Origin of the sequence: Scytonema hankhaensis NUACC26 (genome assembly GCF_045865695.1) — a bacterium.
GTDB lineage: Bacteria > Cyanobacteriota > Cyanobacteriia > Cyanobacteriales > Nostocaceae > Scytonema.
Genome location: NZ_BAACAP010000245.1, coordinates 1 through 115,343, shown reverse-complemented (window position 1 = coordinate 115,343; position 115,343 = coordinate 1). Strand labels below are relative to the sequence as shown.

Annotated in this window: 109 protein-coding genes and 2 pseudogenes (1 of these 111 running past the window's edge); 56 read left to right on the top strand and 55 right to left on the bottom strand. The window is 41.3% G+C overall.

Going from position 1 to position 115,343, the window contains the following annotated elements:
• The 3 genes from ACKTT2_RS43395 to ACKTT2_RS43385 all read right to left on the bottom strand — a co-directional run.
• A protein-coding gene (locus tag ACKTT2_RS43395; protein ID WP_407898298.1) for a bifunctional aminoglycoside phosphotransferase/ATP-binding protein crosses the window boundary here: on the bottom strand, nucleotides 1-587 show its start. It extends 961 nt beyond the left edge of the window; 587 of the gene's 1,548 nt are visible here — the first part of the coding sequence; it begins with the start codon at nucleotides 585-587; the stop codon falls past the left edge of the window.
• A 113-nt stretch (nucleotides 588-700) separates the two neighbouring features.
• Complete coding sequence (locus ACKTT2_RS43390) at nucleotides 701-1,291, bottom strand: 50S ribosomal protein L25/general stress protein Ctc (RefSeq protein ID WP_407898296.1); 591 nt, start codon at nucleotides 1,289-1,291, stop codon at nucleotides 701-703.
• 74 nt (nucleotides 1,292-1,365) lie between these two features.
• Nucleotides 1,366-2,709 carry an adenylosuccinate synthase gene (locus tag ACKTT2_RS43385; RefSeq protein ID WP_407898294.1) on the bottom strand — a complete coding sequence of 448 codons (1,344 nt, stop codon included), beginning with the start codon at nucleotides 2,707-2,709 and terminating at the stop codon, nucleotides 1,366-1,368.
• Nucleotides 2,710-3,058: 349 nt separating this feature from the next.
• Between ACKTT2_RS43385 and ACKTT2_RS43380 the strand changes: the two genes are divergently transcribed.
• Together ACKTT2_RS43380 and mutL are read left to right on the top strand one after the other, a co-directional pair.
• A complete protein-coding gene (locus tag ACKTT2_RS43380; protein WP_407898292.1) occupies nucleotides 3,059-4,093 on the top strand; it encodes an adenosine deaminase in 1,035 nt (344 codons plus the stop codon).
• 393 nt (nucleotides 4,094-4,486) lie between these two features.
• A complete protein-coding gene (gene mutL, locus ACKTT2_RS43375) occupies nucleotides 4,487-6,169 on the top strand; it encodes a DNA mismatch repair endonuclease MutL (RefSeq protein WP_407898358.1) in 1,683 nt (560 codons plus the stop codon).
• A gap of 45 nt (nucleotides 6,170-6,214) precedes the next feature.
• Here the strand turns inward: mutL and ACKTT2_RS43370 are convergent, their stop codons facing one another.
• Both ACKTT2_RS43370 and ACKTT2_RS43365 read right to left on the bottom strand, forming a co-directional pair.
• On the bottom strand, nucleotides 6,215-6,655 hold the full coding sequence (locus ACKTT2_RS43370) for a YidH family protein (protein ID WP_407898290.1): 441 nt from the start codon (nucleotides 6,653-6,655) through the stop codon (nucleotides 6,215-6,217).
• A gap of 138 nt (nucleotides 6,656-6,793) precedes the next feature.
• A complete protein-coding gene (locus ACKTT2_RS43365; protein WP_407898288.1) occupies nucleotides 6,794-7,009 on the bottom strand; it encodes a CAB/ELIP/HLIP family chlorophyll-binding protein in 216 nt (71 codons plus the stop codon).
• Between the two features lie 296 nt (nucleotides 7,010-7,305).
• Between ACKTT2_RS43365 and ACKTT2_RS43360 the strand changes: the two genes are divergently transcribed.
• From ACKTT2_RS43360 to ACKTT2_RS43340, 5 genes are all read left to right on the top strand, one after another.
• The gene (locus ACKTT2_RS43360; RefSeq protein ID WP_407898286.1) at nucleotides 7,306-8,793 is read left to right on the top strand and encodes a thymidylate synthase; all 1,488 of its coding nucleotides are present in this window, start codon (nucleotides 7,306-7,308) and stop codon (nucleotides 8,791-8,793) included.
• Between the two features lie 206 nt (nucleotides 8,794-8,999).
• Nucleotides 9,000-9,185: a hypothetical protein gene (locus ACKTT2_RS43355; protein ID WP_407898284.1), complete on the top strand. Its 186-nt coding sequence runs from the start codon at nucleotides 9,000-9,002 to the stop codon at nucleotides 9,183-9,185.
• A 42-nt stretch (nucleotides 9,186-9,227) separates the two neighbouring features.
• On the top strand, nucleotides 9,228-9,806 hold the full coding sequence (locus tag ACKTT2_RS43350; protein WP_407898282.1) for a hypothetical protein: 579 nt from the start codon (nucleotides 9,228-9,230) through the stop codon (nucleotides 9,804-9,806).
• Nucleotides 9,807-9,886: 80 nt separating this feature from the next.
• The gene (locus ACKTT2_RS43345) at nucleotides 9,887-10,345 is read left to right on the top strand and encodes an XRE family transcriptional regulator (RefSeq protein WP_407898280.1); all 459 of its coding nucleotides are present in this window, start codon (nucleotides 9,887-9,889) and stop codon (nucleotides 10,343-10,345) included.
• 93 nt (nucleotides 10,346-10,438) lie between these two features.
• On the top strand, nucleotides 10,439-11,041 hold the full coding sequence (locus tag ACKTT2_RS43340) for a deoxycytidylate deaminase (RefSeq protein WP_407898278.1): 603 nt from the start codon (nucleotides 10,439-10,441) through the stop codon (nucleotides 11,039-11,041).
• Between the two features lie 584 nt (nucleotides 11,042-11,625).
• On the opposite strand, the gene ACKTT2_RS43335 is transcribed toward ACKTT2_RS43340, so the two are convergent.
• Nucleotides 11,626-12,156, bottom strand: coding sequence for a P-loop NTPase family protein (locus ACKTT2_RS43335; RefSeq protein ID WP_407898276.1), 531 nt, complete (start codon nucleotides 12,154-12,156; stop codon nucleotides 11,626-11,628).
• A 358-nt stretch (nucleotides 12,157-12,514) separates the two neighbouring features.
• Between ACKTT2_RS43335 and ACKTT2_RS43330 the strand changes: the two genes are divergently transcribed.
• The 6 genes from ACKTT2_RS43330 to ACKTT2_RS43305 all read left to right on the top strand — a co-directional run bounded on the left by ACKTT2_RS43330 (nucleotide 12,515) and on the right by ACKTT2_RS43305 (nucleotide 17,253).
• Nucleotides 12,515-13,069: an adenylate kinase family protein gene (locus ACKTT2_RS43330; RefSeq protein WP_407898274.1), complete on the top strand. Its 555-nt coding sequence runs from the start codon at nucleotides 12,515-12,517 to the stop codon at nucleotides 13,067-13,069.
• 183 nt (nucleotides 13,070-13,252) lie between these two features.
• Nucleotides 13,253-14,008 carry a ribonuclease PH gene (gene rph / locus ACKTT2_RS43325; protein WP_407898272.1) on the top strand — a complete coding sequence of 252 codons (756 nt, stop codon included), beginning with the start codon at nucleotides 13,253-13,255 and terminating at the stop codon, nucleotides 14,006-14,008.
• A gap of 171 nt (nucleotides 14,009-14,179) precedes the next feature.
• On the top strand, nucleotides 14,180-14,905 hold the full coding sequence (gene pgl / locus ACKTT2_RS43320) for a 6-phosphogluconolactonase (RefSeq protein WP_407898270.1): 726 nt from the start codon (nucleotides 14,180-14,182) through the stop codon (nucleotides 14,903-14,905).
• Nucleotides 14,906-15,080: 175 nt separating this feature from the next.
• On the top strand, nucleotides 15,081-16,028 hold the full coding sequence (locus ACKTT2_RS43315; protein ID WP_407898267.1) for a double zinc ribbon and FHA domain-containing protein: 948 nt from the start codon (nucleotides 15,081-15,083) through the stop codon (nucleotides 16,026-16,028).
• Nucleotides 16,029-16,062: 34 nt separating this feature from the next.
• Nucleotides 16,063-16,368: an FHA domain-containing protein gene (locus ACKTT2_RS43310; protein ID WP_407898265.1), complete on the top strand. Its 306-nt coding sequence runs from the start codon at nucleotides 16,063-16,065 to the stop codon at nucleotides 16,366-16,368.
• Nucleotides 16,369-16,509: 141 nt separating this feature from the next.
• Nucleotides 16,510-17,253, top strand: coding sequence for a M50 family metallopeptidase (locus ACKTT2_RS43305; protein ID WP_407898263.1), 744 nt, complete (start codon nucleotides 16,510-16,512; stop codon nucleotides 17,251-17,253).
• Between the two features lie 242 nt (nucleotides 17,254-17,495).
• Here the strand turns inward: ACKTT2_RS43305 and ACKTT2_RS43300 are convergent, their stop codons facing one another.
• A complete protein-coding gene (locus ACKTT2_RS43300; RefSeq protein WP_407898261.1) occupies nucleotides 17,496-17,831 on the bottom strand; it encodes a hypothetical protein in 336 nt (111 codons plus the stop codon).
• Nucleotides 17,819-17,962 carry a hypothetical protein gene (locus tag ACKTT2_RS43295; RefSeq protein ID WP_407898259.1) on the bottom strand — a complete coding sequence of 48 codons (144 nt, stop codon included), beginning with the start codon at nucleotides 17,960-17,962 and terminating at the stop codon, nucleotides 17,819-17,821. Before ACKTT2_RS43295 ends, ACKTT2_RS43300 begins: the two co-directional genes overlap by 13 nt.
• 344 nt (nucleotides 17,963-18,306) lie before the next feature.
• On the opposite strand from ACKTT2_RS43295, the gene ACKTT2_RS43290 reads away from it, so the two are divergent.
• Both ACKTT2_RS43290 and ACKTT2_RS43285 read left to right on the top strand, forming a co-directional pair.
• A complete protein-coding gene (locus tag ACKTT2_RS43290) occupies nucleotides 18,307-18,600 on the top strand; it encodes a hypothetical protein (RefSeq protein ID WP_407898257.1) in 294 nt (97 codons plus the stop codon).
• A complete protein-coding gene (locus tag ACKTT2_RS43285; protein ID WP_407898255.1) occupies nucleotides 18,597-18,971 on the top strand; it encodes a type II toxin-antitoxin system PemK/MazF family toxin in 375 nt (124 codons plus the stop codon). Before ACKTT2_RS43290 ends, ACKTT2_RS43285 begins: the two co-directional genes overlap by 4 nt.
• A gap of 302 nt (nucleotides 18,972-19,273) precedes the next feature.
• On the opposite strand, the gene ACKTT2_RS43280 is transcribed toward ACKTT2_RS43285, so the two are convergent.
• Nucleotides 19,274-22,408, bottom strand: a complete 3,135-nt coding sequence (locus ACKTT2_RS43280; protein WP_407898253.1) for a plasmid replication protein, CyRepA1 family — start codon at nucleotides 22,406-22,408, stop codon at nucleotides 19,274-19,276.
• Nucleotides 22,409-23,265: 857 nt separating this feature from the next.
• Nucleotides 23,266-24,792 (bottom strand): ferredoxin:protochlorophyllide reductase (ATP-dependent) subunit B, encoded by a 1,527-nt coding sequence (gene bchB, locus ACKTT2_RS43275; protein ID WP_407898251.1) that lies wholly within the window; start codon nucleotides 24,790-24,792, stop codon nucleotides 23,266-23,268.
• A 59-nt stretch (nucleotides 24,793-24,851) separates the two neighbouring features.
• Here bchB and ACKTT2_RS43270 point away from each other — a divergent pair, with 59 nt between their 5' ends.
• Nucleotides 24,852-25,031, top strand: coding sequence for a hypothetical protein (locus ACKTT2_RS43270; RefSeq protein ID WP_407898249.1), 180 nt, complete (start codon nucleotides 24,852-24,854; stop codon nucleotides 25,029-25,031).
• Nucleotides 25,032-25,281: 250 nt separating this feature from the next.
• Here the strand turns inward: ACKTT2_RS43270 and ACKTT2_RS43265 are convergent, their stop codons facing one another.
• The 5 genes from ACKTT2_RS43265 to ACKTT2_RS43245 all read right to left on the bottom strand — a co-directional run bounded on the left by ACKTT2_RS43265 (nucleotide 25,282) and on the right by ACKTT2_RS43245 (nucleotide 27,769).
• Nucleotides 25,282-25,806 (bottom strand): tetratricopeptide repeat protein, encoded by a 525-nt coding sequence (locus tag ACKTT2_RS43265; RefSeq protein ID WP_407898247.1) that lies wholly within the window; start codon nucleotides 25,804-25,806, stop codon nucleotides 25,282-25,284.
• 93 nt (nucleotides 25,807-25,899) lie between these two features.
• Nucleotides 25,900-26,757, bottom strand: coding sequence for a transporter substrate-binding domain-containing protein (locus ACKTT2_RS43260; protein ID WP_407898245.1), 858 nt, complete (start codon nucleotides 26,755-26,757; stop codon nucleotides 25,900-25,902).
• 12 nt (nucleotides 26,758-26,769) lie between these two features.
• Complete coding sequence (gene rplT / locus ACKTT2_RS43255; protein WP_407898243.1) at nucleotides 26,770-27,129, bottom strand: 50S ribosomal protein L20; 360 nt, start codon at nucleotides 27,127-27,129, stop codon at nucleotides 26,770-26,772.
• Nucleotides 27,130-27,151: 22 nt separating this feature from the next.
• Nucleotides 27,152-27,349 carry a 50S ribosomal protein L35 gene (gene rpmI, locus ACKTT2_RS43250; RefSeq protein WP_407898241.1) on the bottom strand — a complete coding sequence of 66 codons (198 nt, stop codon included), beginning with the start codon at nucleotides 27,347-27,349 and terminating at the stop codon, nucleotides 27,152-27,154.
• A 138-nt stretch (nucleotides 27,350-27,487) separates the two neighbouring features.
• Nucleotides 27,488-27,769 carry a helix-turn-helix domain-containing protein gene (locus ACKTT2_RS43245; RefSeq protein ID WP_407898239.1) on the bottom strand — a complete coding sequence of 94 codons (282 nt, stop codon included), beginning with the start codon at nucleotides 27,767-27,769 and terminating at the stop codon, nucleotides 27,488-27,490.
• Nucleotides 27,770-28,011: 242 nt separating this feature from the next.
• Here ACKTT2_RS43245 and ACKTT2_RS43240 point away from each other — a divergent pair, with 242 nt between their 5' ends.
• Complete coding sequence (locus tag ACKTT2_RS43240; protein WP_407898237.1) at nucleotides 28,012-29,187, top strand: Alr2735 family protein; 1,176 nt, start codon at nucleotides 28,012-28,014, stop codon at nucleotides 29,185-29,187.
• Nucleotides 29,188-29,351: 164 nt separating this feature from the next.
• Here the strand turns inward: ACKTT2_RS43240 and ACKTT2_RS43235 are convergent, their stop codons facing one another.
• Nucleotides 29,352-30,089: a DUF8738 domain-containing protein gene (locus ACKTT2_RS43235; RefSeq protein WP_407898235.1), complete on the bottom strand. Its 738-nt coding sequence runs from the start codon at nucleotides 30,087-30,089 to the stop codon at nucleotides 29,352-29,354.
• Nucleotides 30,090-30,389: 300 nt separating this feature from the next.
• Nucleotides 30,390-32,732, bottom strand: a complete 2,343-nt coding sequence (locus tag ACKTT2_RS43230; RefSeq protein ID WP_407898356.1) for an ATP-dependent helicase — start codon at nucleotides 32,730-32,732, stop codon at nucleotides 30,390-30,392.
• A gap of 168 nt (nucleotides 32,733-32,900) precedes the next feature.
• Here ACKTT2_RS43230 and ACKTT2_RS43225 point away from each other — a divergent pair, with 168 nt between their 5' ends.
• The 5 genes from ACKTT2_RS43225 to ACKTT2_RS43205 all read left to right on the top strand — a co-directional run bounded on the left by ACKTT2_RS43225 (nucleotide 32,901) and on the right by ACKTT2_RS43205 (nucleotide 41,709).
• Nucleotides 32,901-34,631, top strand: coding sequence for a glycosyltransferase family 39 protein (locus ACKTT2_RS43225; RefSeq protein ID WP_407898233.1), 1,731 nt, complete (start codon nucleotides 32,901-32,903; stop codon nucleotides 34,629-34,631).
• 419 nt (nucleotides 34,632-35,050) lie between these two features.
• A complete protein-coding gene (locus tag ACKTT2_RS43220; RefSeq protein WP_407898231.1) occupies nucleotides 35,051-37,375 on the top strand; it encodes an ATP-binding protein in 2,325 nt (774 codons plus the stop codon).
• Entirely contained in the window at nucleotides 37,372-37,869 is a 498-nt protein-coding gene (locus ACKTT2_RS43215; RefSeq protein WP_407898229.1) for a response regulator, read from the top strand. The genes ACKTT2_RS43220 and ACKTT2_RS43215 overlap by 4 nt, the downstream gene beginning before the upstream one ends.
• 9 nt (nucleotides 37,870-37,878) lie before the next feature.
• Nucleotides 37,879-40,392, top strand: a complete 2,514-nt coding sequence (locus tag ACKTT2_RS43210; RefSeq protein WP_407898226.1) for a histidine kinase dimerization/phosphoacceptor domain -containing protein — start codon at nucleotides 37,879-37,881, stop codon at nucleotides 40,390-40,392.
• Between the two features lie 198 nt (nucleotides 40,393-40,590).
• A complete protein-coding gene (locus ACKTT2_RS43205) occupies nucleotides 40,591-41,709 on the top strand; it encodes a hybrid sensor histidine kinase/response regulator (protein ID WP_407898224.1) in 1,119 nt (372 codons plus the stop codon).
• 58 nt (nucleotides 41,710-41,767) lie between these two features.
• Here ACKTT2_RS43205 and ACKTT2_RS43200 read toward each other — a convergent pair whose 3' ends face one another.
• On the bottom strand, nucleotides 41,768-42,517 hold the full coding sequence (locus ACKTT2_RS43200) for a DUF4058 family protein (protein WP_407898222.1): 750 nt from the start codon (nucleotides 42,515-42,517) through the stop codon (nucleotides 41,768-41,770).
• A gap of 295 nt (nucleotides 42,518-42,812) precedes the next feature.
• Between ACKTT2_RS43200 and ACKTT2_RS43195 the strand changes: the two genes are divergently transcribed.
• Entirely contained in the window at nucleotides 42,813-43,253 is a 441-nt protein-coding gene (locus tag ACKTT2_RS43195) for a type II toxin-antitoxin system HigB family toxin (RefSeq protein ID WP_407898220.1), read from the top strand.
• Nucleotides 43,253-43,486: a hypothetical protein gene (locus ACKTT2_RS43190; RefSeq protein ID WP_407898218.1), complete on the top strand. Its 234-nt coding sequence runs from the start codon at nucleotides 43,253-43,255 to the stop codon at nucleotides 43,484-43,486. Before ACKTT2_RS43195 ends, ACKTT2_RS43190 begins: the two co-directional genes overlap by 1 nt.
• Before the next feature lie 417 nt (nucleotides 43,487-43,903).
• On the opposite strand, the gene ACKTT2_RS43185 is transcribed toward ACKTT2_RS43190, so the two are convergent.
• On the bottom strand, nucleotides 43,904-44,362 hold the full coding sequence (locus tag ACKTT2_RS43185; RefSeq protein WP_407898216.1) for a type II toxin-antitoxin system VapC family toxin: 459 nt from the start codon (nucleotides 44,360-44,362) through the stop codon (nucleotides 43,904-43,906).
• Complete coding sequence (locus ACKTT2_RS43180; RefSeq protein WP_407898214.1) at nucleotides 44,343-44,579, bottom strand: hypothetical protein; 237 nt, start codon at nucleotides 44,577-44,579, stop codon at nucleotides 44,343-44,345. The genes ACKTT2_RS43185 and ACKTT2_RS43180 overlap by 20 nt, the downstream gene beginning before the upstream one ends.
• A gap of 423 nt (nucleotides 44,580-45,002) precedes the next feature.
• Between ACKTT2_RS43180 and ACKTT2_RS43175 the strand changes: the two genes are divergently transcribed.
• Together ACKTT2_RS43175 and ACKTT2_RS43170 are read left to right on the top strand one after the other, a co-directional pair.
• Nucleotides 45,003-45,218: a hypothetical protein gene (locus ACKTT2_RS43175; RefSeq protein ID WP_407898212.1), complete on the top strand. Its 216-nt coding sequence runs from the start codon at nucleotides 45,003-45,005 to the stop codon at nucleotides 45,216-45,218.
• Between the two features lie 95 nt (nucleotides 45,219-45,313).
• The gene (locus tag ACKTT2_RS43170; RefSeq protein WP_407898354.1) at nucleotides 45,314-45,622 is read left to right on the top strand and encodes a PIN domain-containing protein; all 309 of its coding nucleotides are present in this window, start codon (nucleotides 45,314-45,316) and stop codon (nucleotides 45,620-45,622) included.
• A gap of 198 nt (nucleotides 45,623-45,820) precedes the next feature.
• Here ACKTT2_RS43170 and glmS read toward each other — a convergent pair whose 3' ends face one another.
• Both glmS and psaC read right to left on the bottom strand, forming a co-directional pair.
• On the bottom strand, nucleotides 45,821-47,719 hold the full coding sequence (gene glmS / locus ACKTT2_RS43165; protein ID WP_407898210.1) for a glutamine--fructose-6-phosphate transaminase (isomerizing): 1,899 nt from the start codon (nucleotides 47,717-47,719) through the stop codon (nucleotides 45,821-45,823).
• A 213-nt stretch (nucleotides 47,720-47,932) separates the two neighbouring features.
• On the bottom strand, nucleotides 47,933-48,178 hold the full coding sequence (gene psaC, locus ACKTT2_RS43160; RefSeq protein WP_012411495.1) for a photosystem I iron-sulfur center protein PsaC: 246 nt from the start codon (nucleotides 48,176-48,178) through the stop codon (nucleotides 47,933-47,935).
• 795 nt (nucleotides 48,179-48,973) lie between these two features.
• Here psaC and ACKTT2_RS43155 point away from each other — a divergent pair.
• Nucleotides 48,974-49,342: a DUF6464 family protein gene (locus tag ACKTT2_RS43155; RefSeq protein WP_407898207.1), complete on the top strand. Its 369-nt coding sequence runs from the start codon at nucleotides 48,974-48,976 to the stop codon at nucleotides 49,340-49,342.
• Nucleotides 49,343-49,408: 66 nt separating this feature from the next.
• Here ACKTT2_RS43155 and fmt read toward each other — a convergent pair whose 3' ends face one another.
• Genes fmt through ACKTT2_RS43140 form a run of 3 tightly spaced genes read right to left on the bottom strand, consistent with a single transcriptional unit; the run spans nucleotide 49,409 to nucleotide 50,896 of the window.
• Nucleotides 49,409-50,404 carry a methionyl-tRNA formyltransferase gene (fmt, locus tag ACKTT2_RS43150; protein ID WP_407898205.1) on the bottom strand — a complete coding sequence of 332 codons (996 nt, stop codon included), beginning with the start codon at nucleotides 50,402-50,404 and terminating at the stop codon, nucleotides 49,409-49,411.
• Entirely contained in the window at nucleotides 50,376-50,528 is a 153-nt protein-coding gene (locus tag ACKTT2_RS43145) for a hypothetical protein (protein ID WP_407898202.1), read from the bottom strand. The genes fmt and ACKTT2_RS43145 overlap by 29 nt, the downstream gene beginning before the upstream one ends.
• A 38-nt stretch (nucleotides 50,529-50,566) precedes the next feature.
• Nucleotides 50,567-50,896, bottom strand: coding sequence for a hypothetical protein (locus tag ACKTT2_RS43140; protein WP_407898200.1), 330 nt, complete (start codon nucleotides 50,894-50,896; stop codon nucleotides 50,567-50,569).
• Nucleotides 50,897-51,500: 604 nt separating this feature from the next.
• On the opposite strand from ACKTT2_RS43140, the gene ACKTT2_RS43135 reads away from it, so the two are divergent.
• Entirely contained in the window at nucleotides 51,501-52,841 is a 1,341-nt protein-coding gene (locus tag ACKTT2_RS43135) for a hypothetical protein (protein ID WP_407898198.1), read from the top strand.
• Between the two features lie 325 nt (nucleotides 52,842-53,166).
• Nucleotides 53,167-54,588, top strand: a complete 1,422-nt coding sequence (locus ACKTT2_RS43130) for a hypothetical protein (RefSeq protein WP_407898196.1) — start codon at nucleotides 53,167-53,169, stop codon at nucleotides 54,586-54,588.
• Nucleotides 54,589-54,984: 396 nt separating this feature from the next.
• Here ACKTT2_RS43130 and ACKTT2_RS43125 read toward each other — a convergent pair whose 3' ends face one another.
• Nucleotides 54,985-57,138 carry an NAD(P)/FAD-dependent oxidoreductase gene (locus ACKTT2_RS43125; protein ID WP_407898194.1) on the bottom strand — a complete coding sequence of 718 codons (2,154 nt, stop codon included), beginning with the start codon at nucleotides 57,136-57,138 and terminating at the stop codon, nucleotides 54,985-54,987.
• A 159-nt stretch (nucleotides 57,139-57,297) separates the two neighbouring features.
• Here ACKTT2_RS43125 and ACKTT2_RS43120 point away from each other — a divergent pair, with 159 nt between their 5' ends.
• On the top strand, nucleotides 57,298-57,549 hold the full coding sequence (locus ACKTT2_RS43120; protein WP_407898192.1) for a hypothetical protein: 252 nt from the start codon (nucleotides 57,298-57,300) through the stop codon (nucleotides 57,547-57,549).
• A 39-nt stretch (nucleotides 57,550-57,588) separates the two neighbouring features.
• Here the strand turns inward: ACKTT2_RS43120 and cimA are convergent, their stop codons facing one another.
• Entirely contained in the window at nucleotides 57,589-59,244 is a 1,656-nt protein-coding gene (gene cimA, locus ACKTT2_RS43115; protein ID WP_407898190.1) for a citramalate synthase, read from the bottom strand.
• Between the two features lie 21 nt (nucleotides 59,245-59,265).
• Nucleotides 59,266-59,397, bottom strand: coding sequence for a hypothetical protein (locus tag ACKTT2_RS43110; RefSeq protein ID WP_407898188.1), 132 nt, complete (start codon nucleotides 59,395-59,397; stop codon nucleotides 59,266-59,268).
• A gap of 210 nt (nucleotides 59,398-59,607) precedes the next feature.
• On the opposite strand from ACKTT2_RS43110, the gene ACKTT2_RS43105 reads away from it, so the two are divergent.
• From ACKTT2_RS43105 to ACKTT2_RS43085, 5 genes are all read left to right on the top strand, one after another.
• A complete protein-coding gene (locus tag ACKTT2_RS43105; RefSeq protein WP_407898187.1) occupies nucleotides 59,608-59,946 on the top strand; it encodes a 2Fe-2S iron-sulfur cluster-binding protein in 339 nt (112 codons plus the stop codon).
• A 16-nt stretch (nucleotides 59,947-59,962) separates the two neighbouring features.
• Complete coding sequence (locus ACKTT2_RS43100; protein WP_407898185.1) at nucleotides 59,963-60,385, top strand: hypothetical protein; 423 nt, start codon at nucleotides 59,963-59,965, stop codon at nucleotides 60,383-60,385.
• A 183-nt stretch (nucleotides 60,386-60,568) separates the two neighbouring features.
• A complete protein-coding gene (thiO, locus tag ACKTT2_RS43095) occupies nucleotides 60,569-62,545 on the top strand; it encodes a glycine oxidase ThiO (RefSeq protein ID WP_407898183.1) in 1,977 nt (658 codons plus the stop codon).
• A 191-nt stretch (nucleotides 62,546-62,736) separates the two neighbouring features.
• Nucleotides 62,737-62,916 carry a photosystem II assembly protein Psb34 gene (gene psb34 / locus ACKTT2_RS43090; protein ID WP_407898181.1) on the top strand — a complete coding sequence of 60 codons (180 nt, stop codon included), beginning with the start codon at nucleotides 62,737-62,739 and terminating at the stop codon, nucleotides 62,914-62,916.
• Between the two features lie 258 nt (nucleotides 62,917-63,174).
• A complete protein-coding gene (locus ACKTT2_RS43085; RefSeq protein WP_407898179.1) occupies nucleotides 63,175-65,328 on the top strand; it encodes a tetratricopeptide repeat protein in 2,154 nt (717 codons plus the stop codon).
• A 242-nt stretch (nucleotides 65,329-65,570) separates the two neighbouring features.
• On the opposite strand, the gene ACKTT2_RS43080 is transcribed toward ACKTT2_RS43085, so the two are convergent.
• Together ACKTT2_RS43080 and ACKTT2_RS43075 are read right to left on the bottom strand one after the other, a co-directional pair.
• Entirely contained in the window at nucleotides 65,571-66,434 is an 864-nt protein-coding gene (locus ACKTT2_RS43080) for an NAD(P)-dependent oxidoreductase (protein WP_407898176.1), read from the bottom strand.
• Nucleotides 66,435-66,852: 418 nt separating this feature from the next.
• Nucleotides 66,853-68,028: a class I SAM-dependent methyltransferase gene (locus ACKTT2_RS43075; RefSeq protein WP_407898174.1), complete on the bottom strand. Its 1,176-nt coding sequence runs from the start codon at nucleotides 68,026-68,028 to the stop codon at nucleotides 66,853-66,855.
• Nucleotides 68,029-68,102: 74 nt separating this feature from the next.
• Here ACKTT2_RS43075 and ACKTT2_RS43070 point away from each other — a divergent pair, with 74 nt between their 5' ends.
• Nucleotides 68,103-68,528 (top strand): EamA family transporter, encoded by a 426-nt coding sequence (locus ACKTT2_RS43070; RefSeq protein ID WP_407898172.1) that lies wholly within the window; start codon nucleotides 68,103-68,105, stop codon nucleotides 68,526-68,528.
• 128 nt (nucleotides 68,529-68,656) lie between these two features.
• On the top strand, nucleotides 68,657-68,809 hold the full coding sequence (locus ACKTT2_RS43065; protein WP_407898170.1) for a hypothetical protein: 153 nt from the start codon (nucleotides 68,657-68,659) through the stop codon (nucleotides 68,807-68,809).
• A 228-nt stretch (nucleotides 68,810-69,037) separates the two neighbouring features.
• Here ACKTT2_RS43065 and ACKTT2_RS43060 read toward each other — a convergent pair whose 3' ends face one another.
• On the bottom strand, nucleotides 69,038-70,222 hold the full coding sequence (locus ACKTT2_RS43060; protein WP_407898168.1) for an NAD(P)H-quinone oxidoreductase subunit H: 1,185 nt from the start codon (nucleotides 70,220-70,222) through the stop codon (nucleotides 69,038-69,040).
• A 426-nt stretch (nucleotides 70,223-70,648) separates the two neighbouring features.
• Between ACKTT2_RS43060 and rsmH the strand changes: the two genes are divergently transcribed.
• From rsmH to ACKTT2_RS43045, 3 genes are all read left to right on the top strand, one after another.
• Nucleotides 70,649-71,542 (top strand): 16S rRNA (cytosine(1402)-N(4))-methyltransferase RsmH, encoded by an 894-nt coding sequence (rsmH, locus tag ACKTT2_RS43055; RefSeq protein ID WP_407898166.1) that lies wholly within the window; start codon nucleotides 70,649-70,651, stop codon nucleotides 71,540-71,542.
• A 206-nt stretch (nucleotides 71,543-71,748) separates the two neighbouring features.
• On the top strand, nucleotides 71,749-72,303 hold the full coding sequence (locus tag ACKTT2_RS43050; protein ID WP_407898164.1) for a GNAT family N-acetyltransferase: 555 nt from the start codon (nucleotides 71,749-71,751) through the stop codon (nucleotides 72,301-72,303).
• An 82-nt stretch (nucleotides 72,304-72,385) separates the two neighbouring features.
• The gene (locus tag ACKTT2_RS43045; RefSeq protein ID WP_407898162.1) at nucleotides 72,386-72,922 is read left to right on the top strand and encodes a hypothetical protein; all 537 of its coding nucleotides are present in this window, start codon (nucleotides 72,386-72,388) and stop codon (nucleotides 72,920-72,922) included.
• 164 nt (nucleotides 72,923-73,086) lie between these two features.
• On the opposite strand, the gene ACKTT2_RS43040 is transcribed toward ACKTT2_RS43045, so the two are convergent.
• The 3 genes from ACKTT2_RS43040 to ACKTT2_RS43030 all read right to left on the bottom strand — a co-directional run bounded on the left by ACKTT2_RS43040 (nucleotide 73,087) and on the right by ACKTT2_RS43030 (nucleotide 79,468).
• On the bottom strand, nucleotides 73,087-75,309 hold the full coding sequence (locus tag ACKTT2_RS43040) for a beta strand repeat-containing protein (protein WP_407898160.1): 2,223 nt from the start codon (nucleotides 75,307-75,309) through the stop codon (nucleotides 73,087-73,089).
• A complete protein-coding gene (locus ACKTT2_RS43035; protein ID WP_407898158.1) occupies nucleotides 75,279-77,294 on the bottom strand; it encodes a two-partner secretion domain-containing protein in 2,016 nt (671 codons plus the stop codon). Before ACKTT2_RS43035 ends, ACKTT2_RS43040 begins: the two co-directional genes overlap by 31 nt.
• A 338-nt stretch (nucleotides 77,295-77,632) precedes the next feature.
• The gene (locus tag ACKTT2_RS43030) at nucleotides 77,633-79,468 is read right to left on the bottom strand and encodes an ABC transporter ATP-binding protein (RefSeq protein ID WP_407898156.1); all 1,836 of its coding nucleotides are present in this window, start codon (nucleotides 79,466-79,468) and stop codon (nucleotides 77,633-77,635) included.
• Nucleotides 79,469-79,621: 153 nt separating this feature from the next.
• Here ACKTT2_RS43030 and ACKTT2_RS43025 point away from each other — a divergent pair, with 153 nt between their 5' ends.
• A complete protein-coding gene (locus tag ACKTT2_RS43025; protein ID WP_407898154.1) occupies nucleotides 79,622-80,065 on the top strand; it encodes a retroviral-like aspartic protease family protein in 444 nt (147 codons plus the stop codon).
• A gap of 335 nt (nucleotides 80,066-80,400) precedes the next feature.
• On the opposite strand, the gene ACKTT2_RS43020 is transcribed toward ACKTT2_RS43025, so the two are convergent.
• Nucleotides 80,401-81,180, bottom strand: a complete 780-nt coding sequence (locus ACKTT2_RS43020) for an IMCp domain-containing protein (protein WP_407898152.1) — start codon at nucleotides 81,178-81,180, stop codon at nucleotides 80,401-80,403.
• 267 nt (nucleotides 81,181-81,447) lie between these two features.
• On the opposite strand from ACKTT2_RS43020, the gene ACKTT2_RS43015 reads away from it, so the two are divergent.
• On the top strand, nucleotides 81,448-82,284 hold the full coding sequence (locus ACKTT2_RS43015) for an alpha/beta fold hydrolase (protein ID WP_407898149.1): 837 nt from the start codon (nucleotides 81,448-81,450) through the stop codon (nucleotides 82,282-82,284).
• Between the two features lie 403 nt (nucleotides 82,285-82,687).
• Here the strand turns inward: ACKTT2_RS43015 and ACKTT2_RS43010 are convergent, their stop codons facing one another.
• From ACKTT2_RS43010 to acsF, 4 genes are all read right to left on the bottom strand, one after another.
• On the bottom strand, nucleotides 82,688-83,197 hold the full coding sequence (locus tag ACKTT2_RS43010; RefSeq protein ID WP_407898147.1) for a DUF411 domain-containing protein: 510 nt from the start codon (nucleotides 83,195-83,197) through the stop codon (nucleotides 82,688-82,690).
• 9 nt (nucleotides 83,198-83,206) lie between these two features.
• Nucleotides 83,207-83,761, bottom strand: coding sequence for a methylmalonic aciduria and homocystinuria type D protein (locus tag ACKTT2_RS43005; RefSeq protein WP_407898144.1), 555 nt, complete (start codon nucleotides 83,759-83,761; stop codon nucleotides 83,207-83,209).
• Nucleotides 83,762-83,983: 222 nt separating this feature from the next.
• A complete protein-coding gene (locus ACKTT2_RS43000; protein ID WP_155746610.1) occupies nucleotides 83,984-84,190 on the bottom strand; it encodes a glycogen debranching protein in 207 nt (68 codons plus the stop codon).
• A 75-nt stretch (nucleotides 84,191-84,265) separates the two neighbouring features.
• Nucleotides 84,266-85,342, bottom strand: a complete 1,077-nt coding sequence (gene acsF / locus ACKTT2_RS42995) for a magnesium-protoporphyrin IX monomethyl ester (oxidative) cyclase (RefSeq protein WP_407898141.1) — start codon at nucleotides 85,340-85,342, stop codon at nucleotides 84,266-84,268.
• A 558-nt stretch (nucleotides 85,343-85,900) separates the two neighbouring features.
• Between acsF and ACKTT2_RS42990 the strand changes: the two genes are divergently transcribed.
• The 4 genes from ACKTT2_RS42990 to ACKTT2_RS42975 all read left to right on the top strand — a co-directional run bounded on the left by ACKTT2_RS42990 (nucleotide 85,901) and on the right by ACKTT2_RS42975 (nucleotide 90,649).
• Nucleotides 85,901-86,611, top strand: a complete 711-nt coding sequence (locus ACKTT2_RS42990; protein WP_407898138.1) for a biliverdin-producing heme oxygenase — start codon at nucleotides 85,901-85,903, stop codon at nucleotides 86,609-86,611.
• 213 nt (nucleotides 86,612-86,824) lie between these two features.
• On the top strand, nucleotides 86,825-88,207 hold the full coding sequence (gene hemN, locus ACKTT2_RS42985; protein ID WP_407898136.1) for an oxygen-independent coproporphyrinogen III oxidase: 1,383 nt from the start codon (nucleotides 86,825-86,827) through the stop codon (nucleotides 88,205-88,207).
• A gap of 216 nt (nucleotides 88,208-88,423) precedes the next feature.
• The gene (locus ACKTT2_RS42980) at nucleotides 88,424-89,710 is read left to right on the top strand and encodes a serine hydrolase (RefSeq protein WP_407898133.1); all 1,287 of its coding nucleotides are present in this window, start codon (nucleotides 88,424-88,426) and stop codon (nucleotides 89,708-89,710) included.
• 153 nt (nucleotides 89,711-89,863) lie between these two features.
• Nucleotides 89,864-90,649 (top strand): DUF4058 family protein, encoded by a 786-nt coding sequence (locus ACKTT2_RS42975; RefSeq protein ID WP_407898131.1) that lies wholly within the window; start codon nucleotides 89,864-89,866, stop codon nucleotides 90,647-90,649.
• A 14-nt stretch (nucleotides 90,650-90,663) separates the two neighbouring features.
• On the opposite strand, the gene ACKTT2_RS42970 is transcribed toward ACKTT2_RS42975, so the two are convergent.
• A complete protein-coding gene (locus tag ACKTT2_RS42970; protein ID WP_407898129.1) occupies nucleotides 90,664-91,266 on the bottom strand; it encodes a neutral zinc metallopeptidase in 603 nt (200 codons plus the stop codon).
• A 242-nt stretch (nucleotides 91,267-91,508) separates the two neighbouring features.
• Here ACKTT2_RS42970 and ACKTT2_RS42965 point away from each other — a divergent pair, with 242 nt between their 5' ends.
• The 3 genes from ACKTT2_RS42965 (at nucleotide 91,509) to ACKTT2_RS42955 (ending at nucleotide 93,111) form a co-directional block, all read left to right on the top strand.
• Entirely contained in the window at nucleotides 91,509-92,381 is an 873-nt protein-coding gene (locus tag ACKTT2_RS42965) for a formylglycine-generating enzyme family protein (protein ID WP_407898127.1), read from the top strand.
• A gap of 97 nt (nucleotides 92,382-92,478) precedes the next feature.
• Nucleotides 92,479-92,904 (top strand): hypothetical protein, encoded by a 426-nt coding sequence (locus tag ACKTT2_RS42960; RefSeq protein WP_407898125.1) that lies wholly within the window; start codon nucleotides 92,479-92,481, stop codon nucleotides 92,902-92,904.
• A 15-nt stretch (nucleotides 92,905-92,919) separates the two neighbouring features.
• On the top strand, nucleotides 92,920-93,111 hold the full coding sequence (locus ACKTT2_RS42955; RefSeq protein WP_407898123.1) for a hypothetical protein: 192 nt from the start codon (nucleotides 92,920-92,922) through the stop codon (nucleotides 93,109-93,111).
• A gap of 175 nt (nucleotides 93,112-93,286) precedes the next feature.
• Here the strand turns inward: ACKTT2_RS42955 and ACKTT2_RS42950 are convergent, their stop codons facing one another.
• The 5 genes and pseudogenes from ACKTT2_RS42950 to ACKTT2_RS42930 all read right to left on the bottom strand — a co-directional run bounded on the left by ACKTT2_RS42950 (nucleotide 93,287) and on the right by ACKTT2_RS42930 (nucleotide 98,127).
• Complete coding sequence (locus ACKTT2_RS42950; protein ID WP_407898121.1) at nucleotides 93,287-93,517, bottom strand: hypothetical protein; 231 nt, start codon at nucleotides 93,515-93,517, stop codon at nucleotides 93,287-93,289.
• Nucleotides 93,518-93,727: 210 nt separating this feature from the next.
• Nucleotides 93,728-95,398, bottom strand: a complete 1,671-nt coding sequence (locus tag ACKTT2_RS42945) for a phosphatidylglycerol lysyltransferase domain-containing protein (protein WP_407898119.1) — start codon at nucleotides 95,396-95,398, stop codon at nucleotides 93,728-93,730.
• Nucleotides 95,395-96,308, bottom strand: a pseudogene (locus ACKTT2_RS42940) (alpha/beta hydrolase). The gene ACKTT2_RS42945 and the pseudogene ACKTT2_RS42940 overlap by 4 nt, the downstream one beginning before the upstream one ends.
• Nucleotides 96,305-97,291: an alpha/beta hydrolase gene (locus tag ACKTT2_RS42935; RefSeq protein WP_407898117.1), complete on the bottom strand. Its 987-nt coding sequence runs from the start codon at nucleotides 97,289-97,291 to the stop codon at nucleotides 96,305-96,307. Before ACKTT2_RS42935 ends, ACKTT2_RS42940 begins: the two are co-directional and overlap by 4 nt.
• Nucleotides 97,288-98,127 (bottom strand): alpha/beta fold hydrolase, encoded by an 840-nt coding sequence (locus tag ACKTT2_RS42930; protein ID WP_407898115.1) that lies wholly within the window; start codon nucleotides 98,125-98,127, stop codon nucleotides 97,288-97,290. The genes ACKTT2_RS42935 and ACKTT2_RS42930 overlap by 4 nt, the downstream gene beginning before the upstream one ends.
• Before the next feature lie 156 nt (nucleotides 98,128-98,283).
• Here ACKTT2_RS42930 and ACKTT2_RS42925 point away from each other — a divergent pair, with 156 nt between their 5' ends.
• Nucleotides 98,284-99,237 (top strand): lysylphosphatidylglycerol synthase domain-containing protein, encoded by a 954-nt coding sequence (locus ACKTT2_RS42925; RefSeq protein ID WP_407898113.1) that lies wholly within the window; start codon nucleotides 98,284-98,286, stop codon nucleotides 99,235-99,237.
• 79 nt (nucleotides 99,238-99,316) lie between these two features.
• The gene (locus ACKTT2_RS42920) at nucleotides 99,317-100,153 is read left to right on the top strand and encodes an alpha/beta fold hydrolase (protein WP_407898111.1); all 837 of its coding nucleotides are present in this window, start codon (nucleotides 99,317-99,319) and stop codon (nucleotides 100,151-100,153) included.
• A gap of 31 nt (nucleotides 100,154-100,184) precedes the next feature.
• On the opposite strand, the gene ACKTT2_RS42915 is transcribed toward ACKTT2_RS42920, so the two are convergent.
• On the bottom strand, nucleotides 100,185-101,393 hold the full coding sequence (locus ACKTT2_RS42915; RefSeq protein WP_407898109.1) for an acyltransferase family protein: 1,209 nt from the start codon (nucleotides 101,391-101,393) through the stop codon (nucleotides 100,185-100,187).
• A gap of 64 nt (nucleotides 101,394-101,457) precedes the next feature.
• A complete protein-coding gene (locus ACKTT2_RS42910) occupies nucleotides 101,458-102,666 on the bottom strand; it encodes an SMP-30/gluconolactonase/LRE family protein (protein WP_407898106.1) in 1,209 nt (402 codons plus the stop codon).
• Nucleotides 102,667-102,813: 147 nt separating this feature from the next.
• On the opposite strand from ACKTT2_RS42910, the gene ACKTT2_RS42905 reads away from it, so the two are divergent.
• Nucleotides 102,814-103,779 carry an aldo/keto reductase gene (locus ACKTT2_RS42905; RefSeq protein ID WP_407898104.1) on the top strand — a complete coding sequence of 322 codons (966 nt, stop codon included), beginning with the start codon at nucleotides 102,814-102,816 and terminating at the stop codon, nucleotides 103,777-103,779.
• Nucleotides 103,780-103,922: 143 nt separating this feature from the next.
• Here the strand turns inward: ACKTT2_RS42905 and ACKTT2_RS42900 are convergent, their stop codons facing one another.
• The 5 genes and pseudogenes from ACKTT2_RS42900 to ACKTT2_RS42880 form a co-directional block, all read right to left on the bottom strand.
• Nucleotides 103,923-104,081 carry a DUF6887 family protein gene (locus ACKTT2_RS42900; RefSeq protein WP_407898102.1) on the bottom strand — a complete coding sequence of 53 codons (159 nt, stop codon included), beginning with the start codon at nucleotides 104,079-104,081 and terminating at the stop codon, nucleotides 103,923-103,925.
• Nucleotides 104,074-104,274, bottom strand: a complete 201-nt coding sequence (locus ACKTT2_RS42895; RefSeq protein WP_407898099.1) for a DUF6888 family protein — start codon at nucleotides 104,272-104,274, stop codon at nucleotides 104,074-104,076. Before ACKTT2_RS42895 ends, ACKTT2_RS42900 begins: the two co-directional genes overlap by 8 nt.
• 44 nt (nucleotides 104,275-104,318) lie before the next feature.
• Nucleotides 104,319-104,768 carry a hypothetical protein gene (locus ACKTT2_RS42890; RefSeq protein ID WP_407898097.1) on the bottom strand — a complete coding sequence of 150 codons (450 nt, stop codon included), beginning with the start codon at nucleotides 104,766-104,768 and terminating at the stop codon, nucleotides 104,319-104,321.
• A gap of 126 nt (nucleotides 104,769-104,894) precedes the next feature.
• Nucleotides 104,895-105,233: pseudogene (locus tag ACKTT2_RS42885) on the bottom strand (sensor histidine kinase); the annotation flags it as partial.
• A 55-nt stretch (nucleotides 105,234-105,288) separates the two neighbouring features.
• A complete protein-coding gene (locus tag ACKTT2_RS42880) occupies nucleotides 105,289-106,524 on the bottom strand; it encodes a serine/threonine protein kinase (protein ID WP_407898095.1) in 1,236 nt (411 codons plus the stop codon).
• A 296-nt stretch (nucleotides 106,525-106,820) separates the two neighbouring features.
• Between ACKTT2_RS42880 and ACKTT2_RS42875 the strand changes: the two genes are divergently transcribed.
• Genes ACKTT2_RS42875 through ACKTT2_RS42865 form a run of 3 tightly spaced genes read left to right on the top strand, consistent with a single transcriptional unit; the run spans nucleotide 106,821 to nucleotide 108,457 of the window.
• On the top strand, nucleotides 106,821-107,498 hold the full coding sequence (locus tag ACKTT2_RS42875; protein WP_407898092.1) for a hypothetical protein: 678 nt from the start codon (nucleotides 106,821-106,823) through the stop codon (nucleotides 107,496-107,498).
• Nucleotides 107,485-108,360 (top strand): nucleotidyl transferase AbiEii/AbiGii toxin family protein, encoded by an 876-nt coding sequence (locus ACKTT2_RS42870; RefSeq protein WP_407898090.1) that lies wholly within the window; start codon nucleotides 107,485-107,487, stop codon nucleotides 108,358-108,360. The genes ACKTT2_RS42875 and ACKTT2_RS42870 overlap by 14 nt, the downstream gene beginning before the upstream one ends.
• A complete protein-coding gene (locus tag ACKTT2_RS42865; protein ID WP_407898364.1) occupies nucleotides 108,332-108,457 on the top strand; it encodes a hypothetical protein in 126 nt (41 codons plus the stop codon). The genes ACKTT2_RS42870 and ACKTT2_RS42865 overlap by 29 nt, the downstream gene beginning before the upstream one ends.
• Before the next feature lie 187 nt (nucleotides 108,458-108,644).
• Here ACKTT2_RS42865 and rfbB read toward each other — a convergent pair whose 3' ends face one another.
• From rfbB to ACKTT2_RS42850, 3 genes are read right to left on the bottom strand one after another with little or no spacing between them, the layout of a single operon-like run.
• Nucleotides 108,645-109,736 carry a dTDP-glucose 4,6-dehydratase gene (gene rfbB / locus ACKTT2_RS42860; RefSeq protein ID WP_407898088.1) on the bottom strand — a complete coding sequence of 364 codons (1,092 nt, stop codon included), beginning with the start codon at nucleotides 109,734-109,736 and terminating at the stop codon, nucleotides 108,645-108,647.
• Between the two features lie 37 nt (nucleotides 109,737-109,773).
• Entirely contained in the window at nucleotides 109,774-110,814 is a 1,041-nt protein-coding gene (locus tag ACKTT2_RS42855) for a bifunctional heptose 7-phosphate kinase/heptose 1-phosphate adenyltransferase (RefSeq protein WP_407898086.1), read from the bottom strand.
• Between the two features lie 36 nt (nucleotides 110,815-110,850).
• Nucleotides 110,851-114,420, bottom strand: coding sequence for a WD40 domain-containing protein (locus tag ACKTT2_RS42850; protein WP_407898084.1), 3,570 nt, complete (start codon nucleotides 114,418-114,420; stop codon nucleotides 110,851-110,853).
• Between the two features lie 554 nt (nucleotides 114,421-114,974).
• On the opposite strand from ACKTT2_RS42850, the gene ACKTT2_RS42845 reads away from it, so the two are divergent.
• Entirely contained in the window at nucleotides 114,975-115,193 is a 219-nt protein-coding gene (locus ACKTT2_RS42845) for a hypothetical protein (RefSeq protein WP_407898082.1), read from the top strand.
• The last annotated feature ends 150 nt before the right edge of the window (nucleotides 115,194-115,343 follow it).

The following is a 115,343-nucleotide window of genomic DNA, read 5'->3' as shown; positions in this document are numbered from 1 at the left end:
TCCGTGTATTGCTTTGTTTCCTCAAACTGTTCTCGTGTTTGGGGACCACCAATATACTTTTCAGTTTGTTGGTAGTTCTCATCAAACGCCGCACGAACTGGCTCGACTTCACCAAAGGAGCGGATATAATCATTAGTTACGGTTTTGTTAGCATGATACTCAGCGACAACCCGTCCCAACTTTTCCACAAGTTCCTCATCAAGCCGACCCTGTTTAAACAGCTGACTTAGCAAAGTATCATTAGGGAATTGGAGCATCTTCAGAACATATTCTACAGGTTCTCCCGATTCACCCAACTGATATTGCCCATCCACTAAAGCAATTGGCAACACCTCCAAATACAGTTCTGCAGCCCCTCTCTGATTTAGTCGCAACTCTTCATAAGAAAAATGTCGCCGCTTCTCCAGTGTGGAATAATCCAAAAAACCAAAATTGAGTGGTTTCTTCACCTTGTAAGCATATTTACCAGTTAGCAATACGTAAGAAATATGGGTTTGAACCAATTGAACGGGTTCGCTTACCTCATGAGGATAAAACCCAGATTCCAGCATCTGCTGAATTAAAGGAGGAATAGAAATTTCTGTCATCTCTTCTCTGGTGTGCCTTCAGTGCCTAAAAAGTTTTACGATACCAAAAAACCAGAGGTTATACCCCTGGTTTCCACGGTTACTATAGCAAACTTTAACAGATCGGGTCTCGTTTAACCTTCCGATTCCGTTACCGACTCAGCAGTGATTTGTGGAGGCAAAATTGTTAGAACCGATTGACCGGATTCGCCCATATACTTCGTACCTGCTGGCAAAGAAATTTGGTCTACCTGCACGCTATCACCAACTTCTAAGTTAGAAATATCAATATCAATTGCTTCAGGGATACTTTCTGGAGAGCAACGCAGTGACAAGTTGGTAATATGTACGTCTAATACACCACCGTCTCTCTTCACCCCAACTGGTTCTCCCACAAGATGCAGGCGGACTTCTACATCAGTATCGCCATGACCTGCAACGGCAAAAAAGCTGAGATGATAGAGCGTACCCTTTGCTGGATGAGATTGAACTTCCCGCAACAGAGTTTTCCCACGCCAAGGAATATCAGTTATGTTAAGGTCAACTATGGAGTTATTAATAGAAGCTTTGGTGAGAAGGCGTTCTGCAACTTTAGCATCTAGAACAAGTGCGACTGACTCAGTACCTTGATGACCGTATAAGTTGGCAGGTATTTTACCAGAACGGCGTAAAGCATTTGGCTTGCTTCCATCTGGTCGCTTTTGACATTCAATTGTAAGTTCCATAATAAAGTGTTAATTGTCATTTGTCATTTGTTAGTTGTCATTTGTCATTGGTAGTAAATGACAAACGAGCCATTCTATGCACTCAGTAACGAGGATGGTGTGCCTTCAGAGTTCAACAAAGCACGCTTTGGTCCGTGGATGGGGTCTTCCACAATGATAGTTTGGTCTCGGCTTGCTCCTAAGGAGACAATCGCGATTGGAACTTCCATCAACTCTGCCAAGAATTTCAAATAATCTAGTGCTTCTCTTGGCAAATCTTCTAAAGAACGACAGTGAGTTGTTGTTGTACGCCATCCCGGCATGGTTTTGTAAATAGGACAACATCTAGCAAACTTACGGGCGCTTGTGGGGAAGTCTTCGCTGCGTTCTCCATCTATCTCGTAAGCAACACAAACTTTGATTTCCTCGACTTCATCTAGGACATCTAATTTGGTGATTGCCAAACAGTCCATACCATTGATTCGCACTGCATAGCGACCAATCACAGCATCAAACCAACCACAACGCCGCTTGCGACCAGTTGTTGTACCAAATTCTGCACCGCGATCGCATAACAATTCTCCCATTTCCCCATGTATTTCTGTGGGGAATGGTCCTTCTCCCACTCGCGTTGTGTACGCTTTAGCCACTCCAATAACTCGGTCTATCATTGTTGGTCCTAGCCCCGTACCAATACAAGCTCCGCCCGCAACTGGATTGGAGGACGTGACATAAGGATATGTTCCGTGATCCAGGTCAAGAAGTGTACCTTGCGCTCCTTCAAACAAAATATTGCGCCGCCGTCGAATTGCGTCGTATATTTTTAAGGAAGTATCAACAACATAGGGTCGCAAACGTTCCGCATACCCCAGATACTCCTCAATGACTTGTTTGGGGTCTAAAGGCGGGAGATTGTAAATTTTTTCTAGAATGACGTTCTTGTAATTAATCGTCCATTCCAATTGCTCGCGCAGCCCTTCTGGGTCCATAAGATCTAGAACCCTAATTCCTGTACGTTCGGATTTATCCGCATAAGTCGGACCGATTCCGCGTCCGGTTGTGCCAATTTTATGGCTTCCCCGACGATCCTCCGATGCCAGATCGAGCATACGATGGTAGGGCATCGTAACATGGGCTGTCTCAGAAATTAGCAGATTTTGAGTAGAAACACCAACTTTGGCAAGTTGGTCGAGTTCTTCTATCAAAACCTGTGGATCTATGACTGTTCCACAGCCGATCGCGCACTCGGTATCTGGATACAATATACCAGAGGGAATCAAGTGCAGTTTGAAGGTTTGATCCTTCACTACAATCGTGTGTCCAGCATTGACACCCCCTTGGTAACGTATAACAACATCTGCGGAGCGGCTGAGTAAGTCGGTTATTTTTCCTTTTCCTTCATCGCCCCACTGGGCACCTATAACAATGACGTTAGCCAAGTGATTATTTTAGAGAGCTAAAGTTTCCACAAATAACTATTATTACCAGATTAGCTTTATTTTGTCAACCAATAAATTCAGTGACCAGTGACCAGTGACCAGTGACCAGCTAGTAGGGTGGGCAATGCCCACCGTTTGATGTTGGTCAGCTTTGTCAACCAATAAATTCAGTGACCAGTGACCAGTGACCAGCAGTAGGGTGGGCAATCCCCACCGTTTGATGTTGGTCGGCATCGTTCATCATTAAGTATAAATAATTACATTTTTTCCTTTATCATTCATACTTCATTTTTGGGTTTATTTGTTACTGTTAATAATAATTAAAATTTTAAGGGAAAAGGCTACCATCATGGCTCTCTATGCTGAGTTACATAGGCATTTGGGCGGTTCGGTTGTACCGCGTGTTTTGTGGCGTTATTTCGAGCGTCATTCATCAGAGTTAATTTCTCGCTTTTCTCATTACTCTGAGTTTGAAGAATTTTACACGCGCCCTCGCAATACTTTAGATGAATATCTGGAGTTGCATACTCTTGTAGAAAGCGTCCAAACGGTCGAAACTTTACCTTACTTTATTTATCGTCTGCTTCGAGGCGCTTATATCTTTGAAAATCTTGCTTATCTAGAATTGCGTTACACGCCTTATTTAAGAACACCAGAGCATCTGAGTCAAGCTGAAAGAATAGACAAGATGGCGGAAATTGTGGAAGTTGTGGGCAAAGCTAGCCAACTTTCAGAATATCCCATTGTTAATAGCCAAATTCTTTGCATGCACTCTCGCCTACCTTTTGAAGTCAACAAAGCAATTGTTGAGCTAGCAGCACAAAATCGACAATATGTTTGTGGGATAGATGTGGCTGGGGGAGATAGTCACTATGCGGAGCGTTTGGACGAATGGGTTAGGCTTTATGAGTTAGCGCGATCGCTCAATCTTAATACCACAGGTCACCTTTACGAAACTACAGCAGGTTGTTACCCCCATCTTTTACCCTATTTGATGCGGATCGGTCATGGAATTCAAATTCCTTTGTTGTATCCAGAGTTACTTAAAGATTTGGCAAGGCGGGGTCAGTGTTTGGAAGTTTGTCCTACAACTTATGTAAAAACTGGCACTTTACAAGATATCAGTCAACTCAAGCGCGTGTTTGACCTTTGTTTTGAAGCTGGGGTAGACATTGCGATTTGTACTGACAACGCTGGATTGCATAACGTGCGCCTACCTTTTGAGTATGAAAACCTGTTAACTTACGACATTATCAACTTTAAACAACTACAGGCTTGTCAGGATGCAGCTTTTCGCCATGCCTTTGCTTGGCCTCACACTCAGCGTCCGGCTTCTCTATTAAATGGGTTGTTAAATCATCAAGAGTTAGTAGTTAGTGGTTAGTAGTTAGTAGTTAGTGGTTAGTGGTCACTGGTCACTGGTTACTGGTCCCTGGTCACTAGTCACTGGTCACTGGTTAACAACTAACCACTAACTAAATTAAACTTCTTCTGTAGCACCGCCCGCAGCCTTATCAATTTACAATTTATCAAAAATCAGATTTTTCTCGACTTTTTTTACAATTTATACATATTTATTGTATTTTTCTCCTTTTCTCGTGCCCTAGTCCCCAGTTTCTCGTTCCCCGTTCCCACGTTCTCGTTCCCAGGCTCTGCCTAGGAATGAATTGATTGAGGCTCTGCCTCAACTCCTAGACTAGAGGCAGTCCCAAAGTTGACTAACTCCCCACCGCTTCTAAATTAATTAAAAATGTACGCTTGTATTTTATACTGATACATTATGCTATGTATTCAAGCTTTACCAACAGAAGTTGTACATCTAATTACAGCCGGGGAAGTTATAGACTCCTTAGCTTCTGTCGTGCGGGAATTAGTAGAAAATTCCTTAGATGCGGGTGCGACGAGAATTGTGCTTTCTCTATGGCCTCAGCAATGGCGCGTCCGCGTTGCAGATAATGGCTGTGGAATGTCTTTAGATGACCTACAACGTGCGGCAACTGCCCACAGTACTAGTAAAATTCGGCAATGTGCCGATCTGTGGAAAATATCGAGCTTGGGTTTTCGTGGAGAAGCTCTTCATAGTTTGACGACATTGGCAGATTTAGAGATATTGAGCCGTCCTCATTGTGGAGATGGGGGTTGGCGAATTGTTTATGGCTATGGAGGAGAAGCACGACATATAGAAGCAGCAGCGATCGCTCCTGGTACGGTTGTAACAGTTTCTAACCTTTTTGAAAATTGGTCGTCTCGTCGTGAGGGAATGCCATCAATAGCACAGCAAATGAAAGCAGTGCAAGCAACGATTCAACAAATAGCCCTGTGTCATCCCCATGTCACTTGGCAAGTTTGTCAGAACGATCGTGAATGGTTTTCCATTTATCCCTCGTTAGCAGTTGCTCAACTGTTGTCCCAAATTGTCAATCAAATTAAAGAGCCCGATCTTCACGAATTAAAACTAGAAATTCCAAACCCAGACCAATCGTTACTTCCTACTCCCGACTCCCTACTCTCACTAGTCATAGGATTACCAGACCGCTGTCACCGCCGTCGTCCAGATTGGGTGAAAGTGGCAATCAACAAACGGATGGTAAAATCGCCAGAGTTAGAGCAAACGATTCTAACAGGATTTCATAGAACGTTACCACGCGATCGCTATCCTGTTTGTTTTTTACATTTATTGATTCCCCCCGAACAAGTCAACTGGAACCGCAATCCAGCAAAATCAGAAATTTATCTCAATCACCTCAATCATTGGCAAGAGCAAATTGCCCAAGCCATTGAGAAAGCACTCCGCCTTAACTCCACATCTATTGGAGAATCAGCCCACACAACTCGCGTCAGTCAATTACTCAAAGCAGCAGAAGAAAAAGCCGCCTATAACTTCAATCCGTCTGACTCTACAGAAAAATCCCCCACTCCCTACAATATAAAAGCTGTTGCTCAAGTTAATAACACCTATATCGTGGCAGAATATCCTGGTGGCTTGTGGTTAGTGGAACAGCATATTGCTCACGAACGCATTTTATACGAGCAACTTTGCGATAACTGGCAAATTGTTCCAGTCGAACCACCTATTATCCTCTATCAACTGTCTCCTACCCAAGTAGCGCAACTAGAAAATATTGGTTTGGACATAGAAACTTTTGGCGAACAGCTTTGGGCAATTCGGACTGTCCCCGCACTCTTACATCAGCGAGACGATTGTGCAGAAGCGATATTAGAACTCAGTTTAGGCGGAGATTTACAAATAGCCCAAGTAGCTGTTGCTTGTCGTAGCGCTATTCGTAACGGTACATCCTTGACTCAGCCGGAAATGCAAACAATATTAGAGCAATGGCAACGTACCCGCAATCCGCGCACCTGTCCTCACGGACGCCCAATTTGCCTATCTTTAGAAGAGCCTGCTTTAGCCCGTTTCTTCCGCCGTAATTGGGTGATTGGCAAAAGTCACGGGATTTGAAAAATTTCGTAGACGCTGAGGCATTAAGGTATTTTTTGGAAATTATTAGCGCCAATTGCGTGACTGAGGTTGAATGGGAATTTTTGAAGGATTGGTAAAAAATCTATCGCGAACGAAGAGCATAGGTAGACTCAGTAATCCAAAAAATATGACAAATCCAGTCATGAGCCAAACAGTGAAGCGTTTCGGTTGATAATCTCCTCGTTCAATCTGCCAGAAAACTTGATTGTACCGCCATGCTGCTAACGCAATGGTCACGATACCAAAGATGACTAAAGAAACACCCAAATTCTCCGAGTTAAACACTGGATGCGGTACGGATTCTTGTTGAGTTAGAGTAGAGCTCAGTTGGCGTAAAAAAAGTCCAAATCGAGCAAGAGCAAAACCAAAGCCAATTAGTGCGATTGAAGTGCGTAGCCAAGCTAAAAATGTTCGCTCATTGGCTTGATGCTCCCTTTGGCGATCTATGTTAGATGTTTTACTCATAGTTAACACTGATGTCCTCTCGTCCCACAAGAGAACATATCGCATTTTGTACCTTGAGAACTGTTTCTCCTGGTAGCTTCTACAACAAAGAGACGCAATGCCATCACGTCTCTTTGTTACCAGAGGTAAAAACAATTTTTACAGGCTTTGCAGTAAACCAAAGATTCCATGACCTGTAAATACCTCTAACGCTATTAAAGACACGAAGCCAATTATAGCCAAACGACCGTTGATAAGTTCGGCGTAGGGAGTAAAACCAGTGCGATCGCCTTGCTCATCTACGTACACTTTAGGCTCTATGGCAAAATTGTTCATTTTACCTGCTTCGTCAACTATGGCACCTTTGTATTGCATGAAAATGTCCTGAATAAAATGATTGCTATTATGTAAATAAATGTAACAAAAAGATTAAGGAATGTAAAGCGTTATAAGTTTTGTTGTAGATACCGGCAATAAAGCTTTTAACCTAGTTATGACAAGGAAATATGAAAAAATTTATGGATCTAGTAAGAAGTTTTTCTGTGGTGTACGATTAAGAGCTGGTCACTTGGAAGTGACCCCCTCATTCAGTACTCCTCGTTCCTAGCCTCTGGTTAGGAATACATTCCTAGAGGCTCTGCCTCGTAAACAGATTGAGTATAAGTGATAACGTGACAGTAAGCACATTTCATTTTGAATACAAAGCACTGTACAAGCCCAATCAGTTGATTTACGGGCAAGGACAAACAGCAGTCATTACAGGGTGGACAGTCAAAGCAACTCTTGCAAAGCATTTGCTCCCACAAGAATATGCAGTTATCGGACAACTGTACTCACCTACACGGGGGCTGAACTTACTGGTTCGCAATTTACTATTTAACCCTCACGTTCGTTACCTAGTAGTGTTAAATGCGACTAAGGAAGATAAGAATGCGGGGGCGAGTCAATGCCTGCTAGATTTCTTCCATCATGGCTTTGAACGAGGTTTAAGCGATACTGGGCGACAATGCTGGGTTGTAAATTCTTCCTATCCCGGATATATCGATCGCGAAGTCGATGCGATCGCATTACAAAAGTTGCGACAGTCTGTAGAATGTCTGTACGCCGTCTCTATTCCGGAAGCTGTATCTTATGTCAAGTCCTGTGCTCAAAGAGGAGCAATGGAACCTTGGGGATGTCCTCTAGAATTTCCCATGTCGGCTGTAGTAACTAGCCTTTTACCTGGACCCCGCTATGGTCATCGAATTGAAGGAAAAACGATAGCGGAAACTTGGGTAAAAATTATTCATCGTATTAAGACAACTGGAACAATTCGACCTACTGGTTATGACGGGCAATGGCAAGAATTAATTGATTTGATGGCGATTGTGACAGATGAGCCTCCAAACTTTTATTTTCCCGAACCGAATTTCTTACCTGTCGATCGTCCCTTTATCGAAGAATATGTATCCCAAATTTTAGATGATGTACCTTACCGAGAAGGTGTGAAGTATACATATGGACAACGCTTACGCTCTTGGTTTGGACGCGATCAAATTGAACAAGTGATATGTAAGCTAATAGGAGAAATTGATGCTGCTAGTGGTGTCATGAACTTATGGGATGTTAAGGATCACGATCGAGGTGGTAGTCCATGCCTGAATCATATTTGGTTAAGAATCGTTGACAACGAAATATCGCTAACTGCCACTCTCAGGAGTAATGATATGTTTGCAGCGTGGCCAGCAAATGCAATGGGATTGAGAGCACTACAGCAACATATTAAAGATGAAATTACTAATCGTTCTAACTATAGTCTTAAAATGGGACCACTGATTACTATCAGTCAGTCTGCTCATATATATGATGACACTTGGGATAATGCTGAAAGACTGATTGCTAAGCAATATACTGCCATTTGTAATGGACGAGACTATGCCGATCCCTCAGGAAATTTTCTCATTGAAGTAGATAATGAAGAGATAGTTGTTGTCCAAACCACCATTGGTAGTGGAGAGACAGTGAAACATTACCGTAGCAAAAATCCACTTTGGTTAATTAGGCAAATTTGCTCAAGTTCTCCAGCAATTCAGGCTGAGCACATAGGATACTTGGGAATTGAGCTACAAAAAGCAAGTGAATGTATTAAAAATGGCAATGTTTATATTCAGGATAAGTGATTTTACGTAAAAGTTAGTGTTTAGATTGAAATTGCCAATTGGAGTGTATATTGACCACTCCATCACTCCTTTGTGATTCAAATCACTATTATAGAAAATTATATATTTATAATTATGTATCATATTTATCTTTCAAGTAAGTATGGTTGTTTGGCTAACCTAATTAACTTTACAAAATATAATATTTTTGAATTAAGGAGTATTAGATGTCAGTTTTAAGTGACAAAGACCTTATTAGAGAACTTGGTAGAGGTATACTTTTTCATCCTCTCAAGCCAGACAGTATCAAGGCTTGTGACTTATGCCTAACCGCCAGCGAGTACGCTTATGCTATTGGACAGCAGAAACGTTTGACTGTTCAAACAGAATCAAAAAAAGAAAACCCGGCTTAGGAGCAGAAGTTTTTCTGCATACCTTCCAGAGACACTGCTTTAGTGTGGACAGATGAAGCTATATACCTTAGTGGAAACTTTCGAGGTCCACTTTATTCTAGAGTTGAGGTAGTCTCACAAGGAATAGGACATATTGGAACACGAGTTAATCCTTGTTGGTCAGGAGTTCTTTGTATAGCCCTTCATAATGTCTCACATCGAGAAATGCGAATTAACGTTAGAGACATTAATCAACCAATTGCTTATTTAGCTATTGAAAAACTAAGTTCTAAAGCTTCAAGTAATAGCAATATTGATAAATCTGCCAGACTTGATATTATTCGTGGAATGTCTAACACTAATGAAATTCATGATTTCTTTAATCAAAAAGAAAATGCTTGGATGTCTGGTCATACCGATATGCTCAGAAAATTAATGGTAGATTCAAGTGAATACAAAAGAATAAAAAGAGGAGTACACAATACATTACTGACTTTTCTGGGTTCAGATGTATCGGCAAGATGGACTGCAATAGCTACAATAGCGGCTATCTTATCAGCAGTTTTTACAGGAATTCAAGCTTTCAACAAAGCTGATACTAAACCTTCTCAAAATTCTCCAAAAAATTTTTTAGAAAAGTAAGTAAGATGAACTTACTCCACAATTTAAGCTTTTCAGTAGAAGATTCTTTTTTTTATTAGGACAAATTGGGGATAATCAAAATGTATAATGTTTATGTATCAGGTGCTTTGACTAATGTCGATAATTTAAAAAGATGTCAAGAACTTTACGAAGAAATAGGATTGCTTTGTCAAAAACTAGGTCTTCAAGCATATATTCCTCATTTACATACAGACCCAATAAACCACCCTGATATTAGCCCATATGACGTTTTTAAAAAAGATAAGTACGAAATTAGTTTATCAGATCTAGTAATTGCGTATCTTGGTTTTCCATCGGTTGGCGTTGGTATGGAGTTAGCTTATGCAGAAGTTAATAAAATTCCTATAATTATTTTGTATGAAGAAAGCAAGCAAATATCAAGATTTCCTCGTGGTATTCCTACAGTCATCGCTGAAATTCAATTTTACGATCGTGAGGATGTTTTGAGAAAATTAAACCAGGTTTTGGTAAAGTGGAAAATAGATATGGATATGTCAGTTGCTTCTAAAAACACTTGAAAATAAATTCTTGTGTTGATAGCTGGGGCAAGTGTAGAGATATTTTAATATCACATTGATAGGATAGTAAAATTTTAAGCAATTAAACCAACGATGATGAACCCTATTCCACCCACTACTGACTTATATAAAAGACCAACGTGGGATGAGTATTTTCTGATGCTGGCAAAACTTGCTGCGACTCGCTCAACATGCCTCGCTTTTCCTGTAGGTGCTGTCATTGTAAAAAATAAGCAAGTTTTAGCTACAGGTTATAATGGACCTCCATCAGGTTCTGTTCATTGTACATCTCAAGGATACTGCTATCGAGGCTTGAGCAGTTGTGATGCCAGTCAAACATTACCATCAAGAGCTGTACACGCAGAAGCTAATGCAATAGCACAAGCAGCCAAGCATGGTATTCCTACAGATGGAGCCAGTATTTATGTCACCTTAGAACCCTGTTTGTCTTGCTTGAAGTTAATTATCTCCGCAGGTATTAAAGAAGTTTTTTATGAAACTTCTTTTAATGGTGGAGATAAAGCTTTGGTGAGAGATTCTTTTGTCAACGAGACTTTAGTGGTACTCACACAGATTCATTTATCCGAAATAACGGCACAAAAAGCTGCTCAATTCCTACTTAACCCAACATCTGTTGCTAGAACCATAGAAACAGAAACGGTTTCCGTTGTAGATTGCAAAACAGAGAGAGGATAAGGTAAAAAAATTTTTCTAGCTTAAGACCATTCGTGACAAGTTAAGACAAAATTACTTTTGTCAATAGTAATTACGGTGTAACTCATCCATTCTAGTAACGTATCAAATTAAGCCTTATACCAAGTTTTTGGGGTAAGGATGAACGATGCATTTAAACATGACGCGATCGCTAGCTTAGAGGATGTTTGTAAAGTCTACTATTGTATCAAGATCCCCCCTTCAAAAGGGGGGAAAATACTCCAAAAGTCCCCCTTTTTAAGGGTGATTTAGGGGGAGCGTGAATATTGGATACCTCAGTTATCACTTTTAAAACATCCTCTTAAAAATAGTGTTTCCGACATCGATTTTTTGCTGCTATATTTTAAGCACTATTACTTATTGACAAATGATTGACAACCTTAACTTGTCACCAATGGCTTAAGACTAGCTTAAGAACTGAGAAGATAGGCTCTAAAGTAGAGCCTTCATCAATTTATTCCCGATTCCTTTGCTTTAGAAGGAAAGTAGTTTGAAAATTTTCTTAACTTTTCAATTAATTGAAAGTTTCTTGTGGTTGCTTTTCAAACCCATCTACATTTTTATGACTAATGAGTGCGTCGAATCTCCGTAATCTGATCTGCTATGTCCAGAATCGACTGGGGCATTTCTGCTCCAGTAAAAATAATATCAATGTGCGATGGACGATTTGCCAAAAAGGTCAAAACTTCTGTTTCAGGAATTAAGTCAAAGTGAATGGCTAAGCTGAGTTCATCTAAGATTACGAGAGAATACTTATCTTCAAAGACAAGCTTTTGTGTATGTTGCCACAACTTTTGTAAAGATTGCGCTTCGCTTTCATTTAACTCTGGTGTATCAATATAGCGAGGTATATCGCAACGTATCCAGTCTAATTTTTGCCCTAAGCGCATGGGGTGCTCGTGTCCTTGATGAATACCACCCTTAAGAAATTGTACAACTAACACTGGCGTACCCTGACCTGCTATTCTCAATGCTTGAGCCATAACATTGGTAAAAAAGTTACGGTTAGGGCTTGTAAAAACTTGTACTAGCCCTTTCATAGAATGCTGTAAGTCAAGAGTTGTATTTTCGCTGGAAGTTTCTAGCTGAGCAATCATAATAATTTGTGTTATCTAATACAGAAATAAAATTTGTTGCTGAAATAACTTTTGGCAGGTCTACTTGTATAATTTATCTGTTTTTACGATATGTAATGTTTAGCGTTAGTTGCATTCTTAGTCAACCACCAGGTTTGTGCTTTAGTCAAGAGTTCTCGATATTAAACTTCTTGCTTTCATTGAGCAAGAAGTTGTAAAAAATAAAACATAGAACTAGCAAAACAAGTTAATTCAGTAGGGGGCATTGCCGTCATTTTTTGAAAATTTACGAATTTCAACAAGTATGCTATTTGCCGTCCGTTGAAAGGATACAGATAAGACAAGTTATAAATGTGACATATAAAAGGAGCTAACAGTTGTGAGATTAGTGATTTTAGGAGGATCGGGATCGGGGAAAAGTACTCAAGCACACAGGCTGAGTAAACATTTTGAGGTTCCTTTAGTTTCTGTGGGTGAGATTTTGCGCTCTGCGATCGCTAGCGTAACAGATAAGAGTCGTTTTGCTCATCCCTATGTTGACTTGGGGGAGCTTGTTCCAGATGAAATGATGATTGAATTCATCGGTGAGCGACTGAAACAACCCGATGTAGCAGATGGCTGGGTATTGGAAGGTTATCCCCGCACAGCTTTTCAAGCAGAAGAGCTAGATTTTTTACTGGATGGTTTGGGGCAAAAAGTAGACTGGGCGATTTATCTCCAAGTATCGCAAGCAGTTATGGTGAATCGTTCAGTGGGGCGTTCTGTTCCAGACGATTTATCGGAAATCGTACAGAATCGCGTAGAATTGTTCTACGATCGCACCGTTCCTATCTTGGAGTATTACGATCGTCGCCGTCGATTGTTAACCATTAACGGCGATCAGTTACCAGAGATGGTACAGCACAACATTGTTTCTCTCCTTTGTAAACCCTGATAAAATTGGTCACTAGTCACTGGTCATTGGTCACTGGTCACTGGTTACTGCTCACTGGTCACTGGTCACTGCTCACTGCTCACTGGTTACTGCTCACTGATTCGTTATCTTTAAAAATACTTAAAGTATGAGAGTGAAATTTTAGTAGGCTGTATCGTATATAAAAATTCCGAGGCAATCCCAATGGCTTGGCAGCGTCCAGACGGTCGGCAACCCCACCAACTACGTCCTATTAGCTTCCAGCAAGGTTTTACCCGTTATGCATCTGGCTCCGTGCTGACAAAATTTGGAGAAACTCACGTACTTTGTACCGTCAGCGTTACTAAAGGAGTTCCAAGATTTCTCGAAGGTACGGGTAAAGGTTGGCTGACTGCTGAGTATCGAATGCTACCTTCAGCAACTCATCAGCGACAAGAACGGGAATTTATGAAATTGTCTGGAAGGACACAAGAAATTCAACGCTTGATTGGACGTAGCTTGCGAGCGGCACTAGATTTAGAAGCTTTAGGAGAACTAACGCTGACTGTAGATGCAGACGTATTGCAGGCAGATGCAGGCACGAGAACAACAGCCATTACAGGGGGATTTGTTGCTTTAGCAAACGCAATCTCTAAGTTATTGCACCAGGGAGCGATCGAGCGATCGCCTTTGATTGGGCAGGTGGCAGCAGTTTCAGTAGGATTGCTAAAAGAAGAACCATTTTTAGATTTAGATTATACAGAAGATGTAGCGGCTGGAGTCGATTTCAATGTAGTGATGAATCAAAACTTAGGAATTATTGAAATCCAAGGAACGGCTGAAGAAGGTAGTTTTAGTCGCCAACAACTCGGAGAACTTCTAAATTTTGCCGAAAAAGGAATTCAACAACTGTTAATTTTGCAACAGCAAGCGATTGTTGATTGGAAGGAAATCTATCAATCAGTGACCAGTGACCAGTGACCAGTGACCAGTGACCAGTGACCAGTGACCAGTGACCAGTGACCAATGAGAATAAATCATATCTCAATCCAAAATTCCTAACCTGATATTAAAAGTTTCAAAAGGGAAAAGGGGAAATTGTCAGAATTTCGCTATTGTAATGCTGGAAGTGGCTAGTGTTACGAGAGAGCGATGAGCAAAAAAGTTGAAGTTCTAACGGATCGAGATGCCCTAGTTTCGCAAGCGCTAGAATTGATAATATCTAAGATGGAAACTGCCATTGCAGAGCAGGGACGGTTTACTATTGCCCTTGCTGGAGGTAGTACACCCAAACCATTGTACGAGGCGATTGCGTCACAAAATCTGCCTTGGGATAAAATTCATGTGTTTTGGGGAGATGAACGCTACGTTTCGCCCGATAGTCCCGATAGCAATCAACTTATGGCACGTCGTGCTTGGTTAGATCGCGTCGAGATTCCGGCGGCTAATGTTCACCCCATGCCAACAGATGAAGCCGATCCCGCCGTGGCTGCAGCTAAGTATGAAAAACATCTGCAAGAATTCTTTCACTCTTCACCCGGAGAGTTTCCTTCTTTGGATGTGGTTTTATTAGGAATGGGAGATGATGCACACACTGCTTCTTTGTTTCCTCATACGGCAGCATTGAAAGTACAGGACAAGCTGATTACCGTAGGCAACAAAGATGACAACCTACGTCTCACTTTTACATACCCCTTCATTAACGCTGCTCGTTGCGTTATGTTTTTAGCTACTGGTGCTAACAAAAAACCAGCCCTAGCTCAAGTCTTTGCACCGACTGCAGATGACTTTGCCTACCCATCCCGCCTAATTCAACCTAAAGGAGATCTTGTGTGGTTGTTAGATGCAGCCGCAGGTAGTGACCTGAACAAAGGATGAAGTATAAAGGATGAAGGATAAAGGATGAGGTATGAAGGATAAAATTTCATACTTTATACTTTATACTTCACACTTCATACTAGAAGAAGGCACTTGTTAAAATCGGAAGCTAGAGTAGCCCCTCTGTTTGTTGGGACTATATTTTATGATGAACTTCAACTAAAGGCTTAACTCCATGATCGTCTGCCCAAATTGCAATCACCCAAACCCAGACGGCGCTGTCCAGTGTGAAGCTTGCTATACCCCTTTACCAGCCACCACTAACTGTCCTAACTGTGGGGCAACTGTGCAGGCAGATGCGTCTTTCTGCGGTCAATGTGGCTATAACTTGCGAGCAGTTGCGACTCCTGCTGCCACTGCTCCTACCGCTGTTGCGGTGACTATCGCTCCTGACATTTCAGAACCACCTCCATTGGTTGTACCCGATCCGCTCTTACCGCCACAACCAATAGGTGTAAATGGTTCTGCCAGCAATAACGTACCTAACTCTCCACCTTTACCACCAACAGCTGTTTCGGTTCCCGAACCAGACTTTACAGGATCTCAGAACAGCGAACTACCAACTGTTTCTGCACCACCTCCTCCTCCTGTCATCCCAGAGCCAGTTGCAGCACCAGAACCAGAGCCAACAACTGCTGCAGCGCAACCAGTACCGCCTCCGCCTCCACCAGAAATACCAGCGCCTGCACCCTCTGTCACGCCACCGCCTTCAGTAGCAGCACCAACACCCACGCCCCCACCACCACCACCCACTCCAGTAGGCGTACCACCTGCTTCAAGGACTCAATTACAACAAGTAACCGCACGCCTCATCCACGTTCAAAGCGATAGGGATGTTGAGTTACCGCTCAATCTCTCTGTTGTCCATATAGGTAAGCCGAACGATCGCATTCCACCAGATATAGATGTATCGGGATTTCCAAATTCTGAGATTGTCTCGCGAATTCATGCTGATATTCGGATAGAGGGAGACGCTTATTATATCGAAGATGTTGGTAGTTCTAACGGCACTTACGTTAATAACTTACCTCTGTTACCTGGAAACCGCCACCGCCTGAGACCAGGCGATCGCATAAGTTTAGGTAAAGGAGACTTAGTAACGTTCCTGTTCCAAATCTCTTAGCCAATTCTGTTTCTGATATAACACGTGTGCTTGCGTGATTAAACTCATCCTGTTACATTCATTGGAATCTCTCCCGGCTCAAAGTTGGACTTTTGAAGATGAACCCATCATCCGCATCGGACGGGCGACGGATAATCATGTCGTTCTCTACAGTGCTGTGGTTTCCCGCCATCACGTTGAGGTAAGACGGGTAGATAAGGGCTGGGAAATTGTCAGCGTAGGTGCAAATGGAACTTATGTGGATGGAGAACGCATTCACCAAGTAGCGGTTAGCGATGGAGTTATCTTCCGTCTTGCTCGTTCCGGTCCTCAAATCCAAATCCGCTTAAATAATTCGTAATTGAATTATGAATTATGAATTACGAATTATGAATTGTGGTAATGCGAGTTGGTAGTGCGGTTGAGCGCAAACAACGGTTAGGATGGATGTGCAACCGCGACCAAATGCATTATTAAGTCATAGGATTAGGAAGACGAACCCATGAGCAACTTTGGGAAAGATTTTGAACCCCTGCTTGCCAAAGAAGCCCCAAAAGCAATTGACCGTATGGGATTTACTTGGTTAGTTGCAGCTGCTGCAGCCACTATCGTGCTGTGGCAGGTTCCTGGAGGAGATTACATTTTATACCCATTTTCTATCTTGGCAACTTGGTTTCACGAAATGGGTCACGGGATAATGGCGCTTCTCTTGGGAGGAAATTTTCAACAGTTACAAGTTTTTCCTAATGGCTCTGGTGTTGCATTCCATAGTGGTGCTTTATATTTAGGACCTATTGGTCGCGCTTTGGTTGCCGCCGCCGGACCGATGGGACCCCCAGTTGCAGGTGCAGCCCTAATTCTCGCTTCCCGCCGTTTTAAAACTGCAAATCTCAGTTTAAAGATTTTAGGGGGTTTTCTGCTCCTCTCAACAGCTATATGGGTGCGATCGCTGTTTGGAATTGTAGCGATTCCCCTTTTAGGTTTAATTATCCTTGGTATTGCCCTGAAAGCGCCTCACTGGGTACAAGGGTTTGTCATTCAATTTCTTGGCGTACAAGCTTGTGTGAGTACTTATCATCAACTCAATTATTTATTAAGTGCTTCTGCTGGTCCCGGTCTGCTTTCCGATTCAGCACAAATACAGCAACAGTTGCTTTTACCCTATTGGTTTTGGGGTGGGTTGATGGCGATCGCATCTCTAGTTATTTTGGTACAAAGTCTTCGCCTCGCCTATCGTTCTAGATAGGCTGATAAATTTGTCACTTGCATAACCTCAGTAAACTTAATTCTTGTGGTACGGGCGTCTCGCCCGTTCCTTATCAGTTGCAGGCAAGATGCCCACACCACCCAGAATAATTTATTAAGCCCCTTCAGGGCGGGAACGGGGAACAGGGGAAAAACTAGCCCCAAAACCAGCTTTAAACCCTCTTCCCTTGTGGGCAAAAAAATCCTTGCATCTGGGGCAACGAATTACAAAATTTCCAATTCTTAAGTTTCTGATGAAAGCAAATTTTTAAATAGATAATTTAGTTCTTCTAAGTTATGAGCAGGAAATGTTGAGTTATCAGACTTAATTGTTGTTTGATAATGTTGGTTATTTACAATTTCCCAATCGATTACTGTTGTATGTTCTCTTTGAACAACATCTCGCTTCCAATGAATTATTAATCTAAATATATAAAGACCACCATCATGAACTGCAAAGAATACAGGCTCTGTTTCTTGATAAGTTGAAAACTTAGCTGCAACTTGCTGTTGAGCGGCGTTAAAAAAGCACAAGACGCCACGTTCAAGCGATCGCGCCATCTTTATCATTTCAACCAAGTACAACTGCTTCTTACACTGGTGCTTTCTTGTAAGACTTGTTGAAACTCGTCTACAGAAGTAATAGTAATCGCCCGTCTGAGAAGATTTTTCAGTGTAGAAACAGCATTTATCAGGTTAATTGCATTCACTACTTGATTTGGTACTTCTCCAAACCTTTGTTTTATTACAGCCTTAATACTCTAGAAAAAGTTGTTTGTAATAGTTGCTTGAGTATGTATATCTTAGAGCGAATTGCTGCTAATAAGTGGCGTCAAAGTGCCGGTCTATTAACTATTGTATTAATTTAAATCGGAATTAATGCTTTACGGCAATTATTAGCACAGTACCAAGCTAGCATCATTCAATTTCTCGGTGTTGACGGTTTCGATTACTTGCTACAACTACTGGAGAAATATAATTAATAATTTTCATATAAAGTGATATAATTTTAGCAAAGAAGTGTTTCAATGTTAAGCAAAAATGGGAACTTAAAATGGATTCAATAAAAGCAAAAATTGTCGAAAAACTAGAACACTTTCCAGAAACTACACTTCAGGAAGTTCTAGATTTTGTTGATTTTTTGGAGTACCGAAAGGTAAATAATCAAGAAACTTATTTATCTACAGCTAGCAATGACACACGAGAAAAATCTGATGTTGAATGGCTAGATACTGATTTATCTAATTTAGGTAGCTATGAATCTTATGATTGGCAACCAGGAGAACTAGAGGAGGGGTTACCTGTTAAATACGTTCCAGGAGAGGGGGTAGTCATCGTTAGAGAATGACAACTACTTCTTTAGAATTTGGTGACATTGTTACAGCACGCTTTCCCGAACACAATCCCCAAGGTCGCGAACAACAAGGCTACCGACCCGCTATTGTGGTAGGTTTTCCAAATCGCATAGGAATACCCCGCTTCTCGTTGGTGATAGTAGTTCCAATGACTACAGATAAGGGACAATTATGGGCATTATCTTCTCCCCATTTATATTTGCGTTTTCCAATAGGAGTGGCGCAGTTAAGAACACCATCTATTGCTTTGTTGGACCAGGTAAGGGTTATAGATGTTAACCGGATTGTTGCTTATCGCGGGAGTTTAACACCTGACCAATATGAGCCTATCTTAATTGGACTTCAGCGCATTATTGGTCCTTAGTTGTTAAGTAAGTCAGCAAGAAAAAATCAACCTATGTAACGAAAAGTAAAATTTTGTATTTGTCTCATAGTAGCGCTGTCTTCGCACGAGCGCGCTACTACAAACTAATTCTCTCCTCTGTGTTCTCTGCCTTCTGAGCAGTTCAAAAAAAATCAATTTCACAAATTGTGTTGGATTGTTATATACGCGCTCGCACGCCAGATTAAGCTGTTGCGCTTTTTATTTGCCGCAGGACAGGTGAGGACGCCCGTCCCACATGAGTTAGGTTGGCTCTCGGCTGTGCAACTTAAAGAATTATTAGCTTATTTGTAACCTATTGCTGTAGGATTCATTTTCGCAGGATAGAGCCTTCCATCCAAAGACGTATTAGTCATTTCCTCCTTTACACCACTGAGATTTAACAACATCAACTCATCTCGCTGATGCCAAACGAAAAATATTTTTTGCCTCTCATTATAGAGTGTTTCTAAATTTATTTGATAAACATCATTATCGATTCGCTTAAGCTTTAAGCCTAACAAATTTAATAACCTATCCAATATTCTGATTGCTGAAATGCTCTTTTTCCCCATCTCAATATTAATTCCTAGAGTTCTCCGAATATGTTTGCTACATTGGAGTGAAATATTTTTTAGCAGTATTAAATCGGCATCATTCTCAGTAAACTTTCGTTCTGGCTCTAGGAATTTAAGCATTCCTAAAGCTCTTAATGCTTCAATTTTAAGGGTGTAATTCTTTAAATCCGGTAAAAAGACTTTACCATCACCCCAAGATAACTGCTGATAGAACTCTTGCTTATCTTTGAGATGAAAGTATGTGCTTTCGTGAGTCAGGTAGTAGTGAGAAAGTAATTGACAGTAGTACCCTTTATCATCCCATAGCTTCAATTCAGGAGTGACTTCGATACCATATCTTTGTCTGAGAACGTACTTGTTAAGTTTGTATCGTTCCTCATCAGTTAAAGAATGTTTAGTTAGAAGCTGCTCGTATTCCAAGTAATCAATATCAGGTGCATTAGATACAGCCGTTGCTAGGGCTATTTGATTTTGGCGCTTAATGTCTCTAATTTTGCGATCTATTTCTTGTGTATTCTTCCGACTTTGCGACCAATCTTTTTGTACTTTGACAATTTCTAAAATTAACCTTTTTCGAGTGTTGATCTCGCCGGGGTCAGTTGCTAAAAAGGCAAAGCGTAAATCTCGAATAATATTCTTTTGCGTATCATTGCTTCGTGTAGAAACTGGATGTCCGTCTGCAATCAAACCTTCCTTCATTGATTGGCGGTAAAAGGTGATGGAAGCATTGACTCTTGCAGCTAGTTTTGACCAGGTTCGTAAATGGATGGGATCGTAAACTAATGGTAAATCTATATCAATTGCGTGTAATGGACTGAGTAAGGCTAAGTTTTCTTTTTGATTGTCTTGATACCAACAAGATAGCGATCGATAATTTGTACTCCCACTTCCTATTAATCCAATTCCTCTCTTAGCACACCAAATAAAACGAGGTATATTATCGCGAACTCTTGCTAATGCTTGTCGCGCATCAAAATCAGGAACGACTCCTTGAAAAATACCATAAACTCTATCAAAATGCTGTACGTCAATACTAATTCCCGTACCCAAGCTAGGAGTCACAAAAACCGTGTCATATACAGCAACTTTTTGATTGATAGATGCGACAAAATCAACGGCTGCGTGACCGGGAGTATTCGTTGTATGGCTGCTGACAACTAGAGTATTGGGAAATTTGTGTTGCAATCTTGCCAAACGTTCTCTCAAATAACGTTCAATTGTTTCACAACTATAACGCCCCGAACGACTATCAGTAGTTACATAACATTTGTACCCTGTCATTAAATCTAATTCAAGTTGATGAATTAAAGGAGTTGGATTGGGAGAATCGTAAAAAGTTGTATCCCAACCTTCCTGTGGTTTCCATTTATTAATAGCAATCCAAGGAACTACTTTTATTCCTGCCAAACCCTGTAAATATTCTAATGACACATCTGATAAATCAGCATCTTGAGCTACAATTAAGCCCCCTGTTTTTAATACGTTGGAAATTAACTCTTGAAATATTTTTAAAATTTTAACCCGTTTATCTTTACAAGTGCTGCTATTTAATAAATGCCATAAAGATTGTTCGACTTCATCCAAAATAACGATCGCACCTTGCCATTCTTTTGGATTTAGTTTCCAAATGGAATCGATGCACAGTCCGAGGGAGTAGGGGGTAGGGGGTAGGGGATAGGAAAGTAGGGAGTCCCCCTCGTCCCCTTGTCTTCTCACCCTCTCCTCTTTACCAAGCCCCCATTGAATACCGATTTTTTCACATAAAAAGCGTCCGAGTTGAATTCTATGAGTAATCAATAAGACGGGTTGATTTTGACTTTTTGCTCGATCTACAACCAATTGCAGCGCTGTGGTTTTTCCCGTTCCTTTTGCCGACTTGACTCCAGCTAATCCAGAAGTTGGAAAAGGTATTTCTCCTAAGAAAGGGCGGTTGATAGTGAGTGCAGCTGGAATAGTTAATTCAGTGTGGGGTTTAGTATGAGCAAGATAACCTTCTAAATCAATACTTTGCCGATAAATTGACTCAAAAGCACTAGCACCTTTGGCAACAATAAAATCATCTACGCCTTTCTCCTTTCCAGGAAGTTCAACAACTTGAACGGGACAATTTTTTTGTTGAAATAAAAATCCTAGTTGAGAAATAGCATTATTGATAGCTACAATTTTCTTTGGTTGAGTTTCAAAATCAAAGCAAATATAAAATGTTCGTTTGGCGATCGTGAATGCGCCTAAATCGGGAATCAGTTGACGACTGACGACTTTTCCAAACTCATCTTTGACAACACGATAACCATTTGTAATTCCAGGAATACCTATCGCTGCATATCCTTGGGTTAATAGCGCTGCTGCTTTCTTAACACCTTCACAAATAATGACGGGTACGTTGCGTTCCATCACCCACGACCAAAAACCTTCTGCTTCACTATTGGGTTTAAGGTTGATGTCATCTGGCATAGCCACATTGTAACGTTGGGAAACTTGCTGCCAAACGTAAAGAGGGACTCGCAAACAAAACACTCGTGTTGGCGTACTAGGGGGATGCTCGTACTTGATAGACTTGCAATTTTCATTCATCCGGGGTTGGTTTGGCTTAAAGCATCCCCACTCCATAGCTTGCCAGTGATTCAATGGATCGAGTCCCGAACACCACCAACCACCATCTGCAACGTGTTCGTAACGCTGCAACCAGCCACTCTTCACCATTCCAGTGTTCGTGCGAGGTAAATGTTCGGAAATTAACAAATATTCATAAGCAGTATTGCCTTGAAGAGATTTAAAATTTAATTTTACTATGTCTAAATTTATACCACTAATCTTGACTAATTCTTCAAGGTGTTGGTTGTGTAAGTCGTGGGGATACATTGGTCAGGGAGTAACAGAGGACGATGGACTTAAAACCTTAACACGCATCCTCTAATTTTAGTAGGTAGGAAATATGAAGGTTGTTTGACACTTTTGTACTCAGGGCAGTAGAAGATACATCGGTTAATAATTAAGTAGTTGTTCTTGTCTTTCGTATAAGTAAATCAATAAACTTGTATTGTAATATTTATATCTTTATAAAAAATATATATCAGCAAAAACATCATGGTTCAAACACTGTAGCATTCCTATTCCTAAATTATTTGTCAACTCGCTCGACCCGGAATCTGAAACTCCGTATTTTCTCTGTTTTCTTAACTACTTAATAAGTAGTATAAATCTTAATAAAGAAAAATATGAAAAATAATGTTTCTTAGATAATGAGTGAAAATATACCTGCACAAATAGAAGAATTTATAAAGCAAAATATTGAAATGGTTTCCAATATTGTGGTATGTGTAGGTATCATGACGATCGTATTAATTATATTTAAATATATAGAAGATTTCATCCAATGTCAGCACCGAAAATATCTTGATAGTCTAATTGAAAGAAGATACGTGAAAGGCTATAAACGTAAAGATGGAAAATATATTAAAGGTTACTACCGACGCAAACACAAGTAGTTATTTAATGGCTTTTTAACTCCTGATGTAGTTCATTGAGGGTACATTCATCTGCGTTCATCTGCGTTCATCTACGGTTTCATAAATAAATTTAAAAGGCAGCCGCAATGAAGAATTTCACCGCCAAGCATGAAAAAGGTAAAGTAGGTAGAGCATCGTATATTAAATGATGGTAGACTTTAGCCCTACCTACTCCCTTTTTCATGGCTCCGCTTAGGAACAGACTATAACCTATGCTCCAACAGCTTCCTTAGCAGCGTACATCACTTCTACGGTGATTTGATTGAAATTCCGCTCGCGAGCAAATTTCTCTGTGTTGCGCTTCACTTTACCACGTACAAAACCCGGAACTTTGTTTAACTCTGCCTGAGCTTCCTTAGTCCAAGCGAGATCGGAATCAGCCGAAATTCCTTTGGTAATCACTTCTTTAGTATCGTGTCCGCCAAAAATTTCTAACAAGTGGTCTTCCATTCCTAAAGTGAAGGAATTATACACCAAGTCAGCAATTTGATTTGTCCCTTCGTAACCTACAAAGGGTTTGTAACCAATGGGGAAGTTCTGGATGTGGATGGGCGCAGCAATAACACCGCAAGGAATATCCAACCGCTTACCAACGTGGCGTTCCATCTGAGTTCCAAAAATCGCAGAGGGTTCAACGCGAGCGATCGCATTTCCTATCTCAGTATGGTCATCGGTAATAATCACTTCATCGCAGTATTCACTGACTTGTTCGCGGAACCAATCAGCATCGTACTTGCAGTATGTTCCAGCCCAAACAACATGAATGCCCATTTCCCGTGCCAAAATCTTGGTCATAGCTGCTGCATGGGTATTGTCACCAAACACGACAGCTTTTTTTCCAGTTAAATTCTGACAGTCAATGGAACGAGAGAACCATGCAGCTTGAGAGACATACAGGGTTTGGTTGTTGATATACTCTTCGTAATCAACACCTGCACCTTGAGCGTTGATCGCCTGCTGAATCTTGCGGATACAACGAGCGGTTTCCACAACCCCCATAGGAGTGATATCCACGTAAGGTATCCCAAATTCTTCTTCTAAATAACGAGCTGCTAGAATACCTAGCTCTCGGTACACTACGAGGTTAAACCAAGCGCGAGGCAAATTTTTCAACTCGTGAACGGAAGCTCCATCTGGTATGACAACATTCACCTCAATTCCCAAGTCAGCCATCAGCCGCTTCAGTTCCGTCGAGTCATGTTGGTTGTGGAAACCAAGAGTGGAAATACCAATAATGTTGACGGAGGGCTTTTCGGTTTTCCCTTGTGGGAGTTCGCCCTTCTTGCGAGCTTTCTCAATGTAGAATTGAACAATTTGGTGTAGGGTGCGATCGGCAGCCTGTATTTCATTAACCCGATAGTGGTTGACATCTGCTAACAATACGTCAGACTTTGTTTCCAGTGTTGCTCGTTCTACAAAGTTTTGTAAATCTTCTTGCAAAATACTAGAAGTGCAGGTAGGAGTTAACACAATCAAGTCTGGGTGTTCTTCTGCATCTTTACGGGTGATGTTGTCCACCACTTTTTCTTGCGAACCGCGTGCCAAAACGTTACGGTCTACAATACTGGCTGTCACAGGGGTAAAATTTCTCTCCCGTTCTAGCATGGAGCGCATGACGTTGAAGTAATCATCGCCGAGTGGCGCGTGCATGATGGCATGAACATTTTTGAAGGAACTGGCAATTCGCAAAGTGCCTATATGAGCGGGACCCGCATACATCCAGTAAGCCAATTTCATCGATGATGTTCTCCTTAGGGGTTAGGGGTCAGGGGCTAGGGGTTAGGGAGAAGCAACCAATGCCCATTTCCCAATGCCCCCTCAGTGTTTGCTGCTTTGTTAAATTGCTTTTGATTCTCTCAAAATTTGACTTTGTTGATGAAATGGCAAGTACGAGGTTTTGGCGATATGCGATCGCTCTCAAGTCCCTTGCTGACCGGAATTCAGCTTCTTATTTAAACAACAAACAGATTGTTTGAGTGAAATAAATTGTAATGTTTGGGTAAACTTCTTAATTGTTTTTCATCTAGAGGCTGAGCCTCACCGAAAAGCATTCCCAGGCTCAGCCTGGGAACGAGAAACCTCCATACCTCTACTCCCTCTTAGGGAACTGCAAAACATAAATTATCCCAATCTTGTGGAACGGGCGTCCTCGCCCGTTCTTTATTTATGCGGGCAAGATGCCCGCACCACAAGAAATTTTAGGACATTTTTTTATTTGGAAGTCCCTTAAGCAGTTACCAAACGGCGCAAAGATTCAGCGCGACGTTTTGCTGTAGCATTGTTGGGATTAATTTTAAGTGCGTTTTCGTAAGCTTCTAGTGCCTGGGCGTTTAATTTTTTACGTTCGTATGAATGACCTAAATTGTTGAACGCTGTCACATAGTCCGGTTTGGTTCTCAAAGCTTCTTTGTACTGACGAATCGCTAAGTCATATTGTTCTTGAGCAAAATAAGCATAACCTAAACCATTGTAAATATATGCAACATTTTCTTCTCCTTCTTCTTCAGCAGCTTTTAATGCTTTTTGAAAGAGTGTAATTGCCTGAGAAAACAACTTTTTTTCAGAATAAATACTGGCTAATTCGTAATATTCTTGAGTCGTACCTTTGTCTTTGGCTAACTTCTTTCGCAAGCGTGACAGAGAACCTTCGCGCTTGCGAGTTTTTAAGATTTGGCGAAAGATGACGACAACTGTAAATGCAAGTAGACTGACTAAAACTGAGAGATAAATAGTTGCTAGATTGTTATCCATTGCCAAAAATACAAAACTTTTCTCAAAATAGAACTCATGGCTCAGATACCAATTGTAGCTTCAATAGCGCGGGTCGAATCATCAGAAATAGCCCTATTCCCCTGTCCCTAGTCCCCAATCCCCATTTTTAGATGGCAAACCCCAGTATTTGATACGTTCGCCAAGCCAACCTGAATCAATGTAGCGAGCGATCGCAAAATTCACCTTTCTTCGCAATTCATCATATTGCAAACCTTTGGGCATCACCACGGACAATGGTTCTGTAGAGAGTTTAGCTTGTAATATTCGATACTGAGTATATTGTTGAACTAAACCACTAAGAACGCTCCCATCTGCAGCAAAAGCAGCAACTGCATCTTTTTCTACTAGAGCAATTGCTGCTTGATAAGAATCTATTCCGACTAACTCAGCACTCGGTAAATAATACCGTACTGTAGCAATTGTGCTTGAGCGATCGAGAACAGCTATTTTCCGTTTTGTTAGATGGCTTAATTGCTGCACTGTATTATCTTTTGTGAGTAGTGCAGTGCCATCAAAGTAATAAGGAACGCTAAAACTCACTAAACGAGCACGTGAAGACGTTGCTGTGACTCTAGCAATAGCAATGTCAACTTTATCATCCAAAACTGCTGACAAGCGGTCTTGATTTTTTACGGGCTGTAGGCGAAAAGAATCTTCTTTACCCAGTAAGTCTACTGTCAATCTTTTTGCTAAATCAATTTCTAAACCTTGCAATTGACCTGTTGCATCTCTAAATGCCAATGGACGCAAGTTATCTTTGACAGCAATCTTGATGTAGCCTCTTCGTTGAATTTCTGGCATTTGGGCAGCAGATGCGAACAATCTTGCATCTGCAAAAACAAAGCAGAAAGCCAGAAGCACAAAAATGGCAACAGATAACAGAGGATATAACCGATTGAGAATCTTCCATCTGTTACATCCGTTACCCATCACCTGCTCCCTTTATCCTTTTGCTTGAGTAGCCGCCAATTCAGCCACTTTGGTGAAACTTGCTGGATCGAGGACTGCTAATTGCGCCAACATTTTACGGTTGAGTTGGACATCGGCTTTTTTAAGATTACCCATTAACTGGCTATAGCTCGTGTTGTGTAGACGTGCAGCGGCGTTAATACGAGTAATCCATAGACGACGGAAATCGCGTTTGCGCTTTTTGCGATCGCGATAGGCATTCCGAAGTGCCTTCATCACTCGCTGATTGGCAGTTCTAAACAGAGTTGAGTGAGAACCGCGAAAACCTTTAGCTAGTTTGAGAATTTTTTTGCGGCGTTTGCGAGCAACGTTACCGCGTTTTACCCTTGTCATCTTTTTAATTCCACCTAGTTAATTACAAATAAGGAAGCATTCCCCGTACATTTTCTTCATCGCGCTCGTTAACAACTACCATTTTGGACAGTTTGCGCTTTTTGTTAGAACTTTTATGCTCTAAGAGGTGATTTTTGAAAGCTTTACGGCGCATGATTTTGCCACTACCAGTGGCGCGAAATCTTTTCGCCGCAGCTTTGCGAGTTTTTAGTTTGGGCATGGATTGGCGTTAATTCGACACAATCCCCAATTATAAACTATGAATGGGGGATTGGGAATTAGCGATTGGGGAACTCGGGGTCCCCTCCTTGTTGAGGGGTAATGGCGATTAGGGATTGGGAATTGGATTAGCCTTTTGCTACAACAGTTTTTCGTCAGATGCAGGTGGGTAGTAATCATCGCCATCGTAGGTGTATTCAAGTAAATCAGTAGGAGTAATAATTCGGTTATCTTTCCTGCCCCGATAAGCCTTCGTTAAGCCATTACACAAGTTATTAAGCACTCTGCCGCTAATTTGCTCGATCTCATCTACATTTTTTAGCTTTGAAATGGAAGTGGGATGAACGCCTGAAAGCTCGGCAAGTTCTTTATTGCTAATTTTTTTCTCTGCCATTATCATCCTAAGCCGCCAACGAATCATTTTTTTGAAGTCTTCCTTTTTTACCTACTCTCATAGTTTCCTCCAAATCGTGATTTATAGTCAGCCTGCTTTTTGACTATCTTATTTGCGCTTGACATAGCTTATAATAAAAATTTATATATGAATTTAAATTTACGTAGCGCATTGACTATATACTATAAACAGTAAAAGAAGCGATCGCCCCGACCTGAGTCAAAGTGCGATCGCCTTTTACAAAAATTAAAGATCAATTACTACCTATTATGCCACAACTACAAGCGGTTGCAACAGACGAACAACTTATTGCTCAACAAGGATTCGACAAATACGTTGAAGCACAGGGCAATATCATAGCACTCCAAACACCCGATGATTCTTTTGATGGGTTAGCTCAATCCACGTCATACATCCTCAGTCATGCGTTGTGGCTTGCTCAGCAAAAGGATCTGTTATCCAAAAGCGAGTACAGAAAGTTGCTGAATGACCGGGGTTGGAAGAAAGAAGACCGGAAGTACTTAAATGTCGCAGCAGCATTCAAACAATTTTCAGATCGGGACTTAAGTCAAGTTGAACCAGCAACAATATTCCGACTCGCAAACAATCCTAAAAAGTACCAAAGCGTCATTGACCAGCTGCAAAACTTAACAGAGATTAACCAATCTACTGTTCGAGACCTAATTGCCAAGCAGCGACAACCCAAGGAACCAAAACAAGAAATTTCTAGCATCTGGCGTCGGACAAAGAACGGAGAGAGGTACTGCCAAATTCCACCAATTCACGAGACTGACGAAAGAACTGGGACAACTTTACAAAGGATGATGGATGAAGAGGGGCTAACGGCACAGCGCATTGTTGCTGAAGCTATAGCACTACGGCAAGCTTATAAAGAAGGGCGGTTGATGTTGGTGGAAAGCTTTGAAGCAACTGCTGATGAAGAAACATTAAAGGATTGGGAAACGAATTTGAGCAATGTTTGGGATAATGACCTGAATCCGGAAACTGACACTGAGGTGTTTGAGGAATACACTCAAGGTGCTTGGACTTTTGAGCCAGAGCCAGAAAAGGATGATTTGACGGAGGACTATGGGGAATATACTGCTGTTATTCAATTCAAACCAGAACAATATACCCAATCTCCTGTTGAGTTGTTGATTGAGACCTTTCAGAATGCCAGTACTTGGGAGCAAATTAGAGAAGCTTTGCTCGTTCATGAAGACCACAAGCAAGAAGCATGGGAAGCGCTAACGCCACTTGAGAAGAAGCGAGTGAGAGAATTGATGCCACTTGAGGTGAAAAAACTGTCTGAGGCCAAGAAAGCAGGTTTGATTGCTGATTTTAAAGAACTCAGAGACGGTTATTATCAAGTGCAACGAAGAGGGATTGTGTTGGGAGAAGTGGTGAGTTCATCAAGGTTAGACGCTTTTTTGGCTCAGTTGTAAGCTAATAATTCTTGAATTTGCACAGTCTGGGTTAACCTAACTCTTGTGGTACGGGCGTCCTCGCCCGTCTTCTCAAATGCACGGGCGGGGACGCCCGTACCACAAGAGCATAGTGTGAAGACTATAGTTTAATTCTTGAAGTTGAATAGCGATCGCATCTGTCACTATTTACTAGTGGCCTTAGGATCTAAAACGAGTTGCGAACCAGAATCGTTGATATGGTAAGTCCAAGATTGGGAACCAACAGCCACAACTGCTTCCCAACCTTTGATAGGATTGAATTCCTTTGTACAAATTTCGCCAAACTTGAATTCACAGGGGTTGCCAAAGGTTTTTTGAGTGGCTTGGGTAATTTTTAATTGGGCAATTGGTGTTTGAGAACGTTTGGAAGCATCACGCAAAATAATAGCCTCCAACGCTTTTGGCATTGCTGTTGGTTGAGAAGCACTGACTTTAGGATCTAAAATAATTTGCGAACCAGATTTATTAACGTGATAAGTCCAAGAATCTTTCTTGACTTGTAGATTAACTTCCCAACCTTGAACGGGCTTAAATTCTCTGGTGCAAACCTCACCAAACTTAAATACGCACGGATTGCTGAAAGTTTTTGATGTTGCTTGAGTTATCTGTAAATCGCGCACTGGTATGTTAGAACGCTTGGAAGCATCGCGTAAGACGGCGTTTATAATTCGTTTCGGTAGAACGTTGGACTGTATGTTGGAATTTTGGGCTAACTGAGTGGTACTACCGTCATGACTGACTTGTTGTGCGATCGCAAAGGCTGTAGAACGATCTGTATTCAATCCCCAAGAGAGCAAGGTGGTTAACACGAGGGTCAAAACAGCACCTTTGGGAACTTGAGAGACATGATGTAATACCTTTTCACCAAATGATTGCGACACACGATCCCCCCTAGCCCCCCTTACTAAGGGGGGCTTAGGGGTTCCCTCTGGGGTTGGGGGGAGATGGGGGGATCGCATTTGTCTCAAAGGTATAGAGAATCGGTATAAGAAAGAAAATTGATTATCAGTTGGAGATGCCATAGAGTTTAGAGGTATTTTCAAGACATCTTTGTTAGACGTTCTCACCTGCACATTGTTGCCAGTAAGTAAACTGAACTACATTACAAAATGTCAATCTAACAAACATTAATTACCAATGACAAATGACAAATGACTAATGACGATCCTCACTAGTTAACTTTAATTGTGCTGACTTATGACGCAATCGCGGAATTGACGTTTCAATGCCGGAAATACGGGACAAGGTGCTTGGTCTTGTAAATTCTCCGGTTTACTCCAAGTAAATGGTGCTTTTTTCGATGCAGACATCCATAACAATCGCTTTGCCCGTGTCATGGCAACATAAAGCAAGCGGTACTCCTCGGCAGTTTTTAAGTGTTTGGCTTGCTCCCAAGCTGTGGTAACATCAGGTAAAGCAGATTCATCGTGGAGAGCCGCACGAATTTGAGCGCGAGCGACTTCCGAGAGAGTAAAGCTTCCTAAAAACTGGCTTTGAGGTGGAACCCAAAATCGCCCTGGAATCAAGTTTTCGTGGAGAAAAGGTATAAACACGTAGTCCCAATCCAAGCCCTTAGCTTTGTGCATGGTAATAATAGTCAGTTGACCGCGACGGGTGTAGCGAGCTTCCGAATCTTCTGTTTCCACAGGTTCAAACCGTTCTGAACTGACGATTTCGCTTAGTGCGTTTAGCATCGTACCCATGGAAGCATAACCAGCAATTTGTTGGTTAATTCTTTCTGCTAATTTGTCAGCAGTTGCTAGTTCTGCTTGGTCATAGCTTAGTGCTAGCGCGAAAAAAGAAATCAAATGATACAACGGTAGTTCCAACCGCGCTCGCAGTAAACTCCGACACAAACGCGCTGCTTTTTGCACGGGTTCTGATTGGGGTGCAGCTAACGGACCTGGATACAAAAATTCTTCGGGCAAAGTTGCAAGGGCGTTTAAGTCTTGTGTTTCAATGAGTCGCCTTTGGACAAATACTTCTAGTGCTGCTTTCAAGTAGTCTGGAGAATGAGGGCGATCGCAAAATTGCAGTAGAGCAAGAATTTCCACTGGTACGTGAGAACGACGTTCCTGTTCGCCAACATCATAAAGCGTAATTTTATAAAGTTTGCAGATAGGAGCCAATTCTTCTGCCAACCATCGTCCTTGACGGTTTTCCCGAACTAAAATAGCTGCACTCGCACTCGTGGGGTCTTGAGAAAATAACTCAATAATTCTGTCGGATAATAACTCGACTGTGTGATGAATATCGCGAGGAGTATGAATTTCTAGTCCCTTACCAATACGTTCTGGATTGGCATTTGGTTGGGGATCGTCAGGGTTAACTGGGTGAATAATTTGATGGCGAAAGGGTAATTGTCTTTTGTCATTTGTTATTTGTCCTTGGTCATTTGTTATTTGTTCTTGGTCATGATTAACTGACGAATGACGGTTCACCCATTGCAGAACAAAATTAGCAGCTTCAATAATAATTCTAGTACTGCGACCGGCTCGATCCATTGTGGCGAGTCGTTCTTGCAAACTGCACTCCTCACAAAATTGCCGAAAATAAATGGGATCGGCTGGGGTAAACGTGGAATTAATGGCTTGGTTGGGATCGCCAACGCGGATAAGATTTGGTGGTTGATTTGGATTGTTGGGGTTAGCCGCAAGAATGGTTAAAAGTTCAGTTTGCAAAGGGCTAGAATCTTGAGCTTCGTCTTCAAAAACTGCAAAAACTTGATTTTGCTCTATTTTACGGGCGCTTTCGTTTGTTAGAACGTTCAAGGCGGCTAGAATCATATCATCGTAATCAATAAAGTCACGAGAGCGCATTAAATTTTGATATTGCTCGTATAAACCAGCAGCAATACTTAAAATTCCATATTCATCTGCTGTCTTATTGGTTAACTCGTGTAAATCTTCTGGTAACAAACCAGAACTTTTTGCCTCGTGAATCGCGGTCATTGCTAAATCCGGTAACACTTCTGTCCGCAATACTGATTGACGCCGCAATCTTTCTGTTTCTTCCCCGTCAAATTGCGTACCTTCTAGCAAGCGAGAATACTGTCCTGGATGGTTGGAAATCCATTGCTCTACGGCAGTACGGATAAAACGATGACTTTGGTTGGGAGTGATTAAAGTAACGTTTTCTAACTGCAACCCTGATAAATCGGGATAGCGAGTGGCAATGTTGAGTGCAAGACCGTGGAGTGTGTGTACAACAAAGCCTGTTTGCGGTAAAGATAAGTCTCTACGTAAGTACTCGCGAATTTTAGCTTTAATGTTCGCCGCCGCCGAACGAGTAAAGGTCACAACAATCAGTTGACTGCGAGCTTTTTTGCGTAATTCCGCCGAACGTTCGTACTGACGAGCAATTGCAATAGCAGCTGCTGCAGCCATCCCTGTTGATTTACCAGCACCAGGAACTGCTGAAATCGCCAAAGGACCAGATCTCCAGTCTGCCATTTGTTGCTGTCCGGGACGAAGGCTGTTACGGATACGTGTTATGGCTGTCTCCCGCAGGGAAGACACAGGCATTTCAGCATATACTTCTATAAAGTTCGATTCTTGCGGCACAGTATCTGTTAATTGAGTGTCTTGTTAGGGGTTAGTGGTTAGTGGTTAGTGGTGTAGGACAGGCGTCTCGCCTGTCATCGTTATTAGAACAATTAACAACTAACAACTAACAACTATCATTATTTAATTATGATAAATCGTAAATTCATACATTATCTATGTTTAATTGCAGTCATTTTCTTGGGTGCTTTTTTGCGCTTTTGGCATTTGGATTTAAAACCCCTATGGATGGATGAGGTCATCACTGCTATCTTTAGCTTGGGGAAGAATTACAATGATTTTCCGTTGGATGAAGTATTTCCACTCCAAAATTTGCAGGAAATGTTTACCTTTCAACCGGGAGAGAGTTGTTTTCAAATTTCCAAAACTGTTGCTACCCAGTCTACTCATCCACCACTTTTTTTCTGTGGAATGTATACTTGGTTAACTTGGCTCGCTCCTTTGGGAGAAGAGTGGGTGGCAAAGTTGCGATCGCTATCCGCATTGTTTGGAGTCGGTGCTACTATCGCAATATATTACGTAAATCGTATCGCCTTTTTCCCATTTGCTGGATTAGTGGCTGCTGCATTGATGGCTGTTTCTCCCTTTGCTGTCTACCTTTCTCAAGAAGCACGACACTACACCCTCCCCATGTTTCTTATCACTTTAGCTTTACTGGGATTGGTACAAATTCAGCAGGATATGGAAAAACGTCAAACAGTCCGGTATGTTGTTTGGACTGGATGGGCAATTGTGAACGTTATCGGTCTTTACGTGCATTACTTTTTTGCTCTTGCCTTTGTTGCCCAAATTGTGACGCTGCTTTTGTTAATGTATTGGCAGAGGACAAAGATAGTTAATCAACGCCAAACCTGGTTGGCGATCTTGCTCTATTCTACTGGAGTTGCAATTTGTTTTTTGCCCTGGGTAGCGATCGTGCTTTATCATTTTGGTCGTTCTGAAACTGACTGGATAGATCCTCCTCAAAATATTGCCCCTCTGTTTCAAACGCTCATAAATTGGGTGTTAATGGTCATTGCTTTACCAGTAGAAAATCAACCCCTCCCAATTTTATTGATATCTGGGGTGCTCATGCTGTCTTTCACCTTTTGGATTGGTTGGCATATCTTTCAAGGGTTCAAAAGACTATGGTCTACACCATCAACGCAAACAAGCACATTGGTTTTCTTAACTTTTTCTGGTTGCGTGTTGTTAGAATTTTTTGCTATTGCCTATTTCCTCGGAAAAGACATTACCAACGTTCCCCGTTATAGTTTTGTTTACTATCCTGGGTGGTGTGCTTTATTAGCTGCAAGTCTTACTCAAAAAGAAAAATTTGAACAAAGATCGAGAATTAAAAAAATTTTTATTGTTCTTTCTCCGTCCTTAATTTGTTTTCTTGTTGGTATCGTCTGTAGTATTTTCGTTATTTCCAACTTCGTTTTTCAAAAACCTTTTCAGCCAGAGCGAGTAGCAAAAAATATGAATCGAGACCCCTCGACTTCGCTCATGGTTGTTATGGCATATAGAAATTACCAAGATATTGCTTTAGGGTTGAGCTTTGCTTTAGCACTTGAACCTCTTAGGGATAAGAAAACCGAAAAAATGACTTCACCTCAATGCTCAATGTCCAATGTCCAATGCCCAAAATCCTACTTTGCCTTTCTCAAACAATCACCTACTTTTACTTCTGTCTGGCAAAAGCTTTATCAACTTCCCGAACTAGAAGTTGATAAGCTTAATCTTTGGATTATTGGACCGGGACGAAAACGCATAGATTATCTACATACAGTAGCAATTTCTCCTCAAATCAGTTGCACTATAGATTTTAAAGAGCACTACCGTATTGGCATTCCCTATCAGTTATACCATTGTCGTTGATGGCGCTTGGAACGCAAAGCTGTACACATAAGTTGGATTTACCCCCTTTAATCCCCGTTTTAAGTGAATATACGGTTGTTTTATGAAAACTATAACTACTGAGACAGTATAAACTTTGTTATAAAAAAAATTAAATATTTATATATTTATACTAATGCAAAGTGTATATTATATTACTAAAATTAAATAACTGAACGCTGAAATCAATTAGGCTGACATCAGCAGGTAACAAAAGCAATTCTTTTTAAAGATTTTTTTAAGATAGGTAAAGAAAATGCTATAAACATTTTAAAAAAGTATACTAAAATTATCCTTTAAAAAAAATAGCTACGTCACAAGAACAATTTTTGAAAGTAGAGATTATCTCTAACAAAAAATGTTCTTGTAATAATTACCATTCATAACAAATGAATATATCAATGAATATACAAAGCTTTATTTCTGCTCAGAATATCCAGTCAGAAAATTACGTTCGCGAGCCAATTCACAGCCCTGGTTTCATCCAACCTCATGGTTTATTCTTAGTCCTGTCAGAACCCGATTTAGAAATTCTCCATATTAGTAATAATACAGAGAATTTGCTAGGATTGCCAGCCCAAAAGTATTTAGGACAGTATTTATCCATACTTTTAGAATCGGGACAAATAGCTGCAATTGAAGGATGTCTTCAAGGAAACTTTGAAAATATCAATCCTTTAAAACTCTCAGTTTCCAGCCATGGAAAAAGCTGCTTGTTTAATGGAGTTATTCATCGTTCGCCACAAAACGATTTGATTTTAGAGTTAGAACCTTGTAGCAGTGAAGGGAGTCACGGTTTCTCTAATTTTTATTCTCTAACAAGAAATGCACTGACTCAAATGCAACAAGCCTCAAACTTAAGTGAGTTAAGTGCTGCAATTGTTAAAGAAGTCCGGAAAATGACTGGTTTTGACCGAGTTATGGTTTATCGGTTTGATGAAAACAGTTGTGGGGAAGTGATTGCTGAAGATAAATCGGAAGAGATAGAACCATATCTTGGTTTGCGATATCCAGATTTTGACATACCTCCCCATGCCAAATATTTGTATACCCTTAATCCTTTGCGTCTCATCGCAGATGTCAACTACCAACCTGTAATTATTACCTCCAAACCCCAATCAACTTCCTCCTCATCCTCCCCAACCCAAAATTCCCCCCAATCGCTAATCCCCAATCGCCAATCGCCAATCGCCAATCCCCTAGATCTAACCTACAGTGTGTTGAGAAGCGTTTCCCCGTGCCACATTCAATATTTGAAGAATATGGGAGTTGGGGCAAGTATGTCAATTTCACTCGTAAAAGACAGGAAATTATGGGGTTTAGTCGCATGCCACCATCAAACGCCTCGATTTGTCTCCTATGAAATTAGAACAGCTTGCGAGTTTTTAGGAAAAGTCATGTCCTTAGAACTTGCTTCTAAAGAAGAAAATGAAAATTTAGAATACAAGTTGCAGTTAAAGTGCAGTCAAACCAAATTTATAGATACAGTAGCTCAATCGCAAGATTTTGCTGAGGCTCTACTTCAAGATAGAGTCAGTTTGCTACAGCTTGTTCATGCCGAGGGGGCAGTTGTTTGTGCTGATGGACATTTGACGCTTATTGGTAAAACACCAAGTGAAGCAGCTATTCATGACCTAATTTCTTGGTTGAGTAACAAGTTTCAAAATTACCTTTTTGTCAGTGATTCTTTATCAAAGCTTTATCCAAAAGCCATAGAATTTAAAGATGTTGCTAGTGGATTGTTAGCTCTTTCAATAGCTAGAATTCGTAATAATTATGTCTTGTGGTTCCGTCCGGAAAGATTGCAGTATGTAAATTGGGCGGGAAATCCCCAACAAGTGAATACTGTAGCACCTGATGGCAGTTTAACTCTCTGTCCGCGCAAGTCTTTTGAGTTGTGGCAAGAACAGGTAAACGGAACATCTTTACCTTGGCAATCTTTTGAAATTGATGGGGCGATTGAGTTGAGGAGTGCAATTGTCGGCATTGTACTTCGTAAAGCTGATGAATTAGCAGCAATTAATTTGGAGTTAGAACGTAGCAATAACGAGTTAGATGCTTTTTCCTACATTGCTTCTCACGATCTGAAGGAACCATTGAGAGGTATTCATAATTACTCTACCTTTTTACTAGAAGACTACGCCAAGGTTTTAGATAATGAGGGTGTCTCAAAGTTAGAAACACTAGTTCGTTTGACAAAGCGAATGGAGGATTTGATTAATTCTCTACTGCACTTTTCTCGATTAGGGCGACAGGAATTGAATGTAGGGCTAATTGACTGTGATGAATTAGTGCAAAATGTTTCTGAAATATTTCGTATGAGTTTGGGGAATAGTAATATTAATATCCGAATTCCCAAACCTTTGCCTACCATTTGGGGCGATCGCATTTTACTTGAAGAAGTCTTAATCAATTTGATTGGCAATGGCTTCAAGTATAACGATAATCTGGAAAAATGGGTAGAGATTGGGTATTTAGATTCGATTGACCAACAAAAATCTCTAGGGACATTTTACGTAAAGGATAATGGCATTGGCATTCGTGAAAAACATCTAGAAACAATTTTTCGGATTTTTAAACGACTGCATGCTCCCGGTAAGTATGGCGGTGGGACAGGGGCAGGATTAACTATTGTAAAGAAAATCATCGAACGACACGATGGCAAAATCTGGGTTGAGTCTACTAGCGGTCAGGGCAGTACTTTCTACTTTACATTGCCGCAATGAACATAATTATGGAAAAACCATTGGCTCACTTATCTCTCAATATCCCCAACCATAAATACGTCATTTTGGTGGTCGAAGATAGCGATAAAGATTTCACCGCATTCACCCGTGCGCTTCAAGAAACTTCTTTTGTCTGCTCGGTGTATCGTGCTTGTAATGGTGATGATGCACTAGATTATCTTTACCGTCAAGGAGAGTATGCTAATCCCGCTACATCGCCTCGACCAGCACTCATCTTGGTCGATCTCAATTTACCAGGAACAGATGGGCGAGAAACGATCGCACAAATCAAACAGGATAGTTTACTCAAAAGTATTCCTACGATCGCATTAACTACATCTTCTAGCCCCAAAGATATTGAAGCTTGCTATCAGTACGGGGTGAATTGCTATATGCTCAAACCAATTGGTGTGGAAGCTTTGAGAAAAACCATTCGGAATTTTTTGGACTACTGGTTTGATACCGTTGTTCTTCCCAATCCTACACAGCAATAAATACCATATATGGATAGCCAACGCACCATTTTTATCATTGATGATTGTGAAGAAGACCGCATGGTATATCGTCGCCTTCTAGAGCGCGATACCCGGTATACTTATAAAATTGTGGAATTTGAATCGGCAACAGAAGCAATTGAGTCTTGTCAGTCTTGGATTCCAGACCTGATATTAGTAGACTTTATGCTGCCGGATGCTACTGGATTGGAGTTTCTTGAGGAATTAAAATTTTCCATCGAGCGAAACCATTTGCCTGTCATCATGCTGACAGGACAAGGAGATGAAAGCATTGCCGTGCAGGCAATGAAAAGTGGCGCACAGGATTATTTAGTCAAAGGGAAACTCACGGATGATGTTTTCTACCGTGCTAGCCATACCGTGATGGAACGGGTGCGTCTCATGCAGCAAGTAGATTCACAACAAGAGCAGCAAAGATTGATGGGTGCGATCGCTCTCCGCATTCGTTTATCCTTGAGTTTAGAAATCGTTCTCACCACCGCAGTTGAAGAAATCCGAGATTTTCTTAAGGCTGACAGAGTTATAGTTTACCAGTTTCATCCCGATAATAGCGGTACTATCGTAGCAGAATCTGTTGTCTCTGGTTGGAAAAGTTGCTTGAATGTCAAGGTTGAAGATACCTGCTTTCAGGGTGCGAGAGGAAAATATCATCGCAATCGAGCCGGAGCAGTTAACGATACACACCAAGCTGCATTATCTGACTGCCATGTTGAACTTTTAGAATACTATCAAGTCCGAGCAAATCTCTATGTTCCCATTTTTTCTGGCATTCAACCTGTAGAAGCCAATCGCTGTTTGTTGAGAAATGAACCTCCTGTTTGGGGTTTATTAGTGGCTCATCAATGCGGAAGTCCGCGTCAATGGCAACAATCGGAAATGGATTTGCTAGAACAACTCTCAGTACAGTTAGCGATCGCAATTCAACAAGCGGAACTTTACGAAAACTTGCAAAGCCTCAACGCACAATTAGAAGCTAAAGTTGAAGACCGAACAGCAAAATTTCAGCAAAGCGAGCGGAAATTTCGGGCAATTTTTGAGCAAACTTTTCAATTAATAGGGTTGTTAACTCCACAAGGAGAAATCTTAGAACTCAACCAAGCATTTTTAGAGTTTTTTGGTGCCGATCGCGATCGACTCAAAGGTAAACTTTTTTGGGAATTACCTTGTTACAAAAAATTGACTATGGTACATGATGGGTTGCAAAAGGCGATCGTTCAAGCATCTATTGGCAATTTTGTACGATATGAAGTCACATTACCGGATGCACGAGGTATTCAAAGGACTATTGATTTTTCCATCAAACCCATTTTGAATGAGATAGGGGAAGTCGTTTTGCTACTTCCTGAAGGGAGAGATATCACAGAACGCAAACAAGCAGAGGAAGCTTTATGCGATCTCAATGAAGAGTTAGAAGCAAGAGTTCAACAACGGACTCAAGACTTAGAGCAAGCTAATATTAGCCTTAGAAGTGAAATAAGCGAACGCCAACGTATAGAATTAGAACTGCTTCGCAATCGCGATCTCCGCGAAGCTATATTCAACGAATCGGCTGATGCTATTTTTCTTGTTGATGAGGATACCCGCCGAATCATTGATTGCAATCGTCGTGCTGTTAAGTTATTTGAAGCGTCTAGTAAAGAAGAACTCATTAACGATAATGACCGAACATTACAACACTATCCATTAACCTTTCAAGAGTTAGAAAAATTAACAGAAGAAGTTAAGAAAAAAGGATTTTGGAGTCGAGAAATTGAATATTTAACTCTTAAAGGAAACTCATTTTGGGGAAACTTAGCAGTTAAACAAATCACTGTTGCCGGGACAGTGAGAAATTTAGTACGAGTGACTGATATTAGCGATCGCAAGCAAGCAGTAGAGCAACTAGAGCATTCGTTAGAAGAAAAAGAAACTTTGCTAAAAGAAATTCACCACCGAGTGAAAAATAACTTACAAATTATTTCTAGCTTACTCCGAATGCAATCGAGACGAGTGCGGGATGAATCAACTATGATCTTATTTCAAGAATCTCAAAATCGGGTGCAGTCCATGGCACTCATTCACGAACATCTTTACCAATCGCCAGAAATTTCGCATATAGATTTTGGCGAATACATTCGGAGTTTAACAGATAACTTATTCCGATGCTATGGCATCAGTCAAAAGACAATCTTACTAAAAATAGAAACTGGTGGAATCAAACTCAACCTTGATACTGCCATACCTTGCGGGCTACTCATCAACGAGCTGATTTCCAACTCCCTCAAATATGCTTTTCCCGAAGGAAGACGTGGCGAAATTAGTATTCGTCTGGTATCAAGCACAGACAATACCATTATATTAATAGTGAGCGATACTGGTATTGGTATTCCAGATTCCTTAGATTGGAGCAATACCAATTCTTTAGGCTTGAGAATTGTGCATAACTTAACCAGACAACTCAAGGGAACTCTAACTCTAGATCGCGATCGTGGCACAGCTTTCCATATTACTTTTGCTCATTAGTAGTTAGTGGTTAGTGGATAGTGGTTAGTGGAAAAGAACAACCAACAACTAACAACCAACAACTAACAACTAACAACTAACAACTGTAAGGGCGCAATGCCTTGCGCCCCTACTAACAAATAACAACTAACAACTGTAAGGGCGCAATGCCTTGCGCCCCTACTAACAACCAACAACTAACAACCAACAACTAACCGTATGAAAAAAATCACAATCCTGATTGTTGAAGATGAACAACTTGTTGCAGACGATCTGAGAGAAACACTAGAGTATCTAGGATATATTGTGCCTACTATGGTGGCAACAGGAGAAGAAGCTATTGTCATTGTTGAATCACTGCAACCCGATTTAGTATTAATGGATATTCGGCTTGCGGGAGAAATGGATGGAGTAGAAGCTTCCGAACAAATCCAATCTCGCTTTAACATACCTGTTGTTTATTTAACTGCCAATGCAGATCGAGCCACTTTAGAAAGAGTAAAAGCCACGCAACCGTTTGGCTATATTTTAAAACCCTTTGATGAAAGAATATTATCGACCACTATTGAAATTGCTGTCTCTCGCCATCAAGCAGAGTTTGAAGTACAAAAGGCTTTGTCCACAGCTCAAACAGATAAACATGTTGCTCAATCCCAATCTCAACAAAAATCTCAATATCTCTATATGGCAGCCCATGAGTTTCGCAATCCCCTAACAACAATTAGACTTGGTGCGGAAATACTCAAACACTATGGAGATCGATTGCCGGAAGACAAAAAACAAAGCCAACTCAGTCGCATTCAATCTGCTACAGAAGACTTAATGTATTTGCTAGAGGATATATTAACATTAGGGCAAGCTGAAACTGGAAAAATTCATTATGAACCAGTTTCAATGGATGTAGTTTCTTTTTGTAGGGAACAAGTAGAAGCTTTGCAAATGACTGTAGGCGAGGAGTACAGCATAAAGTTTTTGGTTAACAGCGAGCAACGAAATGCTTATCTTGATGAAAAACTCCTTTGGCACTTACTGAATAATCTGCTTTCCAATGCTATTAAATACTCTCCACAAGGTGGTGAAGTATTATTCACGTTGTACTGGGAGGACAACAATGTTTGTTTTAAAGTACAAGACCGAGGAATTGGAATTCCAGTAGAAGCGCAAGCAGAAGTGTTTGAACCATTCCAACGAGCAGGAAACGTGGGTCAGATTCCTGGAACGGGATTGGGATTAGCAATTGTAAAACAGTGTGTTGATATGCACGAAGGTTCAATTAGTTTTGAAAGTGTTGTCGATCGAGGTACAACTTTTGTTGTTAAGCTACCAGTTAAAGAGTAAAGATTGGAAATAAGCCAAACTGTGTCAATCTATCAATTTCTAAATGTTGTAGAAACCTTTACACTCGATCGAAGATAATTCGCTGTTCGCGACAAGTGCGATCGTAAGTTGCATTTAAATCAACAGGTAAGCAAAGCCCGCCACGCAACCAAAGCGGTAAGGTTGGCAGCGAATCACCAATGTTAAAACTTTCGTGCCAAATATCCAAGCTCGATTGTTCAAAACGTTCCACCACTCGATAAGCAACAGTATACAACGTTGGTTGGTGGGAAGAACCCGTAATTTCTCTTGAATCTTGTGGAGACGAAGCTATTTGAGCAATCAATGCATCATGTAAATTGGCATTTCTAGTAGTAACCACATCAACTATCACAAGTCCAATACCTTGTTGAAGGTAAGTTTGACATTTTGCTACAAACGCTTTCTGATGGCTTAATCGATCCTTATTAGCTGGACTCACAAGCTCGATCGCTCCTGCTAAAATTGGTCCTGCTTCTGTGTGAAAAATGCTAATTTCAACTGCTTCACTAGTAGGTTGAAAGGATATGGTTTGTGATGGTTTTGGCGGTTTCCATTGAGGTTGAGCGTCAAGTGGTAAATCAACTTTATTATTTCCCAATTCTTCAAACGTAGCAACATCAATTTCAATGCCAAACTGTACATTTGGTTCTGCAAAATAGCCCTGTGGAAGGCGCTGGTTTAAATCTGAGGAGATATAAGTTGCCCAAGCATTGTGAAAGGCGTGCCAATGCCGACGCATACTTAAAGGAGGCTGAAAATGATCCAATAGCACCATGTCGTCACGCACTCCTCTTATCGCTATCTTTCCCCTTTAGTATAGAGAATTTTTGCGAACAATTATCGTCTTCTACCGTTTCATCAAACGATCGCTACCACTGCGGTTGCCCTGTTTTCACGAATCATTCGGAATTGCAATATAGTCATAATCAAAGCGCGAGCGCTACTGTCTCTCCACAAGTTTGACTAATTGGCTGTCATCGATATCCATAAAAAAGTGGAAGTAGAACCGGGTTATCATGCAACTGTTGAGGATATTCTTGCTTGGGAAAAAATATGGCACTATCCCAGAGAGTTCAGTGGTAATGATTCGTTCCAACTGGTATAAAAAGTGGTCTGATGTTGCACAATTCAATCAAAAGCCCTTTCCTGGAATCACTTTGGATGCTCTCAAGTTTTTGCACCTAAAGCGCAACATTAATGTTAAAATACGCTTAAGAGATGTCAGGGGTTTTCACATGCACGTGATTACTCGTAAACGGCTGAATGAATTTGCCAAACTCCATCCAGATACAACGAACTCTTTGGCTCAGTGGTATCGGTTGATGAAACAAAGTGAGTTCGCCTCATTTGTGGAACTCCGTGAAATATTTCCATCAGCAGATCGAGTCGGTAAATTGACTGTTTTTAACATTGGTGGCAATAAAGTTCGACTTATTGCCGCAATTCACTACAACCGCCAAAAAATCTACATTCGTGCTGTGTTAACACATCCAGAATACGACAAAGGAGATTGGAAAGAGTAATGCAAAGTTTCAACCTCACTCAAACCATCACTGCTTGGTCATCTATTGCCGAAAACGTCTTTGTTCCTCACACTGAGGAGGAATATGAACGCCTAGTTGAGATGCTCGATCGCCTCATCGATCGAGTTGGTGAAGACGAGAGCCATCCGTTGGCGTCTCTAATGGAAGTCATCGGTGTCTTAATTGAAAACTACGAAACTGAAAATATTCCTCAGCTGGAGGAGATTATTTAATTGTTTTGATGTTACAAATTACTTCTGCTGGTTGGCAAAAACTTTTCTGTTGAATCTGCAAGTTGACGAATTGCTGCTTTTAAGAGTTCTGAGTTTTCTTGAGTAAATCCAGCTTGAGTCGATAAATTACTATCTAAAGACCAAATACGACGAAAGAAAAAAGATACACAGCTATAATTTGAGATGTCATACAGTTCTCTATTAGATGAAAAGTGAACATACCAACAAATTGTAGTACCAGAGTATTTAGATGCTTTAAGTGAACTATCAGCTAGATTGGAGATTTTACAAGCTTTTGCTGACTTATGCCATAAAAGTAATGTGAAAAGCAGTCGTGATATTCTTCCTTGTGAAAATACGGAATCAGGCTTATACGCTCTGAGAGCAAGCGAACAGTAAATTAATACTCAGAATGATTCATGAATTCACCTCCAAAGGGAGAATCTGAATCAATGTAGAAAAACGACTAAAATCCGCTACATTGTGGGTAAGTAAATGACCAATATTATGTACCTGCATAGTCGCCACAATGTTGGCATCATAAACTTGCCTCCCTGCTGTGGGAAAATTTCTTAATAATTCAATCAAAGCTGACAACACTAAATTGTTATCCTCCAACACTGTAAATTCTGTTCTAAAAGTATTGACATTCTCCCAAATTTTCTCTATCTGCAACTCACTACCTGTTACATTTAAACGAGTAGCTGCAGCTAAATATTCTCGTAGTACTTGAGGACTGACAAACAATTCAATACCTGTCTCTCGCATAGTTTGCAAAGTTTCTGTTGCCGCTAGATGCCAAGGTGATACACTATTTGTGGCAAAAATTAGCACATTCGTATCAACAAAAATTTTTTTAAACCCTGTCATCATCATAAATATCTTCCCTGCGGAAATTACAATCAGGTGACCAATTTTTCCACTCACCTACATTCAGTTTGAGCGGTGGTTTGACAGTATCTACATCAAGTGGCAATGGTGTTTCATCAATCACCAGCACAATCCGGTGTTTGCCTGGGATGATATCCGATGGCAGTGTAATGATAATTTGCTGGTCATCTGTTACTGTTACGGTTGTTTCAATGGTTCTCATGCAACTTCCTCCTGTTGTTCAACATTCTAAAATGAGTTTTGTCGGTTAGCTTAGGCTATCACTTTTTTAATTCATGTTCAGGTAAGTCACGATTTAAGCATCCGAAAAATCATCTAGTGGAGACAGACAGGATTGTAGGGGCGTAAGGCATTGCGCTGTGTGGAAGCGCAGGAGTTGGCGAGCCTGTTTAAGCTGTTTGCTATAAAGGGAGTGGAGTGTGTGGTGTTAAACGCCTGTTACTCTACCATCCAAGCACAAGCCATCAGCCAACTAGTGTTTTAGAAGTGTTCAGTGCTACGGGTGAATCAATAGCTGTTCCAATCAATTTGAAGTGAGCGATCGCCTAGAGTTTTCAAAGAATCAGGTGCTCGTTAAAGATTCTTTAGAAAAAGCAACTATAATTTAGCTAGGAGGAAAACAATAATGCTGCAAACTATAGAAGGAATTTATAAAAATGGTAAAATCGAACTTGCCGAAACACCAGAAGGCATTAGTGAAAGCCGAGTTTTTGTAACTTTCTTAGAAACAAAACCAACCCATTGGTCGGAAATTATTATGCAGTATCAAGGTGTAGCAGAGACTATAATTTTTGAGTCCTACCGAGATGAACTGCTATCACCTAACGAAGTCGAATTTTAAGGATGGGTTACTTACTAGATACTTGCGTAATTAGCGATTTTGTTAAGGGAGAAGAAAACACTCTTAAGTGATTAAAATCTACTTCTCCTGTTGATATTTTTATTTCATCATTAACAATGATGGAAGTGAAATATGGATTAGCAATCAATCCCCAAAAGGCTGTTAAAATTCAATCGTTGCTCGAAACATTCTTAAGTTCAATTACAATATTGCCTTTTGCCGCGTCCGAAGCCGAACAAGCTGCCCAAATTAGAAGCATCCTGAAAACAGCCGGTACTCCTATCTGTGCATATGATGTACTGATTGCAGCAACAGCACTAACTTATAATCACATTCTGGTAACATCTAACGAGAGAGAATTTCAAAGTTCCCTGGGAAAGGAGTTACGGTTACCTCCTAAGTAATATTCTGGTAACATCTAACGAGAGAGAATTTCAAAGAGTACCTAGGAGTGCGAATCGAGAATTGGCGTTCTTCTTAAATTACGCTCAAGCCCCTGACCATAAAAAACGACTCCTGAAGGCGATCGCACATCTCTATTGATGCCATCGTACTACTTCAGGAGTTGTTGTTCAACCGAGTTATATATTGTTCAACCCATCCTACTCGACAGTCACGGACTTTGCCAAATTCCTAGGTTGATCGACATCCAAACCGCGAAGCGCTGCAATATGATAAGCCAGCAATTGTAAGGGAACGACTGTGAGTATGGGAGACAGCAATTCATTAACATGAGAAACCGGAAGAATATCATTAAAAATTTCTCCGGCTTCTCCATCATTCACTGGTGTCACGCCAATTAAACGAGAATCGCGGGCTTTGGCTTCTTGAGAGTTAGAAATCACTTTTTCGTAAACACTACCAGGCATTGCGATCGCAACTACAGGCACTTTTGCATCTAACAAAGCAATTGGTCCGTGCTTCATTTCTCCCGCCGGATATCCTTCTGCATGAATGTAACTGATTTCTTTTAATTTCAGCGCCCCTTCCAAAGCAATCGGATAATTAATCCCCCTTCCCAAAAAGATGAAATCTTTAGTTTCTGCAAAGTCATGAGCTAATTGCTCAATATAATGCTCTTGTTTGTCCAAGTTCGCCTCAATTTCTCCCGGAATTTGCCGCAACCCATCAATAATTTCCTGCGATTCCGTTGGAGAAATAGCCTGACGGAGATATCCCAAATCCAATGCCAAAGCGTAAAACGCCATCAATTGAGCAATAAAAGTTTTCGTCGCCGCTACCCCAATTTCAATTCCTGCAAGAGTGTTGATAATTTGAGACACCATTTGACCCAAAGTACTTTCCGGGCGATTGGTAATCCCTAACAACCGGGCTTGATACTTCGCTTCTTTACCCTGGCGGCGTTCTTGTTCCATTGCCAAAGCTGCTAAAGTATCAGCCGTTTCTCCCGATTGGGTAACGCCGATAGTTAAAGTATTCGCTGTTGGTGGTGATGGCGCGTAACGATATTCCGAGGCATAATGTACGCTAGTGGGAATACCCGCAACTTGTTCTAGTAAATGTTTGCCTACCAATGCTGCATGCCAACTGGTTCCGCAAGCAACAATTTGAATTTGTTCTAAATTCACATAAAGTTCTGTAGGTAAACCCAGTTTAACGGGAGATTTCGTCGCATCACCTGCATTCCAATCAGCGCTGAAGTAAGCATCCAAACAAGCCCTAACAACTCCCGGTTGTTCGTAGATTTCTTTGAGCATAAAGTGCTTGAATCCCTGCTTTTCCACCATTGTGGGATTCAGGTTCAGTAGGCGGGGCTGTTTTTTTAACCGTTCGCCAGCAAAATTGTAAATCTCAACTCCCAAGGGAGTGAGACGTGCTATTTCCCCATTTTCTAATGGTAATACTGCACGAGTATGAGCTATAATCGCTGGCGTATCAGACGCACAGAAAAATTCCCCTTGCCCAAAACCAATGACTAAAGGGGCTTGTTGTCGCACAACAATCAGTTCGTCTGGATAGTCGGCGGAAATAACCGCGATCGCAAAAGCTCCCTCTAATTTATTCACTGTTTGGCGGACTGCTTCCAGGAAAGGAGAGGGAGAGAAAGGTACAGAAGAAGAGGATTCTTTCAGAAGTTGAGCGATGAGGTGAGGAATCACTTCTGTATCCGTCTCCGAACGGAATTGGTGTCCCTGTGCTTTCAAATGTTCCCGCAATTCGCGATAATTTTCTACAATTCCATTTTGCACCACCGCCACCCGCAATGCTGTATCCATGTGGGGATGGGCATTATATTCTTCTGGCTTACCATGAGTCGCCCAACGAGTATGACCGATACCTATCTGAGCAGGAGTTTCTACTTGTTCTAGCTTAGAACGTAGATTGTAAAGCTTACCTTTTGCCCGGACACAATTAACATCACCTTCCCATATCGTAGCGATTCCCGCCGAATCGTAGCCCCGATACTCCAGTTTTTCTAGCCCAGATAGCAAAATTTCTGTTGCTGCTTGAGTGCCAATATATCCTACGATGCCGCACATTGCTCACACCACTTCTTTAATATATAGAACTAGTATTTCAACCAGTAAGGTTGTTAACACAATGGTAGCGTTTTAACAAAAATACAGGGGGCAAAAATAATATTGGGCATAAGGCATAGGGTATTGAAACAATGCCCAATACTCTATGCCCTATGCCCAACGATCCTAAATTTGATTGCTATCTAGAGACTTTATGACCAGTTTCCAGACCAATTAGTAAGCCAGACCCATACTACGAGTGGTTTCAGCACCCAAGTAAACTCGGATGCTTAAAAAGTCGGTGGGACAAGCAGTTTCACACCGCTTGCAACCCACACAGTCTTCTGTACGGGGTGATGAGGCAATTTGCGCTGCTTTACAGCCATCCCATGGCACCATTTCTAGTACGTCTGTGGGACAAGCGCGGACACATTGTGTGCAACCAATGCAGGTATCGTAGATTTTTACGGTATGAGACATTGAAAAAAAGCTCCTTTGCTATTTTCTTGATGCAAAAGAATCCATAATCATGGCTTAGTTTACTGCAGTGGCTTATCCTTCGTAATTAAAAGGCTACATAACTTTAAAGAATGTAATAAGCACTTTGCGATCGCGATCTCTAGGAGCGACTTTCAAGAAGATGTATAAAGTAGTTGAATAGCTTGCATAGAGACAATTCTAGAGTTTGTCCTTGGTCATTTGTCCTTAGTCATTTAAAGATTGTGATTATAAAGATGCATGACTAAAAAGTCAATTAGAACAAACAAAAAAGGATAGTTAAATGTGCTACGGCTTGAGTATCAACTTTTCCAAGAAATACAAACTTTATTTTTTCAAATTATTTAAATTTCAAAATTTATTAAAATTTATTAAAATTATTTACAGTTTAAATATTTTAGTCCTCAATTATTTGTAACAATTTTCAGTAGGTAGGGCTATGCCGCACAAAAGCTCTAGTGGTGGGCAATGCCTACCCTACTTATATTTCATGAATCTAATTGGATTGCTAAAGATGCCCGATTTCTTAAAGAAGTCCGGCATAAAAAGATCTCATAAGATGTCAAGATAATTTACAGAGTATAAACTAATATAAAGAGAGCATCATTATCTCCTTTAAAAATGAAACATGAAAAAGCAAATTAGTGTAAATGTATACTTGTACGAAGTAAAATTTTACAATTTATTAGGAAATCGTTAACTATAACATAAACTAAACGAGCTAGTACAGGCTCCTACGCTACCATCCTATTAATGTAAACACTATTACAAACGCCCATGGAACCAAATTCTCTACCAACTGAGGTCATTCTGACCCATCCACGTCAGACTATAGGAAACGTCCTACTTGATTGGACGCCACAACCAGGAAATTATCTCGACCTTGAAGGAAAAACCTATGCTGTCTTAGAGCGTCGTCACCGCTATCAATTAAAGGCGGGGCGCTATCGGTTGCAGAAAATTGCTCTTTACGTGCAATCTGCAACACGCCCAGATGAGAAAAGTTTTGTGGGGGGACGTTGGGTTCTCGGTGATGCCACTTGCCGCTACAATGCTCATTCAGAAATGATACGCTGTGCAGTTAAACCAGAAGGACCTTGTGAAACTTGCCGTCACTACGAAAGAATAATAAATGATGAATTATGAATTATGAATTATGAATTATGAATTATGAATTGAAGGTTTAATCATTCAGCATTCATCATTCATAATTTACCCAAAAACTTCTCCCACAACTAAACGCATACCATTAATGAAATCCCACCCTGATTGAGGACGTTTGCCAGACGGCTGAACTTCTCTCAAGAGTAAAAAACCATCTCCAGTTTGTACGATCGCTCCGACCCCCTTGGCAATACCGACAACTTCCCCTGGGTTACCGGATATTACAGACAAATCGGGCAATTTCTTTTGTATTGCTGACATTTCTGGTGGTAACTCATATTTGTGAGTAGAGCCAAGGGGTGCTGTGGCAGTAATTTTTAGAGGTCGATCGCGAAAGGTTGTAACGCAGTCAGGATAAAAGCCTCTAATTTGATTGTGTAACTGTATTGCACTTTTTGACCAATCCAGGTGATAATCTTCTTTTGCAATCATTGGTGCATAAGTCTCTTCAGAATTATCTTGAGGAATTGGTTCTCCTTCCTGACGTTTAAGCTTTAATAAAGTCTCTACTAGTAAATCTGCACCCGTGACGGCAAGTTTTTTTGCCAAATCTTCGGCATTATCCAATAATCCTATAGGTGTCGTGGCTGTTAGTAACATTGCACCAGTATCCATCCCCGCATCCATTAACATAGTGGTGATACCAGTTTCAGTTTCGCCATTATACAAACACCATTGAATGGGGGCAGCTCCTCGGTATTTGGGTAAAATCGATCCATGTACATTGATACACCCCAGTTTGGGCATATTTAAAATCTTTGGCGAGAGAATTTGTCCGTAAGCCACAACAACAAATGCGTCAGCATCTGATTCTTGAAGTTTAGTCAAAGTTTCAGCATTTTTTTTCACCCTTTGTGGTTGCCAAACGGGCAAATTCGCAGAAGTCGCAACTGCCTTGACTGGTGAGGGTGTCAATTTGTTCCCACGCCCGCGCCGTTTATCAGGTTGAGTTACAACTGCTACGACTTCAAAATCTGGATGGTTCAGCAGTTTTTCTAGAGTCGGTACGGCAAAATCAGGAGTTCCAAAGAAAACTATTTTCATAGGGGGAGGGATTGGGGACTGGCGATTGGGGATTGAGGATTAGGCATTGGTCAGAATGCTTGAGCTTCTGTCTCAATGGTAATGATAGGCTGATTTCCTTTCTATTGAACTGGTCACTGGTCACTGGTCACTGGTCACTGGTCACTGGTCACTGGTCACTGGTCACTGATATTTGACAAATTGATTAGTTTTTGTAAAAAAAAGATGGTTTTCTGGGGTTATAATAATTTCGCTAGAACACGAGCTGGTACTTTGTGCATCTGCTTTAGCCAAGTTTAACGTGTTAGCGATCGCGAAGCAGGGGTCATCAACCTTCTCTCTTTGTCTCAGTAGAGATGGGAGAATTGAAAGATGGCGTAGAAGCGCACAAGGCGCTAAGCGATCGTGCGAAGCGCTAGTCTTTGTAGAACGCAATTGATAGGCATCTGGTGAAAAAATGTCAAGACGAGCCACAGCACGTCTGAAATGAATTTCTAGAGATGTCTGGTACAAAATTCTATAATCTCCAAAAATTCTGAGTCTGGAACCGATTTTTCAAACCAGAGGTGCTCTCCCACAACTGTTGTAACTGAGATCGTGCAGTTTTGGCAGTTAGATTTTCGTGTCTTCCCTTCGGCTAGATATCAGAGATCGATCGCAAAATCGACTTGGAGACAAGTTTGTTTGCAAAATTTTCAACTAGTGCCATACTTGTACCGAGACTGGTATCTACGGTGTGGTATCAAATTATAAACAAATGATTTCCACTCCTAGCAATCAGATTAAGTACAAAGAGTGCGCTGAGTGTTAGCATCTTGCTAGTACACAGACAATAGTTGAAGTATACCTAATTCTGGTAGTACTCAGTGTTATCACTAGTAACCAAAAAAAGGTTACTGATAATAAATCTGTATAAATACTAGCTCTGGGTTTCTCCTAGATATTATTAACAGCAAAGCGTAGAAAAATATACTCAATTTTGTAAAAGTATGCGAAGTTTGAGTAAGAAATCTCGTTAAATTGGGAGTTCCTTGTTATACCTATTATTGATAGTCTGCCTGATTGCTGGATCGGGCATTCCTCCTCACACAGCAACCGCCCTTTAGAGAGTCAACAAATGCTGAAACCCCCTCTGTTGTCAGGATGGTTGAGCGTGCAACCAATCCAAAAATATGTCATCTTTGTCATGCCGCTCGCGCTCTTAATGGCAGCGTCGGCTCACTATACCTTGGCAAAACAAACACAAGCAGCCAAGCTTACTCCCGTAACACCAGATTCTGATGCAGCGTCATCTGATTCTGTGTCAAAAGAAACTGCTGCTGAAGGCGAACTGAATTTAGATGAAGTTACAAAAATATCTCAAGAGACTTTTGCTTCTAAATCGCTTGCCACACCAACCTCTCTAGCTGCAATTAACCAACTGCAAAGATCGCATAGCGAACTAGAGGTATTGATAGAAAATGATTCTCTAGCTAGAGAAATCTCTGAAGCTGATGATGAGCTACTAACTGCAGTTCAACTTGCTCCATCGATCATCTCACAAGATTCTCAGAGCGAAACCCTGTCTGCAAGCGAGTTAGACCTAGTACAACGCTTGAAAGCTGCCAAGGTACAGATTCTAGCAGCCAAGACCGATGATTCAACAGCTAAACAATTTTTGGTAAGTGAAGTTCTAGAAGCAACTACAGTTGGTCCTTCAATCGAGAGATTAAAACCAGCCACATCAGTTCCTGTTATCGAACAACCACCAGAAGGCGCTCAAGTACAACAAGATCCCATAGGAAGCCCCCACCCCATTCCCTGGCAATGGATTCAATCCACCCAGGAAGCTATTGGTTCCAAAGGGGCTTCTGGAGTCCGTTACTATCGCAGCGTACCCGTCATCTCCCCAGATGGACGATATGCAGCGTACAGCCGCGTACAAATAGAAGTTAAACCAGAAATGCATAATAGCCGCGTCAGTAGCGTTCTATTTATAGAAGATAGACAAACGAAAAAGTTACGAGTGGTTCGCTCGACATCTGATGTAAAAGATCCATTATTAAAAGTCAGCGTCAAGTCAACAGAAGATGACACCCAAGGAACTATCGGAGTTTTGGTTCCAGTCAGTTGGTCGGAGAAAGGCGATCGTTTTTTAGCACGTCAGTTTGAAGGCTACATGAATACATCTGATGTGACAGACCGCGCTGTTATTTGGGATCGCAATAACGGTCAATCTCAAAGCCTTACACCTTCCCAAAATGAACACAAGCATGAAATTGCAATTTTGTTAGGTTGGAGTAAATCTCAACCAGAACAGGTGTTATTCCGTGCAGGTGAATTAGGCGAAGAAACATGGCCCTTAGTTGCTGTTGCTTATGATGGTTCAACCATAGCAGCGAATAATACAGATGAACCAGTCACCTTTGGTGAAAAAGTGAAAGAGGTGTGGGGAAATCCTCCAGTCGCTTATAGGTAGTGACCAGTGACCAGTGACCAGTGACCAGTGACCAGTGACCAGTGACCAGGGAGAAGTACTAATCCCCAATCCCCATTGCCCCTCAACAAGGAGGGGACCCCAATCCCCATTGCCCCTCAACAAGGAGGGGACCCCGAGTTCCCCAATCCCCAATCCTTAATGTCTAACTAATGGCTAACATCAAAATCATAGAAAAATCCAATTTGCTTTATGGAAAATATTTTGATATGACAGCATTGATATGTGAAATATTACCCCAGTCTCTGGTTTTAAGTTTAAGCTAGTGGATTAAGAACCATCCGATGAATTTCGGCAAAGAATAGCGATGAATGAAGCTGATACCCCTAAAAATGAGGCTTTCGTTGAACCATTAAAATCGAGTAACTCGCCACAACCAGAACCTGCTAGTTGCCCGTTTTACTCTGTTTTACCTGGTGAAACCATAGCAAGCGCAAAAATTCCACTACTAGCACCAGCACAAGATAAAGAATGTGAGGACGATATTACATCGGATGGTGCTTTTGATGAGGATTGGGTTGCAGAACCGGATCGTGACAAACAGCAGGTAGTAGAGTCTGAGTTCAAGAAATTATTAGTCTTGAACGAAGAACTGCGTTTAACCAATGATGATTTGTACGACCAAGTGCAGCAGCTTGCAATGGCTTTAAACGAGTCAGAAAAGGCTGTAGAGTGGCAGAAAAAGCGCTCTAGTGTCACAGAGTCAATGCTCAGTCAACAAGCGCAAGAACTAGCAGCGGCTCAAGAGCAAATCAAGTCTCTATATCAACAGTTAGAAACCGCAACTGCAAGCGCCCAGCGCCAAGAAAGTTTAGTCGAAAGCTATAAAGCACAATTAGAGATTAACCAGCAACGCCTTGCCCAACTAGAGAGGGAGTGTGCTCTTATTCAAGATAACTATAACGAACAATCTCATCATGTAGTAAAAGCAGAAACCGCTTGTCGAGAGTTACGGACTCGGCTGATGCGACAGCAACGTCAGACTTTACAATTTAAAGCAGCGCTAGAAAAGTGTTTGGAGACTCCTGTTCCCAGCTACGACTCTGTTGATGATAACGACCTAGAAAGCAAAGCCTCAAGACTTCCCAAACGGTCTAATTCTTTGTTTACCTACACTCAACCCATTAAACCTTGGTCGGGAGACCAGAATCTACTGACAGATGATGATAATCCTTGGGCTGAATCGTCATCACCCGTTCAGAGAGAAACTATATCTTCCAATCCACCATCACCTTGGGACATTTCAGATGGGGAGGAAGAAGAAATTCTATCTCCAACACAAACTACAGATACACCTGAAATAGGAACAGGCGCTGAGACAGATTCTAGCGAATTAGATCGGCAGTTGGATGGAGTTATCCAAATGTTCTTTGCAGCAAATTCTCCACCTACACAGCCAGCATCTCCTATGGAAGTAGATGATGAAGACAGTACTCCAGCAGCGGAGACTATTTGGGAAACAACTGCTACACATTTGGTAGAGGAATCAGAAGAACCAGAAACAACTGAAGTACTCACCAATAAAACCTCATTAGAGGAATATGTAGATGTGTGGTCAGAACAAGCACCAGTTCTCGAATTACCAGGAACTGCTGTTCCCCCCATACATTTGATGAATGAATCCGCTAACTCCAATTCTCCCTCACCCCTACTCTATCCACAGCGTCCGCCAAAAGGGCGAAAATCTCTATCAGCTGTAGAATTACCAAAGTTTAATAAGGATAGTTGATGGGGATTGGGGAACTCGGGGTCCCCTCCTTGTTGAGGGGCAATGGGGATTGGGGATTGAACAAATAAGGACTTCCAAATAAACAATATCCAACTTTCTCTTGAACTGTCTCTTGTAGTGTGGGCTTCTAGCCCGCCATTAGTACAGGACGGGCGAGGACGCTCCGCAGTCGCCTCAACTGGTGGTAACCCCCGCACGGTGAGCCTGCGCTCTCCGGAGGGTTTCCCGAACTCACAGCGACTGGCGAACCCCGAACGCGAGTGCGTCTCCGCGCTTGAGATAGGGGCGCTGCTCTCCGTACCACAAGATAGGTAAGTTATTTATTGGACATCCCAAAACAAATGACCAATGACCTTTTGACCAATGACCTTTTGACCAATGACCAATGACAAAGCACTAAATTGCTTTTGGTTTTTGAATTTGTGCTTCTGATGTCAATTTTGTTGCTTGGCTTTGAGTATATTCCACACCTGCGGTCAGAGCATAATTAATTGCGAGGAGTTGCAACCACAATGCTGGATAGCGTGGTTCTAACCAGGAACTCATTTGACGTAGCAACTGTGGGAACCATCCTTTTAGTAAAGTCATTACTAAGGTATGGCGTCCAAAGTCAAGATAATTTCCCGTCCACCTAATTAAATCTTTAGCACCAGCGAGTTCCCAAATCCACAGCAGTAATTTGGGATTGTTTTGTGCGGCTTTCCATGCCAATCGGTTAAATGTCCACCAATCAAATCTGTCTTTAATGAAGTTATCCGCGACTTCTAACGGTTCGTCTGCTAACAAACCAAAAAAGTTGTTGAGCATTGAATTGATTCTCTGGGGTGGTAAGAATTTTCCGGTAGGAACCATCATTCCTTTGGAAAACATCCAGGTGACAGCAATGTTATTTTGGAAAGCACGGATCTTATTTAGGTGCTTGACGCTGAGTAAGTCGTGTTTCAGCGCTACATCTAAAAGGGTTGTCAATCGTTCTAAGTTGCGAACAAGAGAACCAAAACCCGTGAAAACTAATGGAGATTGCAGCGATGCTGCATCCCCTATTGCTATTAAACGGTCAAAAGCAACCGTGCGATCGCGACTCCCTACGCTAAAATGTCCAGGTATGTACCCAAATGTTGGCTTTTTCCACACCAGTTTATCCAGATCGCAACGGCGATACTCTGGCAGAATTGTGAAAAAATCTTCGTACATCTCTAGCAGAGAACCGGGATTTCTGGCATTGACTTGATGGTAATGGAATAAATAAATTGTTAGTTCCTCATTTGCCCCAGGAAACAATTCCCAAATCAACTGCCGTCCGCGTGAAATATCTCCATGACTGTTGAGAACATCTCCATACTGAGAATCCCACACTCCTGGTTCAAATCCTTTCTCTACCACTGCTCCTACTGTAGGGCATACACTATCAAAGGCGCGACCTCCATTCAATTGCCATGCAATTGGTGAAGCAGTTCCCATTGCGTCTACGAGTAGCCGCCCACTCACCTGTTTATCCGTTTGGCTTGGTAAATGCTTGACATTAAGCACAATTTGTGATTTATACACATCCGCTTTGACAAACTCAGTTTCATCCCAAATCTCACCACCAGCAACCCGCAATTTTTGCCCGCACAATTGCAATAATTTCTCAGACTCCAATCCTACGTTAAGGACTGTAGGCGTATGCAAAATTGGCGCTTTGAGATTTTTGGGATTATTCCCATCAAAAAATTTATTAAATCCGTCTTTATACTCTCGTGCAATACACGCTTCCAATTCTGAAGGTGTGAGTAAGCCCAAGTTAACCAAACTTTGAATTTCATCGCGAGATATATTCCATTCGCGATTCATGCGTCCAAAAGGCAACCTTTCTATCAGCAGCACTCGATAACCCAGTTTTGCCATCATAGCCGCATGAATAACGCCAAGCGCACCGCCGATGTAGATTAGGTCATATTGGGGATTGGGGGTTGGCGATTGGGGATTAGGGATTGGCGATTGGCGATTGGAAGTTTCTTTTTCCCAGTCCCCAGTCCCTAGTCCCCAGTCCCTAGTCTGAGAAAACACCACTTGACGCGGTTGCTTGGGATTTCGGACACCTTCACGCCATTGTTTTTCCCACCAGTAGACACGTTTGAGGTCATACTCCCCATTTGGCATTTTTTGAAAATATTTGACAGTAAGAGGATAATATGGTGCAAGTGCCTCAAAAATTGATGCTTTTGATAAATCAACGATTGGTGGTTCTGGATAATCGTGGGGAAAGCGGTTGCGAATCTCTACGGTGAGGCGCTGAAGGATTTGCTGTTCTTGTGGGAAAGGTTTATCCGCCCAACGGAATGCTTTCAGATAAGTTGTTCGCTGTACTGACCAAACAAATACAGATAATTCTGTCGGTAATTTTTCCGAACTCGTCTCGTTAGTTGTTGTAGTATTTGGGGTTCTTAAGCGAAAGCCTTCCGAAGTCAGCAATTTTTCCCCTATTTCTGGGTCAAAATGAGTTTGCAACCAGTCGCAAACGGCAGCTGTGTCGGAGGTAGGGATTTCTAAATACAGTAACTCTCTCATTTTTCCTAGAATCTCCAATAAATCTATGTATTAAGACAGATTTAACAAAAGGCTAAGGTACGGTAATATCCGCCCTATTACTCGAACAAAATTCAGTAAAGAAACTTTAAGAGGTTCTCATATTTATTATTCATTTTTGTTTTTCTGTAAACATACGCCATGAATTATCCCATTCCTGATAGCCCCCAAGAAATCTTTGCCATGCGACAGCAACCTGCTGTCGATGAAGAACTGGTTGCCGCCGCAATTGCTGGTGTCATTAAAATTGTTCGCGCCCAGGGTCAATCCCTAGAAGAGGTAACTGCCCAAGTTCTTGCTGACGATAGTTTGCTCGATATCCAGCAAAGACGCTGGTTGAGCAAGGTCGTTGCCCAAGTTTGGGACAGTTTTTCAGTGACCAGTGACCAGTGACCACCTGACCAGTGACCAGTGACCACTAGCCACTCATCTCTAACTTATTAAAACTTTCTCAGCTTGAGAGTGTAGCAATAACCCGTATTCTAAGCCCTCAACAACAGCTTGATAGGAAGCTGCTAAAATGTTGGTCGAAACTCCTACGGTTGTCCAGCGTTGATGCCTGTTACCTGATTCTACTAAAACTCGGGTTTTCGCTGCGGTTCCTGTATGCCCGTTCAAAATTCTCACTTTATAATCGGTTAGTTCAAATTCTGCAATTTGGGGGTAGAAGTTCACTAAAGCCTTGCGTAAGGCTGCGTCTAATGCTGCTACAGGACCATTGCCTTCTGCTGCTTCTAGAATATCTCGACCACTCACAGCAACTTTTACTGTTGCAAGCGCACTTGTTATTTCTTCTTCTTGAACTAAGTCACAGTGAACTTGGAAGCCTTTAATTTCAAAGAAGTGCTGACGGTTTCCTAAAGCCTCGCGCATTAACAACTCAAAACTTGCTTCTGCTGCTTCAAACTGATAGCCTTCTTTTTCTAAAATCTTGAGACGTTGTAGAATTTGCCCAGTTGTGGGATTGTGCTTGTCTAGTTCAATCCCAAAAGTTCGTGCTTTCGCTAAAACGTTACTGACTCCTGATTGTTCGGAGATGACTATTCGGCGACGATTACCGATTTTTTCTGGTTGTATGTGTTCGTAAGTCAGGGGGTTTCTTTCTACTGCTGATACATGAAGACCGCCTTTGTGAGCAAAAGCCGAACGTCCTACAAACGGTGCATGCTCGTCAGGTGCAAGGTTTACGACTTCGCTGACAAAGCGACTGATTTCTGTAATGTCAGATATCTTGTTATCTTCAAGACACTGATAACCTAATTTTAACTGTAAATTGGGAATTAAAGAACAAAGATTGGCGTTGCCGCAACGTTCTCCATATCCATTAATCGTTCCTTGTACCATTCTTGCCCCTGCCATGACAGCAGCGATTGTGTTCGCAACCGCTGTATCTGAATCGTTATGAGCATGAATACCTAACTTTGGTATGGGTGATTGGAAAAGGTTTTCCCTATCCCCAGTCCCTAATCCCCAATCCCCTGTCACCTGAATAACATCTGTGACAACTCCAGTAATTTCATGGGGTAAAGCACCACCGTTGGTATCGCAAAGAGTTATCCACTCAGCACCTGATGCGATCGCAGTTTCTAATGTCTGTAAAGCATAGTCTCGATTGTGCTTGTAACCATCAAACCAGTGTTCTGCATCATAGATGACGCGACGCCCTTGAGAGCGAAGATAGTCAATGGTGTCTTTAATCATTGCCAAATTTTCAGCAAGTGTTGTTTTCAGTCCTTCCGTCACTTGTAAATCCCAAGACTTACCAACAATCGTGACCCAACGAGTTCCCGCCGCTAGAATTGCTTGAATCATTGGGTCTTCTGAAGCTATTTTATTGGGGCGTCGAGTAAAACAAAAGGCAACAACTTCTGCTTGCGTCAAGGGTTCTTCTTGAAGATGCCAGAAAAACTGCACGTCTTTTGGATTTGCACCAGGCCAACCACCTTCTATAAAAGGAATTCCTAGTCGATCCAGTCTACGGGCAATGCGTAACTTATCTTCTATAGAAACTGATAACCCTTCGCGTTGAGTGCCATCCCGTAACGTAGTGTCGTAAATCCAAAGCTGTGATGAGGAGTTTGCAGTCATATGGTTCTCTGCGTCATATTATCAAATAGCGTTAAAACGTAGTAAATCACGGTCAATCGTAGTGAAACTGTATTCATAGCCGTCAGCACGATGAATTAGTTTAACGTATTGTCGAGCTAGAGAAATCCGATGACCAGTTCTATGCTGAGTCATGGTGAAGTCAGTTAACCGAATTACTTCAATTAACTACGAATTACTTCGTTTTGTGTACTTCTCAGGTGAGGTCTATGCGAAAAGATCATTTGTGGACAAAGCAAGGAAGTAGTCTTAAAGTGGCACAATAGTATACTATATAAGTCTACTTCCATATTAGAAATAAATTGTTACAATACAACCTGCAAGTAACATACTGACTATACATAAATGCCTACAGTACAAGCTCAGGGAAAAACAATTGAGTGCCAGCGCGGGGATAATTTGCGGCAAATATTGCTGCAAAATGGTATTGACCTGCATAATGGCGGTGCTAAGGTAATAAACTGTCGGGGACTAGGAACCTGCGGTACTTGTGCAGTTCTTGTGGAAGGCGAAGTATCGCCGATAACTTGGCGCGATAAAGCACGTCGCTCTCTACCACCCCATTCTCCCACAAAAAACTTGCGTTTAGCTTGTCAAACTAAGATTCTTGGAGATGCGAGAGTGACAAAATTTGAGGGTTTTTGGGGACATTGTTCTCAAATACTTTGGAAACCAGAAGGATAAAACGGAGAAAAACAACATGGGCAGATGGACACCACTCATCCTCATGGCTGGGGGTTTGGCGATTTTACTAGGGACGTTACTAGGGATTAGCTTCCCTATGGGCGGTTACAATACTGCTCAAAATTTAACACCAGCACAAAAAAACAGAGCCTCAAGAGTTTTACCAGCTCAGATTAATGTCAATAGCTCTGGTAATGGTAATGCTCCTAGTAATACCAACAATAACAGTAGGAGCGAGGAAAACGTAGAGAGTGCTAATGAAAGCACCGATAATGCGAGTCGAGGTAACGTAGCTCAAGTTCAGCGACAGCAAAATAACAATAATGCGGAGGAGCAAATCCAAGAAGGAACGGAAAATACACCTAGTACAGGTAACAATAATCAATCCACAACAGAGGAAACCAATCAGCAAAACGAACCCATTAGAGCTTTGTGGTAGTACGAGCAAGGCATTAATTCAAATCTAGATATTAAGACATATGAGCGATCGGTTATAAGTTGTTAGTTATTAGTCAACAGTCTATAGCCTATAGTCAAAAGCCATGACTTCTTGACTCTTGACTGCATGACTCTATGACTGTTGATTGTTGAATCTTGACTGTTGACTACTGACTATTAACTAATGACTAGTAACGTTTTGATTATTGGTGGCGGTATTATAGGATCGGCGATCGCCATTGAACTAAAATTACGCGGTGCTGAAGTTACACTCATAAGCCAAAACTCTCAAATCGCCGCAACTCATGCAGCTGCTGGAATGCTGGCTCCAAGTGCTGAAAATATTTCACACAAAGCTATGCTAGAGTTGTGCCAGCGTTCTTTGTCCTCCTATGCCAACTGGACGCACAAACTAGAAACTTTTACAGGGTTAAGCACTGGTTACTGGGCTTGCGGTATCCTAACACCAGTTCTTGAAGAAAGAGAGCACGCGGGACAGAGGGACAGAGGAGGGACTACAACAGATATTTCCCCCTCCTCATCTCCAAGTGACTGGCTGGATCGAGAAACAATACACCAGTACCAACCCGGTTTGGGAGAAGAAGTTATTGGTGGGTGGTGGTATCCGGAAGACGCACAAGTAGATAATCGCGCCTTAGCACAAGCAATGTTAGCTGCTGCCCAATCTCTGGGTGTTGAAATCAAAGAAGGTGTTGCCGTTCGGGGAATTCAACAGCAACAGAGGAAAGTTGTTGGCGTACAAACAGATGCAGGTGTTATTCAAGCCGAACACTACGTTTTAGCAACTGGCGCTTGGTCTAATGCATTGTTTCCACTCCCCGTGCGTCCGCGAAAAGGTCAAATGCTGAGCGTGCAAATCCCTAAAAATGATTCTGATTTGCCTTTGACAAGAGTTTTATTTGGGGAAGAAGTTTACATTGTTCCGAGACGAGATGGGCGCATTATTATTGGTGCAACCGTTGAGGATGTTGGCTTCACTCCCAATAACACCCCAGCTGGAATTCAATCTTTATTACAAAAAGCAATCCGTTTATATCCTCAACTACAGAACTATCCTATCGAGGAACTATGGTGGGGATTTCGCCCCGCCACTCCAGATGAATTACCCATTCTTGGCACTAGTCCTTGTGAAAACCTAACCTTTGCTGTCGGTCATTACCGAAATGGTATTCTTTTAGCACCTATAACAGCAGCATTAATGGCGGATTTGATTTTAGAGCAAAAATCAGACCCCCTACTGTCTCACTTTCACTATTCCCGCTTCCACACCAAGTCATCTACTACTACCTCAATGCTGACACTCCCCACAGCCCCACAACTCACCCCTGTCTCTCCCGTCCTGACTCTTCAAGACACCCCACTTCAAATTGCTGGCAAAACTTTTAATTCTCGCTTGATGACGGGAACTGGCAAATACCGAAGTATTGAAGAAATGCAGCAAAGTGTTGTTGCCAGCGATTGCCAAATTGTCACTGTTGCGGTAAGACGAGTACAGACAAATGCACCCGGACATGAAGGTTTAGCTGAAGCACTTAATTGGTCAAAAATTTGGATGTTGCCCAATACAGCAGGTTGTAAAACAGCAGAAGAAGCAATCCGGGTAGCAAGGTTGGGACGGGAAATGGCAAAGTTGTTAGGGCAGGAAGATAATAATTTTGTCAAATTAGAGGTTATTCCCGACTCCAAGTATCTGTTACCCGATCCTATTGGAACTCTACAAGCAGCAGAACAATTGGTCAAAGAAGGGTTTGCCGTATTGCCCTACATTAACGCCGACCCAATTCTGGCACAGCGTTTGGAAGAAGTCGGTTGTGCGACTGTCATGCCTTTAGCATCCCCTATTGGTTCGGGGCAAGGATTGAAAACAACCGCCAATATTCAGATCATCATTGAAAATGCCAATGTACCAGTGGTGGTAGACGCCGGGATTGGAACTCCTTCAGAAGCAGCGCAAGCAATGGAGATGGGCGCGGATGCGTTATTAATTAACAGTGCCATAGCTTTATCGCAAAACCCACCTGCAATGGCACGGGCTATGAATTTGGCTGCAGTTGCAGGTCGTTTGGCTTACCTCGCTGGCAGAATGCCTTTGAAAAACTACGCTAGTGCTAGTTCTCCTTTAACTGGAACGGTGAATTAGGGATTGGGGACTGGGGACTAAGGGCTGGGGACTGGAGATTGGGGACTAGGGGCTGGGGAATAATTCATACCCAATCCCTATTCGCCAATCCCCAATCCCCAAGCTAATATTAAGATTTGTCTCTTACCCAAGAGAGCATTTATATCATTTCTGTAACATTAAATGAATACGCAGGATAAGGAATTGTACTCATGCCCTACACAACAGAAGAAGGTGGTCGCTTAAATAACTTTGCTAGAGAACCAAAAGTTTATCGAGCAGATCCTCCTAGCGAAAAGCAACAGCTAAACTATGTTATCTTGGGTGGGATTGGTGTAATTTTAGTGGGTGGTTTGATTTTCGTTGCGTTTTCAGTGTCTTCACTCAGCTAAATAATTAATACTTTTAGTAAGCTTGTTGACTTTTTTATGATGACAGGTTCCTTATAGTATGGGAGCCTGTTTTCTAGTCTTCTGGAATTACATGATTTCATTAGTATATTTATATACTAAAATATATTAAATGTAGAGGCTTAATTTATCCTGAATCAAGCAACATTTACTTGAAAGTCATAGTCATGGTTAGATTTACCAGCTGCTCACGAAACCCTAAAAGGTTATATATACTGCTATTTGGCTCTTTTAGCCGCCATGAATGTGAATGAAACTACACATAACGATAATTCCGCTTGGAATCGGCAAGTTTATCAACGCCTAAAACTTGCCCTTAGTATAGGTTTGCGACGACAAATATTTTTGGCGGTGTGTGACGATTTAAACTTGAGAAATCAAGTGGCTGCACGCTTGCACTCAACTTTGGCTTCTCCTGTTGGACAAGTGCTGTATCAGCCGTCTTCTACTCAAGAGGCTAGCACATCAGCTTATCCGCGTTTGGTGACTTTACGGTTGAATTTAAGCGATCCTAACCCGATCGCTCAGATAAATCAATGGCTGGCAAGTTATCCACCGCCTATCGTTGGCTCATCTAAGGATACTCCCGGAAGACCTTTACCAGTACCAGCATTTCAAATAGTAGGTGTTGAGCAGCTGACGAGACAATCAGTAGCAGTACAGCGTCTATTCTTGCACTACTTGCGCTTGTCGGAACAACAACTGTCTAATTTTGAATCTAGTCTTTTGTTGTGGATACCCCGTCCTTGGCTGCATGCTGTCCAGCAATCAGCACCACAATTTTGGCGTTACCGGACTGGGGTGTTTGTGTTTGCTGGAGAACCAACGCCTACAAGTCAGAATAACAGTTCGCCCGAACGTCTTTCTAGTTCTAAAGAGCTAGATTTGGGAACTCTTGAGCAATCTTTTCTGGAAGAATCTGTTCTTAAAGAAGATTACGACTTTCAAAAACAATTGCCAACCAATCGCGGACACAAACCTCAAGAACTATCTAGTGTCAAATCAGACGTATTGGCAAATATACCTTTTCAAGATGAACCGAGTGATGCAAGCGATCGCGCAGAGCCTCCTGCACCACAGCGTGTCTCTCATATTAGCAAGGAATTAACAGAATTAGTCCTGGCAACTCTTAATAGTGCTATCTCAGAAGATGACAATCAAAACTCGCAAGTTCGAGAAATCTTAGAAGCAATAGAGGAAGCATACGAACAACCGGGGTCTGAAGTTAAAATAGCGGTTGGTTATCAGCGATTGGGTAATTTCTATCGCCTTCAAATCGAGCAAGGGCAGTCAACCTTGGAAAATTTGATGGTGGCAATTTTAGCTTATCAGGAAGCGATTACTCATGATGAAAGCTCGCCCCAAGTCCCAGATATTTTAAACGACTTGGGAACTCTTTACTGGATGCTGTACCGCACTCCACCGAATTCAGAAGAGGGACAAGCTTACATAGAGCAAGGGATAGAATTTTATCATCTCGCTTTAAAACTGATATCTCCAGAAACGCATCCCGATACCTATGCCCGCGTTCAAAATAACCTGGGTACAGCTTACGGCGATTTAGCTCGTTTTGCCAATCCAGCAGAAAACTGGCAACAAGCAGTTTTAGCTTACGGCGAAGCGCTACAGTTCCGAACAGCAGAAATGGAACCCTTAAAATATGCGGCTTGTCAAAATAATTTGGGTACAGCTTACTGGCATTTGGCACAGTACAACCAACCAGTCGAGCATTTGAAGAAAGCGATCGCAGCATACAGCTTAGCTCTTGCCTATTATAACCCAGAACAGGAACCGCTCAAGTATGGCATGATTCAAAATAATATTGGTACTGCCTATTGGAATATTGCCCAATACGAACAACCACCAGAAAATTTACGTTCGGCTATTGAAGCGTATCGTGAAGCACTAAAATATCGTACTCCTGCTAATGTTCCTCCTGCTTGTGCGGCTACCCAAAATAATCTTGGTACAGCCTATTGGCATTTGGCAAATCAAGCGCAAACACCAAGAGAAGAAAAGCAAAAATTATTAGAACAATGTGTTGTTTCTTATGAAGAAGCCCTTTCTCTCGCACATTCTTTAGGTGGAATATCTTTGACCTTTGATGTATTTGCCACACACAATAATTTGGGATTAGCGCATTTTCAATTAGCAACCGATCCATATTTTAGTTTAGATAAAGTAGAACGTTCCAAACATTTAGAAGGCTCGTTAGACAATCATTTACAAGCTTTAAATGGATTGAGCAAACAACCCGATGCTTATCAAACGACATTTGGGTATGTGGTTAAGACTATTAGGGCATTCCATAATGAGTTAGGAATACAAGGACAAAATTTAGCTTTGTCTAAAGTTCCCAGTCAGTTATTACCAGAGATTTTACCGAAGTTGTAGTTGGTTAGTGGCTAATGGTTAATAGTAAACTATATACATTATCCCTTATGAGAACTTTATTTCTATATGGTGTATATCGATAGTATTTTAAAAAAATAAGTACGATCGCTTTGTTATTTGGTCACAAGCGATCGCATTATAAAGTAAATCTTAAATCGCCAAATATATTGCGTGGGTTGGATAAAACGAAATCACCTCAATAATTTGATTAAATGTTGGGTTTCGTTCCTCAACCCAACCTACTAACCATCGGAATTAATTGCTGAGAAGAGCGAAGAATAATCCGCATTAGAGAATGACATTTTCATTGCTCTTTCTATAACTTCCCGCACACCTTCAAGACTAGCAACATTTAACCCTGCAGATTTAGCCTCAGAAATAAAAAGCTCCGTGTCCTTCATTAAATGTTTTGTGGGAAAGTTTGGATTCTCATAGTTTTCCTCAAGCATTCGTTGCAACTTTTTATCAAATGTGGGTGCAAAAAGGGCGCTTTCCCGCAAAATGTCCATAAACAAATCGACGTTCACCCCTTGTGTTTGAACAAAACTCAGGCTAAGGGCAAAAGCAGTTGTTAGAGAAGCAATTAATTGATTAAGTGCTAATTTAAGTGCAGCCGCACTTCCCACAGAACCAACAAGTACGGGTTCCGGACCGAAGTTTTTTAATAGATCTAAATGGCGATTGTACTGTTCTTGAAGTGCACCTACCATAACGATGAGTTTGCCAGCTTTTGCCTCTGGAATACTACCAAGAACGGGTGCTTCTAGATATTCGCCACCTGCGGCAACAACTGCATCTCTGATTTCTTTACTTTCAGCAGGGGTAATTGTTCCCATTTGAATTACAGTGCGTCCTGCTACAGTTCGCCAAGACCTATCTGAAAGTAAGACACTGTATATAGCTGCAGCGTTACTCAGCATCAAAATGATACTATCGGCAGAATTGATGGCTTGATAGGAGTGCGTGACAACTTGAGCGCCTGCTGCTTTGAGTGGTTCTAACTTTTCTGGGGTACGGTTATAGGCAATTACCTGTATTCCTGCTTCTAGAAGCTTTTGAGCCATCGGGAGTCCCATCAATCCAGTCCCCAGAAATGCTACCTTCATTTTTCACCGTCCGTTATCAGTTTGTTTAATTTAAATAATTTAATGGTTGGTTGTTAGTGGTTAGTGGTTAGTTGTGTAGGACAGGCGTCTCGCCTGTCATCGTTAGTGATTGGTGGAAAACAACTAACAACTGTACGGGCGCAAGGTCGCCGCGCCCCTACTGCTTACTAACCTCCCGCCGCAAAGGTCACCATAATCATGACTGAAAGTAAAATGCCAGGGGTTAGCAGTACAACTAGCATTAATAAATCGTGGGAAGACATAAATATTACCCTCCTGATGTTTTTTGTTGCTCATGCAATCACTGCTATGTTAGACCAAGTATCTCCACTACTGTGTTAATACAGTAGAATCTTCAGATTTAAATATCCTCTATTCACTAGTCACTGGTCACTGGTCACTGGTCACTGTTCACTGGTCACTGTTCACTGGTCACTGGTACAGTAAATCCTTTTAAGGGCTGTGCGGTTTGTGCTTCGGTCAATCCTTTGCTTTGAACTAAAACACCAAAACCACCTAATCCTAATGGATCTAACAGTTGGTGGAGTGCGTCTCTACGTTGTAGCAATTGTGACACAGGTAGTTTTGTATGGGAAAGATTGGCTATTCGTTCTCCCAATCCCAATGCCATTAGAAACAAAGCTTGTTCCCTAAATCCTATTTTATCGAGTCCGCATTGTTCGCCCCGCCTTTCTAAAGCAGTAAAGTCGATGTGCGATGTGATGTCTTGTTGACCGACGTTGATATAAGGATTATTGTGGCGGTGATGTTGATAATAACACTGTAGCGTTCCTTGCGATCGCCTTGGATTATAGTAACGACTAGCCGGATACCCATAGTCGATTGTGAGGACGTATCCATGCTGCAAACAATTTGCTACTGTACTCAACCAATCTAAAGCAGCTAAGTTGACCTCACTGCGATACCCATCAGGATAACCGTTTTTAAGATTTACGCCGATTAATTCAAAATATTCTACAAGTTGCTGAGTTGAAGGTGTATCTACAACTTCTACAAAGGGGATTGTCTGAGTAGAGGATGAGTTGGTGACATACACTTCTAATAATTGTCCCTCTTCCACAACAAATTGATGGACTGGGAAAGCATCTACCAATTCGTTAGAAAAGAAGCAACCAGAGATAGAGTTGTTCGGTATGTCTTCTAACTCGCACCAACGTACAGAAAATTCTTGCAGTCGTTGCTGTTGTTGTTGCTTAAGGGTAGGAGATTTTTCAACAATGACATAATCCAGTGCTTTAAAAAAATCTGGATATTCCTGCTGAATGTATTTGAGGATATCTACAGCTAGGAGTCCTTGACCCGCACCCATTTCTACTAGGGAAAATGGTACTGGTTGCTGTAAAATTTCCCACATTTGAGCAAATTGTACCGCAAGCAGTTCGCCAAAATCAGCCCCAAGGTGAACGTTTGTGAAAAAATCACCTTGTTTTCCAATAGAGATTGCCTTCGTGTAGTAACCGTGGATGGGATGATACAGTGCTAAGTCCATATACTCAGCAAAGGTTATTCGGTTTCGAGGGCTTGTCGCAATTTGGCTTGCGATCGCATTACATAAAGTAGAATTAGAATGCATAAAATAATAAAATTATGTTTAATTACATTTACCTTAAGTTAAAAATATCAGAATTTTGTGCTAACACATAACTTATGTTTCCAATAAATAGTTGGCTCATTTATACTCTACTTGCTCTTTTCTTATATGGTTTGTGGGGTTTTTTTAGTAAGTTAGCGACTAACTATGTTGACCCAAAGAGTGCTCTCATTTATGAGGTTTTAGGTGCTCTTATAGTTGGTTTAGTATTATTTAGCAATAATGGCTTCAGAGTCAGGATAGATAATCTAGGTGTTTTCTATGCTATTGGAGTTGGTGTTTTTGGAACATTGGCAACATTTTTTTTCTTTATTGCTATTACTAAAGGCTCGATTTCTATTATTTTACCTCTAACTTCGTTATATCCTATAGTCACGATACTCCTGTCGGTTTTTCTTCTTAAAGAATCTCTGTCTCTAAAACAGAGTATTGGTATTTTACTAGCTCTGGTTGCGATCGTACTGTGTTCTATGACAGATTAGCGGTGTAGCCTGAAGGCTGTAAAAACGAAATTTCATTAAGTTGGAATAATAAACTTTTTGCAGAAATAATATTTTTTGGTCTCACTCAAAGCCGCAAAGCCGCAAAGAAAAGGGAAAAAGTAGAATATATGACCCGCTATAAGATAGAGATTTCAAGTGAAGCTGAGGAAGACTTAGAGTATTTTAAAGCAAGCGATAAGCGAAGCTTAACGGCTAAAGCCGTATCGCAAAGCCATTTTAGAGCCTCAAAAAACCTGATTCAAATACAACAATATGGATAACGAACAATCAATTTTACCCTAAATATTTTTGGTATCAAAATTCAACTTTATATCTTGTATATTCTTCAAGGTAACTAAGAGAAGGTTTTAGTATCAAATTTACCCCCCTTAGTCCCCCCTTGGAAAGGGGGGAAATGGAAAATTGAGTTCCCTCCCCAATCCATCGGGGAGGGTTAGGGTGGGGTAAAACAAAAGCTCAAATTCAGATTTGTTTAGTATTGAAATATCTTAACGGTCTACAGACCCCATAATGACATCAATACTACCTAGAATGACTACAATGTCTGCCACTTTCATACCTTTTAGTAAGTGAGGCAGAATTTGCAGGTTGTTGAAATCAGCAGCACGAATCTTCCAGCGCCAAGGGAAGACATTATCGTCTCCAATGAGGTAAATTCCCAATTCACCTTTACCGCTTTCTACGCGACTGTAAATTTCGCCTTTGGGAATTTTGAAGGTGGGGGCGATTTTCTTACTAATGTATTGATAATCAAAGCCATCCCACTCTGATTTCTTACCAGCAGCCAAGCGCTTAGCTTCTAGATTCTCGTAGGGACCGCCAGGAAGCCCTTTGATAGCTTGCCTGATAATTTTGACGGACTCGCGCATTTCTCGCATCCGTACCATGTAACGGGCTAAACAATCACCTACTGTTTCCCACTGTACGTCCCAGTCAAAATCGTCGTAACACTCATAGTGGTCAACTTTCCGCAAGTCCCACTTCACCCCAGAAGCGCGTAACATTGGACCAGACAGTCCCCAGTTGATTGCTTCTTCACGAGTAATAGTGCCAATACCCTCAACACGACGGCGGAAGATGGGGTTATTGGTTACCAATCGCTCGTACTCATCAATTTTAGGTGTGAAGTAGTCGCAGAAGTCTAAGCACTTGTCTACCCAGCCGTAAGGTAAATCTACCGCTACGCCACCAATCCGGAAGTAGTTGTTGTTGACCATGCGGTAACCAGTAGCGGCTTCCCACAAGTCATAAATCATTTCACGTTCCCGGAACTGGTAGAAAAAGGGAGTTTGAGCGCCTACGTCAGCCAGGAAGGGACCGAACCACAGTAAGTGATTGGCGATGCGGTTCAACTCTAGCATGATAACGCGGATGTAACTAGCGCGTTTGGGAACGGGAATATCTGCCAGTTTTTCTGGGGCGTTCACAGTAACGGCTTCGTTAAACATTCCCGCCGCGTAGTCCCACCGACTGACGTAGGGGACGTACATAATATTGGTGCGGTTCTCCGCAATTTTTTCCATTCCCCGGTGCAAGTAGCCAATGACTGGTTCGCAATCAACAACGTCTTCGCCGTCTAGAGTCACGATCAGTCGTAAAACCCCATGCATTGAGGGGTGGTGGGGACCCATGTTTAGCACCATTGGTTCGGTGCGGGTTTCGATTCTTGCCATAGATTCTGTGTGTTCTCCGGTCTTGGAAAAATTTTAAATCGAACCACATTCGTCGCAACAAAGAAGTCCGAGCAAAGATTTGAGCCTTTAGGGCGGGACTCAGAACTTCAGTTGAGCACTCCACAAAGCTCGGTAGTTGGGGAGAGGGTGGCAGTAGGGGTTTTTACTTGATGTTTTATTTTGTTGCACTTCTTCATTAATTATATAAAGATGAGGCGAAAGGACGGAGCGTTGCAGGAATTTCTTTATCCCTAGAGTTGTGAATTCGCACCATAGATAATTATTAAGTCAGTCAGCACAATTAAAGTTAACTAGTGAAGATCGTCATTGGTCATTGGTCATTAGTGAGGATTTCAAGTAGATTTACATTTTGTAATATAGTTCTATGTATTTCTGCCTAGCTACTTACCAAGGTTAAATGTTACTATGAGAAACCACGAACTACCGCTTGATATTGAAGATATTGGATTCTCACACATCCCCGTTCTGAGTCAGGAAGTGGTTGAGGGTTTAGCAGTGCGTCCCGAAGGTCATTATTTGGACGCGACTGTTGGCGGTGGCGGTCACAGTCGGTTGATTTTGGAATCTGCTCCTGATGTCAGGTTAACAGCTCTTGACCAAGATGAAGATGCGCTAAGTGCAGCGAAAAAGGAATTAGCTGTGTTTGAGGAACGAGTGCAGTTTATACACGTTAACTTTTCTGCTTATGAATTTCCTGAAAACACTTTTGATGGTATAATAGCAGACTTGGGTGTTAGCTCCTACCATTTGGATACTCCAGAACGCGGTTTTAGTTTTCGTCGAGAAGCTAGTTTGGATATGCGAATGGATAAGAGACAATCTTTAACGGCGGCTGATGTTATCAATGAATGGGATGAAGCCGAGTTAGCAAATATTTTCTTTAAGTATGGAGAGGAACGTCTATCGCGACGTATCGCCAGACGTATTGTTGAACAACGACCATTTCAAACAACGACGGAATTAGCAACGGCGATCGCATCTTCTGTACCTGGTAAATACCGCCATGGTAGAATTCATCCAGCGACCCGCGTGTTTCAAGCTTTGCGAATTGCTGTGAATGATGAGTTAAAAGCTTTAGAGACTTTTTTAACAAAAGCGCCGAATGCTCTTGTACCCGGCGGTAGGATTGCGATTATTAGTTTTCACAGCCTGGAAGACCGGATAGTAAAGCATAGTTTGAGAGGTTCATCTCTGTTACAGGTCTTAACTAAGAAACCCATAACTGCAACAGAGGAGGAAATTAGCAATAACCCTCGTGCTCGTTCGGCAAAATTGCGAATAGCAGAAAGGAAGATATAGCAATCCTAAATCTAGTCTAAACTCTAGTAAGAAACTTACGCTCTCTAAAGAGAATATAATTCGCAACTATATAAACAAAGTCTACCTACGTGACTTTATTAAAATAACCTACGTAGCCCGGTTTTGTCTGTGTAGCCGCGATTTCTAATTGCTAATATCACATAATCTGGCAGAATGAGATATAAATTAGAAGCACTTTAGGTGTAATGCGAACAAAAATAGAATTAATTCGCGGTCAAGATAGCATGACCGTAGAAGCATATTTAGTAGAATTGGCACAAAAACACGTTAATGATTATGCTTTGTTGTGGAAAGAACAATTAAGATTGCACGGACAAGAAGATAAGTTTTGGGATTGGGAGTTCAAATTACGATTTATCATAACTAGACAAGAGAACCGTGAAGGCTATGCAATTGAATATGAAGGTGAAACCCAGGGTTTAATGCTGCTTGAAACTCAGATGCATGGTTCGCGGTTTACAGAGGGTAAAAGGTTGATTTATGTTGATGGTATTGCCTCCGCTCCTTGGAACAGACAATTTATTCAACGTCCGCCAAAATTAAAAGGCGTTGGTACTGCACTTTTAGCGTTTGCAAGAACTCGTAGTGTAGAACTAGGTTACGAGGGTAGAGTTGGGTTACATTCTTTACCAGGAGCCGAAGAATTTTATGAAAATCAAGGTATGATTAATTTGGGTGAAGACGAAGATTATGACTACCTAATTTATTTTGAGTATGGAATTCGTCGTTTCCCTAGATGAATGCTGCGAGAATATGTAATAAGTCACCCAGGAATGCCATATAACTTTCTAATTATATATGTAAAAATAACAAATGTAACTGATGAATCAGCAAAAACCACAATACAATCAATCCACTCCTGACCAAGACAACGTGAAAAATCCAATGGATTTATTATTTGATGAAGAATGGTTCAGAAAGGCGATCGAGGCTGAGGACAAAGTAGGTGGTAACATAGGTGCGGGATTAGATTGGGGTTCTGCATTTGGAGAACTGATGCTTAACCTTGAACTTTTGGGACGTTTAAAAACGTTACGTATTTCTTTAAATAGGGAAGTACGGTTGCTACTTAATGATTGGAATTTAGGAACAGCCACCACTATTGCAGTAAAAACTGCAAAAGAGAAACTGCTTCAAAGATTAAGATTACCTACACCAGATGTTAGAGAACGCATACTCGCTATCTTGGAAATGGATGAACTGTATTGTGAAGAGTTTATTTGCGATCGCCAGATACTACGCGAACTCTTAGGAGTTTTGCTGACGCAGGTAGATTGGGAAACTATTGCAGCAGTTGCAGCAGATTCGTTAAAAGCACAAATTATGCAGCAAGTTTCTGTTGAGAAAATCTCGGCGTAAATGAGACATCTGCGCTCAAATTCGCGGCTCTTAGCAATAGCGATCGCACCCGTACTTGTTCTGTAAAATTGAGAATAGCAGAACGAGTACGGGCGTTATGAGTCAGAAGCTAAGCCGAAATTTAATCCCCAGCTACGCGCTTCGACCATTCAATAGCAGTAAAATTAACTAGAACATTCTCGACTTAATATCAATCGCCCATTATTCAGGCGGTAAACATTTTGCGCTTCGATAATTGGGTCGCCTTTTTTCCAAGGACGAGATGCAGCTTCCACACCTCTAACCTCACCAGTTGTATACGTAGAAACCAAAATACCAGGGCGACTAGTAGGCAAACCACCAGAACCTTTGATAATAAAAGAGTTTTGTTGTCGTTTGATGCTGCGAGCCATGCAACTATTGGTGAGGAGTTTGTTGGGGTCGATAAGATTTGAGGATAGGTCGGTGAAAGTGTTTTGGATGGAACTGGTATCGGGTGCGTTAATGTTGATTACACCGGAAATGCCTAATTCGGAACTTGCTGTAATATCGCTTTTTTCCGTTGGTTTTGGACGCGCTTCGATACCGAAGATACCTTGTGAGTTAATTCTGACATTTCCACCGCTTCCTTCAAAGGAGTCGCCGCTAATGTTGCTGTTTTCTTTGGGAGTGGCGACGATGAATTTAGCGTTAATATTGATGTTACCGCCATCTCCACCTGATTTACCTAACCCTGCACTTGTGCTGATATTGCTGTTACGACGTAATAATAATAAATTTGTAGCAGTTAAGCTAATATTGCCACCATTACCAGAGTTAGTTATAGCAGCAATAGCCGCTTTATTATCAAGTCGTATATTACCTGAATTAATGTTAATATTCCCTGCAATGCCTTCTCCAAAGCTACTAGCAGATAAAACTGCACCATTAAGAAATAGATCGCGGGCTGTAACGTTAATATTGCCGCCTTCACCTTTACCTGTGAATCCTGCATCTATTGCGACTGTGCTAAAGATGCCAGTGTCAAAGTAAAAGCCATCGAAAATTGTCCCCTGAAGAGAGAATTTCCCCTCAGCATTAACGGTGACATTACCTGCATTTCCTTGTCCAATTGTTGCAGCATTGATGTTAGAACCATTTGTGAAAGAAATGTCACCAGTAGTATTAATGACCACATTTCCAGCATCGCCTTTACCAGCAGTCGTTGAATATAAAGCAGCACCATCGGATAAAGAAAAGTTACGCCCCTGAATTTCAATATTTCCACCTTTACCTACCGCATTTAGATAAAGAATGGAATACAAACTGCTTATTCCTGAAATAGAAACATCACCACCTGCTCGAATTGCAATTTTACCAGCATTTCCCTCTTTGCCAATAAATGTTGCTATATTACTACTATCTTTGATAGTTGTGTCACCTAATGTAGTTATTAAGACATTACCTCCGTTACCTTTACCAAAAGACAATGTAGTTAAATCAGTATCATTAGATAGCTCAAAACTACTAGCTACAATTTCAATATCACCACCGTTACCTACACCAGTCTCCAACACTCCGCTAAATATTCCGCTACTAAGTCTTTCACCACGTCCAGAAAATGTCACAGCACCACCTGCTTGAATTTTGATATTCCCAGCATTACCTTCACCTGACGTACTAGCACTCAAATAAGAACCACCTGTAAAGGAAGTATTCTCTTTTGTATTTATTAAGATATTGCCAGCATTGCCTTTACCACCAAGATTGCTGTTAAAAATCGAAGAGTCTCCACTTACAAAAAATGACTTTGCAAAAACATTAATATTTCCGGCATTACCTACACCTGTGTCAGAAATGGTACTTAAGATATTGCTTCTGTTTGTAATCGAAATAGTATCTGTTGCTTTAATAATAATATTGCCACCATTCCCCTGTCCATTGGTACTAGCAGCGAATTCAGAGTCACTATCTAAAAAGAGTTTTCCTGTTTGGATATCAATATCTCCACCATTACCTTCCATTCCTGGTTGCGTGCTACCAGAAAATCTACTACCGTTAGTTAGAGATAAAGTATCTTGAACTTTAATCGAGATAGTACCAGCATTTCCCTGCCCAGAAGTATAACTATTAATCGAAGCATTATCTAATAACAAATCCCTAGCTTGAATGTTGATAGTGCCACCATTACCCCTAGCTTTATCAGAAACAGTATTACTAATTTGAGTGAAGTCAATATTATTAGTATTGCTGAGAGAAATTTTTCCTGATACTTGAATAAAAATGTTACCTCCATCACCAATCCCAAAAGTATCAGCACTTATTTGACCTTTATTGTTTAAGAATAATTCTCTGGTATTAATGCTGACATTTCCACCTTTACCTACACCATCAAAACTCACATCACTACTAATATTACTGAGTAACATTCCTTTCCAAATTGTTCAGTAAAAACCTTACCAAAACCATCTATATTAATATTTTCACGAGCGTTAATGCTGATATTGCCTGCATTGCCTTTCCCGTCTGTACCTGTATCAATACTTGCACCATTTGTCAACGACAGCAAACCAGTTGTTATTTCTATATTTCCGCCATTACCGACACCTCCAGTTAATACATTACTTTTGATCCCAGCTATCGAAAACTCTCCTATCCCATCCAGCTTAATTGTGTCGCGGGCATTAACAAAGATATTACCTGCATCTCCTTGACCGGAAACTGTAGTAGATATTTTTGAACCACCTAATAACGAAAGAGTTGTAGTGTTAACCCAGATGTTTCCACCTTTACCCTCACCATCTTTAAACACCTGGCTGCTAATATTACCACTACCATCAAAAGCAATATTATTAGCATCAATAGTAATATTTCCTGCATCTCCTTTACCCAGGGTACTACTGCTAATAAATGCCCCATTGGTTGATTGGAGAGAACCTGTTCTTATCTGAATATCTCCAGCTTTGCCTGTGCCTTCTGAATTGACAGCACTAATAATACGACTATAAATTCGACCTACTTCTCCGTCCTTTAGGGTAGTCTCTATAAAACCATCTAAACTTATGGCATCACGAGCATTGATATTGATACTACCAGCATTTCCTTGTCCTAAAGTTTTGGTGTTGAGTTCTGAACCTTGCGCTAGAGAAAGAGAGCTTGTTTGAATGTTAATACTACCACCATTGCCGACACTTCCTTCTTCAGTAGAACTATAAATATCACTACCTATAAGCGAAATATTATCTTTAGCTAGTATTGAAACTTTACCAGAATTTCCTTGTCCAAAGGTACTGGCATCTAGAAACGAATTTTTACTTAAGCTTAAGGAACCCGTAGTTATATTAATGTCACCAGATTTACCAATAGCGTCTTTTCGCAATGTGTTGGAAATAAAGCTAGCATCAGTCAGATTTATGGTTCCTGTGGCGTTAATTTCTATATTACCACCTTGACTATTTGGTGTTCCTAAACCTGTTTCTATACCTGCTCTAAGTTTACTTTCTCCTGCTAAATTCACATCACGGGCATGAATTTTGATATTCCCGCCATTCGCACCACGAACATTAACTTCTGCGGCGTTATTTAGGGAAACATTTGCCCGTTCTACACCATCAGGCACAGCCAAACTAATATTATTACCTACAATATTTAATCCTACATTTCCCGGTGCAGCCAAACCTGCTAACTCAGTATTCCCCCCATAAGTGCGAATACTCCCACCATCAATATTGATATTGCCACCAACAAACAGCAAACTTTTACCATCTGGTACTCTTAAACCCGTGACATCTTCAGCAATAAGATTCTTACCAGCAGTAGCTTGCGATCGATTAGTAATTCCTGCATTTCCTTGAATTTGATTAAACAACAACGCTGAAGGATTAACCGTCAACAATGGCGCTGCTTCAGGATTTGTGGCACTAAAAACACCCCGATCGCCAAACTGTACCCCGTTCGCTGTTGTCCCTACAAAGGAACCCTGCACATCTAAACTGGCATCTTTGCCAAACACAATCCCATTGGGATTAATCAAATATAGATTCGGGTTAGAACTACCAGATGTTCCCAGTCTCCCAAAAATTTCGGAAGGGTTATTACCTGTCACCCGTGCCAGAATATTTTGGATATCTACACTAGGACTTACGAAATATGCTTCCCGTCCCGCGCTAACGTTAAATTCTTTAAAACTGTGAAACAGATTAATTTGGCGAATTGCACCACCTGTAATGACTTCCCTTGGTGTTCGGTGAAAGTTGCCTATAACTTGGGAGGACTCAGCGCCAAGTGTGTTGTCGGGTACGATATTACTTTGTTGCGCTAGGGTTTTCGCGGTGAAGAGACTCATGCTCAACCAGCCAAGTAACCCAGCCAGTCCGAACTGCAAACACTTGTGTAAACTGTGTTTTCTTCTCATTGGGTGTGCTTCCATTTCGTCTATATGAGTATCTAATCAAACTGTATGCTTAGGCAATACTTCTAGTAAATATTCTTTAGTCTCCCGATAGCAAGACAGTTTTCTGCAATAATATTTTTTTGTTTTTGTATAAAAATATTCTGCATTTTATAGCGGTTTGCATCGGCGTGAGACACAGATTTATCCGCTACGGGCTGCTACAGGCTGCGGTTCCATAACTTTTTTATGTATTGCATCCAATTGAAAAGTTGGGTTTCGTTCCTCAACCCAACCTACAATTTCTTTTTTATGTATTGCATCCAATTGAAAAGTTGGGTTTCGTTCCTCAACCCAACCTACTATTGATACCCCGCAGCCTGTAAAGAAAACAGAGTTGCGTAACGCCCACCCAATTCTAATAACTCCTCGTGAGTTCCTTGTTCTACAATTTCCCCAGCTTCAACAACCATAATTTTGTCAGCCATCCGCACTGTAGAAAAACGGTGAGATATAAGAAAGACCATCTGATTAAGAGTGAGAGTGCGAAAGCGATTGAAAATCTCAAATTCTGCTTGAGGGTCTATGGCTGATGTTGGTTCATCTAAAACCAAAATATCTGCTTGCGTTCTCATAAAAGCACGGGAAAGGGCTATTTTTTGCCACTGACCTCCAGACAATTCGTATCCTTTCCTAAACCATTTACCAAGCTGAGTCTGAAAAGTGTCAGGCAAATGTTCAATAAAAGGAAGTGACATACCTTTGTCTGCAGCCGTTATCCAACGGGTGTTATCTTCTATATTATTTACATCTCCTACACCAATATTCTCACCCACTGTAAACTGGTAGCGAACAAAGTTCTGAAAAATCACCCCTATACGCCGCCGCAAGACATCCACATTCCACTCTTGCAAGTCCAAACCATCTAATAGAATGCGCCCGGAATCAGGAGTATAAAGTCGGGTCAGCAGTTTGATGAGTGTTGTCTTACCAGAACCATTTTCACCAACAATGGCTAGTTTTTCTCCTGGCTTGAGGTGAAAGGTAATATTTTTCAGGGCTGGTTGCAAGTTTCCTGGATATGTAAATGTTACGTTCTCAAAACGAATCCCATCTCTGGGTTTCAGTCCTTTGGTTGCTTTGCCTTTTGACTCTGGTATCCCCTCTTCTAAAAATTCATAGAGATTGGAAAGATATAAGTTATCTTCGTACATTCCTCCAATAGAAGTCAGCGCACCAGAAAATGTAGATTGTCCTTGGCGGAAGACGGTGAGATACATTGTCATATCTCCTAAAGAAATTCTGCCTACAACTGTTTCCACTACAATCCAGGCATAAGCTATGTAAAAAGCCGTCGTACTCAACAAACTCAGCAGGTAACCCCACAATCCTCGCCGCAGTGTCAAGTCCCGATCTTCTCCAAAGAGTCGATTGAAGACACTGTGGTAACGTTCGAGCAACATATCTCCTAGTTGGTAAAGCTTCACCTCCTTGGCAAAGTCTTCCCTAGCAAGAAGAGTTTCTAAATAATGTTGTTGGCGGGCTTCTGGCGCACGCCAGCTAAAGAGGCGAAAGGCTTCTCCCGCAAATTTGGTTTCTGCAAAAAATGCTGGCATAGCAGCCACAACTAGCATCAGCAATGCCCAAACTGAGAACTTGACTAACAAAAGACCGTAAGTGACGAGTGATAATGCACTTTGAACCAAGCCAAAGGTGCGAGTTACAAGAGAGAGAGGACGAACGGATGCTTCTCGCCTTGCATTGGTCATTTTGTCGTAGAATTCTGAATCCTCAAATTGAGTGAGTTCTAGTGACATTGCTTTTTCTAGGATGAGAACGTTTACCCGTTGACCGAGAAGCATTCTGAGTAAAGATTGGCAAACTGTCAGACCTCGTTGGCTTGCTGCTAGTAAAGCGACTGCAATTGCCTCTAGTCCCACATACATTAATGGGTAATAAATATTGACAAAATCATTATTATGTGTAGTAGCAAAATTTCGTGTTTCTATGACTGCATCGACAATTAACTTACCGATATAGGCGACCGCAGCTGGTAAAAGACCCGCTACTAAAGTTAAACTCGCAAGAATAATAGTAAGAGAGCGGCTAGTTGTCCAGACTAAGCTTATAGCTCGCCCACTGTACCGAAAGACTGCAAGGGATTGACGCAGAGCGTTGCGTTTTTTACGTATCTTCATTATTTCTTTATAGCGTAAAATTAGCCACGCGGTACGGCTTCAACCGTTAAGCCCAGCGATTTCAATCGCGGCTATACAAACGAAGTCCGCCTGCGCGGACTAAATTATAAAGGAGGTACAAGACACGGATTTTATTATAAGTGGTTGGAAGTTATGCAAATAAAAGATATTAACGGAATGGGTAAAGTTTTTACTACCTTGACTGTAACTAATCGAGCCGACCAAATTCGTGCTGAAGATGGGACAATTACACCCGAGCAAGTGCGATCGCTCACTCTGAAAAATGTGTTAGTAGATACTGGAGCGACAACCTTGTGTTTACCTCTAGAAATAGTAGCCCAGTTAGGACTAAAGCTACTTCGAGAAGTTGATGTTGCAACTGCAATGGGCATTGGTAAAGCTCGAATTTTCCAAGATGCTAAAATATCTCTGGGCGATCGCGAAGGAACTTTCGAGTGTTTAGAGTTACCTGGCGGCTCAGATGCCTTGTTAGGTGTCATTCCTCTAGAAGCATTGGGATTAGAAATTGACTTGCAAAATCAAACTTTGAAGGTGTTACCCATCAGCCCCTCAGAAACTTATCTAACAATTTTGTAAAATAATTTGTGACAACCTACGTGGACTAAATTATCAAGGAGGTACAAAACATAGATTTTATTATAAGTGGTCGCAAGTCATGAGAATAAAAGATACAAACGGAATGGGTAAAGTCTTCACTACCTTGACTATAACCAATCGAGCCGACCAAATTCGTGCTGAAGATGGGACAATTACACCCGAACAAGTGCGATAAGCAAAGCTTAACGGAGTACAGCCGTATCGCTTACTTTGAAAAATGTGTCAGTAATTTTAAAGCATTGCAAGGAGTAAATAAATGCGATCGCACTATTTGATGATTGAATGCGATCGCCTGTAGGATATTCTTCTTACGGCTACTGGGCTGGACTATTCTGAATATTCTCTTCAGGAGAAGGGCTGTTACTGGGTACTACAGGTTCATTTTCTGTAGATGAAGTAGGTGTATTGGTATCACTATTTGTTACTCCCTCAGAAGTACTCGTGTTTGAGTTTGATGGTGCTGTTGGTGTATTTTCTGTTGTGGAAGGAGCTGCTTTGGTTGCACCTTCTTGAGGTGGAACATTTATGTTTACATTAGGTGTAGTCGTTGGTGGTGACTTTTGTTCGGGTATAAATACCGGAACTGGAACTTCTTTGGTTTTTTCAATAACTGTTGGAACTTCCTTGGTTTTTTCGATGACTGTTGGAACTTCCTTGGTTCTTTCAATAACTGTTGGAACTTCTCTAGTTCTTTCAATAATCGTCGTTCGATTTTGAGAATTTTGAGTTCCTGCAGGAGATGCAGTATTCGTTGTCGGAACTTCTGATGGTGTTGTGGTATTCTCTACAGAAGAATTGCGTTGATTGAAATACCAAACAGCGCCTACTGTTAGCCCTATAATTAAGGTCAGTAATAAGCCTAAGATGATTCCACGGGAAGTATTATCAGTGTCTCGTTGTACAATCCGTTCTTGATAATTGCGTTCTGATGACTGACCTTGGAGGTAACCATTTTGATAAGATTGAACATCTGTCTTACCGTTATTCACTGTTTCGGTAGTTCGTGTCACATTCGTGCGAAGGTTTCTATCCCCATCGGTATAAATATCTTTGCGGATTTCCTGAGAGTTTTTGAGATTATCTGAGTTGTTCATATGTGCTGCTTTTATTATCTTGAGAATTTGAGACGCGAAAGAGTCATTGGTCAACGATATTTACATCACCAATACGTGTTTTTTAGTGAGAAGTGTTATAAATATAATTCCCTAGTTTTTAGTTACAAATTTGACTCGAAGTAATATTTAGAATAACCTTGACATTTGCAAAAAGATTTCTATCGAAAGAAGTGATATAGGCTTCTATCAAAGGAGTGATTATTTCTAGTCGAAAGTATAAGATTAGAGAATAATAATGAATTTAGTATGAAACCTGTACGTCACACTTTGTCAACCCCGGATATCCAACTTTCTTACTTGGAATGGAACCAAGCCCAAGAACCATTACTGCTGTTACACGGCTTAGCAGACCATGCCTTGGTATGGTCTAGTTTGGGAGATGAGTTAGCAGCAAATTATCATATCATTGCGCCAGATATGCGCGGTCACGGGGAAAGTAGCAAACCCGAACAAGACTACAGTTTTGAAAGTGCGATCGCGGACTTAGAAGCACTCATGAATAAACTGGGATGGTCATCTGCTCATATTGTAGGTCATTCGTGGTCGGGAAAACTGGCTGTTATTTGGGCAAGATTAAATCCCCAACGTGTGCGAAGCATAGTTTTAATAGACCCAATTTTTATCTGGAAAATTCCTAGTATTTTCAAAGTCACTTTTCCACTTTTGTACAATTCTTTATCTTTTCTTAAAGGTATGGGACCGTTTGCGAGTTACGAAGAAGCAGAACAGAAAGCTCGTCAGTTATATGAATTTCAAGGATGGAGTCCCTTACAACAACAGGTTTTTAAGGAAGGAATAGAACAAAAACCTGATGGTAGCTGGGGTAGTAAATTTACAATCGCTGCTCGTAATGGAATTTTTGAAGAAGTGATGCGAGTTCCTGGTTTTACAATTCCAATTCACACTCCCACCCTGTTTATACAACCAGAAAAAGGAGTTAATCGCAAAGATTGGCAACTCAAACCCTATAAAACCTATCTGAAAAATCTACAGATAAGCACGATTCCTGGTACTCATTGGCCGTTTTTGAGTCACCCTGAGAAATTTAATCAAACTGTAAAAGCGTTTTTACAAGGGATTTAGAGGACGACTCGCGCAAAGATGCTAAGAGTATTTTCTACCTTTTTAAGCTATGTTGTACACAAGTTAGATTTACCCCCCTTAATCCCCCCGATGTATTGGGGGGAAATAGAAAATCTAGTTCCCTCCCCAATCCATCGGGGAGGGTTAGGGTGGGGTAAAACATCAGTTCAAATCTCAATTTGTAAGCTATTTCAGACTTGTATGTACACCTTAGCCTTTTTAAGGGGAGCCAGCGCTCTCCTGAGGGTCAGCCCAAACTCACAGCGACTGGCGTGGGCTAGGGGAGACTTGGATACAACGGCGGACTTTACGAAAATCCTTTAAAAAAGATTTTGCGATGAGCATTTCTTTGTGCAAGATATCCATCAAGCTAAAAGAAGCTTTCCCAATCTAAAATCCAAAATCAATAAGATTGATATTCTTGAAAAACTTTAACTTCGCCCTTGTTATCAAACGCTACGACAGCAAAGGGTTGTTTTTTGTTTCCAACTTCCATACCTGGCGTTCCTACAGGCATTCCCGGTACAGCTAAACCTGCAAGAGTAGGTTTTTGTTGGAGGAATTGCTTGATATCGTTAGCGGGAATGTGTCCTTCCATCACATAACCATCGATAATGGCGGTATGACAGGAGGCTAATTCTTGAGGTAGGTTGTATTTTTCTTTTATTGCTTCTATTTCGTCAGTTTTTATATCTTTGATATGAAACCCATTCTGTTGCATATGTTTGACCCAACCCCCACAACAGCCACAAGAAGGACTCCGATAAACAGTCATTTCTTGAGTTCCTAAAGATGGTTTTCCCTCTGCTACAGCGACTGTTGCACAGGTAATAACTGCAAACCCAGTGACGACAATGCTTAGTATGAAATAATACAAACTTTTCTGAATCCAGGAAGAAATACGTTTCTGCATTGTTAAACTCTACTCTTTTGGTATCCAATCGTGCAAAGGAGCAATACTTTTTATTATCCATTCCATAACGCTTGGGGGAGCTTCGGATATCAAGATACTGGGATATACGGCTGTCCCCCATTCTGGATGGACTAATACCCGACACTTATTTTGAACGATCGCATAGTGGAGTAGAGCTTTTACTGTTGCTATATCGTCGTGATTCTTTTTCCCAGGACGGGAAAGTAAGGGGTAGCCCGTGCGAGGGTCTATAATATCTGTTTGGTAATTGCGATCGCGCAAATTAAAGGCGACATCACAGCCAAACCTCATAAACTTTTCCCGCAATCGTTCTTTCTCTGCTTCTATTTCTGGTGTTGTTTCCACCAGTTCAAATCGCGCTTGTTGTAAAACAATCCCTATCCATAAAGAAAACGTATTTTTCCAATCAGGGAATATTTGCTCGCGGTTGGTACAAATATACTGACTGGGAAAATGAATTGAAATTTGAATGGATTGCCCCATATTACCAACCAAATGAATGGGGCTGACTCTTTCAAAAGTGTAAACTGTTGGGTAGCTCACTTATCTTGATTCGTTTTTTTACAAGTTTTTTTAATTCATATTTTTTTTGATAATAACTCTTTAATCGTGCAGAAAATCACCCATCTCTAGTGAAATACCATCCCTTCTAGACAATTTTTAATAAAAAATTAATTTTTCATCTTTACCTTATCTTTTCTTAACTGACATCTTGCACCTTCGATTGGGAAGGGGTGGTGGGCATTGCCCACCCTACAACAGACATTAATTCAGCTTTAAGGCATTGACTGGCACTTCATCCCAAGAATCTACGGTACGCAATCGCGCTACCCACCCCCACGTTTTTTGCGTCTCAGTCAAATTTTGCTTGAAGGACTCGTGGCAAGCTAAAGCTTGGGATTCATCACAGCAAGCAATACAAGCATGGATCATGCCTGATGGATCTATTTGTTCGTTTACCCAAATAGTCATTGTGTTTTTGATGTTACATCCGAATTTAATCCCCCTTTAATTTACTCTACGTTTGCTAGGTACGCACGATGTCTATCAACAAACAAATTCCCGTGAGGATTCGGCGTTAATGGGTTTGATCGAGTAAAGCCGTAACAAATGTCCAATGATGGAGAGTAGCAAGGGTAACTTTTGGAAGAATTTGACAATAGGCAAGCGATCGCTTCTATCGATCAATGCCATTTTAAATTGGATGTCGGAACACTGCTCTAGCCGCTCAAAAAAATCTGGATGATTTGTGTTCAAAATCACGGGAAACGCCCGTGCTGCTGTTTCGTTTGTCTTTTCGATGACTTGAACGTTATATTCATAGGGATTGATTCCCACCGAGTGATAAAAAGCTGCCCGTTCAAGTACTGTTAAAGTATGGGTGGCAAATACAGACAAGAGGAAAAAACGTACCCACAAACGAGATTTCCAAGTGTTCCACAATTTGGGTTGCGATCGCAATAATGCTTTAAAGAAATCTCCGTGTCGATTTTCATCCTGACACCAACTCTCAAAATAACGGAAAAGAGGATAGAATCGCTTATCGGGATGAGACTCTAAATGACGGAACATCAGAATATAACGCCAGTAACCAATTTTCTCAGAGAGGTAGACCGTGTAGATAATCCACTCTGGTGGGAAAAAGGTGTAAGTCCGATTTTTTGTTAGATAACGCAAATCTAAAGAGAGATTAAAATCCGACATTGCCTTATTGAGAAATCCAGCATGGCGAGCTTCATCTCTTGCCATAAAATGAAACGCATCTGCCAAAATAGGATTGCGGTCTTTTAGTCTACGAGATAACTCTTTAAATAGAAGAAACCCGGAGAATTCAGATGTACAAGAGCGTTCCAAAAACTCAATAAAAGAACGGCGGGTTTCTCCATCAATATGTTCCCAACTTTGCTCGAACTCAGAATCGCGTACAAAATGATGGCGGTTATAGTCAGCTCGCAATTCTTCCACAATAGCCCGCAATTCAGCCTCGTGTGCTGATATATCCATCTGAGCTACAGCCTCAAAGTCAGTGGTATAAAACCGAGGTGTTAGCAATGTTTCCTTCACAGGCGCTTTAACACCGGGCTTAAGTAACTCAGGCTCCAAAGTTTGAAGAGTCTTAGCCATGAGAATATGCAATTAATTAATGTTTTTAAAGTTATCTAATCATAATTTCTACCAAAAATCTATTAAATTTAAAATTAATTTTTAAATAATTTTTCTGATAAATTTTTAGTAGGGTGGGCATTGCCCACCAAAAGACTTGGTGGTGGGCATTACCCTACCTACGTGACTTAAATTATCTCATTTTAAGTATAGAAATTTATTGGTTACTGGTCACTGGTCACTGATTACTGGTCACTGATAAAGTTGTATATTTGAAAAAGTCGAGAACAAAGTTAAATACTGCAATTGGCAGTGGTAATTGCTGATACAGTTTTGCTCATAACCGACAAGAATGACTTGCCCTTAACTTTGAGATTAGCGAGAAACTGCATTTAATTCTAGTGAAAAAATGCTTATTGAGTTAACAGGTGAGAAGGGGGCAGTATTAATAGAGGGGCAAGAAATTGCCTGAGAAGGTGTAAAAAATCTGCAAAAATCCTACCGTCGAACAGTTAGCAGCAAATTGTTACCCGATAACTGTTCAACAAATTGTATATTTTTAACAAAATTGCCACAAAGATGAGTAGTAATCTAGCTCAAAAACTTCGCTGTGGAACTCAACAATCTCACGCGGCGATAGAAAATATGGGATTCATGAAATGTTTTCTTCAAGGAGTCGTTGATAGAAGCGGCTTTGCAAAGTTTTTAGGTAATTTATATTACATTTATAGTGAATTAGAAGCAGCATTAGAAGACCATAAAGACGATGCTTTAATTAATCCTGTCTATTTTCCAGAACTCAATCGTAAAGCTAATCTGGAACAAGATTTACAGTTTTACTACGGTTATGATTGGAGAGGACAAAGTTTACCTCTGAAAGCGACTCAAAACTACATAGCCCGGATTCGAGAATTATCGAATCGCGAACCCGAATTATTAATCGGTCATGCTTATACTCGCTATATGGGTGACCTTTCTGGCGGTCAGATGTTACAAAAAGTTGCTCAATCAGTTTTAAAGCTTTCTGGTTATGAAGGTACTTCTTTTTATAATTTTGAGCAAATTCCTGATAAGAGAGTATTTAAGGATCGGTATCGCCAAGCTTTGGATTCATTGCCTATAGATGACGCAACAGCAGATAAAATTGTTGCAGAAGCTAATCATGCTTTTCAGCTTAATATGCAGATAGCGCAAGAGTTGGAGGAAGGTCTTATTAAAACCATTGGTCGAGCTATGTTTAATACTCTTATCAATGGTAATAACTCTGGTAGCGCTGCTAATAGTTATTAAGGATTTCTAAATTCCACAATTTCTTATGGTTGTGGTGCGGGCGTCCTCGCCCGCCTCTGAATAACCACATCTGTGGTGCGGGCGTCCTCGCCCGCCTTGTGGAAGAGTGTACGGGCTAGAAGCCCGTACCACACTAGAAGCCCGTACCACAAGACTAGAGAATTGCCCACCCTACAGCAACCTATCCTTTGTACATCTATTGGAAGCACCGCAATGGTTTTTCAAATTCCTGGTGTTAAATTTGATTTGGATATCATCAAAAAGTATGATACTCCCGTACCTAGATACACGAGTTATCCACCCGCTACTGAGTTAACGGAAGAATTTACAGAGCAGGATTTTCAAATTGCGATCGCCGCCTCAAATCAAAGAAAATCTCCTCTATCTTTATATTTCCACATTCCTTTTTGTCAAAGTGCTTGCTATTTTTGCGGCTGTAATGTAGTGATTTCTAATAACAAAAATATTGCCAAGCCTTATGTGGAGTATTTAGTTCGCGACATCAAACAAACAGCTAGTTTAATTGATGCAGATAGAAAAGTTGTTCAAATTCATTGGGGTGGTGGGACTCCTAACTACTTGAGTTTGGAACAAGTAGAATATCTATGGAAAAATATCGTTCAAAACTTTGATGTCAGTCCTACAGCAGAGGTCTCAATAGAAATCAATCCTCGTTATATTGATAAAAACTACATTTTCTCTTTGAGAGAAATTGGGTTTAATCGAATTAGCTTTGGAATTCAGGACTTTAATACTCAAGTTCAAGCAGCAGTTAACCGCATCCAACCAGAAGAAATGCTGTTTGATGTGATGAACTCGATTCAAGAGGCAAAGTTTGAAAGCGTAAATGTAGATCTCATTTACGGATTACCCCATCAAACCGTCGAGACTTTTCAGGAAACGTTGAGAAAAACCATCGCTCTCAATCCCGACAGGATTGCTGTTTTTAACTTTGCCTATGTACCTTGGCTTAAGCCAGTGCAGCAAAATATATCAGTGGATGCACTTCCAAAAGCGGAGGAGAAGTTAGAAATTCTTAAAATGACTGTGGAGGAACTGACAAATCACCAATACTTGTTTATTGGTATGGATCACTTTGCCAAACCTAATGATGAATTGGCTGTTTCTCAACGCGATCGCACCTTAAAGCGTAACTTCCAGGGCTATACCACTCAAGCACAAGCAGAACTTTTTGGTTTTGGTGCAACATCCATCAGTATGCTTGAAGATACGTATACTCAAAATCATAAGCAACTGAAAGATTACTATCAAGCAATTGATAAAGGGCTTTTACCCACAAGCAGAGGCATTAAACTGACTCAAGAGGATATTCTCAGACGGGAACTTATCATGTGTATAATGTGTCATTTTCAACTTTACAAGCAAGATATTGAACACAAGTACCGCATTAACTTTGATGAGTATTTTGCACCAGAGTTGGAAGAGTTGCAGCGCTTACAGGAGGATGGACTCGTGAGATTATCGAAAAACCATATCAGCGTTACGGAGATTGGTAGGTTACTCGTGAGAAATATTGCCGTTCTTTTTGATACACACGTGAGAAAGCAAGAAAAGAGATTTTCACGGGCTATCTGAATGTGATATTACACACTAAGGCAACTGCTAATAATTGAGTGATTTGTAGATTGTCATTGCGAACTAAGCAGGTTAAAACGGAGTCGAAACTTTGTTTGGTAGAAAGTGCAGCCAAAATAGGTAACTACACTTGGATGTGGTTTTCTTCCGGACAAGAGTATCAACACCAGGAAAATTTTTGCAAGCCAATTCAACTCTCGCTCTAAAGTTACGCAGATGAGATTACGTGTTCTATTACTTAGTGCTATCAGCATAATGCTGCTATCGTCTCCAGCGTTTGCAGCACGTTTGCAATCTTGGCGCTTCGACCCTGCTAAAAATCAGCTTGACCTAACTACAGATTCTGGAGTCAGACCTCAAGCCTTCCTACTCAATAACCCAACAAGACTGGTTATTGACCTACCTGGAACAACTAACTTAGATGATAATACAGTTCGTAAAAGTTTTGGGTCAGCCGTTCGGGAGATTCGGATTGGACAGCCAGATGCCGAAACAACCAGAATGGTGATTGAATTAGCACCTGGTTATACCGTTTCCCCAGAAAACTCACTTATTAAAGGGGATTCATCTTCTCACTGGATAGTCAGATTTTCATCCATCGATCGCGCTACACCTGAAAATACAACATCCAGTGAAGAAAAGATTCCCATTCAAATCAGCAATGAATTTACCTTTGCTGGGACTGTTCCACTCAACAAGGAAATGTCACAGATTTACCCCCAGGTCAAAAAACTAATGTCTCGTTATAGCTTCCTTGCACCTGGGATGTTTTTCCTTGACTTAGAGACAGGAGACTATTTAGATATATATGGGGAAAAGGTATTTCCGGCTGCTAGCACTATCAAATATCCTATTCTGGTCGCTCTGTTTCAAGATATAGACTCTGGTAAAGTTAAACTCAATGACACTCTAGTACTGCGGCGCGACTTGAAAGCTGAAGCCGCCGGTTCGGGAGTCTTGCAATTTAAACCAGTGGGAACCAAACTCAGTGTTTTGGAGACCGCTACTAAGATGATTACTATTAGTGACAATACTGCCACCAACATGATCATTGACCGTTTAGGTGGTAAGGCTAAATTAAATCAGAGATTTCGGAGTTGGGGACTACAAAATACTGTTATTCGCAATTTATTAGGTGATTTTAAAGGAACAAATACAACTAGCCCTAAAGATTTAGTTAGGCTATCCGTAATGATGGATAACGATAAACTGCTCAGTAACACGAGCCGTGCGAAAGCTTTAAGTATCATGCGTCGGGTGGAAAACAGAAGATTACTGCCATCTGGACTTGGTAAAGGAGCGACGATCGCTCATAAAACAGGAACCCTTGGGATTATCCTTGGGGATGCGGGTATTGTTGAGTTGCCTACGGGTAAGCGTTATTTAGCAGGAATTTTTGTTAAGAGACCTTTTGGAGACACAAGAGCAAGGGAATTTATCAGTCAAGTTTCCAAGCTTGTCTACGGCTACCTCAATCAACCAAAGTTGACTCGTCAGCCTTAGAGATACTATAAAATCAGTAACCTCTCCTATCGAGACCGAGGTATTCTATTCTTGCAGGCTTTTGCCAAATTGGAATGCTCCCGGCATTGGGGAGGGTCAATTTGCTAAGATTAGGTAATCAACCGGACTTGCTAAAAATGGGGAAGTACAACAATGTCATCGCCTTTTGCTGGAATGAATCCCTATTTAGAACATCCCGATCTATGGCCTGGAGTACACGGGCGGTTGATAGTAGCAATTGCAGATTTTCTCTCTCCCCAACTGCGTCCTAAATATTTTGTAGCTATCGAGGAGCGAATTTATCAAACGACTGACGATGATAGACTTTTAGTTGGTATTCCTGATATCGTAGTACAACGTCCGCAGACGGGGATAAATCCTACTATGTTGAATACAGCAGTAGCAGCACCTGCCGTCAAACCAGCGATAGTGGAAATTCCCATGCCTGAAACAGTTAAGGAGAGATATTTAGAGGTACGGAAGGTAGACACAAAAGAAGTGGTCACTGCGATCGAAGTTCTCTCGCCTAAAAATAAGCGTGCAGGAGAAGGACGCAATACATATGAAAGCAAGCGTCAAAGAGTTTTTGGAAGTTCAACGCATCTGGTAGAAATAGATCTCTTACGTGCAGGGGAAACAATGACCACTATGGGCAGTAGAATTCAAAGTGATTATCGAATTTTAGTGAGTCGGGCAGAAGCTCGTCCTAAAGCTGATTTATATGCTTTTAATCTGCAAAATACAATACCTTCGTTTCCATTGCCGTTGCGTTCAGAAGATGCTGAACCAGTCATAGATTTACAAACATTATTAAACGAACTGTACGATCGCGCTAGTTACGATCTAGTCATTGATTACAGCCTTGAGCCAGTTCCACCGTTGTCGGAAGCTAATGCCATATGGAATGATGCTTGGTTGCAGCAGCAAGGACTTCGTTGAGTCGGTGACCATTGCTATACTCTACGAACTTGGCAAGCACGAGTGCGATTTCCATTAACAGCGCCTTTCATTCCCAACACAACAGCCCTTACTCGTTGTTCTGGAGTTCCATGATGATGTCTGTGACCCCATTGATAATCTCCAATTCGATGAGCTAGAGTTGCAATCTCCAAAATGTCTCGTTTATCAAAAACAATATTGGGAATTAATCCTAAGTAAACACCTGCCAAACAATCTGCTTGTAGTTCTGAGATGGGTGTCACTCTAGGTTGAAAACCGTAAGCTATTTGCATTGCATGGGCATACTCGTGACCAATAATGTAAGCAAGAGCAGCATCTCCATGCTGATATGCCATCCTAATATCTTGAGCAGTAATGTAAACAGTATGATTGCGTTTGCAGTACTGACTTCCCAAAATAGGTCCGCAACCACCACGCCGTCCTATCGCAACGCCCCAGACCAATTTTGGTGTTGCTTTATAACCATGAATATGTTGAATTCCAACGTAAACTCCATCTATGACAGTTTGGGGTGCCATTTCTGCTTTCGCTGGTAAACTCACTAGCACAGATCCAAGACTGATTAAGGTCGCGGTCAGTACCTTAAGTGCCTTCATTCCTACCTCAAATTTACTATTACATATAGAAGATGGAAAAAGAACTTGGTTCCTTTCGTGTCTTCTACAAGAACTACAATTTCAATAAAGCTACTTCCGTATGTTGTTGTAGCGATGAACTAGGTACAGCTTGCGCTTCGCAAACGCATTATTATCTTATATTTGTAGAATATATACTTTCAGGTAGACTACTCCCTGAGAGTGCCATTCTAGTCACATCTTAACCAACCTAAAGATTAATAATGGATTTAAGGTCGAAACAAGTCACCTCTTTTTCATTTGATATCGTTACCGTTAATATCAAGGGAGATCTCGTTAGCCAAGAACAGCGTCAATCTCAGTCTTTAACGGAAGACCTTGGTAATGGCGTTACTCTAGAGATGGTTGCTATTCCTGGCGGTACATTCATGATGGGTGCTTCTGAATCAGAATTTAGCAGCGAAGACTCCGAAAGACCCCTACATCAGGTCACAATTCAACCTTTTTTTATGGGGAAGTATCTTATTACCCAAGAACAATGGCAAGCGGTTGCAACTTTTGAGCCAGTCAATTGCGAACTCGACCCCGATCCGTCTAGATTTAAAACGAGCGATCGCCCTGTAGAAACAATATCATGGTATGAAGCCATAGAATTTTGCGATCGGCTATCAAAACACACAGGACGTATCTATCGTCTTCCAAGTGAGGCAGAATGGGAATATGCTTGCCGTGCTAATACGACAACTCCGTTCCACTTTGGTGAAGCGATCGCTACCGATATAGTTAACTATAATGGTGTTTATACTTATAGTGATAGTCCTCCAGGAAAATATCGGGGAGAAACAACACCTGTAGGAAGTTTTGGAGTCGCGAATGCCTTCGGATTGTACGATATGCACGGGTTACTTTGGGAATGGTGTGCAGATAGTTGGCATGAAAACTATGAAGGCGCACCTACAGATGGTAGTACTTGGTTAAATTCTAACGATAATAATAGAGTAGTACTACGTGGTGGTTCTTGGGACTTTACCCCGTGGTTTTGTCGTTCGGCATTTCGCTTCCATCTCGAGCCAAAGGACAAGGGTAATAATATTGGGTTTCGAGTTGTGGTATCCGGTGAGTTTTATTCGTCTTGATATGGATCGTCAATAGGTGGATGCTAACCTGCTGTTAACCAAAGAAAACGAGCATTTAGAATAAAACCATCATTAGCTCCAGTTCCTAAAATCCGACTTGAGATTTATTAAAGAAAATGGGATCTCCTTTACTAATTATCAGGTTCGTTCAAATTCCACTGATGAAGTTGCTCGTGTCCTCAAAGACGTGGTAAGAACAAAGGCTTATGTATCTCCATCAAAGAATGGTTGGATTACAGTTTATGACGAAATGTCTGATGAGGAAATGGACTACTACGAACTTCATCATATTTCTCAAAAATTATCTTCCTCCCTTTCAACTGTTGTTTTTGTATTTTTCGTTTACAGAAGCTCTTACTTAATATACTTTTTGTATGACTTGGGAGAACTGGTAGACGAATATCATTCAGAGCCAGAAGGCTTTAGATTTGGCTTTGAACTTGTGAATGATTCTATACTGGATAGGTTTCGTGGGAATCCACAGATAGTGTGGAAATACTGTATAATAGGAACAAAATTGTAGTTAGTAGCCGACATTTTGGTACACAATGATGCTCAAACTTTATCTCATATGCCAGAAGATACTATCTGTGAATTAGCGCCTTTACTAGGTATCGATGAACTGCGAGCTATTCAAGGGTTTCGATACTTTAAGGAGTTTAGTCTCCATAGTAAATACCCAAGCGTTGAAGAGGCTCAAGATTTTTTATTAGTTCAACGTTTTGCCTAATGACTTGTTGTCCTCTTTGTTGTGAAATCAATCAGCTATTGTAATGCAATCGTGAATGTATATAGTAAAGGGAGTTGCATTCGAGCGTTCTAGTGCGTGGTAATACTCGCACAGGTATTTTGCTCTTCTACAAACTTGTAAGCGAATAAAATTATTGATAGCTACAATAAAAAAATTAAGAAGCGAGTTTAGCATTAATAAAACTGAATATTTTTTCTAATTCCAATAAACCAGCCAATTCTGCTCGTTCGTCAGAATTAAGTAAAAGTTCTTTGTTCTTTTCTAAAAGTTCCTCTAAACGAACTTGCAATTCTTCTGTAAAATAAAAAGGACGGAATTGATCGGCAAGATTAAGTTTTATACCATTAGGTAACCAAGAAGAAGGCTGCTCCATTAATTCTTTCATGAAAATCGCCTAATTATAGCATTTTTTGTTGAACACATTGCAGACTAATTCCTTATTATACTTATTTTTGTATAAACATATGTTTAAATTATTTAAAGGTAATAAGTAGGTGGGCGGAAAAAACAGAACTATGTTACCAATTAAAAAGATGTTTGATACCCTTGCCAATAACAAAAGACAAATGACTAATGACGCTCCTAGAGCGTTGAATCAAGCACCTGGGTTAAAATAGTCCAAAAGGCGATCGCCTGAATCAGCACGAATCAAGGCAACAACAATATCAGGTAAAGCTGCTAAGTTGGGATAAATTAGATAGCGCGGTTCCCAACGAGGATGGAACTTATCCTTATACATATGCAATCCTTGGAAATTGTAAAACCTTTCCAAATGGCTGTATAGATAGTGTAAAACTTTTTCTAATCGTCGCGATTCTTGTGTTTTCCCCACTCCTGCAAGAGCCGAAAGACCTATGTTAAATCCATCATAACCTTGCTCTTTGTAGTGCTGAAACATCGAAATAAATAGAAAGTCCATTGTTCCATGCTCAGCAGACTTTTTATATCGCATTAGATCGAGAGTTATTTCATTGAGTTGATACTCTGACAATATATTGGCAAAAGCAACTATTTCACCTTGGGAAGATAAAACTGCAGCTATTTCGCATTGTCGCAAATAATCCTCATCAAACCAACCTAAAGAAAATTTCTTTTCTGAACCTTGTACCATTTGCAGCCATTCATCGCTAATTAATTTCAACTGCTGTAGTACGTTAGAAGAAATTGGCGGTTGGAAAAACTTAACTTCGTAGCCTAGCTTTGTCATGCGATTAACTGCAGTTCTTAGGTTTTTTCCTGCTTTTCCTTGTAAGGTAAAGCTATGAAGCTCGACTATTGCCTCTTCTCCTATCTTTAATACTTGAAATCCTAAAGATTTATAAAGGTCTATGTTATCGGGCAAAATTTGGTAAAAAGCTGGATACCAATCATTTTGTTGGCAAAAGATTTGAAAACTCGTAATGACTTCTTGGCAATCTTCAGGTGGTCCAATTGGATCTCCTAAAGCAATCACACCACGTCCTTTGGGAACATATGCGATCGCACTCTGACCAGAAGGGCTGAAAAAGTAACTTTTATCGCTTAATAATGTCAATGCTGCTAAAGAAGAACGTCCATATTTTTCCACAATTTCACGTGCTTGTTGCCGTTCTCTCAAGGTAGCAGTCTCCCTAAGAAAAACAGGTCTTAACAGCATAAACAACGCATATGCGATCGTACTTGCAGCAATAATATAGATAGAATCGGTAAAAAACTCTCCAAATGGAGTTTTTGGTTGCAATCCTGCATTATCTTCTGTAAAAAACATTGCTAGAGTTTGACCAACGGCTCCACTCCAGTTAAAGTTTTCCGAAAATTTACCATCTAGTAAGTAAAACCCGATAGTTCCATATGCTAAGGTAAATAGTAACGCACCAATCAAGACTTTTATACCCTGTGCTATGCATGGGCGATCCGAGCGTGCTTTGAAAAGATGGCGCATCAAAAGTAATTGTACTAACAGGACTCCCGATAGAAGGCTTTCTTCATAGTCCAATCCCTTAATTAAATGGCTGACTATGGAAATCACAAGTAAACCAATCGTCAGCAACCATGCAATACGTTTTCGTCGCAATAAGTTAGTGGCAAGTGTCAGCAAAATAAATCCAGTTAGAGCAGCAAATATATGACCGCTAGCACGAATATCAAAGGGAAAAAATTCTTTTAACCAGTGAGTGCGATCGTTCAGATTAGGTGTCACTGCTGACACTAAATTGACCACTCCGACTAAACCTGTCAGGATCGCTGCACTCCAAAGTCCAATCCGATTTTTTAAGTCAGTAGTCATTGTTGGTTGTTAGTGGTTAGTGGTTTAAACTGTTCCCCTACATAAGATAGCGAATCTTTGAGATGCTTGTGAAAATAGTTCCAACCGATATCTGCACCAGATAAGCCATGCCCTCCAGGAAAGGCATAAAATACATTTTGTATACCCAATTTATTTAAAGTTACATGAAAAGCCTCAGTAGAAGCAAGTAAATCGGTGTCATTTTGCCCTGCATCAAGATAAATCCTTAATTTCTTTCGCTCTTGAATCGGTAACTGTTGCACAATTTGCTGCGGGCTATTTTGCGGGCCGCTATCATCGGTAAAATATCCGCTATGACTAAACAAAATGTTAAAATTATTGAGATGGCGTAACCCAATATTAAACGCTCCCCATCCTCCAGAAGACAAACCTCCTATTGCCCATAACTCAGGCTTTTCTATAGTCCGGTAGCGAGACTTGACAACTTGTACGAGTTCCGAACCAATCAAAGTCCCCACTTTACCATTGGGTCCATCATAATAATCGGGGTCAAACAAAGGGCTGGAACCCCGTTTATCATTTCCATCTGGTGTAATCACGATTGATGGGGGTAGTTTCTTATTTTTATAGAGTTCGTGTAAGACATTAAAGATGGCGTATTTATCATAGTAAGCACGAGCATCATCATGACCTCCATGTAGCAGGAATATTACTGGATAACGCTTTTGGGATTTTTGTGATAGTCTGGCGGTAAAATCGCGCCGTACTGTCTGACTGTCCCCATCGCTTGACTGTTAAAAGTTTCTAACTGAAACTTCAGTCCAGTATGCGCCTGTTCTTGTGGTGGATCGAATTGTGGCGCACCCAAGATAAACACATACCAGTAACCGACTCCAGTGAGAATAGCCAGCGAACTTGTAATGCCGATTAATACTTTGGATAATTTCATGGTTTTTTGAAACCTAAATTATCAGCTGCATGTTGTATTTCTAAAATTTTAAACTGTTCCCCTACAAATGTTAAAGAATCTGCTAAATGTTCGCGCCAGTAGCTCCATGTATGGCTTCCAGGAAACTGTCGAAAGACATTATAGATTTTTTCTTGGCTTAAAACTTGACTAAATTTTTGAGCTTCATCAAGTTCTTCATCAGATTTACCTGTATCTAAATATATCCGTATGCGTTTTTGAGCTTGAGGTGAAATAGTTTTGATGTAAGAGATGGGGCTGTTTTGCGGTCCACTTTTATCCCGAAAGTAACCACTATGACTGAATAAAATTGAGAAATTATCTAAGTTATGCAATCCCACATTCACTGCACCCCAACCGCCGGAAGATAATCCACCTATTGCCCAGAAATTTGGGGTTGGTAGTGTACGATAACGGTCTTTAACAACTTTCACGAGTTCGTCTCCAACTGCTGTGGAAACCTGACCGTGAAGACCATCGATATATTGAGGGTCCCAGTAAGGGCTAGAACCACGGCGATCGTTACCATCTGGTGTGATGATGATACTAGGTGGCAACTTCCCTGTTGCGTAAAGTTGCTGTAGTGTCATTAAGGCATTTCCCCTCTTCTCTTTGAACCAATCGTGAGGATCTCCATGTCCGCCGTGAAGGAGAAAGATGACAGGGTATCGCTGATTTGGGTTTTCCTCATAGCCTGGAGGTAGAGCGACGCCGTAGGTACGATTTCCTTCCATCACTTTACTAACATAGGATTCAATTTTATACGTTAAAGGGTTAGCTAAGACATTCGCACTTGGCTGTGGTGGCAAAACTGAAGCTGACTTTTGGGGAATAATCTGTTGGGGTGTCTGTGCTTTGACATCTACTAAGTTACTACAGCTTGCGAGAGCGATAAGCTGGGTACAGCTTGCGCTAAGAGCGAGCGCGGAAACTAGCACTAGAATATTCGTCTGTTTGTAGTTCATAGGGATAAAGAATAAACTTGCTGTTGTAAATAATTTTCAATAGTACGGTTAACTAATTCCGAACACTCTGCCATAACTAAATGACCTGCTTTATCAAAATGCAAGTGAGTAGCGTTGACAAAACATTGTGCTAATTCGTCTCCCATATGGCGCGTAAACATTGGGTCAAGACCTCCAGTAATAATCAAGATAGGAATGTGTAAATTCTTGGGTGAAGGGTAACGTGTCAAGAAGTCGTAACCCCAGAAAATTTCTAGGGCTTTGTATGACTCAAAGTCTTTTGGTGTTGGATTTTCTACAAAAAACTGTTCTATAACGCTGTGGCGATACGTGGTCGATAACCAGTTAGAGATTTCCTGTACTTTAGGCAAATAATAAAGATATCTGCCACCCCAAGCGAAAAACTTCATCAGTGGAATTTCCCACCAAGGCGCTAGGTTGTGAGTTCCGCCTGCGATCGCAATTATGCCACTGACAGAGTTATGTTGAGCAAATTCCAAACCAATTGGAACTCCGTAGCTGTGGCAGCAAAGTATTGGTGAGTGAATGTCAAATCGGTGCAATAATCTTTGTAAATCCCGACGATGCCGCCCAATGGAATAGCGAGAGTAAGGGCTAGACTGTCCGTGTCCGCCCAAGTCGTAAGCGAGAACTGCCCAACCTCCATTTTGAGCGAACTCGTACTGAGAACGAAAGTTGAAGCGGTTACCCGTTCCTCCATGAAGAAAAACGATAGTGGGGGTTCGTCCCAGACTATAGCACACTTGCAAATTTACTCCTTGCCTCAGGTGAATTTTAGAACCAGCTAAGGTATCTTGGAAAGAGTCATGGATCATGGGTTATAAAAAATGGTGTTACCACAAGAGCCACACCATTTCAGTAAATGAACTCTTCAACAATAGGTCAAGAAAGTGAAGAAGTCGGAAACACTGCAAGATGCGCTCTAAGCGATCGCGACTATTGCAGAATAAATAACATCAAGGCTCTGTTTTATGCTCAAAAAACTCCAATTCAACTTTAGTTCGTTATTCAGCTTACTGCTTTTAGTTGTCTGCCTGTGGGCGATTAGTAACGAACTTCGCGAGTATAATTACCACGATCTATTCCTTACCTTAGCAAAAATACCCAAACAACGCTTAAGTGGGTCGATTTTTTTGACTGCTTTGGGCTATCTAGTTATGGTTGGCTACGACCTCTTAGGGTTTAGCTATATTGGTCGTTCCCTGAGTTGGACAAAAGTTGCTTTTACAAACTTTATTAGCTCTACTTTCAGTAATACCATAGGTTTTGCACTGCTAACTGGTAGTGCAGTTCGTTATCGTTTCTATTCATCCTGGGGAATATCAGCATTTGCCATTGCTCAAGTTATTGCCTTTGCCAATTTTACTTTTTGGTTAGGGATGTTTGCGGTTGCTGGGATCGTGTTCCTAACTAATCCTCTGAAAGTTCCCTCTCAATTGCATTTACCTTTTTTAACTGTGCGTCCTGTCGGTATTCTCTTCTTACTACTGGTAGGTGTCTACTTGTTGGCAAGTCTCTTTATTAAACAACCAATCCGCGTGCGCTTGCAAGAGTTTCGCTTTCCATCTTTAAGGATATCCTTAACACAAATAATTGTTTCTAGCTGTGACTGGATTTTAGCAGCAGCAGTTCTTTACATATTGCTTCCTCCCAATATAGCATTGTCCTATTTAGATTTTTTAGGTATCTATTTACTAGCTATGTTTGCTGGTGTTGTCAGTAATGTTCCCGGTGGTTTAGGAGTTTTTGAAACGGTTATTTTGTTATTGTTATCTTATAGAGCATCTGCCGTATCAATTCTAGGATCAATGCTTGCTTATAGAGGAGTTTACTATTTCTTGCCATTACTTTTAGCAGGGGGAATGCTGGGATTTTATGCGCTTAGACATAGCACTAAAACATTATCAAATAAAAGTAATAACTAAGACAATATTTTCGAGCGCTAGGGATAGGAGGGCTTACAAAAACGGATTTACTATAAACTAGTAGTTTAGAGAATTGTGTATGTTTAAGACACTGCCAGACCAATATGTCCAAGTTGGTCAAATTAACACGCGATACTGGGCTGTAGGCGAGAAGGGAACAACCGTCATTTTGCTCCACGGAATCGGCAGTAGCATAGAGACCTGGATGTATAATATCAGTGTCTTAGCACAACACCATCGTGTTTACGCTATTGATTTAGTAGGTGCTGGTCGTTCCGATAAGCCACCAACAACCTATTCGCTAACCTACTTAGCCGAGTTCGTCAAAGATTTTATGGATACAATGAACATAGAGTCTGCTTGCCTAGTCGGAAGCTCATTGGGTGGCGGCGTTGTCTTACAATTTGCACTGAATTTCCCTCAAAAAGTAGAGAAGTTAGTTCTGGTGAGCAGCTTGGGATTGGGTCAAGAAATCACACTTTCGCTTCGGTTGGCAACGTTACCTTTTGTTGACAAATTGTTTAAGCCAAGTCGAATTGGCACAGCTTTGCTATTGAAGCAATCTGTCTTCGATCCAACGGTTATTACCAATGAGTGGATTGAATTCTACTACCAAATTGCTACTCTTCCTAGGGCATGGGAAACACTTGTAAAACTCATCAATACAAACATCGATTTGTTTGGTGTTCGGACTGAAATTTATCATACGATTATCGATAAATTGGCTACCATCACTGCGCCAACACTTGTGCTATGGGGGCGACAGGATCGCATACTTCCGATTGCTCATGCTTATGTGGCTATCAAAGGTTTGCCAAATGCCAATTTACATATTTTCGACTCCTGCGGTCATTGGTCTCAAGTTGAACATTCAGCGGAGTTTAATCGTTTAATTTTGGAGTTTTTAGCTAATTAAGGTCTTGCAATAGCCCTATGACAACTAGAATTTAATCTCTGGAAGCAGGAACTGGTGCGATCGGTTCCTGCTTGGAATCAATTGGCTTGAGACCGAACAGAAATCTCATGATATTGTTTCGCCTAATGAATAACTCATATAGGGCGATAGTCGCAATTAGGGACGTAGTGCTGATAATCCAAAATTTCTCCATCACGCCTGCATTCCAATGCACAACATAGAAACCAAATGTTACGAGGACGGTCTGGTGAAGTAGATAAAATGGATAAGCAGCAGCGCTTGCGTATTGTAGTAGGTTGCTACTGAAATTCAAGTACCTTCGACCTAACCCTACAACGGCAACAATCCAAAACCAGGAGTCAAACCCCCGCAGTAATTGGTACAAGATGTATCCCAGAGAGTAGCCTCGCTCTGGCAGGATGCCAGTCTCCCAACAGCCAAAAAGAGCTAGCATAGAAGAAACCGCCAAAACTAAAGCGATTGTGAGATGCTTATCTATAGCCTGTCCAAATCTGGCGTTAGAAGGAATGAGGTAGCCGTAAATAAAGTACAAAAGGTATAAACAGAAGTTTGCCCAGTCGTCATAAAGATTCTGGAAACCAGGCCATCTCGGTCGCAAACTGGCTTCAATGGCAGCTAAGGGTAGAGCAAGCAGTAAGATTGCTCCAGGTTTTTCTATATTAGCTAAGAGCTTTGCAAGTAAATGAGAGCCTGCCCCTTTTAAATTTAAAAAGAGCGGTAGGGCAAGCAATGAAAAGACGAAGAGATAGATTACAAACCATAGATGACCCCACTCAAAATTACCGTGAGGACGAATGCCATTAAAAAATTGTGGATAGAATTGCACGTAAGAGTCTTGGTAGCTCGGGTTGCTTAGAAGTCGGTAGTAAACCATAGGCGGAACAAGCACGCCTGTACCAAACAGGAATGGAATGAACAGCCTCTGAAATCGCTCCTGCACATACTCATTAGCTGACCGAAATGACAGTGCAAACCAACTGCCAGCTCCTGACAACAGGAAAAAGATCTGCATATGCCACTGATGGACGAATAAGATAAAGCAACTCATCCCATGACTCAACTGGTCGTTCTTGATGTAAAATTCACCAAGTTCACCATTATAAAAGATGGCTGCCGTATGGAAATAAAGTAGGAGCAGCACTGCTAGAACTCTCAGCCAATCAAATTCGTAGCATCTTTCGGGTTGATTTTTCCCTCGTGGACACTTTACTTGTTCCATATTTGCTACACTTCCAAATGTTCATAGTCGATAGTTCATAATTACAAATTACCAATTACGAAGATTATTGACCTGGTTTTATGCCTGCAATATTGAGTTGGATACGATAAAGACTGGTGGTTGCGGTAATGTAGAGTGACTTATAGTCGCGATCGCCCCATGCTACATTGGTAGAAACCTCTGGCACGTTAATCTTACCCAAGAGTTTTCCAGAGGGTGAAAAAACCCATACACCGCCTGAACCCGTACTATAAACGTTACCTTGCACATCTACTTTCATTCCATCCGGGTCACCCTGTTTACTAGAGTCTTTTTGTTCTGCAAAAATTCGCCCGTTTTCTAGAGTCCCATTGAGCTTGACATCAAAGACACGAATGTGACTTTTTTCCGTGTCATTGACATACAGCTTTTTCTCATCCGGCGAAAAGGTAATTCCATTGGGGCGTACAAAATCTTTTACAAGCAGAGTTAGCTTTCCATCTGGTGTAAGACGATAGACACCATAAAAACCTAATTCCTCCTGCTCTTTACCAATACCATAGGGAGGGTCAGTGAAGTAAATACTTCCATCTGATTTCACAACCACATCGTTTGGACTATTGAGGCGTTTACCCTTATAATGACTTGCAAGGGTAGTAACCTTACCTTCTTTTTCAATGCGAGATACACGACGACCGCTATGTTCGGCTGTAATTACCCGTCCTTCTTTGTCTAATGTATTACCATTCGCATTACCAGAAGGACGACGAAATATCTCTGCTTTTTTATTTGGCATCCACTTGTAAATGCTATTTTCAGGAATGTCGCTAAATAGTAAAAAGCCTTGTGGATGCCAAAGAGGTCCTTCTGTAAATTTAAAGCCAGTTGCTACTTTTTCTACCTGTGCGTTGAGATTAAGAATCGCTTGCAGACTTTGCTTTCTATTTATATAGCTTGGTTTTACTGAAGTCTTGTTGAAAAGAGATTTCACAGATTGCAACTCTAAAGAACTCTTTGCTTCACTCAAGTGGTTTTTTGATGCTGCAAATAATGCAGTTAAGGTTAGGCTACATAAAGCAACCTTAAATATGGTATCTGTTAGATTTCTCAAAAACATCTCAAATCTGTATGAGTCAATAGTTTGCAGGGTTTTAAGTGGATAATTTTTCTTCCAAAAAAAATCCTTACGATCGAGAAATATACTTCTACGACACAGATATAGCATATTTCGGGGTAAACTAAATCTAGGTAAAGCTATGCAATACATAGAAATGTCATTAATTGCTGGTGTCATCCAAACTGGTTACTGCTGTTAGAGCATTGTCGTTTAATTGGTTTAAACTTCCAGCCATTGGAGAGTGAGCGTACCCACTACCCCTGTAGGTAATACTCACACTCTTAAAATATCCTCTAATGATTCTGTTTACTCTAGAGGTAGTTTATGATAGAAAAAACAACGCGACGAAATTTCCTGCTAACCAGTGTTGCAGTTGCTAGCGGTATTGTAGGAGCTAATACTTTGGAAACTGATACATCCAATGCTGCTACACCAGCAACAATGCCAGAACGAGTTCTCGGACGTACAGGAGTTAGCGTCCCTGTCTTTGGTTTGGGAGGAGCATCTGCTAAATCGCCTCTATCTAAAGAAGGAAAAGAGAAGGAGGCGATCGCGATCGTCGAAAAAGCATTAGAATTGGGTATCCGTTACTTTGATACGGCTGCAAGTTATGGATCGAGCGAAGTTTATTTAGGTAAAGTTTTACCGCCTCATCGTTCCAAAATATTTTTAGCAAGTAAGACTTATGAAAAAGATCGGGATGGAGTGTGGCGAGAATTAGAGCGATCGCTAAAACGTCTCAAGACAGATTATCTCGATCTATGGCAGCTACATAGTGTAGCTTTTCCCGAACAATTAAAAACTATTTTTGGTAAATCCGGGGGAATTCAAGCATTAGAAGAAGCTCAACAGCAGAAACTCGTGCGATTTGTTGGTATTACAGGACATCGAGAACCAGATGTTATGCTTGAAGCTTTGCGCCGTTACTCCTTCCACACTGCCTTAATCCCTGTGAATGCGGTAGAGAAACACCATCCGCGTCCGTATTTTCCCACAATCTTGTCAGAAACTCAGAAACAAAACATAGGTGTCATTGCTATGAAAGTACCTGCATATGGAAAGTTATTTCAAGCAGGTGGTTTGACAAGTATGTTGCAAGCTATGAGTTACACTTTGTCTCAACCCGGAGTGCATTGTTGCATCATTTCCGCAGATAATGTTAGACAGTTGGAAGACAACGTTAACGCTGCACGCATTGTTCGGCAATTGACTGACGAGCAACTTATAGCTATGGAGCAACGTACTGCCAAAATTTGGCAAGATACTACATTTTACCGAGCTTGGGGTTAGTAAAAAATAAAAAACTTGCACGGAATGAAATAAGCTCTGAAATTTGCGTCTCTTTTGACTTTAAGGGGAACGCCTGTAATACAAAACTGTACGATGCTCTAATGGTAAGTGATTAGCTCCCACTGCTAGTTTTAATTCATCTGTCATTGCTGCTTCTGATGACGACGCTGAATAATCTCTACCAGTTGCTCATCTGATTCAAGAGGCTTAGCATTTGCTGCTATCCGGTCAGATAACTCGTAGAAAGCTTCGTCGTCATTTCGGTGCGCTAAAACGTATTGTCTTAGCTCGGCTTTACTCATCGTCTTGAAATTCGGCTTCGTCATACGCTACTTTTCCTTGCTTTGTTACTATTATCTCAAGCTCGCTACCTGCCAAAATTATTAGCCTCCCTGTCCTTTGGTCTACTCGAACCAGATTGATTGGGATGTACATATTTGTTAGCAAGTAACTTAACCTGAAGAGTTCGTCTTTTTGTTCAGGTGTTGGTTCCATCGTTGAATCGTTTTCTTGAGTCTTTTCCTAGGATTGACTATTCGCTAACAACAGCCCCTAGTAGGTGCTTCAGTCGATACCCGATTTTGTTCCAAAAAGCTAGAGTAAGCTTGTTCGTCCCCACCAAATGAGTCAAGTGATACCTGACGTTCTGGCATTGGTTTAAGTGGTGCATTGATGGGTGAGTATTTGCAATGACAAATTCCGATCGCGTCAAACTCCCCCATGGGAATATCTGGCGTATACGTTTCTACTTTTGTCACTTCCCAATCGCTAGGGCGATAATGAGTTTTAGCTTCTGGATAATGTTCGTCAACAAACTGCTGTACTCGGATAAATTCTGGCAAGCGATCGCCCGGTTCGGGTAATGGTTCATCCGAGCAGTCGTAATGTTCAGCTAAGTTTTTGGTTAAAGAACCCGTGTGAGCATACTTTCGTTCTTGCCAACCAGGTTGGCGTTTTTGGGCGCGGAAAACAATCCATCTACGCATCATTATCCCCCTCAATCTCATAGTAAGACTTTGGAAATTCAGTTTTTCCATCAAACACACAGTCAACAGGCAGAGTGCTATTACCTGTTTCCTCTACATCTTCATCTTGTTTTAATTAATGCTAGAAACGAGAGATTCTAAGTGCCGCACGCTCGCCAGTCCCAATCCCAATCCGCCAAATTTTCGGGTTGTTGCTGCATCTGCTTGACGGAAGTAGTCAAACACATAGGGAAGAAAATCAGGTGCAATCCCCTGTCCGGTATCCCTAACCGTAATTTGGGCGGACGAGCCAAAGCATTCTAATCGAATATTGACGTGTCCTCCTTGGGGGGTAAATTTCACTGCATTGGAGAGGAGATTCCAAATCACTTGCTGTAATCGAGTGGAATCACCCCAAACCAATCCGATATCCGATGTAAGGCTTGCTTCTATTTGAATGGACTTGGCTTCTGCTGCCAGCCGTACCGCTAGCCGAAAAACTAACACAGACCACGCCAAAAAAACCTCCTGAATGAGGCTTTTTTCATGGCAACAAAACGTTCACTATCAAGACAGCGCTACTAATCCACAGCAGAATACTGATAGGTGCTGCAAATAAAATTCCCGCAATAGCCCAGCTTCTTTGGTATTCCTTAAAGTGTTGAATACTTCGCCAATGTCTACTTTTCCAAGCCCATTCATTTCCCTTTATACCAAGTGTAATAGACATTGGAAAACCTACTATTGGTAGAAAACAGAGCAATCCACTCCAGACGCGATTTTGCCACAACCAAAACCAAGGCACTAAAAAAGCACCCCAGTTCCAACCTTTGATGGCTTCGGGTACTTTTTCGACACGATTTTTCAGACCGCATCCAGAATTATTTCTAATCTCTTGAATGGGCAAATCTTGGTCTTGTAAAATTAAACCAGAATTGAGTACATCCAGTGCTTGACGAGCTGTTACGAAGCGATTTTCTGGTGCTGGTTCGGTCATTTTCTGCAACCAACTTGTAAAACTCGGACTCAAGCTAACGCGTTCGCGTAGCGGCTGCTTTGCAGCATCGCTAAACTGAATCTTTAAATTGCTTTGGGGTAGATCGGATGGAGAAACTCCAGTCAGCAAATGAATCAATGACGCCCCCAACGCATATAAATCTGATGCAGGAACTGCTCTACCGCCAAATTGCTCCATAGGCGCATATCCATAAGTTCCTACTACAGTGAAAGTCGCTCCCTCTGTTGAGGTTTTGTCTTGAACTGCACCGAAATCAACCAAATAGATTTTACCAGTTTCACCCCAAATTAGATTACTCGGCTTGATATCGCGATGCAGTACTACTGGATAGAGTTCGTGTAATTCTGTGAGAATATCTAAGACTTGAACAGCAATTTCTTTGACTTGGATTTCTGTAAATCGTTTGCCTAGAACTAGCGATTCTTTCAGGGATTCACCAGGAATGTATTCTTGTACTAAGCAATACCAGAGAGTGCGTTCGCGTAGCGGCTGCTTTGCAGCATCGCCAATACAAAAATCATCAATATACTTTGGAATTTGGGGATGATGTAGATTTTGGAGTACTTGTGCTTCCCTCTCAAAAAGTTTTAAATCATCCCATTGTACAGTTTCACTAAAAGCAAGACATTTGACGACCACTTGCTTTTTTTCCACGTCCGAAGCTTGTAAATCCAATGCAAGCCACGTTTGGCGAACCCCATTGCTACCAAGTTGGCGTTGGAGTTGGTAACGATTCTGTAACACTTGTTCTACTTGCAGCATCTAACACCTGCTTATCACCAGCTTGATTTTTTTAATCTAGCTATAAGTTCTCAGGATTTCATCTACCCTCCCGTTTAGTTGTTCTGTCATAAGCCAACCGCTACCTATGAAAGCAAGAGAGCGTTTAGTATATGTCTTGTTTTCAATGCTAAAACAGCACTTGACAACCTTCTTTTGTATTACATATACTACAAATAAAGCCCTGCTTCAGGAGGTTACCAATGACACAGGATAAATTACATAAGCGTTTAATTACAGATCCACCCTTTTATTAGATTGCTCCATTGAACTCTTCTATGAGTGCCGACTACAGCGGAACGTTTGAAGCTCACATCACTATCCGTGCAGAGTCACTAGCCACTCTACAACTCTTTCAACAGATTTGTCAGCAGTTAAATGTTAAATGCGTTCTCATAGAATTACCGAACGGCGTCACGCGATCGCAACCGATGACAGCATCCTATCATCGGGGAACCCTAACTCAAGTTTGGACACAAGTACACAACCTTGCTCAACGAATTTGCCTAGCAGGTTTTCACGTGACTCGTATCAAAATTGAGGCAATGCTGTACAACCAAGATATTCCGATAACAGATAGCGAAGTCTTGCGGCATCCGGTAACTAATTACTTCGAGTTTCATATCAAAGCGCTACTTTCAAAAGAGACTGATTTGGAAGCTTTGCGACATCATTGTGCTGCATTTGGCGCACATCTGTCTGTGAATGCCTTCAAGCTGAATCCTAACGGGCAGCATCACCACCGATTCATTACGTTGCGAGTGTATGGACTGGGACGGCGTTCGGCTCAAGCCCGCTTTCAGGAACTACTGGCATCGCTACGCGCACGGCACATTTCGGTAGTGCAACCTCAACAAGAATACACCGTTTATGACAGCAACTTAGAGCTTGATGCTGGCTGGTTGATACACTCACCCGTGGAAACCAAAGGAGGTAAAGCTGATGAAGCTTATTGAAACAATTTCTCAGACGAGCGATCGCCCTCTTGATGAAATCCTAACTTATCACCTCTTGGAAAGTCTTTTACGTCGGGTTGCCTACTCTGCTCACGCAAAAGACTTGGTTCTTCGCGGCGGAATGCTGACGCGGTTGTGGGTTCCTCTAGGGTATCGCATTGCTGTTGATGTCGATTTTGTAGGGCTATATCCGTTCGGAATTGAGTCAACCGAGCAGCGCTTTCGGGAGTTGCTTGCTACCGATGGTTTTACCGATGGGGTTGTCTTTCATCTCGAATCTCTGGAATCTCAGGGTATTTGGATGCAAGACCCCTTTCCCGGTGTTCGCCTGTGTCTGGATGCTTCAGTGCTGGACTACCGTCAACGGCTGCAAATCGATGTGGGCTTTAACGATCCGCTCGTTCCAGAACAACAATGGATTCAATACCCAACTCTAGTTCCAGCAGAACCCGTTAAACTCCAAGCCGCTCGACCCGAACTCATGGCAGGTTGGAAACTTCACGGTTTGATCGAGCTAGGAGCCAAACGCTGGCGTGGGAAGGATCTTTATGACTTGATGTTACTAGCAACATTAGTGCCCCTGGATAAGGCATTATTGCCAGAAGCAATAAGGGTAGCATTTAGCAGCCACAATGCAGACCTTCAGGAACTGCAGATAATTCTGACCAACCCTCATTGGTGGAATACAGGTAAAAATCGCCGTAACTGGAGATACTACTGCCGTAAAGTTCCTACACAGATTATGCCTGAGAATTTCCTGAGTATAGTAACAACAGTCATTGGTTACTGGGAACCAATTATTAACAACCTGTGTCACTACGAGGACGCCACAAATGCTCTTGACGAGAGCGATCGAGGCTAACTTAGATTTTGTTCATCTGGCGTTTGTGCATCGTGAATCGTTTGGTCAAATTGCACAATCAGCCCTGGAGTCGGGTGATGTTTTAGACTACCATTAAGAGGTCATTTGTAAAGTCGATCTTAAAGCACCAAACGTAATACATTAGACATCTCCAGAAATTAATTATGCATTACCTGAAAGTCCCTGTAGGGGCGCAAGGCATTGCGCCCCTACGTCTTTTCCACCAGATGTCTATTACGTAGTTGGGTTGAGGAACGAAACCCAACCTACTTTATAAATTATCTCTAAGCATAAACCTTTCTGTAATAAGCTTGATACTCCTCGGATAGCAGAGGCTCCCACCAATCGCGATGGGTAAGATACCATTCCACTGTCAGACGCAAACCTTCTGCAATAGTTACCGAAGGTGTCCAACCCAATTGGGTTTTAATTTTAGTTGCGTCTATAGCATATCTCCGGTCATGCCCCAGTCTATCTTTAACAAAAGTAATCAATTGCTCTGATGGATGCACGGGTAACTTAGGTGCTAATTCATTCATAAATTGACATAACATTTGCACGAGATTGATATTTTCTACCTCATTGTTACCACCAATGTTATAAGTTTCACCTGGTTTTCCAGAATGAATAACGACATCTAAAGCTTGACAGTGATCCCCAACATAAAGCCAATCCCGCACGTTTTTTCCATCGCCGTAAACTGGTAATGGTTTACCCATAAGAGCATTGATACACATTAGAGGAATCAGCTTTTCTGGAAACTGATAAGGACCGTAGTTATTAGAGCAATTTGTAATAATTGTTGGTAACTTGTAAGTATGGTGATAGGCACGTACTAAATGGTCGCTTCCGGCTTTAGATGCTGAATAAGGGCTGTTGGGAGCATAAGGTGTAGTTTCCGTAAAAGCGGGATCTGTGGGACTCAAACTACCATAAACCTCATCCGTGGAAACGTGCAGAAAACGATAATCCATTGGCTGACCCTTTCCTTCCCAATGCAGGCGAAAAGCGTCTAATAAAGTAAAAGTTCCCACCACATTTGTTTCTACAAACGCACCCGGTCCTAAAATTGACCTGTCAACATGGGATTCAGCTGCAAAATGGACAATGGTGTCTATGTTTTCTACTTGTAACAACTCCGTTATGAGAGTGCGTTCGCCCTTGGCGCAAGCCGTACCCGGCTTATCGCAAATATTTCCCTCTACAAAACGAAAATTCTCCTGTTCCTCAACTGACTGCAAATTACGAAGATTTCCCGCATAAGTGAGAGCATCCAACACCACCACGCGGTCATTTGGATAAACCTTCAACCAGTGATGTACAAAATTCGAGCCAATAAACCCCGCACCACCAGTGACCAACAACCGACGACTCATCAAACCCCTCACTCCTCTGTGTGTATTCTAGTCAAGTTTATTCCATTTCTTCCAACAAACGTTGCAAAGCCACCCTCATTTCTTCAGGCGTTGTCGTTGTCGTTCCAAACTGCCGCACTACAATACTAGCCGCTAAGTTACCCAAAACAGCCGCTTCCCAAATTGACGCCCCTGCAGTTAAACCCAGAGTTAATCCAGCCACCACAGTATCGCCAGCACCCGTTACATCAAACACTTCTGTTCTATTAAAAGCTGGAATGTCATCTTTACTACCATCATCATTAAACAACGTCATCCCCTGTTCCCCACGGGTAATCAAGATATGCTTGGCGTCAGTCAATTCCAACAAATCCTTTCCTGCTCGATCTAAAGTAGACTCATCAGTAATGGCATAGCCTACTGCCAGTTCCGCTTCTGGTAAATTGGGAGTAAATAACATGGCTCCACGATACCGTTTCAATTGCTTTTGAGCATCAACAACAGTCCGGGATGCAGAAAGTGCTGCTGAAATTACGGGCTGAGTCAAAGTTCCATCACCATAATCAGAACAAACCACGGCATCTACTGTATGAATATGTTTTTGAATATACTCAGCTAATTGTAACTGTAAATCCATACTCGGTAAATCTTCTGACTTCCGGTCAATCCGGACTATTTGCTGAGTCACAGATTGACGGGAATGCCCAGAAATTCTTGTCTTCGTGACTGTCGGACGATGCTCGTCAATAAAAATCCCGTCCGTCTCGATCCCGGCTGCTTCGAGCAAACCTTGCAGCGCCCTCCCTTGTTCGTCTTTACCCAAAAGCCCTACAGCAAGAACTTGCCCTCCTAAACGAGCGAAATTATACACAGCATTTGCCCCACCTCCCGGTACTTGCTTGGTGGTTTCATGACGGAGAATTAACACGGGGGCTTCACGAGAGACTCTTTCTACTTGACCGGTTAGAAACTCGTCTAAAGTCAAATCTCCGACAATGAGTACCCTCGCCCCTGCAAAATTATTTATCAAATCAAAAAGGCGATCGCTAACAGCACGCAATTTAGAAGTAAATTTGGGGTTTAGAGAAATATCAGTCATATATAACGTAATTATAGAATCTTTACAGGAACCATGTTAGTCAAATTGCGCTCCCAAAGCCTTTAGTGTCGCTAACTGAGCTGAAGTTAAACCGGTAACGCCAGTAATGTTCATTCCCTCGTAAGGTCTTGGAATAAACATTTGTTTACACTTACCCGTTAACACATCCCACAGTTCAATCGTCTCACCATCGCTGACACAAGCTAGAGTATGACCTTGTGGACTCCAAGCGACTGGCAAAAACCCAGATGTGTTTTTCTGCCTTTTTTGCAGACACTGTCCTGTTTTTACATCCCACAGCCTAATTGTAGAGTCGAGACTGCCAGTAGCTATCTTCTGTCCATCCCCACTAAAGGCGACTGACCAAACGATCGCGTTGGTGTCTGCGCGTACAGTTCTCAGGCAATGTCCGGTTTTCACATCCCACAATTTGAGTGTAGAATCAGCACTCCCTGTGGCAATTTGACCATCCGGACTAAACTTGACTGAAAATACAGTAGCTTGATGTTCTGATAAAACAGCTAAGCACTCTCCTGTTGCAACATCCCAAAGTCTGACGGTACTATCTGTACTACCGCTAGCAAGTATATTGCCTTCTGGACTAAATGCCACCGAATAAACTGCACTGAGATGTCCCCGGAAAATTTGCCGGAGTTCACCTGTCGCTACATCCCATAACCAAACCTGTTCTTTATCGCTTCCATCCGCCAAGCCGATACCATCACAACCCGCCGCCAGAAGTTGACTGTCAGGACTAAACGCTACACACCAGACTTCCCTACCAGGGGTTTCAAAGGTTTTTAAACATTTACCTTCAGCGACATCCCACAATTTCGCCGTTTGGTCTTCACTACCACTGGCAACAAGTGTACCATTAGGACTAAAGGCAACTGACCATATCCAGTGGGTATGTCCGCGCAGCGAAAGGTAACAAGAGCCTGTACTGATATCCCAGCAACGTATAATACCGTCATCACTGCCACTGAGGAGAGTTTGTCCATTTGGGCTAAAGGCAATTGCTCTTATCCAATTAGCATATCCTTGCCAAGTTTTGCGACTTAAACCTCTGCGACAGTCCCATAATTTGACAGTTTGGTCATCACAGCCAGTCGCAAGGGTACAACTATCAGGACTGAAAGCAACTGAGGTCACTTCACCTTTATATCCCAACAAAACTTTAGTGCATATTTTTGTATCCACATCCCAAAGTCTCACCGTTTTGTCTACACTTGCACTAGCGATAAGACGACCATCACGGCTGTAGGCGATCGCCAATATCCTACTCGTATGTCCCGCAAAAACTTGGCAACACTCACCTGTTTTGACATCCCACAATCTGACAGTTGCATCTGAACTACCAGTGGCTATAAAGTTCCCATCTGGGCAGAAGGCAAAAGCTAGTATTTTGCTACCATCTACCTGAAACGCTTGACAGCAATTGCCTGTTGAGATATCCAAAATTTGGAGAATGTAGTTTTCATTAATACGAGCGATCGCACCTCCAGGCGGACTAAAGGCAATTGTTAACTTTCCTGTCGTTTGTCCTGGTAAAATTTTGGTACATTCTCCGGAGCTGACATCCCAGATTCGCAGAGTATTGTCAAAACTATTACTGGCAATCTTACAACCATCCTTGCTCAAAGCCACTGCCAGCACCCAATGGCTATGTCCTTGCAATATTTTACAACACTTTCCCTCACTAACATCCCAGATTTTCACAGTATGGTCAGTGCTGCCACTCACTAGAAATTCCCCATCTGGACTGAAAGCAACTAATCCTAAGAGCTTACCTGCGCCTCCCTCAAAAATCATACTATTTTGAGCATCTGCAATTCGCCACAAGCGAATCTTGCCATCCGAATCGCCTATTGCTAAAAGTTTTCCGTCAGGATTAAATGTCACGCAGTTTACATAGCTAAACTGTTGAGTGAATACAGATTTAGATAAATCAGCATTCTGCAAGTTGGTTTTATGCAAATTCACTGATTGTAAATCAGCTTGCCAAATTGATAGATTGGAAAAGTCCCAACCGCTAAAATCAATTGGAATTTGACGCAGAATATTAATAACATTTCCACCTGCATAACTGGCTAATGAAAGTTTCTCTCGTAGTTTTACCACTAGTCTTTGAAAATGTTTTTCTAAATTAGCTTTACTTTTAAAGACTCGAATAAGCTGCTGAATAATCGGTTGAATAATTAAACGAACTTCCGTTTCTTTGATATAGTCAAACGCCGTCGCTTTCAGCAAAGCATGAGTGAGAAACAGATTTAAATTTAAATGAATAACTTCTTCACATATTAAATCTATAAATTGTTCAGTAACATACTCCATAACCACTGGCTGGAGAGTGAAACCATCTGTCTTGTTTTCTATGAGAGAACGCCGTTTTAAAGATTGTAGTGAATCTAATAATTTAGCAGGTTTGACAGGTGAGAGAAGATCCTCGTGTAATTGGTTCAAAGAAACTGGTTTGCGGTTAATTGCTAACCAATACATAATTTCTTTTTCTAAAATTGATAACCGATGAAATTGCTGGTCTAATAAATCTTGAATATCTCCAAAAACAACAGTTCCTTGAGCTAAAAATTCTGAAATATTGCTGGCAAAGAGTTCTTGAATTGAGTTAGCAATAATTTTTAATGCAAGAGGGTTTCCACGATAGCGTTGAATCAGTTCTTGCAACTCAGCTTCTGAACCAAAGAAAATTTCTTTATCGTTAAAAATTGCTTTGACTTCTGCTGTTTTTAGTCCTTGTATCTGTAACGTCTTGACAGGGTGATTTGTACCAGCCAGCAAGGCAATTTCTTTAGGTTGTTCGCGAGATGTGAGTATCAAGCAGCTTTGATGAGAGACTTCTCCCACAATTTTAAATAACTCATTATAACCAGAATACCCTGCTCGATATTGTCCAGTAATTTCTCCGCTTTGCAAGATAGTTTCTACATTATCAAGTACTAACAAACAGCGGTGTTTTTGGAGATAATAAAGTAGTCGTGAGGCTCTCTCACTTTCAGATGGTAAATCAGTTTCTTGTTGATTGGAAAGGAATTGTAGCAAGTCGGCGAAAATTTGTTTGGCTGGTGGAGCATTACGCAGGGTGCGCCAAATAACAAATTCAAACTGCTTGCAAAGCAATTGCGCTAACTTCACAGCAAGAGCAGTTTTACCAATACCGCCGATACCTAATAGTGCTACCAGACGAGAGCGTTCTTTAACAATCCAGTATTCTAGCTTGGCTAGTTCATCATTGCGTCCATAAAAAGCTGATACATCTATCGCTTCACCCCAATCTGTGCGAGTCGGAACTTTGGATTTTTGCTCTTTGAGTGCTGGACTCCAAAAGGTGTAGTCGCTGTTTTCTAACTCCAAATTAAAAGCTTGAAAGAAGCGCAAAAGTGTTTGTTTGTCAACTCCTGCTTCACGATTGAAAACTTTAGTAATTGTCAGAGGGACTAAACCTGTGCGCTCGCTCAGTTCTTCCAGAGTAAACCGATTGCCATCATTTTCCTCCAATTCCCACAACTGTCTTGTTTCAAGGAGTTTGTTCAATCCTTGATGAGTCAGGATAACACCGCGTTTGCGTCTTGACTTTTGTTCTGCCATGTCCGGCTGTTTAAGTATTTTCCCTAAATTTTAAGAGGATCGCCAGCCCAAAACTTAACTTTTATCTTTAAAACTTTAATCTTTAATGGTCAAGCTCGAGCATCATTGGCAGACTTTAACTAAAGTCGTCCCAGAAGAGCGAATATGAAACACCTGTATCAAAGCGCGGTATCAAGCTTGTTGTCTGCAACCGTGGTGCTTGGTATGCTGAGCAGTGTGAAAGCAGTAACACTGGCTGGCAACTCAGACACAACACAGTATCTATCTGCTACAACATATACCAACTCCATCGATGCGAATCTAGCGCAGAAACTGCAAACAGTTCTAGACAAGAATGTTGAAAGTCCCTTTTTTAACAACAGGGTAGTTAATTCTACGCTGGCGCGTTTGTTCTGGTCTCCACCTTGGAGATTTTCCGCGTGGTTTTGGAGATTTGGCTGGTGTGCTAATCCAACGAAGAGACTCTATACAGTCAGCGTGCAACGGGATTGTTAGACCGTATCTCACAGATCGCTTATAATTAATGTATTTTCGTAGGTCTGGGAGTTATAACCATGTCTCTCGCTGAGTTAATTCCATTGGTGAACAATCTGAACCAGTCAGACAAATTATCACTCTTCAAACTCCTAGCCGCACAAATTCCAGACGCTGAACTACAAGTCATCTTTGCGGCGTCAGAGTATCCGATTTGGTCGCCCTACGACGCAACGGAAGCTGCCAACATTCTGATGCAGATGATTCAGGATGACCAAGAGGCATCCACTCATGCCTAGTACAATCGAGTTCCCCTTTTCTGACGATGAAGCATTACCCACGATTCCTATCATTCTGAGTCACGCAGGTGTTTCCGTCTCTGGGGATGCACTGCTAGATACTGGGTCTACGGTCAATCTGTTACCTTATGATATTGGGCTGCAATTGGG

Coding starts and splice junctions, on each gene's coding strand:
- ACKTT2_RS43390 (WP_407898296.1), bottom strand. CDS start 1,291: ATGGAACTTACAATTGAATGTCAAAAGCGACCAGATGGAAGCAAGCCA.
- ACKTT2_RS43380 (WP_407898292.1), top strand. CDS start 3,059: ATGGCTCTCTATGCTGAGTTACATAGGCATTTGGGCGGTTCGGTTGTA.
- ACKTT2_RS43370 (WP_407898290.1), bottom strand. CDS start 6,655: ATGAGTAAAACATCTAACATAGATCGCCAAAGGGAGCATCAAGCCAAT.
- ACKTT2_RS43365 (WP_407898288.1), bottom strand. CDS start 7,009: ATGCAATACAAAGGTGCCATAGTTGACGAAGCAGGTAAAATGAACAAT.
- ACKTT2_RS43355 (WP_407898284.1), top strand. CDS start 9,000: ATGTCAGTTTTAAGTGACAAAGACCTTATTAGAGAACTTGGTAGAGGT.
- ACKTT2_RS43345 (WP_407898280.1), top strand. CDS start 9,887: ATGTATAATGTTTATGTATCAGGTGCTTTGACTAATGTCGATAATTTA.
- ACKTT2_RS43340 (WP_407898278.1), top strand. CDS start 10,439: ATGATGAACCCTATTCCACCCACTACTGACTTATATAAAAGACCAACG.
- ACKTT2_RS43335 (WP_407898276.1), bottom strand. CDS start 12,156: ATGATTGCTCAGCTAGAAACTTCCAGCGAAAATACAACTCTTGACTTA.
- rph (WP_407898272.1), top strand. CDS start 13,253: ATGGCTTGGCAGCGTCCAGACGGTCGGCAACCCCACCAACTACGTCCT.
- pgl (WP_407898270.1), top strand. CDS start 14,180: ATGAGCAAAAAAGTTGAAGTTCTAACGGATCGAGATGCCCTAGTTTCG.
- ACKTT2_RS43315 (WP_407898267.1), top strand. CDS start 15,081: ATGATCGTCTGCCCAAATTGCAATCACCCAAACCCAGACGGCGCTGTC.
- ACKTT2_RS43305 (WP_407898263.1), top strand. CDS start 16,510: ATGAGCAACTTTGGGAAAGATTTTGAACCCCTGCTTGCCAAAGAAGCC.
- ACKTT2_RS43290 (WP_407898257.1), top strand. CDS start 18,307: ATGGATTCAATAAAAGCAAAAATTGTCGAAAAACTAGAACACTTTCCA.
- ACKTT2_RS43285 (WP_407898255.1), top strand. CDS start 18,597: ATGACAACTACTTCTTTAGAATTTGGTGACATTGTTACAGCACGCTTT.
- ACKTT2_RS43280 (WP_407898253.1), bottom strand. CDS start 22,408: ATGTATCCCCACGACTTACACAACCAACACCTTGAAGAATTAGTCAAG.
- bchB (WP_407898251.1), bottom strand. CDS start 24,792: ATGAAATTGGCTTACTGGATGTATGCGGGTCCCGCTCATATAGGCACT.
- ACKTT2_RS43270 (WP_407898249.1), top strand. CDS start 24,852: ATGCCCATTTCCCAATGCCCCCTCAGTGTTTGCTGCTTTGTTAAATTG.
- ACKTT2_RS43265 (WP_407898247.1), bottom strand. CDS start 25,806: ATGGATAACAATCTAGCAACTATTTATCTCTCAGTTTTAGTCAGTCTA.
- ACKTT2_RS43260 (WP_407898245.1), bottom strand. CDS start 26,757: ATGGGTAACGGATGTAACAGATGGAAGATTCTCAATCGGTTATATCCT.
- rplT (WP_407898243.1), bottom strand. CDS start 27,129: ATGACAAGGGTAAAACGCGGTAACGTTGCTCGCAAACGCCGCAAAAAA.
- rpmI (WP_407898241.1), bottom strand. CDS start 27,349: ATGCCCAAACTAAAAACTCGCAAAGCTGCGGCGAAAAGATTTCGCGCC.
- ACKTT2_RS43245 (WP_407898239.1), bottom strand. CDS start 27,769: ATGATTCGTTGGCGGCTTAGGATGATAATGGCAGAGAAAAAAATTAGC.
- ACKTT2_RS43240 (WP_407898237.1), top strand. CDS start 28,012: ATGCCACAACTACAAGCGGTTGCAACAGACGAACAACTTATTGCTCAA.
- ACKTT2_RS43230 (WP_407898356.1), bottom strand. CDS start 32,732: ATGCCTGTGTCTTCCCTGCGGGAGACAGCCATAACACGTATCCGTAAC.
- ACKTT2_RS43225 (WP_407898233.1), top strand. CDS start 32,901: ATGATAAATCGTAAATTCATACATTATCTATGTTTAATTGCAGTCATT.
- ACKTT2_RS43220 (WP_407898231.1), top strand. CDS start 35,051: ATGAATATACAAAGCTTTATTTCTGCTCAGAATATCCAGTCAGAAAAT.
- ACKTT2_RS43215 (WP_407898229.1), top strand. CDS start 37,372: ATGAACATAATTATGGAAAAACCATTGGCTCACTTATCTCTCAATATC.
- ACKTT2_RS43210 (WP_407898226.1), top strand. CDS start 37,879: ATGGATAGCCAACGCACCATTTTTATCATTGATGATTGTGAAGAAGAC.
- ACKTT2_RS43205 (WP_407898224.1), top strand. CDS start 40,591: ATGAAAAAAATCACAATCCTGATTGTTGAAGATGAACAACTTGTTGCA.
- ACKTT2_RS43195 (WP_407898220.1), top strand. CDS start 42,813: ATGATTCGTTCCAACTGGTATAAAAAGTGGTCTGATGTTGCACAATTC.
- ACKTT2_RS43190 (WP_407898218.1), top strand. CDS start 43,253: ATGCAAAGTTTCAACCTCACTCAAACCATCACTGCTTGGTCATCTATT.
- ACKTT2_RS43185 (WP_407898216.1), bottom strand. CDS start 44,362: ATGATGATGACAGGGTTTAAAAAAATTTTTGTTGATACGAATGTGCTA.
- ACKTT2_RS43180 (WP_407898214.1), bottom strand. CDS start 44,579: ATGAGAACCATTGAAACAACCGTAACAGTAACAGATGACCAGCAAATT.
- ACKTT2_RS43175 (WP_407898212.1), top strand. CDS start 45,003: ATGCTGCAAACTATAGAAGGAATTTATAAAAATGGTAAAATCGAACTT.
- glmS (WP_407898210.1), bottom strand. CDS start 47,719: ATGTGCGGCATCGTAGGATATATTGGCACTCAAGCAGCAACAGAAATT.
- psaC (WP_012411495.1), bottom strand. CDS start 48,178: ATGTCTCATACCGTAAAAATCTACGATACCTGCATTGGTTGCACACAA.
- ACKTT2_RS43155 (WP_407898207.1), top strand. CDS start 48,974: ATGGAACCAAATTCTCTACCAACTGAGGTCATTCTGACCCATCCACGT.
- fmt (WP_407898205.1), bottom strand. CDS start 50,404: ATGAAAATAGTTTTCTTTGGAACTCCTGATTTTGCCGTACCGACTCTA.
- ACKTT2_RS43135 (WP_407898198.1), top strand. CDS start 51,501: ATGCTGAAACCCCCTCTGTTGTCAGGATGGTTGAGCGTGCAACCAATC.
- ACKTT2_RS43130 (WP_407898196.1), top strand. CDS start 53,167: ATGAATGAAGCTGATACCCCTAAAAATGAGGCTTTCGTTGAACCATTA.
- ACKTT2_RS43125 (WP_407898194.1), bottom strand. CDS start 57,138: ATGAGAGAGTTACTGTATTTAGAAATCCCTACCTCCGACACAGCTGCC.
- ACKTT2_RS43120 (WP_407898192.1), top strand. CDS start 57,298: ATGAATTATCCCATTCCTGATAGCCCCCAAGAAATCTTTGCCATGCGA.
- cimA (WP_407898190.1), bottom strand. CDS start 59,244: ATGACTGCAAACTCCTCATCACAGCTTTGGATTTACGACACTACGTTA.
- ACKTT2_RS43110 (WP_407898188.1), bottom strand. CDS start 59,397: ATGACTCAGCATAGAACTGGTCATCGGATTTCTCTAGCTCGACAATAC.
- ACKTT2_RS43105 (WP_407898187.1), top strand. CDS start 59,608: ATGCCTACAGTACAAGCTCAGGGAAAAACAATTGAGTGCCAGCGCGGG.
- ACKTT2_RS43100 (WP_407898185.1), top strand. CDS start 59,963: ATGGGCAGATGGACACCACTCATCCTCATGGCTGGGGGTTTGGCGATT.
- thiO (WP_407898183.1), top strand. CDS start 60,569: ATGACTAGTAACGTTTTGATTATTGGTGGCGGTATTATAGGATCGGCG.
- psb34 (WP_407898181.1), top strand. CDS start 62,737: ATGCCCTACACAACAGAAGAAGGTGGTCGCTTAAATAACTTTGCTAGA.
- ACKTT2_RS43085 (WP_407898179.1), top strand. CDS start 63,175: ATGAATGTGAATGAAACTACACATAACGATAATTCCGCTTGGAATCGG.
- ACKTT2_RS43080 (WP_407898176.1), bottom strand. CDS start 66,434: ATGAAGGTAGCATTTCTGGGGACTGGATTGATGGGACTCCCGATGGCT.
- ACKTT2_RS43075 (WP_407898174.1), bottom strand. CDS start 68,028: ATGCATTCTAATTCTACTTTATGTAATGCGATCGCAAGCCAAATTGCG.
- ACKTT2_RS43070 (WP_407898172.1), top strand. CDS start 68,103: ATGTTTCCAATAAATAGTTGGCTCATTTATACTCTACTTGCTCTTTTC.
- ACKTT2_RS43065 (WP_407898170.1), top strand. CDS start 68,657: ATGACCCGCTATAAGATAGAGATTTCAAGTGAAGCTGAGGAAGACTTA.
- ACKTT2_RS43060 (WP_407898168.1), bottom strand. CDS start 70,222: ATGGCAAGAATCGAAACCCGCACCGAACCAATGGTGCTAAACATGGGT.
- rsmH (WP_407898166.1), top strand. CDS start 70,649: ATGAGAAACCACGAACTACCGCTTGATATTGAAGATATTGGATTCTCA.
- ACKTT2_RS43050 (WP_407898164.1), top strand. CDS start 71,749: ATGCGAACAAAAATAGAATTAATTCGCGGTCAAGATAGCATGACCGTA.
- ACKTT2_RS43045 (WP_407898162.1), top strand. CDS start 72,386: ATGAATCAGCAAAAACCACAATACAATCAATCCACTCCTGACCAAGAC.
- ACKTT2_RS43040 (WP_407898160.1), bottom strand. CDS start 75,309: ATGTTACTCAGTAATATTAGTAGTGATGTGAGTTTTGATGGTGTAGGT.
- ACKTT2_RS43035 (WP_407898158.1), bottom strand. CDS start 77,294: ATGAGAAGAAAACACAGTTTACACAAGTGTTTGCAGTTCGGACTGGCT.
- ACKTT2_RS43030 (WP_407898156.1), bottom strand. CDS start 79,468: ATGAAGATACGTAAAAAACGCAACGCTCTGCGTCAATCCCTTGCAGTC.
- ACKTT2_RS43025 (WP_407898154.1), top strand. CDS start 79,622: ATGCAAATAAAAGATATTAACGGAATGGGTAAAGTTTTTACTACCTTG.
- ACKTT2_RS43020 (WP_407898152.1), bottom strand. CDS start 81,180: ATGAACAACTCAGATAATCTCAAAAACTCTCAGGAAATCCGCAAAGAT.
- ACKTT2_RS43015 (WP_407898149.1), top strand. CDS start 81,448: ATGAAACCTGTACGTCACACTTTGTCAACCCCGGATATCCAACTTTCT.
- ACKTT2_RS43010 (WP_407898147.1), bottom strand. CDS start 83,197: ATGCAGAAACGTATTTCTTCCTGGATTCAGAAAAGTTTGTATTATTTC.
- ACKTT2_RS43000 (WP_155746610.1), bottom strand. CDS start 84,190: ATGACTATTTGGGTAAACGAACAAATAGATCCATCAGGCATGATCCAT.
- acsF (WP_407898141.1), bottom strand. CDS start 85,342: ATGGCTAAGACTCTTCAAACTTTGGAGCCTGAGTTACTTAAGCCCGGT.
- ACKTT2_RS42990 (WP_407898138.1), top strand. CDS start 85,901: ATGAGTAGTAATCTAGCTCAAAAACTTCGCTGTGGAACTCAACAATCT.
- hemN (WP_407898136.1), top strand. CDS start 86,825: ATGGTTTTTCAAATTCCTGGTGTTAAATTTGATTTGGATATCATCAAA.
- ACKTT2_RS42980 (WP_407898133.1), top strand. CDS start 88,424: ATGAGATTACGTGTTCTATTACTTAGTGCTATCAGCATAATGCTGCTA.
- ACKTT2_RS42975 (WP_407898131.1), top strand. CDS start 89,864: ATGTCATCGCCTTTTGCTGGAATGAATCCCTATTTAGAACATCCCGAT.
- ACKTT2_RS42970 (WP_407898129.1), bottom strand. CDS start 91,266: ATGAAGGCACTTAAGGTACTGACCGCGACCTTAATCAGTCTTGGATCT.
- ACKTT2_RS42965 (WP_407898127.1), top strand. CDS start 91,509: ATGGATTTAAGGTCGAAACAAGTCACCTCTTTTTCATTTGATATCGTT.
- ACKTT2_RS42950 (WP_407898121.1), bottom strand. CDS start 93,517: ATGAAAGAATTAATGGAGCAGCCTTCTTCTTGGTTACCTAATGGTATA.
- ACKTT2_RS42945 (WP_407898119.1), bottom strand. CDS start 95,398: ATGACTACTGACTTAAAAAATCGGATTGGACTTTGGAGTGCAGCGATC.
- ACKTT2_RS42935 (WP_407898117.1), bottom strand. CDS start 97,291: ATGAACTACAAACAGACGAATATTCTAGTGCTAGTTTCCGCGCTCGCT.
- ACKTT2_RS42930 (WP_407898115.1), bottom strand. CDS start 98,127: ATGATCCATGACTCTTTCCAAGATACCTTAGCTGGTTCTAAAATTCAC.
- ACKTT2_RS42925 (WP_407898113.1), top strand. CDS start 98,284: ATGCTCAAAAAACTCCAATTCAACTTTAGTTCGTTATTCAGCTTACTG.
- ACKTT2_RS42920 (WP_407898111.1), top strand. CDS start 99,317: ATGTTTAAGACACTGCCAGACCAATATGTCCAAGTTGGTCAAATTAAC.
- ACKTT2_RS42915 (WP_407898109.1), bottom strand. CDS start 101,393: ATGGAACAAGTAAAGTGTCCACGAGGGAAAAATCAACCCGAAAGATGC.
- ACKTT2_RS42910 (WP_407898106.1), bottom strand. CDS start 102,666: ATGACACCAGCAATTAATGACATTTCTATGTATTGCATAGCTTTACCT.
- ACKTT2_RS42905 (WP_407898104.1), top strand. CDS start 102,814: ATGATAGAAAAAACAACGCGACGAAATTTCCTGCTAACCAGTGTTGCA.
- ACKTT2_RS42900 (WP_407898102.1), bottom strand. CDS start 104,081: ATGAGTAAAGCCGAGCTAAGACAATACGTTTTAGCGCACCGAAATGAC.
- ACKTT2_RS42895 (WP_407898099.1), bottom strand. CDS start 104,274: ATGGAACCAACACCTGAACAAAAAGACGAACTCTTCAGGTTAAGTTAC.
- ACKTT2_RS42890 (WP_407898097.1), bottom strand. CDS start 104,768: ATGATGCGTAGATGGATTGTTTTCCGCGCCCAAAAACGCCAACCTGGT.
- ACKTT2_RS42880 (WP_407898095.1), bottom strand. CDS start 106,524: ATGCTGCAAGTAGAACAAGTGTTACAGAATCGTTACCAACTCCAACGC.
- ACKTT2_RS42875 (WP_407898092.1), top strand. CDS start 106,821: ATGAGTGCCGACTACAGCGGAACGTTTGAAGCTCACATCACTATCCGT.
- ACKTT2_RS42870 (WP_407898090.1), top strand. CDS start 107,485: ATGAAGCTTATTGAAACAATTTCTCAGACGAGCGATCGCCCTCTTGAT.
- ACKTT2_RS42865 (WP_407898364.1), top strand. CDS start 108,332: ATGCTCTTGACGAGAGCGATCGAGGCTAACTTAGATTTTGTTCATCTG.
- rfbB (WP_407898088.1), bottom strand. CDS start 109,736: ATGAGTCGTCGGTTGTTGGTCACTGGTGGTGCGGGGTTTATTGGCTCG.
- ACKTT2_RS42855 (WP_407898086.1), bottom strand. CDS start 110,814: ATGACTGATATTTCTCTAAACCCCAAATTTACTTCTAAATTGCGTGCT.
- ACKTT2_RS42850 (WP_407898084.1), bottom strand. CDS start 114,420: ATGGCAGAACAAAAGTCAAGACGCAAACGCGGTGTTATCCTGACTCAT.
- ACKTT2_RS42845 (WP_407898082.1), top strand. CDS start 114,975: ATGTCTCTCGCTGAGTTAATTCCATTGGTGAACAATCTGAACCAGTCA.